General features: G+C 72.7%; 95 protein-coding genes, 2 tRNA genes and 1 riboswitch (1 of these 98 only partly in view). Of the genes, 38 read left to right on the forward strand and 59 right to left on the reverse strand.

Features of this window, described 5'->3' with window-relative positions:
• The 7 genes from AB0M97_RS08210 to AB0M97_RS08240 form a co-directional block, all read right to left on the reverse strand.
• Positions 1 to 869: adenosylhomocysteinase (locus AB0M97_RS08210; RefSeq protein ID WP_365959929.1), on the reverse strand; the 869-nt coding region annotated here is incomplete at its 3' end.
• 370 nt (positions 870 to 1,239) lie between these two features.
• Complete coding sequence (locus AB0M97_RS08215) at positions 1,240 to 2,220, reverse strand: cation diffusion facilitator family transporter (RefSeq protein WP_365959930.1); 981 nt, start codon at positions 2,218 to 2,220, stop codon at positions 1,240 to 1,242.
• Positions 2,221 to 2,343: 123 nt separating this feature from the next.
• Positions 2,344 to 3,495 carry a mannose-6-phosphate isomerase, class I gene (gene manA / locus AB0M97_RS08220; protein ID WP_365959931.1) on the reverse strand — a complete coding sequence of 384 codons (1,152 nt, stop codon included), beginning with the start codon at positions 3,493 to 3,495 and terminating at the stop codon, positions 2,344 to 2,346.
• A gap of 87 nt (positions 3,496 to 3,582) precedes the next feature.
• A complete protein-coding gene (locus tag AB0M97_RS08225; protein WP_365959932.1) occupies positions 3,583 to 4,710 on the reverse strand; it encodes an SIS domain-containing protein in 1,128 nt (375 codons plus the stop codon).
• 31 nt (positions 4,711 to 4,741) lie between these two features.
• Complete coding sequence (locus AB0M97_RS08230) at positions 4,742 to 4,912, reverse strand: Trm112 family protein (RefSeq protein ID WP_007382472.1); 171 nt, start codon at positions 4,910 to 4,912, stop codon at positions 4,742 to 4,744.
• A 161-nt stretch (positions 4,913 to 5,073) separates the two neighbouring features.
• Positions 5,074 to 6,438, reverse strand: coding sequence for a phosphomannomutase/phosphoglucomutase (locus AB0M97_RS08235; protein WP_365959933.1), 1,365 nt, complete (start codon positions 6,436 to 6,438; stop codon positions 5,074 to 5,076).
• A 126-nt stretch (positions 6,439 to 6,564) separates the two neighbouring features.
• Positions 6,565 to 6,936: a DUF3499 domain-containing protein gene (locus AB0M97_RS08240; RefSeq protein WP_279551061.1), complete on the reverse strand. Its 372-nt coding sequence runs from the start codon at positions 6,934 to 6,936 to the stop codon at positions 6,565 to 6,567.
• A 330-nt stretch (positions 6,937 to 7,266) separates the two neighbouring features.
• Between AB0M97_RS08240 and AB0M97_RS08245 the strand changes: the two genes are divergently transcribed.
• Positions 7,267 to 7,716, forward strand: coding sequence for a metallopeptidase family protein (locus AB0M97_RS08245; protein ID WP_365960137.1), 450 nt, complete (start codon positions 7,267 to 7,269; stop codon positions 7,714 to 7,716).
• 107 nt (positions 7,717 to 7,823) lie between these two features.
• Here the strand turns inward: AB0M97_RS08245 and AB0M97_RS08250 are convergent, their stop codons facing one another.
• From AB0M97_RS08250 to AB0M97_RS08260, 3 genes are all read right to left on the reverse strand, one after another.
• Positions 7,824 to 9,329: a DUF5719 family protein gene (locus tag AB0M97_RS08250; protein ID WP_365959934.1), complete on the reverse strand. Its 1,506-nt coding sequence runs from the start codon at positions 9,327 to 9,329 to the stop codon at positions 7,824 to 7,826.
• Positions 9,326 to 13,012 carry a glycosyltransferase family 2 protein gene (locus tag AB0M97_RS08255; protein WP_365959935.1) on the reverse strand — a complete coding sequence of 1,229 codons (3,687 nt, stop codon included), beginning with the start codon at positions 13,010 to 13,012 and terminating at the stop codon, positions 9,326 to 9,328. The genes AB0M97_RS08250 and AB0M97_RS08255 overlap by 4 nt, the downstream gene beginning before the upstream one ends.
• Before the next feature lie 194 nt (positions 13,013 to 13,206).
• A complete protein-coding gene (locus AB0M97_RS08260; protein WP_010034659.1) occupies positions 13,207 to 13,470 on the reverse strand; it encodes a WhiB family transcriptional regulator in 264 nt (87 codons plus the stop codon).
• Positions 13,471 to 14,120: 650 nt separating this feature from the next.
• Between AB0M97_RS08260 and AB0M97_RS08265 the strand changes: the two genes are divergently transcribed.
• The 4 genes from AB0M97_RS08265 (at position 14,121) to AB0M97_RS08280 (ending at position 18,080) form a co-directional block, all read left to right on the forward strand.
• On the forward strand, positions 14,121 to 14,633 hold the full coding sequence (locus AB0M97_RS08265) for a cysteine dioxygenase family protein (protein WP_365959936.1): 513 nt from the start codon (positions 14,121 to 14,123) through the stop codon (positions 14,631 to 14,633).
• A gap of 89 nt (positions 14,634 to 14,722) precedes the next feature.
• On the forward strand, positions 14,723 to 15,682 hold the full coding sequence (gene cofD, locus AB0M97_RS08270) for a 2-phospho-L-lactate transferase (protein WP_365959937.1): 960 nt from the start codon (positions 14,723 to 14,725) through the stop codon (positions 15,680 to 15,682).
• Positions 15,679 to 16,989 carry a coenzyme F420-0:L-glutamate ligase gene (locus AB0M97_RS08275; protein WP_365959938.1) on the forward strand — a complete coding sequence of 437 codons (1,311 nt, stop codon included), beginning with the start codon at positions 15,679 to 15,681 and terminating at the stop codon, positions 16,987 to 16,989. The genes cofD and AB0M97_RS08275 overlap by 4 nt, the downstream gene beginning before the upstream one ends.
• A gap of 89 nt (positions 16,990 to 17,078) precedes the next feature.
• Positions 17,079 to 18,080 (forward strand): DNA-3-methyladenine glycosylase 2 family protein, encoded by a 1,002-nt coding sequence (locus tag AB0M97_RS08280; protein WP_365959939.1) that lies wholly within the window; start codon positions 17,079 to 17,081, stop codon positions 18,078 to 18,080.
• 849 nt (positions 18,081 to 18,929) lie between these two features.
• Here the strand turns inward: AB0M97_RS08280 and AB0M97_RS08285 are convergent.
• A complete protein-coding gene (locus tag AB0M97_RS08285; RefSeq protein WP_365959940.1) occupies positions 18,930 to 20,276 on the reverse strand; it encodes a peptidoglycan recognition protein in 1,347 nt (448 codons plus the stop codon).
• A 159-nt stretch (positions 20,277 to 20,435) separates the two neighbouring features.
• Between AB0M97_RS08285 and AB0M97_RS08290 the strand changes: the two genes are divergently transcribed.
• From AB0M97_RS08290 to AB0M97_RS08305, 4 genes are all read left to right on the forward strand, one after another.
• On the forward strand, positions 20,436 to 21,191 hold the full coding sequence (locus tag AB0M97_RS08290) for a TIGR03089 family protein (protein WP_365959941.1): 756 nt from the start codon (positions 20,436 to 20,438) through the stop codon (positions 21,189 to 21,191).
• 231 nt (positions 21,192 to 21,422) lie between these two features.
• A complete protein-coding gene (locus tag AB0M97_RS08295; RefSeq protein WP_365959942.1) occupies positions 21,423 to 22,619 on the forward strand; it encodes an LCP family protein in 1,197 nt (398 codons plus the stop codon).
• Between the two features lie 230 nt (positions 22,620 to 22,849).
• A complete protein-coding gene (locus AB0M97_RS08300) occupies positions 22,850 to 24,598 on the forward strand; it encodes an LCP family protein (protein ID WP_365959943.1) in 1,749 nt (582 codons plus the stop codon).
• 170 nt (positions 24,599 to 24,768) lie between these two features.
• On the forward strand, positions 24,769 to 26,352 hold the full coding sequence (locus AB0M97_RS08305) for an LCP family protein (protein WP_365960138.1): 1,584 nt from the start codon (positions 24,769 to 24,771) through the stop codon (positions 26,350 to 26,352).
• An 85-nt stretch (positions 26,353 to 26,437) separates the two neighbouring features.
• Here AB0M97_RS08305 and AB0M97_RS08310 read toward each other — a convergent pair whose 3' ends face one another.
• Positions 26,438 to 27,466: a glycosyltransferase family 2 protein gene (locus AB0M97_RS08310; RefSeq protein ID WP_365959944.1), complete on the reverse strand. Its 1,029-nt coding sequence runs from the start codon at positions 27,464 to 27,466 to the stop codon at positions 26,438 to 26,440.
• A gap of 126 nt (positions 27,467 to 27,592) precedes the next feature.
• On the opposite strand from AB0M97_RS08310, the gene AB0M97_RS08315 reads away from it, so the two are divergent.
• Both AB0M97_RS08315 and AB0M97_RS08320 read left to right on the forward strand, forming a co-directional pair.
• On the forward strand, positions 27,593 to 29,095 hold the full coding sequence (locus AB0M97_RS08315; protein ID WP_365959945.1) for an LCP family protein: 1,503 nt from the start codon (positions 27,593 to 27,595) through the stop codon (positions 29,093 to 29,095).
• A 115-nt stretch (positions 29,096 to 29,210) separates the two neighbouring features.
• Positions 29,211 to 29,570: a four-helix bundle copper-binding protein gene (locus AB0M97_RS08320; RefSeq protein ID WP_365959946.1), complete on the forward strand. Its 360-nt coding sequence runs from the start codon at positions 29,211 to 29,213 to the stop codon at positions 29,568 to 29,570.
• Between the two features lie 51 nt (positions 29,571 to 29,621).
• Here the strand turns inward: AB0M97_RS08320 and AB0M97_RS08325 are convergent, their stop codons facing one another.
• Positions 29,622 to 30,248 carry an HAD-IA family hydrolase gene (locus tag AB0M97_RS08325; protein WP_365959947.1) on the reverse strand — a complete coding sequence of 209 codons (627 nt, stop codon included), beginning with the start codon at positions 30,246 to 30,248 and terminating at the stop codon, positions 29,622 to 29,624.
• The gene (locus AB0M97_RS08330; protein WP_365960139.1) at positions 30,241 to 31,416 is read right to left on the reverse strand and encodes an LCP family protein; all 1,176 of its coding nucleotides are present in this window, start codon (positions 31,414 to 31,416) and stop codon (positions 30,241 to 30,243) included. Before AB0M97_RS08330 ends, AB0M97_RS08325 begins: the two co-directional genes overlap by 8 nt.
• A gap of 202 nt (positions 31,417 to 31,618) precedes the next feature.
• Between AB0M97_RS08330 and AB0M97_RS08335 the strand changes: the two genes are divergently transcribed.
• A complete protein-coding gene (locus AB0M97_RS08335) occupies positions 31,619 to 32,176 on the forward strand; it encodes an acyl-CoA thioesterase (protein ID WP_365959948.1) in 558 nt (185 codons plus the stop codon).
• Positions 32,177 to 32,259: 83 nt separating this feature from the next.
• On the opposite strand, the gene AB0M97_RS08340 is transcribed toward AB0M97_RS08335, so the two are convergent.
• Entirely contained in the window at positions 32,260 to 33,417 is a 1,158-nt protein-coding gene (locus AB0M97_RS08340) for an acyl-CoA dehydrogenase (protein WP_365959949.1), read from the reverse strand.
• 210 nt (positions 33,418 to 33,627) lie between these two features.
• On the opposite strand from AB0M97_RS08340, the gene AB0M97_RS08345 reads away from it, so the two are divergent.
• Positions 33,628 to 34,971, forward strand: a complete 1,344-nt coding sequence (locus AB0M97_RS08345) for a UDP-glucose/GDP-mannose dehydrogenase family protein (RefSeq protein WP_365959950.1) — start codon at positions 33,628 to 33,630, stop codon at positions 34,969 to 34,971.
• 106 nt (positions 34,972 to 35,077) lie between these two features.
• On the opposite strand, the gene AB0M97_RS08350 is transcribed toward AB0M97_RS08345, so the two are convergent.
• Positions 35,078 to 35,584: a CGNR zinc finger domain-containing protein gene (locus tag AB0M97_RS08350; protein WP_365959951.1), complete on the reverse strand. Its 507-nt coding sequence runs from the start codon at positions 35,582 to 35,584 to the stop codon at positions 35,078 to 35,080.
• A 91-nt stretch (positions 35,585 to 35,675) separates the two neighbouring features.
• Here AB0M97_RS08350 and AB0M97_RS08355 point away from each other — a divergent pair, with 91 nt between their 5' ends.
• A complete protein-coding gene (locus AB0M97_RS08355; RefSeq protein WP_365959952.1) occupies positions 35,676 to 36,035 on the forward strand; it encodes a VOC family protein in 360 nt (119 codons plus the stop codon).
• Positions 36,036 to 36,153: 118 nt separating this feature from the next.
• On the opposite strand, the gene AB0M97_RS08360 is transcribed toward AB0M97_RS08355, so the two are convergent.
• The 4 genes from AB0M97_RS08360 to AB0M97_RS08375 form a co-directional block, all read right to left on the reverse strand.
• Complete coding sequence (locus AB0M97_RS08360; RefSeq protein WP_365959953.1) at positions 36,154 to 37,296, reverse strand: dipeptidase; 1,143 nt, start codon at positions 37,294 to 37,296, stop codon at positions 36,154 to 36,156.
• A gap of 127 nt (positions 37,297 to 37,423) precedes the next feature.
• Entirely contained in the window at positions 37,424 to 38,602 is a 1,179-nt protein-coding gene (locus tag AB0M97_RS08365) for a dipeptidase (RefSeq protein ID WP_365959954.1), read from the reverse strand.
• A 5-nt stretch (positions 38,603 to 38,607) separates the two neighbouring features.
• Entirely contained in the window at positions 38,608 to 39,132 is a 525-nt protein-coding gene (purE, locus tag AB0M97_RS08370) for a 5-(carboxyamino)imidazole ribonucleotide mutase (protein WP_365959955.1), read from the reverse strand.
• Entirely contained in the window at positions 39,129 to 40,268 is a 1,140-nt protein-coding gene (locus tag AB0M97_RS08375; RefSeq protein ID WP_365959956.1) for a 5-(carboxyamino)imidazole ribonucleotide synthase, read from the reverse strand. The genes purE and AB0M97_RS08375 overlap by 4 nt, the downstream gene beginning before the upstream one ends.
• Positions 40,269 to 40,433: 165 nt before the next feature.
• Between AB0M97_RS08375 and AB0M97_RS08380 the strand changes: the two genes are divergently transcribed.
• Positions 40,434 to 40,940, forward strand: coding sequence for a GtrA family protein (locus tag AB0M97_RS08380; RefSeq protein ID WP_365959957.1), 507 nt, complete (start codon positions 40,434 to 40,436; stop codon positions 40,938 to 40,940).
• Positions 40,941 to 40,976: 36 nt separating this feature from the next.
• Here the strand turns inward: AB0M97_RS08380 and AB0M97_RS08385 are convergent, their stop codons facing one another.
• Both AB0M97_RS08385 and AB0M97_RS08390 read right to left on the reverse strand, forming a co-directional pair.
• On the reverse strand, positions 40,977 to 42,254 hold the full coding sequence (locus tag AB0M97_RS08385) for an ATP-binding protein (RefSeq protein WP_365959958.1): 1,278 nt from the start codon (positions 42,252 to 42,254) through the stop codon (positions 40,977 to 40,979).
• A gap of 22 nt (positions 42,255 to 42,276) precedes the next feature.
• Positions 42,277 to 42,954 (reverse strand): response regulator transcription factor, encoded by a 678-nt coding sequence (locus AB0M97_RS08390; protein ID WP_365959959.1) that lies wholly within the window; start codon positions 42,952 to 42,954, stop codon positions 42,277 to 42,279.
• Positions 42,955 to 43,462: 508 nt separating this feature from the next.
• On the opposite strand from AB0M97_RS08390, the gene AB0M97_RS08395 reads away from it, so the two are divergent.
• The gene (locus AB0M97_RS08395) at positions 43,463 to 44,959 is read left to right on the forward strand and encodes an oligopeptide:H+ symporter (RefSeq protein ID WP_365959960.1); all 1,497 of its coding nucleotides are present in this window, start codon (positions 43,463 to 43,465) and stop codon (positions 44,957 to 44,959) included.
• Positions 44,960 to 45,284: 325 nt separating this feature from the next.
• On the opposite strand, the gene AB0M97_RS08400 is transcribed toward AB0M97_RS08395, so the two are convergent.
• The gene (locus AB0M97_RS08400) at positions 45,285 to 45,902 is read right to left on the reverse strand and encodes an ATP-binding protein (protein WP_365959961.1); all 618 of its coding nucleotides are present in this window, start codon (positions 45,900 to 45,902) and stop codon (positions 45,285 to 45,287) included.
• Between the two features lie 242 nt (positions 45,903 to 46,144).
• The gene (locus tag AB0M97_RS08405) at positions 46,145 to 46,522 is read right to left on the reverse strand and encodes an STAS domain-containing protein (RefSeq protein ID WP_365959962.1); all 378 of its coding nucleotides are present in this window, start codon (positions 46,520 to 46,522) and stop codon (positions 46,145 to 46,147) included.
• A 240-nt stretch (positions 46,523 to 46,762) separates the two neighbouring features.
• Here AB0M97_RS08405 and AB0M97_RS08410 point away from each other — a divergent pair, with 240 nt between their 5' ends.
• On the forward strand, positions 46,763 to 47,689 hold the full coding sequence (locus tag AB0M97_RS08410) for an RNA polymerase sigma factor SigF (protein ID WP_365959963.1): 927 nt from the start codon (positions 46,763 to 46,765) through the stop codon (positions 47,687 to 47,689).
• 88 nt (positions 47,690 to 47,777) lie between these two features.
• Here AB0M97_RS08410 and hutI read toward each other — a convergent pair whose 3' ends face one another.
• From hutI to hutU, 4 genes are all read right to left on the reverse strand, one after another.
• Positions 47,778 to 48,950, reverse strand: a complete 1,173-nt coding sequence (gene hutI, locus AB0M97_RS08415; protein WP_365959964.1) for an imidazolonepropionase — start codon at positions 48,948 to 48,950, stop codon at positions 47,778 to 47,780.
• Positions 48,951 to 49,018: 68 nt separating this feature from the next.
• A complete protein-coding gene (locus AB0M97_RS08420) occupies positions 49,019 to 50,398 on the reverse strand; it encodes a formimidoylglutamate deiminase (protein ID WP_365959965.1) in 1,380 nt (459 codons plus the stop codon).
• Positions 50,395 to 51,597: an allantoate amidohydrolase gene (locus tag AB0M97_RS08425; protein ID WP_365959966.1), complete on the reverse strand. Its 1,203-nt coding sequence runs from the start codon at positions 51,595 to 51,597 to the stop codon at positions 50,395 to 50,397. Before AB0M97_RS08425 ends, AB0M97_RS08420 begins: the two co-directional genes overlap by 4 nt.
• Positions 51,598 to 51,938: 341 nt before the next feature.
• A complete protein-coding gene (gene hutU, locus AB0M97_RS08430; RefSeq protein ID WP_365959967.1) occupies positions 51,939 to 53,657 on the reverse strand; it encodes a urocanate hydratase in 1,719 nt (572 codons plus the stop codon).
• 136 nt (positions 53,658 to 53,793) lie between these two features.
• Between hutU and AB0M97_RS08435 the strand changes: the two genes are divergently transcribed.
• Positions 53,794 to 55,212 (forward strand): diaminopimelate decarboxylase, encoded by a 1,419-nt coding sequence (locus AB0M97_RS08435; RefSeq protein ID WP_365959968.1) that lies wholly within the window; start codon positions 53,794 to 53,796, stop codon positions 55,210 to 55,212.
• Between the two features lie 564 nt (positions 55,213 to 55,776).
• Here the strand turns inward: AB0M97_RS08435 and AB0M97_RS08440 are convergent.
• Together AB0M97_RS08440 and AB0M97_RS08445 are read right to left on the reverse strand one after the other, a co-directional pair.
• The gene (locus AB0M97_RS08440; protein WP_365959969.1) at positions 55,777 to 56,358 is read right to left on the reverse strand and encodes a hypothetical protein; all 582 of its coding nucleotides are present in this window, start codon (positions 56,356 to 56,358) and stop codon (positions 55,777 to 55,779) included.
• A 139-nt stretch (positions 56,359 to 56,497) separates the two neighbouring features.
• On the reverse strand, positions 56,498 to 57,340 hold the full coding sequence (locus AB0M97_RS08445) for a MurR/RpiR family transcriptional regulator (protein ID WP_365959970.1): 843 nt from the start codon (positions 57,338 to 57,340) through the stop codon (positions 56,498 to 56,500).
• 191 nt (positions 57,341 to 57,531) lie between these two features.
• Here AB0M97_RS08445 and AB0M97_RS08450 point away from each other — a divergent pair, with 191 nt between their 5' ends.
• Entirely contained in the window at positions 57,532 to 57,963 is a 432-nt protein-coding gene (locus tag AB0M97_RS08450; protein ID WP_365960140.1) for a hypothetical protein, read from the forward strand.
• A gap of 416 nt (positions 57,964 to 58,379) precedes the next feature.
• On the opposite strand, the gene AB0M97_RS08455 is transcribed toward AB0M97_RS08450, so the two are convergent.
• Complete coding sequence (locus AB0M97_RS08455) at positions 58,380 to 59,768, reverse strand: cystathionine beta-synthase (protein ID WP_365959971.1); 1,389 nt, start codon at positions 59,766 to 59,768, stop codon at positions 58,380 to 58,382.
• 162 nt (positions 59,769 to 59,930) lie between these two features.
• Between AB0M97_RS08455 and AB0M97_RS08460 the strand changes: the two genes are divergently transcribed.
• The 3 genes from AB0M97_RS08460 (at position 59,931) to AB0M97_RS08470 (ending at position 63,417) form a co-directional block, all read left to right on the forward strand.
• Entirely contained in the window at positions 59,931 to 60,953 is a 1,023-nt protein-coding gene (locus tag AB0M97_RS08460; protein WP_365959972.1) for an SGNH/GDSL hydrolase family protein, read from the forward strand.
• A 155-nt stretch (positions 60,954 to 61,108) separates the two neighbouring features.
• Positions 61,109 to 62,329 carry an acetyl-CoA C-acetyltransferase gene (locus tag AB0M97_RS08465; protein ID WP_365959974.1) on the forward strand — a complete coding sequence of 407 codons (1,221 nt, stop codon included), beginning with the start codon at positions 61,109 to 61,111 and terminating at the stop codon, positions 62,327 to 62,329.
• A gap of 302 nt (positions 62,330 to 62,631) precedes the next feature.
• Positions 62,632 to 63,417, forward strand: coding sequence for a hypothetical protein (locus tag AB0M97_RS08470; protein WP_365959976.1), 786 nt, complete (start codon positions 62,632 to 62,634; stop codon positions 63,415 to 63,417).
• 24 nt (positions 63,418 to 63,441) lie between these two features.
• On the opposite strand, the gene AB0M97_RS08475 is transcribed toward AB0M97_RS08470, so the two are convergent.
• Positions 63,442 to 63,762 (reverse strand): hypothetical protein, encoded by a 321-nt coding sequence (locus AB0M97_RS08475; protein WP_365959977.1) that lies wholly within the window; start codon positions 63,760 to 63,762, stop codon positions 63,442 to 63,444.
• Between the two features lie 102 nt (positions 63,763 to 63,864).
• Here AB0M97_RS08475 and AB0M97_RS08480 point away from each other — a divergent pair, with 102 nt between their 5' ends.
• A complete protein-coding gene (locus AB0M97_RS08480; protein ID WP_028803887.1) occupies positions 63,865 to 64,095 on the forward strand; it encodes a DUF4287 domain-containing protein in 231 nt (76 codons plus the stop codon).
• A gap of 94 nt (positions 64,096 to 64,189) precedes the next feature.
• Here the strand turns inward: AB0M97_RS08480 and AB0M97_RS08485 are convergent, their stop codons facing one another.
• The 3 genes from AB0M97_RS08485 to AB0M97_RS08495 form a co-directional block, all read right to left on the reverse strand.
• Positions 64,190 to 65,080 (reverse strand): Bax inhibitor-1/YccA family protein, encoded by an 891-nt coding sequence (locus tag AB0M97_RS08485; protein ID WP_365959978.1) that lies wholly within the window; start codon positions 65,078 to 65,080, stop codon positions 64,190 to 64,192.
• Between the two features lie 182 nt (positions 65,081 to 65,262).
• Positions 65,263 to 65,385: a hypothetical protein gene (locus AB0M97_RS08490; protein WP_365959979.1), complete on the reverse strand. Its 123-nt coding sequence runs from the start codon at positions 65,383 to 65,385 to the stop codon at positions 65,263 to 65,265.
• Between the two features lie 174 nt (positions 65,386 to 65,559).
• Positions 65,560 to 65,643 (reverse strand) — tRNA-Leu (locus tag AB0M97_RS08495).
• A 415-nt stretch (positions 65,644 to 66,058) separates the two neighbouring features.
• Between AB0M97_RS08495 and AB0M97_RS08500 the strand changes: the two genes are divergently transcribed.
• Positions 66,059 to 66,862: an ABC transporter ATP-binding protein gene (locus AB0M97_RS08500; RefSeq protein WP_365959980.1), complete on the forward strand. Its 804-nt coding sequence runs from the start codon at positions 66,059 to 66,061 to the stop codon at positions 66,860 to 66,862.
• Between the two features lie 46 nt (positions 66,863 to 66,908).
• On the forward strand, positions 66,909 to 69,437 hold the full coding sequence (locus tag AB0M97_RS08505) for an ABC transporter permease (RefSeq protein WP_365959981.1): 2,529 nt from the start codon (positions 66,909 to 66,911) through the stop codon (positions 69,435 to 69,437).
• Between the two features lie 57 nt (positions 69,438 to 69,494).
• On the opposite strand, the gene AB0M97_RS08510 is transcribed toward AB0M97_RS08505, so the two are convergent.
• The 17 genes from AB0M97_RS08510 to AB0M97_RS08590 form a co-directional block, all read right to left on the reverse strand.
• Complete coding sequence (locus AB0M97_RS08510; protein ID WP_365959982.1) at positions 69,495 to 70,796, reverse strand: cyclopropane-fatty-acyl-phospholipid synthase family protein; 1,302 nt, start codon at positions 70,794 to 70,796, stop codon at positions 69,495 to 69,497.
• A gap of 215 nt (positions 70,797 to 71,011) precedes the next feature.
• Positions 71,012 to 72,400: an NAD(P)/FAD-dependent oxidoreductase gene (locus AB0M97_RS08515; protein ID WP_365959983.1), complete on the reverse strand. Its 1,389-nt coding sequence runs from the start codon at positions 72,398 to 72,400 to the stop codon at positions 71,012 to 71,014.
• 513 nt (positions 72,401 to 72,913) lie between these two features.
• Complete coding sequence (locus AB0M97_RS08520) at positions 72,914 to 73,867, reverse strand: Ppx/GppA phosphatase family protein (RefSeq protein WP_365959984.1); 954 nt, start codon at positions 73,865 to 73,867, stop codon at positions 72,914 to 72,916.
• A complete protein-coding gene (locus AB0M97_RS08525) occupies positions 73,864 to 74,394 on the reverse strand; it encodes a DUF501 domain-containing protein (RefSeq protein ID WP_365959985.1) in 531 nt (176 codons plus the stop codon). Before AB0M97_RS08525 ends, AB0M97_RS08520 begins: the two co-directional genes overlap by 4 nt.
• Positions 74,395 to 74,469: 75 nt before the next feature.
• Positions 74,470 to 74,943: a septum formation initiator family protein gene (locus AB0M97_RS08530; RefSeq protein WP_365959986.1), complete on the reverse strand. Its 474-nt coding sequence runs from the start codon at positions 74,941 to 74,943 to the stop codon at positions 74,470 to 74,472.
• Positions 74,944 to 75,046: 103 nt separating this feature from the next.
• Positions 75,047 to 76,327, reverse strand: coding sequence for a phosphopyruvate hydratase (gene eno, locus AB0M97_RS08535; protein WP_365959987.1), 1,281 nt, complete (start codon positions 76,325 to 76,327; stop codon positions 75,047 to 75,049).
• A gap of 481 nt (positions 76,328 to 76,808) precedes the next feature.
• Positions 76,809 to 77,516, reverse strand: coding sequence for a transglycosylase family protein (locus tag AB0M97_RS08540; protein ID WP_365959988.1), 708 nt, complete (start codon positions 77,514 to 77,516; stop codon positions 76,809 to 76,811).
• 4 nt (positions 77,517 to 77,520) lie between these two features.
• A riboswitch (cyclic di-AMP (ydaO/yuaA leader) is annotated at positions 77,521 to 77,693 on the reverse strand.
• Between the two features lie 183 nt (positions 77,694 to 77,876).
• Entirely contained in the window at positions 77,877 to 78,860 is a 984-nt protein-coding gene (locus AB0M97_RS08545; protein ID WP_365959989.1) for a transglycosylase family protein, read from the reverse strand.
• Between the two features lie 179 nt (positions 78,861 to 79,039).
• Positions 79,040 to 80,311, reverse strand: a complete 1,272-nt coding sequence (locus AB0M97_RS08550; RefSeq protein ID WP_365960141.1) for a cytochrome P450 — start codon at positions 80,309 to 80,311, stop codon at positions 79,040 to 79,042.
• 26 nt (positions 80,312 to 80,337) lie between these two features.
• Positions 80,338 to 81,312: a nucleoside triphosphate pyrophosphohydrolase gene (locus AB0M97_RS08555; protein WP_365959990.1), complete on the reverse strand. Its 975-nt coding sequence runs from the start codon at positions 81,310 to 81,312 to the stop codon at positions 80,338 to 80,340.
• A 70-nt stretch (positions 81,313 to 81,382) separates the two neighbouring features.
• Complete coding sequence (locus AB0M97_RS08560; RefSeq protein WP_365959991.1) at positions 81,383 to 82,027, reverse strand: SurA N-terminal domain-containing protein; 645 nt, start codon at positions 82,025 to 82,027, stop codon at positions 81,383 to 81,385.
• A 133-nt stretch (positions 82,028 to 82,160) separates the two neighbouring features.
• Positions 82,161 to 83,648: a serine/threonine-protein kinase gene (locus AB0M97_RS08565; RefSeq protein ID WP_365960143.1), complete on the reverse strand. Its 1,488-nt coding sequence runs from the start codon at positions 83,646 to 83,648 to the stop codon at positions 82,161 to 82,163.
• A gap of 38 nt (positions 83,649 to 83,686) precedes the next feature.
• On the reverse strand, positions 83,687 to 84,298 hold the full coding sequence (locus tag AB0M97_RS08570; RefSeq protein ID WP_365959992.1) for a hypothetical protein: 612 nt from the start codon (positions 84,296 to 84,298) through the stop codon (positions 83,687 to 83,689).
• Between the two features lie 213 nt (positions 84,299 to 84,511).
• The gene (locus tag AB0M97_RS08575; protein ID WP_365959993.1) at positions 84,512 to 85,228 is read right to left on the reverse strand and encodes an HNH endonuclease family protein; all 717 of its coding nucleotides are present in this window, start codon (positions 85,226 to 85,228) and stop codon (positions 84,512 to 84,514) included.
• A gap of 182 nt (positions 85,229 to 85,410) precedes the next feature.
• Positions 85,411 to 88,947 (reverse strand): transcription-repair coupling factor, encoded by a 3,537-nt coding sequence (gene mfd / locus AB0M97_RS08580; protein ID WP_365959994.1) that lies wholly within the window; start codon positions 88,945 to 88,947, stop codon positions 85,411 to 85,413.
• A 422-nt stretch (positions 88,948 to 89,369) separates the two neighbouring features.
• On the reverse strand, positions 89,370 to 91,949 hold the full coding sequence (locus AB0M97_RS08585; RefSeq protein WP_365959995.1) for an FtsX-like permease family protein: 2,580 nt from the start codon (positions 91,947 to 91,949) through the stop codon (positions 89,370 to 89,372).
• On the reverse strand, positions 91,946 to 92,734 hold the full coding sequence (locus tag AB0M97_RS08590; protein WP_365959996.1) for an ABC transporter ATP-binding protein: 789 nt from the start codon (positions 92,732 to 92,734) through the stop codon (positions 91,946 to 91,948). Before AB0M97_RS08590 ends, AB0M97_RS08585 begins: the two co-directional genes overlap by 4 nt.
• 537 nt (positions 92,735 to 93,271) lie before the next feature.
• Between AB0M97_RS08590 and AB0M97_RS08595 the strand changes: the two genes are divergently transcribed.
• A complete protein-coding gene (locus AB0M97_RS08595; protein WP_365959997.1) occupies positions 93,272 to 94,777 on the forward strand; it encodes an MFS transporter in 1,506 nt (501 codons plus the stop codon).
• 19 nt (positions 94,778 to 94,796) lie between these two features.
• Here the strand turns inward: AB0M97_RS08595 and AB0M97_RS08600 are convergent, their stop codons facing one another.
• The 3 genes from AB0M97_RS08600 to AB0M97_RS08610 are packed head-to-tail and all read right to left on the reverse strand — an operon-like array spanning position 94,797 to position 98,766.
• On the reverse strand, positions 94,797 to 95,003 hold the full coding sequence (locus AB0M97_RS08600) for a hypothetical protein (protein ID WP_365959998.1): 207 nt from the start codon (positions 95,001 to 95,003) through the stop codon (positions 94,797 to 94,799).
• Positions 95,000 to 97,738, reverse strand: a complete 2,739-nt coding sequence (locus AB0M97_RS08605; protein WP_365959999.1) for an SUKH-4 family immunity protein — start codon at positions 97,736 to 97,738, stop codon at positions 95,000 to 95,002. Before AB0M97_RS08605 ends, AB0M97_RS08600 begins: the two co-directional genes overlap by 4 nt.
• 8 nt (positions 97,739 to 97,746) lie before the next feature.
• On the reverse strand, positions 97,747 to 98,766 hold the full coding sequence (locus AB0M97_RS08610; RefSeq protein WP_365960000.1) for an SMI1/KNR4 family protein: 1,020 nt from the start codon (positions 98,764 to 98,766) through the stop codon (positions 97,747 to 97,749).
• Between the two features lie 294 nt (positions 98,767 to 99,060).
• Here AB0M97_RS08610 and AB0M97_RS08615 point away from each other — a divergent pair, with 294 nt between their 5' ends.
• Both AB0M97_RS08615 and AB0M97_RS08620 read left to right on the forward strand, forming a co-directional pair.
• Positions 99,061 to 99,645: a YwqJ-related putative deaminase gene (locus tag AB0M97_RS08615; RefSeq protein ID WP_365960001.1), complete on the forward strand. Its 585-nt coding sequence runs from the start codon at positions 99,061 to 99,063 to the stop codon at positions 99,643 to 99,645.
• 136 nt (positions 99,646 to 99,781) lie between these two features.
• On the forward strand, positions 99,782 to 100,276 hold the full coding sequence (locus AB0M97_RS08620) for an SUKH-3 domain-containing protein (RefSeq protein ID WP_365960002.1): 495 nt from the start codon (positions 99,782 to 99,784) through the stop codon (positions 100,274 to 100,276).
• 14 nt (positions 100,277 to 100,290) lie between these two features.
• On the opposite strand, the gene AB0M97_RS08625 is transcribed toward AB0M97_RS08620, so the two are convergent.
• Positions 100,291 to 101,619, reverse strand: a complete 1,329-nt coding sequence (locus AB0M97_RS08625; protein WP_365960003.1) for a histidine kinase — start codon at positions 101,617 to 101,619, stop codon at positions 100,291 to 100,293.
• Positions 101,620 to 101,787: 168 nt separating this feature from the next.
• On the opposite strand from AB0M97_RS08625, the gene AB0M97_RS08630 reads away from it, so the two are divergent.
• From AB0M97_RS08630 to AB0M97_RS08660, 7 genes are all read left to right on the forward strand, one after another.
• Positions 101,788 to 101,863 (forward strand) — tRNA-Gln (locus AB0M97_RS08630).
• A 127-nt stretch (positions 101,864 to 101,990) separates the two neighbouring features.
• Positions 101,991 to 103,436: a bifunctional UDP-N-acetylglucosamine diphosphorylase/glucosamine-1-phosphate N-acetyltransferase GlmU gene (glmU, locus tag AB0M97_RS08635; protein WP_365960004.1), complete on the forward strand. Its 1,446-nt coding sequence runs from the start codon at positions 101,991 to 101,993 to the stop codon at positions 103,434 to 103,436.
• Between the two features lie 131 nt (positions 103,437 to 103,567).
• Positions 103,568 to 104,548 (forward strand): ribose-phosphate diphosphokinase, encoded by a 981-nt coding sequence (locus tag AB0M97_RS08640; RefSeq protein ID WP_365960005.1) that lies wholly within the window; start codon positions 103,568 to 103,570, stop codon positions 104,546 to 104,548.
• Positions 104,549 to 104,752: 204 nt separating this feature from the next.
• Positions 104,753 to 105,349: a 50S ribosomal protein L25/general stress protein Ctc gene (locus AB0M97_RS08645; protein WP_365960006.1), complete on the forward strand. Its 597-nt coding sequence runs from the start codon at positions 104,753 to 104,755 to the stop codon at positions 105,347 to 105,349.
• A gap of 75 nt (positions 105,350 to 105,424) precedes the next feature.
• Positions 105,425 to 106,027 carry an aminoacyl-tRNA hydrolase gene (gene pth, locus AB0M97_RS08650; RefSeq protein WP_365960007.1) on the forward strand — a complete coding sequence of 201 codons (603 nt, stop codon included), beginning with the start codon at positions 105,425 to 105,427 and terminating at the stop codon, positions 106,025 to 106,027.
• A gap of 53 nt (positions 106,028 to 106,080) precedes the next feature.
• Complete coding sequence (locus AB0M97_RS08655) at positions 106,081 to 106,569, forward strand: hypothetical protein (RefSeq protein ID WP_365960008.1); 489 nt, start codon at positions 106,081 to 106,083, stop codon at positions 106,567 to 106,569.
• Between the two features lie 194 nt (positions 106,570 to 106,763).
• A complete protein-coding gene (locus AB0M97_RS08660) occupies positions 106,764 to 107,465 on the forward strand; it encodes an LPXTG cell wall anchor domain-containing protein (RefSeq protein WP_365960009.1) in 702 nt (233 codons plus the stop codon).
• A gap of 76 nt (positions 107,466 to 107,541) precedes the next feature.
• On the opposite strand, the gene ppc is transcribed toward AB0M97_RS08660, so the two are convergent.
• On the reverse strand, positions 107,542 to 110,283 hold the full coding sequence (gene ppc, locus AB0M97_RS08665) for a phosphoenolpyruvate carboxylase (protein ID WP_365960010.1): 2,742 nt from the start codon (positions 110,281 to 110,283) through the stop codon (positions 107,542 to 107,544).
• 291 nt (positions 110,284 to 110,574) lie between these two features.
• Between ppc and AB0M97_RS08670 the strand changes: the two genes are divergently transcribed.
• On the forward strand, positions 110,575 to 111,582 hold the full coding sequence (locus AB0M97_RS08670) for an acyl-CoA desaturase (protein WP_365960011.1): 1,008 nt from the start codon (positions 110,575 to 110,577) through the stop codon (positions 111,580 to 111,582).
• Positions 111,579 to 112,253, forward strand: coding sequence for a TetR/AcrR family transcriptional regulator (locus tag AB0M97_RS08675; RefSeq protein WP_365960012.1), 675 nt, complete (start codon positions 111,579 to 111,581; stop codon positions 112,251 to 112,253). Before AB0M97_RS08670 ends, AB0M97_RS08675 begins: the two co-directional genes overlap by 4 nt.
• A gap of 169 nt (positions 112,254 to 112,422) precedes the next feature.
• Here the strand turns inward: AB0M97_RS08675 and AB0M97_RS08680 are convergent, their stop codons facing one another.
• Positions 112,423 to 113,235 carry a trans-aconitate 2-methyltransferase gene (locus AB0M97_RS08680; protein WP_365960013.1) on the reverse strand — a complete coding sequence of 271 codons (813 nt, stop codon included), beginning with the start codon at positions 113,233 to 113,235 and terminating at the stop codon, positions 112,423 to 112,425.
• 121 nt (positions 113,236 to 113,356) lie between these two features.
• Here AB0M97_RS08680 and tamR point away from each other — a divergent pair, with 121 nt between their 5' ends.
• Positions 113,357 to 113,854 carry a MarR family transcriptional regulator TamR gene (gene tamR / locus AB0M97_RS08685; RefSeq protein ID WP_365960014.1) on the forward strand — a complete coding sequence of 166 codons (498 nt, stop codon included), beginning with the start codon at positions 113,357 to 113,359 and terminating at the stop codon, positions 113,852 to 113,854.
• Here tamR and AB0M97_RS08690 read toward each other — a convergent pair.
• A protein-coding gene (locus AB0M97_RS08690; protein WP_365960015.1) for a response regulator transcription factor crosses the window boundary here: on the reverse strand, positions 113,813 to 114,465 show its 3' portion. Its footprint extends 115 nt past the window's final position; only the last 653 of its 768 coding nucleotides appear in the window; the start codon falls outside the window, past its right edge — the gene reads right to left on this strand; it ends in the stop codon at positions 113,813 to 113,815. The genes tamR and AB0M97_RS08690 overlap by 42 nt on opposite strands.

Below are 114,465 nucleotides of genomic sequence, written 5' to 3' on the forward strand. Positions count from 1 at the left end.
CGGGCGCCCTGACCGCGCAGCGACTCCGCGCAGCCCTTGCCCACGTCGCCGTAACCGCACACCACCGCGGTCTTGCCGCCGATCAGGGTGTCGGTCGCCCGGTTGATGCCGTCGATCAGCGAGTGCCGGCAGCCGTACTTGTTGTCGAACTTCGACTTCGTCACGGCGTCGTTCACGTTGATCGCCGGGAAGAGGAGAACGCCGTCGCGCTGCATCTCGTACAGGCGGTGGACACCGGTCGTGGTCTCCTCCGTCACGCCACGGATCTCGGAGGCCAGCTGGGTCCACTTCTGGGGGTTCTCGCCCAGGGTGCGGGTCAGCAGTTCGAGGATGACGCGGTGCTCGTCGGACTCGGCGGTGTCGGGCGAGGGGACCTTGCCGTCCTTCTCGTACTCGACGCCCTTGTGGACGAGGAGGGTGGCGTCGCCGCCGTCGTCCAGGATCATGTTCGGGCCGCCGGTGGGGCTGTCCGGCCAGGTCAGCGCCTGCTCGGTGCACCACCAGTACTCCTCCAGGGTCTCGCCCTTCCAGGCGAAGACCGGGACGCCCTGCGGGTTGTCCGGCGTGCCGTTCGGGCCGACGGCGACGGCGGCGGCCGCGTGGTCCTGGGTGGAGAAGATGTTGCAGGACGCCCAGCGGACGCGGGCGCCGAGGGCGACCAGCGTTTCGATGAGGACGGCGGTCTGCACCGTCATGTGCAGGGAGCCCGTGACGCGGGCGCCCTTGAGGGGCTGGGCCTCGGCGTACTCCTTGCGGATCGCCATCAGGCCCGGCATCTCGTGCTCGGCGAGGGTGATCTCCTTACGGCCGAACTCGGCCAGGGAAAGGTCGGCGACCTTGAAGTCCTGTCGGTTGTCGACAGTCGTCATTGCGAGCTGCTCCTCGGGTTGGGGCGAGGTGGGTACGGCTGATCTGCGCGGCGGCGGACACAGGGGTGCCCCGAAGAGGACACCAGGGATGCCCGCGTACGCGCAGCGCAGTCCGTCGGAGGCCCTCTCTCCCTCGGCCGGCCCGCAAGGGGGCCGCCCGACCGCCATCAGCAGCGACGTCTGGCTCACTCCCAAGCTACACCGGTCGGCCCGGGCTGCCCCAGCCCGCCTTCGAACACATCACGCCGTTCACGGATCGTGAACGGCGTGGGCGACAGACCGTCACAGGGGCCGGCCCTTCCGCCGCGGTGACGGCCGCAGGGGCCCGCCGAGCGGGTCGGCGGGCCCCTGCGGGGAGAGTCTCGGGGACTCAGTGGGCGGTGTCGTGCGGGGTGGGGCCGCCCGGGCTGGCCTCGCGGTCGGGGCCCTTGGCGGCCTCGGTCTCGCTGAAGATGTCGGGCTCGAGGTAGATCACGCGGGCGATCGGCACGGCTTCGCGGATGCGGGCCTCGGCGGCGTTGATGGCGGCGGCGATCTTGGCGGCCGTGTCGTCGTGGCCCACGGCGATCTTGGCGGCGACCAGCAGTTCCTCGGGGCCGAGGTGGAGCGTGCGCATGTGGATGATGTCGGTGACGGTGGTGCCGTCGACGACCGCGGCCTCGATCTTCCTGACCTCGTCCAGTCCGGCGGCCTCGCCGAGCAGCAGCGACTTGGTCTCGACGGCCAGCACGAGCGCGATCAGGATGAGCAGCACGCCGATGCACAGGGTGCCGATGCCGTCCCAGACGCCGTTGCCGGTGGCCAGGGCGAGGCTGACGCCGACGAGGGCGAGGATCAGGCCGACGAGCGCGCCGAGGTCCTCCAGCAGGACGACGGGCAGCTCGGGCGCCTTGGAGTGGCGGACGAACTCCTTCCAGGAGCGCTTGCCGCGCAGGGCGTTGGACTCCTGGATGGCGGTGCGGAAGGAGAACGTCTCGGCGATGATCGCGAAGACGAGGACGCCGACCGGCCAGTACCAGTTGTCCAGCTCGTGCGGGTGCTTGATCTTCTCGTAGCCCTCGTACAGGGCGAACATGCCGCCGACCGAGAAGAGCACGATGGAGACCAGGAACGCGTAGATGTAGCGCTCACGGCCGTAGCCGAAGGGGTGCTGCGGGGTGGCCTCGCGCTTGGCGCGCTTGCCGCCGACCAGCAGCAGGCCCTGGTTGCCGGAGTCGGCGAGCGAGTGCACGGACTCCGCGAGCATCGACGACGATCCGCTGAAGAGGAACGCCACGAACTTCGCTACCGCGATCGCGAGATTGGCGACGAGTGCCGCAACGATCGCCTTGGTGCCGCCTGACGCGCTCATGTGTTCGCGTTGTCCCTTCGCTTTCGTACGTTACGCAGTCCAGGCTTTTGCCCGTCCTTTGCCGGTGGGCCATTGTTGCAGCACGGCCCGGCGCCGGCGCGCCGGGCCGCCCACCGGTCCCGCTCAGACCACCACGGTGGCCCGGAAGACCGTACCGGCCCCGGACACTTCGGCCTTTTCGCCCGCCGGTACGAACACGGAGTGGCCCGGCGTCAGTTCGTGTTCCCCGGCCCGCACGGTACCCGCCGTGCACAGCAGGATCTGCGGGGCGGCGAGGGTGAGTTCGCGGGCAGCGCCGCCCTCCGGGAGGACGTAGCGGGACAGCCGGAACTCGTCGACCGGGGTCTCGTAGACCTCCTCGCCCTCCGGGGAGGCCTCGGGGCGCAGGACGCCGGGGTCGGCGGCCTCGAAGCGGACGACGCGCAGGAGTTCGGGGACGTCGACGTGCTTGGGGGTCAGGCCGCAGCGCAGGACGTTGTCGGAGTTGGCCATGATCTCGACGCCGAGTCCGCTGAGGTAGGCGTGCGGGATGCCGGCGCCGAGGAACAGGGCCTCGCCGGGCTGGAGCCGGACGTGGTTGAGGAGCATCGCGGCGATGACGCCGGGGTCGCCCGGGTAGTGGTGGGCGATGCCGGCGTAGGGGGCGTGGTCGCCGGCGAGGCGGTCGCAGGCCGCTGCGGCCTCAGCGACCGTGCCGGCCATCTCCTCGCGGTCGGCGCCGAGGATCGCGGTCAGCACCTCGCGCAGCGCGGCCTCCTCGGGGTGGGCGCGCAGCAGGTCGACGTACGGCTTGAGGGAGCCGACACCGAGGGCGTCGAGCAGGGCGGCGGCCTCGGCCGGGGCGCGGAAGCCGCACAGGCCGTCGAACTCGGTGAGGGCGCAGATCAGTTCGGGCTTGTGGTTGGCGTCCTTGTAGTTGCGGTGCGGGGCGGAGACGGGGACGCCGCGGCGCTCCTCGTCCTCGTAGCCTGCCCTCGCCTGCGTGAGGTCGGGGTGCACCTGGAGGGAGAGCGGGGCGCCGGCGGCGAGGATCTTCAGCAGGAACGGCAGGCGCGGGCCGAACTTCGCCACGGTCCCGGCGCCCAGTTCGCGTTCCGGGGCGGCCTCGATGACCTCGAGCAGGGTGCCGCGCGCGGTGCGCGACGGCGCGCCGGGGTGGGCGCCCATCCACATCTCGGCCTGCGGTTGGCCGGTCGGCTCGACGCCGAGCAGTGCGGGGATCGCGGTGGTGGATCCCCAGGCGTAGGGGCGGACGGTGTTGTCGAGGCGGTCCATGGGTTCTCTCTGCCGGTTCTCTGTGCGTGCGGGTGCGTACGGCGCCGGTTCACCGCGTGTACGGCGGCCGGGGCGTCGTGGGCAAGGTCAGACCCTCGAAGCGAGCGCCAGGTAAACGGCGGCGAAATCCGTGACGGCGATCAGTTCGGCGAGGGTCTCCAGCTCCCCGCCTTCCTCCGGTTCCAGCTCGCTGATCGGCGTGTCGTGGCTGAGGGCCAGGTCGCGGGCGGCCGGGGCGGCGGTGAGGCCGCCGATCGGGCGGTCGCGGAGCAGCACCACGCGTGCGTGCAGGGCGGGCGGCTCCTCGACGCGGTCGCGGAAGAAGTCGCCGGGGTCGGCGCTGGCGGCCAGGGGACCGGCGAGCAGGGCGCTGTGCGCGGCGAGCGCCTCGGGCAGTTCGGCGACGACCGCGGGTACGCCGGACAGTTCGGCGAGCGCGGAGGCGAAGCGGCGTCCGGCGGGGCCCGCCGAAGTGCCCTCGGTCCAGACCAGCGGGAGCGCGTCGGCGAGCTCGGCGGCGAGGGTCTTGGCGGGGTTGCTGTACGCGGCGATGGCGGGCCCGCAGCGCTCGGCGACGAGGTCGAGGCGGTCGGCGACCTTGTCGAGGGCGTCGCGCGGCGAGGCGAGCAGGCCGGTGCGGTCCAGCAGGGCGAGGAGTGGCGTGAGCAGGGCCCACAGGACGCCGGGCGCGGACGCGGCGAGGGGTTCTTCCTGGTCGTAGGGGGCGGTCGCCATCGGGACGAACAGGCCGTGCGAGCCGTTCACCGATTCGGCGAGCGGGGTGCCGGCCGGGGCGACGGCGACGACGGTGCAGCCGCGGCGGTAGGCCTGCTCGGCGAGCAGGCCCAGGCCGGGCTCGGTGCCGTCCGGGGTGGCGATCAGCAGCAGGTCGACGGAGCCGGCCCAGCCGGGCAGTTCCCAGCGCAGGGCGCCCGCGGCGGGTGCGACGCCGGTGGGCGCCAGGCGCGTGACGGGGCTTCCGGCGCCGGCGAGGGTGCCGAGCAGGTCGGCGGCCTGGGTCGCGGCGGCGCCTGGTCCCGCGATGAGGACGGCGCGGGGCCGGCCGTCGGGCTTGAGGTCGTTGATGCCTGCCTCGGCGGCGTGCCGGGCGGCGGTGCGGACCCGGGCGCCGGCCTCGGCGGCGCCGCGGAGCAGTCCGCGATGGTCGGCGTCGGCAAGCCCTTGCGGGCTGTCGAGCAGCGATTCGTCAAGCATGGGCGGCAGCCTCCGATCGCCGGGACATCGATTACGCGGGGCGGCGGGCCTCGTCGACGAGCAGGACGGGGATGCCGTCGCGGACGGGGTAGGCCAGGCCGCAGTCCTGGCCGGTGCAGATCAGCTCGGTGTCCTGCTCCTTGAGGGGGGCGTGGCAGGCGGGGCAGGCGAGGATCTCCAGGAGGCCGGCTTCGAGCGGCATGGGATGTCCCTTCGGGGCGGGTGGGTCTGCGGATGTGCTGGTCAGGGTACCGCCGGTCGGGCCGGGTGCGGGGTACGGCGAGTGGGGCCGCAGGGCCTTGGCCCGGGCGCGCGGCGAGCGGGGTCCGAAGGTCTTGGCCCGGGCGTCGTCGCCCCGGACCGTCAGCCTCTGATGATGGCCAGGGCCTCGTCGCGCACCTTGGTCATCATCGTCTCGTCTCTCGCTTCCACGTTCAGGCGCAGGAGCGGCTCGGTGTTGGACGGGCGGACGTTGAACCACCAGTCGGTGGCGGTGACGGTCAGGCCGTCCAGTTCGTCCAGGGTGATGTCCTCGCGGTCCGCGTACTCGGTTCTGATCGCGGCGAGCCGGGCCCGCTGGTCGTCGACGGCGGAGTTGATCTCGCCGGATCCGGCGTAGCGGTCGTACTGGGCGACGAGGCCGGACAGCGGGCCGTCCTGGCCGCCGAGGGCGGCGAGCACGTGGAGGGCGGCCAGCATGCCCGTGTCGGCGTTCCAGAAGTCGCGGAAGTAGTAGTGCGCGGAGTGCTCGCCGCCGAAGATCGCGCCGGTGCGGGCCATTTCGGCCTTGATGAAGGAGTGGCCCACGCGCGTGCGTACCGGCGTGCCGCCGTGCTCCCGGACGACCTCCGGGACCGACCAGGAGGTGATCAGGTTGTGGATGACCGTGCCCCTGCCGCCGTTGCGGGCCAGCTCGCGGGCGGCCACCAGCGCCGTGATCGCCGACGGGGGGACGGGCTCGCCGCGCTCGTCCACGACGAAGCAGCGGTCGGCGTCGCCGTCGAAGGCGAGGCCGAGGTCGGCGCCCTCCGCGCGGACGCGCTGTTGCAGGTCGACCAGGTTGGCCGGGTCGAGGGGGTTGGCCTCGTGGTTGGGGAAGGTGCCGTCCAGCTCGAAGTACATCGGCACGAGTTCGACGGGCAGGCCGCCGAGGACCGTCGGGACGGTGTGCCCGCCCATGCCGTTGCCCGCGTCGACCACGGCCTTCAGGGGGCGGATGGCGGTGAGGTCGACCAGGGAGCGCAGGTGGGCCGCGTAGTCGTCCAACGTGTCGCGCCGCGTGATCGTGCCCGGCTCGGCGGCCGGCTCCGGGGCGCCGGACTCGCTCCAGGCCTCGACCAGTTCGCGGATCTCGGCGAGGCCGGTGTCCTGGCCGACCGGCGCGGCCCCGGCGCGGCACATCTTGATGCCGTTGTACCGCGCCGGATTGTGCGAGGCGGTGAACATCGCGCCCGGCAGGCCCAGCACGCCCGAGGCGTAGTAGAGCTGGTCGGTCGAGCACAGGCCGATCTCGGTGACGTCGGCTCCCCGTGCCGCCGCGCCGCGCGCGAAGGCACGCGACAGACCCGGCGAGGAGGGGCGCATGTCGTGCCCCGTCACGATCGCTGTCGCGCCGGTGACCTGGGCGAACGCCGCGCCGAAGAGTTCGGCCAGGGGCTCGTCCCACTGGTCGGGGACGACACCGCGTACGTCGTACGCCTTCACGATCTGCGACAGATCAGCAGCCACGGCCAACCCTTCCGAAAGTCCCGTCGGTCACCACAAACTACCCGTACGGACTGACAATCCCGCGTGCGTACCCACAGGGGACGTCCGGAAGCGGTCCCGGGCCCGGTCGGCGCGGTGGAGCACGGGTCAGTTGTCGGGCGACCGCAGGACCCGCAGGTGACCGCGGCGGGCGACCTCCATCGGGTCGGCCGACCGTCCGCCGCCGGCCTCGGCGACCCGCTCCTGCGGGCGCGCGGCCTCCCGCACGGCGTTGGCCAGCGCTTCCAGGTCGTCTCCGCTGGGCCTGGCCGGGGCCGAACCGTCGAGGAGCCGGACGACCTCCCAGCCGCGCGGGGCGGTGAGGCGCTCGGAGTGCTCGGCGCACAGGTCGTAGCAGTGGGGTTCGGCGTAAGTGGCGAGCGGGCCGAGGACCGCGGTCGAGTCGGCGTAGACGTACGTCAGCGTCGCGACGGCAGGTCGGCCGCATGCGGTGCGCGAACAGCGACGTACAGGGCTCACGACGTTGGACGGTACCGCACTCTTGAGCGGGCCGCGACGACTCTCTGCCAGCTCACTTCACCGTGTCGTGGTGTGAAACGCCCCACACACCCCATCTGCCCAACCCCGTTGACCTGCACGGACATCGGCGTCCGTGACACCGTTCCGTCCGGACGCCGGTGACCAGTCGGCACAAACCCCGTCATTCGCCAAGAGTGCGGCGGTCCCGGAGGGACATGGATTCGAGCCAACCTTGGCCGGAACGTTCATCCTGGGTCGCTCCCTGCCGGGCGGCCGGATGACGCGCGGGTCCGGGCGCCCGGGCCCGGCGGGGACTACCCTTCACCAGTGATGGACAACCCCGTGACTCCCCGTGCCGCCGGCCGCGGGCCTCGCCGCCGTGATCGCCACGGCAGGGGCATGCGTGGCCCGATCGCACCGCCCCAGGTGCCCCTCGCCGCCAGCCGCGCCGAGGTGTTCGCCGATCTGGTGCAGGACTCCGTGGAGCGCCTGGAGCGGCGGTGGCCGCAGCTCGCCGACATCGATTTCCTCGTCATGGAGGTGCCGCGCCTCGACGGTCCCGGCCAGGTCTGGAACGACGAGGCGGTCCCGCTGGGCGGTACCGTCCCGGCGCGGGACGGCCGCCCCGCGCGCGTGGTGGTCTACCGGCGGCCCGTCGAGATCCGCACCAAGGGGCGCGACGAGCGGGCCGCGCTGGTGCACGAGGTGGTCGTCGAGCAGGTCGCCGACCTGCTGGGACTGACCCCGGAGACGGTGGACCCGCGCTACGGCGAGGACTGAGCCGGAACCGTCCCGCGCGGCGTGCCTGTGGCCGGCGCTGAAGCACCTGCGCTATGGCGAGGGCCGGGCCGGGGCCGTCCGCGCGGGGCCCCGTGACTGGCCCCTGGCTAGCGCTGGAGCACCGCCAGGTCCTCGTCCGCGTCCGGTACCGCCACCGTGCCCCGGTCGTCGGGGAGCGTCTGCACGGTGAAGCCCGGCACGTCCCCGCCCGCCGTGAGCAGGCGCGCCGCGTAGACCGCCGAGCCGCCCGGCTCCGGCTCGACCGTCAGGGCGTAGCTGCCCTTGGCGCCGCTCGGCACCGGCGCCTCGACGTTCTGCGTGGTGCCGGCCCTGATCGTGAACGTCTTCGTCGCCGCCGTACCGCCCTCGCTGCCCGCCGACGCCGTGACCTTGACCCTCACCGTCCCGCCGGGCGCGGTCAGCGACAGCGTGGTGCCCTTGGCGGTGTTGCCCACGGACGTCGCGCGCGTGCCCACCGGGCTCGTCGCCGGGACGAACGCCGTCTCCTCCTCGCCGGCCTTGCCGCGCACCACCCGCGCCGCCGCCACCACCGGTACGGAACGGTCCGTCGGCGTCAGCACCAGGGAGCCCGCCTCGCCGCGCGTGACGTCGCCCAGGTCGACGGCGGTCGTCATGCCCGCCTTCACGTGCACCGTCTCGTGTCCGGCCGGGGTGATCAGCCCGGACGGCGCGGCCAGCCGCACCTTCAGGTCGGCGTCCGTGTCACCGGGCGTGAACAGCACCAGCCGCACCGCTTTGGCGTCCTTCGGCAGGCCCGGCAGCACGAGACTGCCCGCCGGGTCCGTGGCCGCCGCCAGCCAGTCGCCGCCCAGCTTGTCGTCGAGGGCCTGCACGGCGGCGCCGACCCGGCCGCTGCGCACGCTCACGTGCACGGTGAGGTCGGTCTGCTCGGCGTCGGTCAGCGTGGACAGCAGGATCCGCTCGCTCGCGTGCGGCTTGACCGTGATGCCCTCCCCCACCTCGGACTTGAGCGCCCCGTCCTTCCCGTACAGCTCGATGTCCACGACGGCGGCAGAGTCGTCCGGGTTGGTCAAGTGCACGTAGTCGGTGCGGTCGGCCGCCGTGCCGGCGCCCGGGAACCAGAACTCGGTGTCCGGGGCGGTGCAGTTCACGCCATGCAGGCCGCGGCCCGTGCCGGCGGCGACCTCCGTGGTCTCCTGCACGGTCCAGCCGGGCGCGTACCGTCCCTCGGCCGTGCCGACCAGCGCGGGCGCGTCGCCCCCTGAGGTCTCCCCGGTCACCGGCCTGCCGGGCTCGGCGGGCTTCAGCACGGGCTTGCCGGGCCGCGCCACGCTCTCGTCCTTGCCGGTGCCGTCCTCGCCGTCCGGCTCCGGGACGGCCGGGCGCAGTTCCGCCCTGCCGCCGCTGCCGGCGCCCTTCGTGACGGGCGTGAAGGACGTGTACGACGTCTCGGCGAGGTCGGAGGTGCTCGGCGCCGGGCACAGCAGGCTCGTACGCTCCACGGGCAGGTGGGACGCCGCCCTGGTGGCGGTGTCCGTGCCGGACGCGTCGGGTGCGGTGAGCGCGGCGAATCCGGTGACGACGGCCAGCGCGGTCGCGCCGGCGATCAGGGACAGGGTCGTGCGGTTCACTGCTGGCTCCCGTCGGGACGCTCACTGCCGGTGCCGTGCGGCGGCTGCTGACCGGGGTCGTACGCCGGGTCGTAGCCCTGGTCGTAGCCCTGCTGGTACGGCCGCTCGTACGTGCCCTGCCGGGTCCCTTGCCGGGCCGGGTCGCCGTACCCGTACGGGTCGTACTGGCCGCCCTGGTAGGGGTCCTGGTGGCCCTGGCCGTACCCGGCGTACTGCTGGTCGCCCTGGTACTGGCCGGCCTGGTGGCCGCCGTAGCCGTCGTACCCGGTGCCCGGGTAGGTGCCGGCGTCCCACTCCCCGTAGGGCTGCTGCTGCGGTACCGGTGCCTGCTGCGGCGGGGGCGGCACGTCGCTTTCCCGGGGCGGGTCCTGGGTGCCGCGGGCAGCCTCCTCGGCCTCCGCCTGCGCGCGCAGCCTGCGGGCCCGGCGGCCCTCGCCCTCGACGGGCTGTGCGGGGACGGCCGGTTCGTCGGGCAGGTCGTCGTCGATGTCCCGGCGGCGCCCCGGCAGGGCGAGGACGACGAGGACGACGGCGAGGGCACCCTGCGTCCACAGCCACGCGGTGTGGCCGAACGAGTCGTCGTAGGTGACGTCCAGTCTGCCGCCGGAGGCGGGCATCTCGAAGCCCTGGGCCCAGCCGTCGACGGTGGTGGGGGTGAGCGGCCTGCCGTCCAGGGTGGCCGTCCAGCCCTCGGCGGCGGTGTCGGCGAGACGCAGGACGCGGCCCTGGGAACCGGCCGGGATCGTGGTGTGGATCTCGACGGGGCCCGCGGCCACCGGCTGCGGCTCGGCCGAACGGGAGCCCGGCGCGGGGACGATCGCCGCGCGGGAGACCTGCCGGTCGACGCGCCACAGGGCGCCGCCGTCCTGCTGGCTCAGCCGGCTCAGGCCGGGCGTGGCGTCCAGGATGCGGCTGACCTGGCGGGGGGCGCCCGGGTGGACGAGGACGTAGCGCACGGCGAAGCCGCCGAGCTGGTCGGCCTGGTCGGCGCCGGAACCGGCGACGAGGTTGGCGACGACCTTGTCGAGCCTGCTGTTCTCGCCGTCGGCCGCGGCGATCTCGGCGTCGCCGAGGCGGGCACCGGAGCCGCGCACCAGCACGTACCCGACGTGGCCGCCGGAGTCGCTGTCGAGGACGAGGGTGCGGGCCTGGTCGCGCGTGCCGCTCTCCTCGGCGACGAACGCGGGCACCTGCACCGGGTCGCGCCGCTGCAGCGGCCCGTCGGCGCCGCGGATCATCCAGCCGGCGGCGGCGAGCAGCGGGCCCGCGGCGCAGGCGAACGCGATCAGCGCGGCCACCGGCTGGCGCCAGCCGAAGCTCTGCTCGGCGACACGCGAGCGTGCCCCGTCGGCGCCGAGGGCGGCGGCGGACAGCAGGGCGATGCCGTAGACCAGAGTGGCGGGACCGGCCCAGGCGGAGCGGTTCGACAGGGCCGCGAAGACGAAGCCGGTCAGGGCGACGGCCCAGGCGGTCCGGATGCCCAGCTGCCGCTCGGAGCGCAGCAGGGCGGCCAGCGCGGCGAGCACGATGCCGATGAGCAGCGGTCCGCCGATCGTGCCGGGGCCGCCCGGGCTCATGCCGAGCAGGTCGACCGCGGAGGCGGCCGAGGCGCCGTACTCCAGGCCGGCCTCCCGGAAGAAGCCGGTCGGCAGCAGCGACAGCGACCACGGGGCGAGCACCAGCAGCGGTGTGCCGAGCTGGGCGACGAAGCGCAGCGCGTAAGCCGTGATGTCGGTCCGGCGCAGGGCGAGCAGGCCGATGCCGAGGAGCAGCGCGACGGGCCACACGATCGGCGTGAACGCGGTGGTGATCGTCAGCAGCAGGGCGTACGCCCAGGTGGCGCGCCAGCTGCCGCGGGCGCCCGAGGCGTGTGCGAGGCCGCCTGCCGCGATGCCCGCGCGGGCGAGGAGCGGCAGCAGGACGGCGAGGACGGCGGTGCCGATGCGGCCCCCGGCGAGCGCGCCGGTCGCGGCGGGCAGGAAGGCGTAGGCGACGGCCGCCCACGCGCGCAGCAGCCGGGACTCGACGAGCGGGCGGGAGGCGAAGTAGGCGGTGAGGCCGGCCAGCGGCACGGAGGCGACCAGCAGGGCGGTGACGGCGAGCCCGGTGGAGCCGAACAGCAGGGACGCCAGCATCGCCACGACGGCGAGGTAGGGCGGTGCGGAGGTGGTGCCGCCCGCGCCGACGGCGTGCCAGGAGTCCACGTAGCGGGACCACAGCTCGCCCGCTTCGGCCGGGGCGGGCAGCAGCGCGCCGCCCGCGAGCGCGCCGCCGCCGAGGAGTTGCCGGCAGGCGACGAGCGAGATGAACAGCAGTGCCAGGAAGAGCACTGGGCCGGGCTTGCGGGCGATGCGCTTGAGGCGGGCGAACTGCTCGACCTGGAGGAAGTCGGCGTCGTCACCGCCGGGCCCGGACTCGGTGGCGCCGCCGTGCCGTCCGGCGCCGGTGGTGGCCTCGGGGTCGGAGCGGCCGACGAGGTTGCCCGCGACCTGCTCGACGGTGACGCGGACGGTCGCGCCGGGCGGCGGGAACAGGGCGCGCATCTCGGCCCGGTCGACCTGGGGGCGGCCGCGGTCGCGCCGGGCGGCGATGATCCGCTCGGGCCGCAGCAGGGTGCCCATGAGGCCGCGGATCTCGTCGAGTGCCTGCCCGGGGACCTTGCCGACGAGGTAGGCGAGGGTCCTCAGGAAGGTGCCGAGCACCAGGCGCAGCAGCACCCAGGGCAGCGCGGCCGTGGGGGTGTTGACGAGGAGGGTGTAGGCGGCGCCGGCCTTGTCGACCTTGTGCGGGGAGGCGGCGGTGCGGCCGACGCAGTCGACGGCGCGGCGCTCGCGGGAGGCGGCCTCGGCGTGCCGGACGACCGCTTCGGGTGCGACGAGGACGCGGTGGCCCGCGGCGTGGGCGCGCCAGCACAGGTCGACGTCGTCCCGCATGAGGGGCAGGCGCCGGTCGAAGCCGCCGAGCCGGTCGAAGACGTCGCGGCGGACGAGCATGCCTGCGGTGGACACCGACAGCACGGGCCGGACGTGGTCGTGCTGGCCCTGGTCCTGTTCGCGGCGGTCCAGGCCGGTCCAGCGGCGGCCGGAGTTGGCGATGGTGACGCCGACTTCGAGGAGCTGCCTGCGGTCGTACCAGCCGCGGAGCTTGGGGCCGACGACGGCGACGTCGGTGCGGCCGAGCTCGTACTCGTTCTCCACGACGCGCAGCAGGTGGGCCAGGGCGTCCGGTTCGGGGGCGCAGTCGTCGTGCAGGAGCCAGAGCCACTGGACGGGCTCGCCGTGGGGGAGGTCCGGCATGTCGTAGGCGTCGTCGCGCCACGTGCGCGTGACGGGGTCCCAGCCACTGGGGCGGCGCAGGTACGGCAACTCGTCCGGGGTGAGGTGGGGCGCGGTGCGGTGGGCCTCCTCGACGGCCTGGCCGAAGCCGGTGCGGCGGGCGAGGTGCAGGACGCGGTCGGGGCCGAGGGCGTCGGTGAGGAGCTGCGCGGAGTCGTCCGCGCTGCCGGTGTCGGCCGCCATGGCGTACTGCACGGGGCGCTCCTGGCCGAGCAGCGCGGAGAGCGCGTCGGGCAGCCAGCGGGCGCCGTCGTGGGAGACGAGGACCGCGGTCACCACATGACGCGGAAACTCAGGGGCGGCAGCAGCGGTGTCTTGCCGGGCTGCCGGGTGGCTGTGCACGGACATCGAGGTACGGGCCCCGGTTCGGTGGACTGCGGTGGACGCCTGTGCCCCGAGGGGGCGACGGGGCGTCTCGGACGAGCGACCACACTATCGGCTGGGCAGCAGGGCGGCCCGCCGCCTGTGGATAACCCACCCGCGACGGGCCGTTCGCCATGATTGTCCGTAAGTGTCCGCGACCGCCGGGCGCGTGGCGCCGTTCAGACGGCGGCCTTCTTGAGCCGGCGGCGTTCGCGCTCGGACAGCCCGCCCCAGATGCCGAAGCGCTCGTCGTTCGCGAGGGCGTACTCGAGGCACTCGGAGCGGACCTCGCAGGCGAGGCAGACCTTTTTTGCCTCTCTGGTGGAGCCGCCCTTCTCGGGGAAGAAGGACTCGGGGTCGGTCTGGGCGCACAGTGCGCGCTCCTGCCAGCCGAGTTCCTCGTCCGCGTCGTCGACCAGCAGTTGCTGCACCGTCTCGGTCATGTGCGCCCCTCGTCCGTCTTTCGCGTCCCCGTGATCCGGTCGTTACCGATTCCGGCTGAACGACACGAGTGAAATTACAAGTGTGCTGATCCGGGCGAGTCAAGCCGAGATCTGCTATTGGACCCCTTATTCACTCTGCGGAACCAAGGCCATGCGGAAAGTGTTCAAATCGGCATAAACCTTGACACGCAGACGAGACCCCGGAAGGGCGCCCCCTCCGCACAGACCTCTACGGAGAATGACGCCCAGTTGTTCGATCTCGTTCCGACGACGGCGGCGAAGCGAACCGGACCACCTGCGGATCACGGGATCACCACGGCGCACGCGCGCCCGGATGGACGCCATGTGTCCCGGCAGACGCCTGAACAAACCTTTCCCCACGCACCTGAACCGAATTGGGTGAACCCGGTCCCACATAGCGGCGCCGAGTTGACAGTGAAGGTGTGAGCCGCTGTCCTTGTGGGCATGCTCGCGAACTTGGCACTCACCTCGACCCGCACCGCCGGGTCCCTCGGTGCTGCCCGCGCTCGCTGTTGCTGTCCCGGCTGTTGAGCCTCACGCGCTCCGGCTGACGCCCAGTCCACGCGACTCGGCGCTGTTCCTCCCTCCCCGCCTTTCTCCGCCCCTCTCCGCCGAGGACCACCGCATCCATGAACAGCGACAGCGACCTCCAGATCGCCGGCGACATCCTCGAAGTCCCGCACCTGCTGCAGCCCCCGCGCGAGCACCCGGCCACCGTCGCCGAGTTCGCCGGCCTGGCGCGCTCCCTCGCCGCCGACCGCTCCCAGTGGGAGCACCTTGTGCGGTACGACGCGACCACACGCTGGTACCACCGGCTGCGCACCGGCCCCGGCTACGAGGTGTGGCTGCTGTCCTGGCTGCCCGGGCAGGACAGCGGACTGCACGACCACGGCCCCTCGTCCGGCGTGCTGACCGTCCTCGGCGGCACCCTGACCGAGCGCACCGCGCACGGCACGCGCGCGTGGGGCCCGGGAGCCCAGCGCGTGTTCGCACCGGGATATGTGCACGAGGTGGTCAACGACACGTGGGAGCCCGCGGTCAGCCTGCACGTGTACCACCCGGGCCTGACGGAGATGACGATGCACGCGGCCCACTGCACGGCCGCCGCACCGCACGAGCCGGCGGACGCCGTGACCGCGTGACGCGTCGCCGTACCCGCCCGCCGCAGGGCCCGGCCCGTGGTTGTCCACACCCCGCAACGCGCCGCCCGGGCGGCTGACACACTGTTTCCATGCGCATTGTGGTTCTGGCAGGCGGCATCGGCGGTGCCCGGTTCCTGCGCGGTCTGAAGCGGGCCGTGCCGGACGCCGACATCACGGTCATCGGCAACACCGGCGACGACATCCACCTCTTCGGGCTGAAGGTCTGCCCGGACCTCGACACGGTGATGTACACGCTCGGCGGCGGCATCAACGAGGAGCAGGGCTGGGGCCGTGCCGAGGAGACCTTCCACCTCAAGGAGGAACTCGCGGCGTACGGCGTCGGACCCGAGTGGTTCGGGCTGGGCGACCGGGACTTCGCCACGCACATCGTGCGGACCCAGATGCTGAGCGCCGGGTTCCCGCTGAGCGCCGTCACCGAGGCCCTGTGCGACCGCTGGCAGCCGGGCGTCCGGCTCATCCCGATGTCCGACGACCGGGTCGAGACGCATGTCGCGGTCGAACTGGACGGCGAGCGCAAGGCGATCCACTTCCAGGAGTACTGGGTGCGGCTGCGGGCCTCGGTGCCCGCCGAGGCGGTCGTCCCCGTCGGCGCCGAGCAGGCCAAGCCCGCACCCGGCGTGCTCCAGGCCATCTCCGATGCGGACGTGATCCTCTTCCCGCCCTCCAACCCCGTCGTCTCCGTCGGCACGATCCTCGCCGTGCCCGGCATCCGCGAGGCCATCGCCGACGCCGGGGTGCCGGTCGTCGGCCTGTCCCCGATCGTCGGGGACGCGCCCGTGCGCGGCATGGCCGACAAGGTGCTCGCGGCGGTCGGCGTGGAGGCGACGGCCGCGGCGGTCGCCGAGCACTACGGCTCGGGCCTGCTCGACGGCTGGCTCGTCGACTCGGTCGACGCGGGCGTGGTCGAGCGCGTGGAGGCGGCCGGGATCCGCTGCCGGGCGGTGCCGCTGATGATGACCGACGTCGACGCGACGGCGCGGATGGCCCGCGAGGCACTCGCGCTCGCGGAGGAGGTACGGACGACGTGAGCGCAACCCCCGCGGACGGCTACCGGGTCTGGGCCGTGCCCCGGCTCCCCGAGGTCACGGCGGGCGACGACCTGGCCAAGCTGATCGCCGCCGCCGAGCCCGGCCTCGCCGACGGCGACGTCCTGCTCGTCACCTCGAAGATCGTGTCCAAGGCGGAGGGCCGGACCGTCCGCGCCGCGGACCGCGAGGCCGCGATCGACGCCGAGACGGTACGGGTGGTCGCCCGGCGCGGCGCGCTGCGCATCGTGGAGAACCGGCAGGGCCTGGTCATGGCCGCCGCCGGGGTCGACGCCTCCAACACCCCGTCCGGCACGATTTTGCTGCTGCCCGAGGACCCCGACGCCTCCGCGCGCGCCATCCGGGCGGGACTGCGGGACGCCCTCGGTGTCGACGTCGGCGTGATCGTCACCGACACCTCCGGCCGGCCCTGGCGCGCAGGGCTCACCGACGTGGCGATCGGCGCGGCCGGCATGCGCGTCCTCGACGACCTGCGCGGCGGCACGGACGCGTACGGCAACCCGCTGACCGCCACCGTCGTCGCCACGGCCGACGAACTCGCCGCCGCGGGCGACCTCGTGAAGGGCAAGGCCGCCGGTCTGCCCGTCGCCGTCGTACGGGGCCTGCCGCACGTGATCGCACAGGCCGACGGCGACGGGGCGCGGGCCCTGCTGCGCGGCGCGCGGGACGACATGTTCCGCCTCGGCACGTCCGAGGCCGTACGGCAGGCGGTGACCCAGCGGCGTACGGTCCGGTCGTTCATGGACGAGCCCGTGGACCCGGGCGCGGTGCGCCGGGCGGTGGCCGCTGCCGTGACGGCACCCGCCCCGCACCACACGACGCCGTGGCGTTTCGTCCTCCTGGAGTCGCGGGCCTCCCGCACCCGGCTGCTGGACGCGATGCGGGACGCCTGGATCGCGGATTTGCGGCGGGACGGGCGGAGCGAGGAGTCCATCGCCAGGCTGGTGCGCCGCGGCGACGTCCTGCGCAACGCGCCGTACCTCGTCGTGCCGTGCCTGGTCATGGACGGCTCGCACACGTACGGCGACCCGCGCCGGGACGGCGCCGAGCGGGAGATGTTCGTCGTCGCCGCGGGGGCGGCTGTGCAGAACTTCCTCGTCGCGCTCGCCGGGGAGCGGCTCGGTTCGGCCTGGGTGTCGTCCACGATGTTCTGCCGGGACGTGGTGCGCCGCGTGCTGGACCTGCCGGACGACTGGGACCCGATGGGGGCGGTGGCCGTGGGGCGCCCCGCGCAGGAACCGGGGCCGCGCCCGGAGCGGGATGCCGGCGCCTTCATAGAGGTGCGCTGAGCGTGCGCTGAGAATCCGCGTGGGCGGCACGAGCGGCGCCTTGTCACCCCTACTCTCGTAAGACACCTCCGTATCCCTGGGACCCCACCGTGGCAGGACGTTTCGCACCCCGGTCCACGCGTACGACCGTGCGCGGTGGCCATGTGGGCGTGCCCGGGGGCGTGCCGCGGCAGGCGGCGGCGCCGGCGCGGGTGCGCACGTGGACGCCGCAGGGGCCGCTCGACCTGGGGCTGGTCCTCGGTCCGCTGCGGCGCGGGCCGGGCGATCCGACGTTCTGCGCGATGCCCGACGGCTCGGTGTGGCGGGCCAGCCGGACACCGGCCGGGCCGGGGACGCTACGGGTCACCCGGTACGGCGACGAGATCCGCGGGGAGGCCTGGGGGCTGGGAGCGGAGTGGCTGCTGGACGGGCTTCCCGACCTGCTCGGCGCGGCGGACGACCCGTCGCTGTTCACGCCGCGGCACAAGCTGCTGGCGCTGACGCGGCATCGCCGGCCCGGGCTGCGGCTGACGCGGACCGGGCTGGTGCTGGAGTCGCTGATCCCGTCGGTTCTGGAGCAGAAGGTCACGACGGTCGAGGCATACCGGGCGTGGCGGCTGCTGGTGCGCAAGTTCGGGGAGCCGGCGCCGGGGCCTGCGCCGGGGCGGATGTACGTCATGCCGGAGCCGCGGACGTGGGCGCTGATCCCGTCGTGGGAGTGGCACCGGGCCGGGGTCGACAACAAGCGGGCGTCGACCATCCTGCGGGCGGTGCGGGTCGCCGCGCGGATGGAGGAGGCGACGCGGATGGAGCCGGCGGCGGCGCAGGCGCGGCTGGAGGTCGTGCCGGGGGTCGGGCCGTGGACGTCGGCGGAGACGGTGCAGCGCAGTCATGGGGCGCCGGATGCGGTGACCGTGGGGGATCTGCATCTGCCGGGGATCGTGGGGTGGGCGCTCGCGGGGGATCGGGGGGCCGACGATGCGGTGATGCTGGAGCTGCTGGCTCCGTATGCGGGGCAGCGGCATCGGGCGGCGCGGTTGATTTTGCTGAGCGGGAGGGTGCCGGGGCGGCGGGGGCCGCGGATGCCGGTGGGGGATATTGCGGGGTTGTGAGGGTTCCGGGTGGGTTTGCCGGCGGGGTGACGGTGAGCGGCGTTGCCCTGAGCGTCATGGCGTTGCGCGGCCCGGCGTGAGGGTGTGCCGGCGGGGTGGTGGTGACCGGTGTTGGCGAGGTGCCCGGCGTTGCGGTGACCGCCGGGGGTTGCGCGGCCGGCGTGAGTCGGGTTGCCGCCCGCGCCCGCCCTCCCTCGAACTGCCGACTTCCCTGTGGCGGGACGGGGGTGGTGCGGGTGCGGGTGGGGTGCCTGCGGCGGCCTGTGCGGGTTCGGTGGGGGTGCGGGTGGCGCGGTTCGCTCGGTGGGTGGGGCGGGGCCGCGCCGGGGGGTGTCCGTCCTCGGAACGGCGCGGAATCGGTGGGCCGTGAAGTGACCGGCGCGGACGCGCCAACCGCTGCGGGCGGACACCCCCCGACACGGCCCCTCCTCGCCATCGGCGACTGCGGCCCGGTGGCCCCCTCCGCTCCGCCCATACGCCCTTCCGGGCGTGGGCTACTGCGGCCCGGTGGCTCCTTCTGCCCATACGTTCTTCCGGGCGTGGGCGGCTGCGGCCCGGTGGTTCCGTACACGCGGGAGGGTGCCGTGCCGCGCATCCGCGCGGGCGGCGGCACCGGGTGGTGGTGCGGCGGTCGGACGTCTCCCGCCCGCGCGCCTCGCGCGGGACGGCGGGCGACGGCCGAATCCCGTTCAGTGGGCGCGCCTCGCGTGGGAGGGGGGCGACGGGCAGCTGGGCCCGCCACTCCGCGGGCAGTCGTGCCGCTGGAGCGATGGGGTCCCCCCCCCGGCTGAAGCGGGCCCCCGCACGCCGCGCCCACGCCCACCCCGCACAAGCCCGCCGCAGGCGCCCTCACCGTCCCTGGTAGCGCGCCGCCGTCGAGCGGGCCGTGTCCAGCTTGCCGTAGAGCTTTCGGCCCGGGCATTCCGTGAGGAAGCCGTCGCGGTGGCCGGAGATGACGTTGAGGCGGACCTCTCTGCCCCTCGGGTGGAGGTTGCTGCCGCCGGACTTCAGGTAGGTCTTGCCGCGCGGATTCATGCCGTACAGCCCGAGCTTCCACGCGGTGAGCTGCGAGATGGCCCGCACCGCGGAGGACGGCGGCTTCGACGAGCCGTAGGAGCCCAGGACGGCGATGCCCATGCTGTGGGAGTTGAAGCCGAGGGTGTGGGCGCCCAGGACCGGTCTCGCCACGCCCCCTGCGCGTCCCTCGAAGATCTTCCCGCACTTGTCGATGAGGAAGTTGTAGCCGACGTCCCGCCAGCCCATGCTCTTGACGTGGTAGCGGTAGATGCTGCGGATGAGGGAAGGGGCCTGCCAGCAGCGGTAGTTGTTGCCGGAGGCGGTGTGGTGCACGAAGGCGGCCTTGACCTTCTTCGTGTAGACGAACTTCCGCTCGCGCAGCCGCTCGTCCGCGCCCCAGCCGCGCCGCGTGACGATGGCGGGGCGCGGGCCGATGTACGGCTTCACCCGCTGTCCTTCGGTCGGCCCCAGCAGGTCCCGTTCGGTCGACCGGAGCAGTTCCCGCTCGGTCTCCCGCCGGCTCAGGGCCGGGATCTCGGTGGCGCCGTGCGGTGCGAGGCCGGCGTTGGCGGCGGCGGCCGCGTCCGCCCCGGCGTCGAGTGCGCCACCGGCGCGCGAGCCGTCCGCGGGCGCGCCCGTCGGCGGGTCGCCCGCGCCGGGGTCGACGAGTTCGAGCCGCAGCCCCATGTCGCCCAGGCCGCGGGCGCCGTCGGCCTCGGCCCGCACCCGCGCCTCCACCGCGTCCGACTCCCCCACCCACAGCGGCGCCGTGGCCCCGCGCACCCGCCCGGAGGCGTACTCGGCGGTGCCCGGGTCGGGGGCATGGTCGGTGTTGTGCGTCTGGAGGTCCTGCCAGCCGGACCAGGTGCCGGTGCCGGCGGCACGGGTGCGGACCTGGACCCGGCCGTGCAGTTCGGCCCGCGGGTCGTCCCAGACGACGCCGACGAGCGAGAAGTGCCGTACGGCGCGGCGGGGCAGGCCCTGTTCGGCGGCGCCGGCGGTGCGGTCGCGGATGAGGGGTTGGAGGGGCAGCGACTGGGTGCTGCCGGGGACGTTGCGCCCGGCCGCCTGCGCGGTCGGCGCCGGTCTGGCGGTCGCTGCGGAGGCGGGCGGGATGAGCGGAAGCGCGAGAGCCGCCGCGCACGTGACACCGATCGAGGAAGCAAGGAATCCACGCATGCTCCTGATCCTGGACATACTTAGACTTATCTGTCCATCCGGAACTTGACGGACTGTCGGCTCGTCCGCCCCCGGATTCCCCCGAACCGGTGGCGCACCGAGTGCGGTCCGCCGCCCGCCGCGCCCCGCGCACCCCGCCGCCCGCGTACGCTTGCCCGGGTGAACGCCACCGACCGCACCCCCGCCGACCTGCTGGCTTCCGCATTCGCCGCGGACCCGGGACGCCCCCTGGTGACCTTCTACGACGACGCCACGGGCGAGCGCGTGGAATTGTCCGTGGCCACCTTCGCCAATTGGGTGGCCAAGACCGCCAACCTCCTCCAGGACGAACTCTCCGCCGAACCGGGTGACCGGGTCGCGCTGCTGCTGCCCGCGCACTGGCAGACGGCGGTGTGGCTGCTGGCGTGCTCGTCGGTCGGCGTGCTCGCGGACGTCGGCGGACAGCCGGCCGCGGCCGACCTCGTGGTGAGCGGCCCGGACACGCTGGAGGCGGCGCGGGCCTGCTCGGGTGCGCGGATCGCGCTCGCGCTGCGCCCGCTCGGGGGCCGCTTCCCGCAGCCGCCGGAGGGCTTCGCCGACTACGCGGTGGAGGTGCCGGGGCAGGGCGACCGCTTCGTGCCGTACGCGCCGGTCGATCCGGAGGAGCCCGCGCTGATCGTGGCGGGACGGGAGTTCAGCGGCGCGGAGGTCGTGGAACGGGCGCGGGCGGAGGCGACGGCGCTCGGGCTGACGGGGCCGGGTTCGCGCATCCTGTCCGGGCTGCCGTACGACACGTGGGAGGGCCTGAACGCCGGGCTGTACGCGCCGCTGGCCACCGGCGGCTCCGTCGTGCTGTGCCGGAACCTGGAGCGGCTGGGCGCGGACGCCCTCGACAAGCGGATCGAGAGCGAACGGGTCACGACGGTCGCCCGCTGACCCGACGCGCCGCGACGACGGCCCGCCGACCCCAGCCCCCACGACGACCCCACGCGCCACGACGACCGTCCGTGCCACGACGACCGCCCGCCGGCCCCGGCCCACCACCGCAGCGCCACATCCCCCGGCTCACCCGTCCAGCCCACCCCGACCCACCCCGCACCCCCCATCCGCGTCATCGTCGTAGCAGCACGCACCGCACGCCCGTACGCCGTGAGGGGTGGACCAGACGTGACCGACACCGCGGGCCCGCCCCCCGGGCGGCGGGCCACCGGAGGAGCACCGGGGGCGTCGGCGAGCGGGAGGGGGCTGACGCGGCTGCGCCGCAGGCGGTGGCTGTGGCGCGGCGGGCTCGGCGTCGCCGTGCTGCTCGCCGCCGCGGGCGGGGCCGGCTGGGTGGTCTACACGAAGCTGGACGGCAACATCACGGCGGACGAGGCGGCCGCGGCGGAGCTCGCCCGGTACGAGCAGGACCGGCCGACCGCGCTCGTGAAGGACGCGCGGAACATCCTGCTGATCGGGTCGGACTCGCGCTCCGGGGACGGCAACGCCCGCTACGGGCGGGACTCCGGGACGGCGCGGTCGGACACCGCGATCCTGCTGCACCTGGCGGCGGGCCGGCGCAGCGCGACCGCCGTCTCCCTGCCCCGCGACCTGATGGTGGACGTGCCGGGCTGTCTGCGCCGGGACGGATCGCGCACCGGGCCGGCGTTCGCGATGTTCGCCTACGCCTTCCAGGCGGGCGGGTCGGCCTGCACGATCCGTACCGTGGAGCGGCTGACGGGGATTCGCGTCGACCACCACGTGGTCGTCGACTTCCACGGCTTCAAGGAGATGGTGGACGCGGTGGACGGCGTCGAGGTCTGCCTCAGGAGGCCCGTCACCGACAAGGCCGCCCGGCTGCGGCTGCCCGCGGGCCGCGTGACGCTGAACGGGGAGCAGGCGCTCGGGTACGTCCGGGCCCGCAAGTCGCTCGGCGACGGCAGCGACACCGACCGGATGGAGCGGCAGCAGCGTTTCCTCGGGGCGCTCGTCAACAAGGTGCGGGGCAATGACGTCCTGCTCAATCCGGTGAAGCTGTATCCCGTCCTTGACGCGGCGACGTCGTCGCTGACGACCGACCCGCAGCCGGCAAATCTGCGTGGTTTGTACGCTCTTGTCCGAGGGCTGCGCGCCATCCCCGTCGAACGGGTGCAATTCCTTACCGTCCCGAGGGAGTCGTACGTCTACGACACCAACCGCGACCAGCTCGTGGAGCCCGCGGCGGAGCGGCTGTTCCAGCGGTTGCGCAGGGACGCGCCGCTGGCGGTGTCCCGGGAGGCCGCCCGGGACACCGCCGCGAAGGGCGACGACTCACCGGCCGACCCGCCGGTGTCCCCGGCGCCGACGTTCCGCGGGAACACGGCCGCCGAGGACGTGTGCGAGTGAAGCACGTACCAATCCGCGGACCCGCGTTTCAGAGAAATGCGCCGGATTGCCCGGTTGTAGGCGAGTGGAATGTGTCACCGGCGTCGCTCGACGCTGAGCTGGCCGGATAGTGTGAGCGATCCGGTGCACCCGGCCATGAGGTCTGTCCTTCGGTCGTGCACTGCATGTACGAGACCCGGGCGCCTTTGGGGGTAAGGCGCCGCGTGCCCCGACGGAGGATTCGGACAACCGTGGACGCGCAAGGCCGTGGGCGGGCGGAGCACATCGACCCCGCAGACCAGTGGGTACTCAATCCGACCACCGGCGAATACGAACTGCAACTGAGTACTCCCGCAGCGCAATCGCCAGTCCCCGGACCCCGCCGCACCGCCTCCGCCGCGCGCCGGGCCGCGACCGCCCCGCGCGGCCGTAAGGCGGCACCCGGACGCCCGGCGCCCGACACCCCGGACCGGGACGTGCCGCCGCCGCGCAGACGCCGGGGCGCGCCCGCCGAACCGCCCCCCGGACGGCGCGGGCGGCGGCCGGAGAAGAAGAAGGCGAAGAAGGCGCAGAAGGCGCTGCTGTGGACCGGCGGCGTGATGGCGTTCGTCGTGCTCGCCACGGCGGGCGCCGCCTACCTCTACATCGAGCACCTCAACGGCAACATCGCCTCCTCCCCGGACGACGGCGCGAGCACCGGCGGCTTCAGCAAGGACAAGGCGATCAACATCCTGCTGATCGGCACCGACAAGCGCACCGGCAAGGGCAACGAGTCCTACGGCGACTCGGGCAGCGCCGGGCACGCCGACACCACGATCCTGCTGCACGTCTCCAAGGACCGCTCGAACGCGACCGCGCTGAGCATCCCGCGCGACCTGATCGTGGACATCCCGGACTGCCCGACGACGCAGGAGGACGGCAGCCAGAAGGTCATCGCCGGCTCGCAGGGCGTCCGCTTCAACACCAGTCTCGGCCAGGACGGCCGTACGCCGAGCTGCACCATGCGTACCGTGACGGAGCTGACCGGCATCAAGCCGGACAACTTCATGGTCGCCGACTTCAACGCGGTCAAGACGCTGACGACGGCGGTGGGCGGTGTCGAGGTGTGCCTGGCGAAGGACATCAACGACAAGGACTCCAAGCTCAACCTGAAGAAGGGCAAGCACGTCGTCGAGGGCGAGACGGCGCTGGCCTTCGTCCGCACCCGGCACTCGGTGGGCACCGGCGGCGACCTGAGCCGCATCAACCTCCAGCAGCAGTTCCTCAGCGCGCTGATGCGCAAGCTGAAGTCGAACGACACGCTCACCAGCCCGTCGAAGATGGTGAAGCTGGCGGAGGCGGGCACCGAGGCGCTGACCGTCGACTCCCAGCTGGACAGCATCGGCAAGCTGAAGGATCTCGGTCTTGAGCTGGGCAAGCTCAACGTCAAGAACCTGGCGTTCGTGACCGTGCCGGTGGTGGACAACCCGGCCGAGACGGTCAAGGCGACGGTCGTGCCCGACCCGCAGAAGGCGCCGCAGGTCTTCCGTTCGATCCAGCAGGACGTCTCCTTCACCGCCGTGAAGCAGAAGAAAAAGAAGGAGGCGGCGGCGGTGGCCGCCCGGCTCAAGGGCGAGAAGGCCGACCCGTCCGAGGTGCGGGTGCGCATCCTCAACGGCGGCGCCGAGGCGGGCAGCGCGCAGAGCACCCTCGCCTGGCTGCAGACCGAGCAGGGCGTGACGAAGTCCGAGAACTCCGGCAACGCTCCGGAGGAACTGAGCAGGACGACGATCGAGTACGCGCCCGAGCAGGCCGCCGAGGCGCGGCGGCTCGCCGACATCATGGGCCTGTCCGGGTCCGCGATGAAGGAGGGCGAGAGCGTGACCAACTCCCAGGGAATGCCCGCGATCACGCTGACCCTGGGCAAGGACTTCAAGGGCGCGGGCATCCCGCTCACCGGTCCGGCAAAGGCGCCGGACGTGGCGAAGTCCACGGCCGACAAGGTCAAGTGCGCCGAATAGGGACCGGCGGGGAGACCGGTCGCGGCGCGCCGCGGGGCTGAAGCGGAGCCGGGGGACCGGCCGGTGATTTCGGGGGGTAACCCAACGGGTCCGTCGTGCGTCTGACTTGACGCGGGGCGGACCCGTGTCAGGGCAGGGCGGGGAAGGGCAGGCACGTGGCGCGTAGCAGTGTGCGGGGGGAGGCGCCCGCGACCGGGGACACGACATCCCCGGAACCCCGGGAGCGGCAGGGGGAACCGTCCGGCGAAGGCCCCGGCGGCGGGCGGTGGGCCGGGTCCCGGCGCCGCAGACGGCGTGCCCTGCGCTGGTCGGCGACGGTACTGGCGGTGGTGACACTGGGCACCGCGGGTGCCGGGTATCTCTACTACCAGCACCTCAACGCCAACATCCGCAAGGACGAGCTGAACCTCGGCGACAGCAAGGTCGCCGAGCCCACGCCGAACGCCGCGGGCCAGACCCCGCTGAACATCCTGCTCATCGGCTCCGACGCCCGGGACACCGAGGAGAACCAGGAACTCGGCGGGGCCAGGGAGACGTTCGGCTCCACGCCCCGCGCCGACGTGCAGATGCTGCTGCACCTGTCCGCGGACCGCACCAACATGTCGGTCATCAGCATGCCCCGCGACACGCTGGTGCAGATCCCGAAGTGCACCGACCCGGACGACGGCAAGGTGTACCCGGCGAGCAACGGGCGCACGCTGACCAACCAGAGCCTCGGCAACGGCGGTCCCGGCTGCACGGTGGCCACCTGGCAGGAGCTGACCGGCATCCACATCGACCACTTCGTCATGGTCGACTTCGCGGGTGTGGTGTCGATGGCGGACGCGATCGGCGGTGTCCCGGTGTGCGTCGACGCCAACATCCACTCCCGCGACAGCCAGGGCCACGGCTCCGGCCTGAAGCTGAAGAAGGGCACCACGTACATCAAGGGCGAGCAGGCCCTCCAATGGCTGCGCACCCGCTACGGCTTCGAGGACGGCAGCGACCTCGCCCGCGCCAAGGCGCAGCACCTGTACATGAACGCGATGGTCCGGGAGCTGCGCGAGAACGCCACCCTCAGCAGCCCCAACAAGCTGCGCAGGCTGGCCGAGAAGGCCACCGAGGCCCTCACGGTCGACCCGGGCCTGGACACCGTCAAGAAGCTCTACGACCTCAGCAACGAGCTGCGGAAGGTGGAGCCGGAGCGCATCACCATGGCCACGATGCCGAACCGGTACGTGGGCGCGCGCGTGGAGCCCACCGAGGACGCCGAGCGGCTGTTCCGGCTGGTGCGCGACGACATCGCCCTGGACGGCAAGGACAAGAAGAAAACCTCCAAGAAGCGCTCGGACGATCCCGCGGCGCCCGACGCCGAGATCGCGGTCCAGGTGCGCAACGGCACCCGGACCGGCACCCTGGCCCCGGCGCGCGGACGCGCCGGAACGGTGGCGGGGCTGCTCGTGGAGAAGGGCCTCACCGGGGCGGTCGCCGACCAGAGCGTGACGCCGGCCGAGAAGCGCACGGTGGTGCGCTATCCGAGCGCGGACCTGGAGGGCGACGCCGAGCGGGTCGCCGAGTCGCTCGGGATTCCGCTCAGCTCGGTGAAGCGGTCGACGGAGGTGACCGGCGTGACGCTCGTCGTGGGAGCGGACTGGCGGGAGGGCACGGCGTACGAGCCCCCCGCGGAGAGCGACGAGACGCCCGAATCGGCCGAGGTCCTCAACGGCGCGGACGACAAGGCGTGCATGCGCGTGGACCCGGCGTTCACCTGGTGACGCGCGGGCCCGTCCGGTGCGCGCGGCGGCTCACCCGCGGCCGGGCCGCCCGGCTCACTGGAGCCGAGCCCCCGGGCCGCCCCGCTCACGTCGAGGTGAGCACCGCCGGGCGCCGGGACGCGATGACCTTCTTCGCCAGGGATGTGGGGCTGGTGAGGAAGCCCCAGCCCCACGACATGTGCATGGTGGCGAGCGCCACGGGGATCTGGAGCCGGGCCTTCAGCGGCAGTCCCCGGCCCGCGGGGACGGACCCGGCGACGATCGCCGCCAGGTAGCCGCCGGGCACCACGAACGCCCACGGGGTGACCAGGGCACCGGCCACCAGTCCCGCCGCTATGGCGCACACCGCCGTCGGCGGGGCGAGGTAGCGCAGGTTGATGGAGCCGGCGTGGTAGCGGGCCACGACGTGCCGCCACCGGCCGTAGTCCTTGTACTGCTTGGCGAGGGCCCGCACGCTCGGCCGGGGCCGGTACGACACCTTCAGCTCGGGCGAGAACCAGATCAGCCCGCCCGCCTCACGGATGCGGAAGTTCAGCTCCCAGTCCTGGGCGCGGATGAACTCCTCGTTGTAGCCGCCCTGCTGCTCCAGCGCCTCGCGCCGGAACACCCCGAGGTACACCGTCTCGGCGGGGCCGGCCTCGCCGCCCGTGTGGAACGCGGCGTTGCCCACGCCGATCCTCGACGTCATCGCGGCGGCGACGGCGCGCTCCCAGTCGTTCTCGCCCTCGGCGTGCATGATGCCGCCGACGTTCTGCGCGCCGGTCTCCGCCAGCAGCCGTACAGCGGTGGCGATGTAGTCCGGCGAGAGCATGCCGTGCCCGTCGACGCGGACGACGACGGGATGGCGGGAGGCCTTGATCGCGGCGTTCAGCGCGGCGGGCGTGCGGCCCGTCGGGTTGGGGACCGTGTGCACGCGCGGGTCCTCCCGGACGAGTTCGGCGGCGATCTCGTCCGTGCGGTCCGTGGACGGACCGAGGGCGATCACGACCTCCATCTCGCCGGCGTACTGCTGCGCGAGGATCGCTTGGACGGCCCCGCGCAGATGCCGCTCCTCGTTGAGGACGGGCATGATCACGGAAACGGCGGGCGGCCACATGTCGGGATTGGCGTTCATCGGTGCTCACGTTACCGCGAACGGGGGACACGGTTGCGCGCCGCCGGGGGCGCCGCCCCGGGCACCCGATCGTATCGGCCTACGGTGACACGGATCCCACGTACGGCCCCAGCGGAGGTGTCCCCGATGCCCAGCACGCCGCCTCGGTCCCCCTCCCCCAGGTCCTCGGCCGCCTCCGGGAAGACGCCGGGGCCGCAGGGCCGGCCGCGCCCGTCGTCCGGCGACCGGCAGACGCCCGTACGGCCGAAACGGCCGCGCTGGGCCGCGCGGGCGGTGACCACCCTGTCGGTGGTGATTCTCGCCTCGGCCGGGATCGGGCACGCGGTGGTCACCACCCTGGACGCGGACATCGCCCGCGTCGATCCCTTCAAGGACATGAAGAACCGGCCGCGGGCGGGCGACGGCATGAACCTGCTGCTGGTCGGCACGGACGGCCGCGACCGGATCTCGCCCGAGGAGCGGCACAGGTACCAACTGGGCGGCGCGCCCTGCCACTGCACCGACACGATGATGATCGTGCACATCTCGCAGGACCGGCGGCGGGCCAGCGTGGTGAGCCTGCCGCGCGACTCGTACGCGATGACGCCCCCGCACACCGACCGCACGACCCGCCAGAAGCACCGCGGCCACCCGGTCAAGCTGAACGCCGCGTACGCCGAGGGCGGGCCGCAGCTGACCGTGCGGACCGTGGAGAGCATGACCCGCGTGAAGATCGACCACTATCTGGAGGTCGACTTCACCAGCTTCATGAAGACGGTCGACGTGCTCGGCGGCGTCCGGATGTGCACCCCGAAACCGCTCAAGGACAGTTACACCGGCCTCGACCTGCCGGCCGGCACGCACCGTCTGACGGGCGGTCAGGCCCTGCAGTACGTGCGCGCCCGGCACGTCGACGGGGCCTCCGACCTGGGCCGGATGCGGCGCCAGCAGCAGTTCCTCGCCGCGCTGATCGACCGGGTGACGTCCTCCGGGATCCTGCTGAACCCGGTGAAGTTCCGGGACGTGACGCGGGCGGTGCTCGGCTCGGTGCGCGCCGACAAGGGCTTCGGCACCAAGGAGCTGCTGGACCTGGGCCGGGCGATGCGGAACTTCTCCCCCTCGTCCTCCGAGTTCACGACGGTGCCGATCGGGAACATGGGCTACGCCGTCGAGGGCGTCGGCTCGACCCTGAAGTGGGACACCGTGAAGGCCGAGCGCCTGTTCAGGGCGCTGCGCGACGACAAGCCGCTGGCCGTGCACCGGCCGCGCGGCCGGGCGTCCCGCGTCGAGGTCCCCCCGCAGCAGATCCGGGTCCAGGTGGAGAACGGCACGGGACGCACGGGCCTCGGCCGGCGCGTCGACACGGCGCTGGCGGCGACCGGTTTCCGCACGACCCGGATGCCGTCCAACGCCGTGGAGCGCACGGTACGGCGGACCGTCGTCGCCTACGACCCGCGCTGGGACCGCTCGGCGAGGTCCCTCGCGGCGGCGCTGCCGGGCAGCGAGCTGCGCGCGGTGAAGGGCCTCGGGGCGACGCTGAGGGTGATCGTCGGCGCGGACTTCCGGCAGGTCCGCACGGTCCGGGCGGAGGAACCGCCGCGGCAGGACGCGGCGGTGGTGCGGGGCGACGAGGTGGTGTGCCCGTCGTAGGAGCGGTACCGGGGCACGTGCGGGATCCGTCCCCGATGGCGCGGGGCGGTCGGCGGGCGTAGGACGGAAGCACACGGGTTCGAGCCCGTCGTCCCGCCGATCCCAGGAGGAAGCCATGCAGCCCACCACCACGCCCGCGATGAGCCAGGAGACGCAGGACTGCGTCGAGGCGTGCATGTCGTGCCACGCCGTGTGCGAGGAGACCATGAGCTCCTGCATGCAGAAGGGCGGCCAGGCCCAGATGCAGATCATGCGCGCCCTGATCGACTGCACCGAGATGACGCGCTGTTGCGCCGACATGATGATGCGCCGCTCCCCGCTGGCGGCCGAGATGTGCGCGCTGTGCGCCAGGGCCTGCGACATGTGCGCCGAGGCGTGCAGGGCGATGCCGGACGACCCGCAGATGGCGCGCTGCGCCGAGGCGTGCCGCCGCTGCGCCGACATGTGCCGGACGATGGCCGGCGCCACGATGTGACCTCGCGCGGGGAACCCCGGGGGCGCCCGCGGGTGCCCCCGGGCGGTGCGCTCAGGCGAACAGCGGGGCCAGCGCCCGCTCCAGGTCGGCCGCCTCCCGGAAGTGCACGGTCCGCATGCCCAGGGCCCCGGCCGCGTCGACGTATTCGGCGGTGTCGTCGACGTAGAGGCAGCGCTCGGGGCGTACGCCGACCAGGGACGCGGCGAGCCGCAGGATGCGCGGGTCCGGCTTGGCGAGGCCGACGCGGGCGCTGCTCACCACGTGGTCCGCGAGGTCGGCCAGGCCCAGTACGGCGAGGTCGTCCTCCAGGCGCAGGGTGGCGTTGCTCACCAGGACCAGCGGGACGCGGGTGCGGGCCCGGCGCAGCAGCGCCACGACCGGCTCGTCGGCCGCGAACGGCGACTCCAGCAGGGCCGTGCCGAGGTCCCACGCGGTCGGCTCGGACACCAGCCCGGCCAGGCCGGCGGCGATCGACCGCACCCACTCCTGGGCGTCGATCCGGCCCAGCAGCAGCGGCAGGTCGGTCTCCGGGGCGAACGCCACCTTCATCGTGGTGCCCTCGGCCAGGCCGGCGGCGCGCTCCAGCGCGTACACCCCGGCCGGGTCGTAGTGGCGGATCACGTTGTCGACGTCGCAGAGCACCGCGCCGAACGGTGGCCCGGCGGGGCGGTCAGTCACTGGAGACCGTGACCTTCTCGTCGTTCTTCAGCTGGCTGACCAGCGTCCTGACCTTGTCCATGTCCCACTGGAGGTTGCCGTTCCCGGCGCTGCCCGAGATCGGCATGTTCATCGACGTGCCCTCGCCGCCGCTGACGCCCTTCATCGCCCAGAACATGGACGCCAGGTCCCACAGGCCCATGTCCTTGTCCACGACGAGGGAGTCCAGGCCCGCGCCCATCGTCGGGTACAGCCGGAAGGGGTTGAGGACGGTGCCCGGCGTGGCCACCTGGTTGGCGAGCGCGGACAGGAACTTCTGCTGGTTCTTGGTGCGGTCCAGGTCGGAGCCGGCCAGCGCGTACCGGGTGCGGACGAAGGCGAGGGCCTCCTCGCCGTTCAGGGTCTGCCGGCCCTTCTTCAGGTCCGCGCCGGACTTGGTGTCCTTGATGTCCTGCGGGATGTCCATCTCCACGCCGCCGACCGCGTCGACGATTTTCGCGAAGCCGCCGAAGCCGATCTCGACGTAGTGGTCGATGTGCAGGCCGGTGTTGAACTCGACGGTGCGCACCAGCAGGGTCGGGCCGTCGATCGAGTAGGCCGCGTTCAGCTTGTTGGCGCCCATCGCGGGGCGGGGCTTGCCGGACTGCGAGCCCTTGAACTCCGGGATCATGACGTTGGAGTCGCGGGGCAGGGAGATCAGCGTCGGGCCGTTGCTGCCGGTGTGCAGGATCATCATCGAGTCCGTGCGCTTGCCCGCGGCGGACCCGGTGTGCAGCTTCTTCTTCTCCTCGTCGGACATGCCCTCGCGGCTGTCCGAGCCGACGATCAGGTAGTTGGTGCCCTCGCCGGCCTCGGGCCGGTCGATGACGGTGGCGAGGTCGACCTCGCGGTTGAGCTTGGAGTCGGCCCAGAAGTACGTGCCGACCGTGGTGACCAGCAGCACCGCCGTCACGGTGATCGCGGTCACCTTGATACGGCGCCGCCAGTCCGGTGGCCGGTGGTACGCGCCCGGGCCCACGTCACCGCCGCCGCGTCTGCCGCCGCCCCCGTACACCCGGCCGGTGTTGTAGCCGCTGTCGTAGCCGGGCTGCTCCCCGTGGCCGTCGACGTACGAGGGCTGCTGCGGCACGCCGCCCGCGTACGGCGGCGGGGCGGGCCGTGCCGCCTGTCCGCGGCGGACCTGCCGCATCACACGCGCGCCTTCCGGCTGCGCACCGGCGCTGCCGCGTCCGTAGCCGTTGTCGTCGGACCGTCCCTGGGGCCAATCGTTCATGGGCTCAGTGTGCAGGGCCCGGCTGTGTGCCTTACAAGGTTCGGCGGAAAATAGGGGCACTGCTGTTGCGAAGCTGACACAAATTCCCCGGATGTCAGTTCGGCATATGGTGGAGGCCATGACAGACCAGGTCTCAGCTGCGGATCCGGAGACCCCGGACATTCCGGGCAAGCCGACGTCGGCGTCCCGCACCACCCTCAGTCACATCATGACCCACAACGACACCAACCTGCTGGGTACCGTGCACGGCGGCGTGATCATGAAGCTGGTCGACGACGCGGCGGGAGCGGTGGCCGGGCGGCACTCCGGCGGTCCCGCCGTCACCGCCTCGATGGACGAGATGGCGTTCCTCGAACCGGTCCGCGTCGGCGACCTCGTCCATGTGAAGGCGCAGGTCAACTGGACCGGCCGGACCTCCATGGAGGTGGGCGTGCGGGTGCTGGCCGAGCGCTGGAACGAGTCGGCGCCGCCCACCCAGGTCGGCTCCGCGTACCTGGTCTTCGCCGCGGTGGACGCCGACGGCAAGCCGCGCCGCGTCCCGCCCGTACTGCCCGAGACCGAACAGGACAAGCGCCGCTACCAGGAGGCCCAGATCCGCCGCACCCACCGCCTGGCCCGCCGCCGGGCGATCATGGAACTGCGGGAGAAGCGGGCGGCGGAGGGCTTCGAGGACTGAGCCCTCCCGGACACGGAGACGGCCCTCCCGGACACGGAAAACGGCCCCCGGCGTCGCGCCGGGGGCCGCGGTGGTCCCGTCCGTCACGGCAGGTTGCGAGCCATGACGATGCGCTGGACCTGGTTCGTGCCTTCGTAGATCTGCGTGATCTTGGCATCGCGCATCATGCGCTCCACCGGGTAGTCCCGGGTGTAGCCGTAGCCGCCGAGGAGCTGGACGGCGTCCGTGGTGACCTCCATGGCGACGTCGGAGGCGAAGCACTTGGCGGCGGCGCCCTGGAAGGTGAGGTCGCTGTCGCCGCGCTGGGACTTCGCGGCGGCGGCGTAGGTCAGCTGGCGGGCGGCCTCGATCTTCATGGCCATGTCGGCGAGCATGAACTGGATGCCCTGGAAGTCGGCGACCGGCTTGCCGAACTGCCTGCGCTCCTGGACGTAGCCCCTGGCGTAGTCGAGGGCGCCCTGGGCGATGCCGAGGGCCTGGGCGGCGATGGTGATGCGGGTGTGGTCCAGGGTCTTCATCGCCGTGGCGAAGCCGGTCCCCTCCTCGCCGATCATGCGGTCGGCGGGGACGCGGACGGTGTCGAGGTAGACCTCGCGGGTCGGGGACCCCTTGATGCCGAGCTTCTTCTCCGGGGCGCCGAAGGAGACGCCCGGGTCCGACTTCTCCACGACGAACGCCGAGATGCCCTTGGAGCGCTTGGCCGGGTCGGTGACGGCCATCACCGTGTAGAACTCGGAGACGCCCGCGTTCGTGATCCAGCGCTTGACGCCGTTGAGGACCCAGTGGTCGCCGTCGCGGACGGCCTTCGTCTTCATGCCGGCCGCGTCCGAACCCGCGTCCGGCTCGGACAGGCAGTACGAGAACATGCCCTCGCCCTTGGCGAGCCGCGTCATGTACCGCTTCTTCAGGTCCTCGGAGCCGGACAGGATCACCGGCAGCGAGCCCAGCTTGTTCACGGCCGGGATCAGGGAGGAGCTCGCGCAGACGCGGGCCACCTCCTCGATCACGATGACCGTGGCCAGCGCGTCGGCGCCCGCGCCGCCGTACTCCTCGGGCACGTGCACGGCGTGCAGGTCGTTGGCGACGAGGGCGTCGAGCGCCTCCTGCGGGAAGCGGGCCTGCTCGTCGACCTCGGCGGCGTGCGGCGCGATCTTCGCCTCGGCCAGCGAGCGGACAGCGTCACGGAGCATGTCGTGCTCCTCGGACGGGCGGTACAGGTCGAAGTCAGCCGATCCGGCCAAGGTCTCTCACGCTCCAAAACGCTGCGGTGCCTGTGCTAACTACCGTTAAGTAACTCAAATTTTATGGTGCTGCTCACTCCAGGGATACGTGAGCTTGGCGACAGCGGGAACCACCGGGAGCGAAGTGGTGCGGTGAGGGCTCACCCGGGCCCCGACTATGCTCGTGCAGCGCATCGCAAGCCCCGCCTCCGCCGTACCCCTGGAGCACCCATGGCCCTGAAGATCACCGTGATCGGCACCGGTTACCTCGGCGCCACGCACGCGGCGGCCATGGCCGAACTCGGTTTCGAGGTGCTGGGACTCGACGTCGTGCCCGAGAAGATCGAGATGCTCCAGCGCGGCCAGGTCCCGATGTACGAGCCCGGCCTCGAGGACCTGCTGCGCCGGCACGTCGCCGGGATCGGCGGGTCCACCGGGCGGCTGCGGTTCACCACCGAGTGGGCCGAGGTGGCCGCGTTCGGCGATGTGCACTTCGTCTGCGTGAACACCCCGCAGAAGCACGGCGAGTACGCCTGCGACATGTCGTACGTGGACGCGGCGATCGCCTCGCTCGCCCCGCATCTGACCGGCCCCGCCCTCGTCGTCGGCAAGTCGACCGTGCCCGTCGGGTCCGCCGACCGCCTCGCCGCCTACCTGGCCGCGCACGCGCCCGCCGGGGCCGATGCCGAGCTGGCCTGGAACCCGGAGTTCCTGCGCGAGGGCTTCGCCGTCCAGGACACGCTGCACCCCGACCGGATCGTGGTCGGCGTGCGCAGCGAGCGCGCGGAGAAGCTGCTGCGCGAGGTGTACGCCACACCGGTCGCCGGGGGCTCGCCGTTCGTGGTGACGGACTTCCCGACCGCGGAGCTGGTGAAGACCGCCGCGAACTCCTTCCTCGCCACGAAGATCTCCTTCATCAACGCCATGGCCGAGGTGTGCGAGGCCGCGGGCGGCGACGTCGCCAGGCTGGCCGAGGCCATCGGGTACGACGACCGGATCGGCAGCAAGTTCCTGCGGGCCGGCATCGGCTTCGGCGGCGGGTGCCTGCCGAAGGACATCCGGGCGTTCATGGCGCGCGCCGGTGAGCTGGGCGCCGACCAGGCGCTGACGTTCCTGCGCGAGATCGACTCCATCAACATGCGCCAGCGCGGGCAGATGGTGGAGCTGGCCCGGCAGGCACTGGGCGGCGGGCCGTTCCTCGGCAAGCGGGTGGCGGTGCTCGGCGCGACCTTCAAGCCCGACTCGGACGACGTGCGGGACTCGCCCGCGCTGAACGTCGCCGGGCAGATCCACCTCCAGGGCGGCCAGGTCACGGTGTACGACCCGAAGGGCATGGACAACGCCCGCCGGATCTTCCCCACGCTCGGCTACGCGGACACCGCCCGGGACGCGGTGCGCGGCGCGGACGTGGTGCTGCACCTGACGGAGTGGCGGGAGTTCCGCGAGCTGGACCCGGAGCAGCTCGGCGAGGTCGCCGCGGCCCGGATCGTCCTCGACGGGCGCAACGCGCTGGACGCGCAGCGGTGGCGGAAGGCCGGCTGGACGTACCGGGCGATGGGGCGGCCCACCGCCTGACCGCCCGTACGACGCCGGCGACGCCGGTTCGGCCGAGGCTCAGTCGGCCGAACCGGCGTCTGCGTGCATTCTGCCGCACCCCCGCCGGCCGTGAGCGCCGCGGCGCTCAGGTCCCCTTGGCGCGGTACCGGCGCATCTTGGCGCGCGCCCCGCACACCTGCATCGAGCACCAGCGGCCCCGGCCGGCGGGGCTGCGGTCGTAGTACGCCCAGAGGCAGTCGGCGGCCTCGCAGGCCTTGAGCCGGGTCCAGGTGCCGGCGACGAGTGCCTCCGCGACGGCCCCGGCCACGCGGGAGAGCAGGGACCGGCCGTCGGCGGGGGCCAGGGCGGCCGAGCCGTCGTGCTCGTCGACCGTCACGTGCAGGGGGGCCCGGGCGAGGAGGTCGCCGAGCGGGGTGACCTCGCGGTGCGCGGGGTGGCCGGCGTGGGCGAGCAGGGCGGCGCGCAGCGACTCGCGCAGTTCGCGGGCCGCGGGCAGGTCCTTCTCGGTGAGCCCGAAGGCCGCGCGGCCCTCCGGCGTGCCGAGCCGGTCGGTGCCCCGCTCCACGTCCAGCGTGTTGACCAGGGACTCGATCAGCGCCAGTCCGCCGGGGGCCGGGGGTTTCTCACTCACGCTTGCGACGTTACCCCTCATGGGGAAGCATGCAGTAACCGTTACTGGTTACCCGGCTCTTCGGGTAACCGCACGCTTCAAGGAGGAAGTCATGGCTGTCGCCGAACTGGGCGTTGTCGTCCTGGACTGCCCCGACCCCCACGCGCTGGCCGGGTTCTACGCCGGTGTGCTGGGCGGCACCGTGGAGGGCGAGGACGACTGGGTCGACCTGAAGCTGCCGGACGGGAAGGCGCTGGCGTTCCAGGCCGCGCCCGGGTTCGTCCCGCCGAAGTGGCCGGCGCCCGACCACTCGCAGCAGTTCCACCTGGACCTGGACGTGAAGGATCTGGACGCGGCGGAGAAGGCCGTGCTGGAGCTGGGCGCGAAGCCGCTGGACACGGAGGACCGGGAGCGGACCTTCCGGGTGTACGCGGACCCGGCCGGGCACCCGTTCTGCCTCTGCGCCTGCTGAACCGGGGGCCCTCGTGGCCGTGGCCCGTATCCGGGCCGGCCCTGTCACCCGTCGGGCCCGGGCGGGCCGTCACCCGTCCGGCCCGGGGGGCCGTCACCCGTCGGGCCGGGGCGGGCCGTCAGCCGTCGAGTTCGGTGATCGTTGCCGTCGACGGCTGCCGGCGTTCCTGCGCGGCACGGGCCGTGAAGTCCGCCGCGCACAGGACCCGCTGGACGTTTTCCCAGGTCAGCAGCGCGATGTCGGCCTCGCTCCAGCCGCGGTGCAGCAGCTCGGCGATCAGCCGCGGGTAGCAGGAGGCGTCGCCGAGTTCCTGCGGATGGGCGGTTCCGGTGTCGTACGTGCCGGACAGGCCGACGCTCTGCGGGCCCGCGACCGCGCGTACGTGGTCGAGGTGGTCGGCGACGTCCCGCACGGTCGGGCCGGTCTGCTCGGCGGTCAGCGGCACCATGCACAGGCCCCCGGCCGCGCCGAGCTCGGCGAGCAGGCCGTCGGGCAGGTTGGCCGGGTGGGGGCGCAGCGCGCGGGCCGCGGACCGGGTGCACAGCGCGGGCGCCTTGGAGACGGCGAAGGTGGCGCGGGCGGTCTCCTCGCAGGCACCGGAGAGGTCGGTGATCACCCCGAGCCGGTTCATCTCGCGGACGACCTCCTGGCCGAACCGGGTGAGCCCTGCCTCGCCCGCCCAGGAGACCCCGCTGAGCGTGAGGACGCGCAGGCCGAGGACGTGCAGGGCGCGCAGCACGGCGAGGGAGTCGCCGAGGGCGGCGGCCCCGGCGGGGCCGAGCAGCACGGCGGCGCGTCCGCAGTGCCGGGCGTCGGTGACCTCCCCGGCGCTGTGGGCGAGGCGCAGGCCCTCGGGGTAGGCGCGGGTCACGGACTTCACCAGGTCGAGCTGTTCGACGGTGTCCGCGACGGCGCCGTCGCCGCGGCGGCCGTCGGGCAGGTGCAGCGACCAGAACAGGGCACCGACGTGGCCGCGCCGCAGCCGGGGGATGTCGGTGTCGACGCTGCTCTCGCCGAGTTCCAGGTCGTACCAGTGCAGGTGGCGCAGCGTCCACGCCAGTCCGCTGTAGCCGTCGGCGACGGGGTGGGCGGCGAGGAGGGCACGGGCGCGCCGCAGGGGGGCCTCGTCGTCCTGGCCGGGGTCCGCAGCGGGGGACTCGGACGGGTACGGCTCGGCGGGGAAGGGCTCCGTGAGCTCACCGACCTCACCGAGCTCGCCGATCTCGCCGGCGGTGTGCAGGTCGTCCTGGAGATCTGCCATGGCGGGCTCCGTACGTCGTGAACGGGGTACCGTCACCGTCGCACGGAGCCGGGGACGCTTCCTGGTGGGTGCGCCGTCCGGGCGTCCCCCGGTCCGGCGAACCCGGCCGCGCCGGTCCCTCCGGCGCTCAGCCGTCCAGGTCCTTCGGCGTCGCGTTGGACGGGCCGCGCGTGACCTGGAGGTCGCGGGCCACGTCTTCGGCGGCGCCCAGCACCCGTACCGCGTTCTGCCAGGTCAGCTTGGCCAGGTCGGTGTCGGACCAGCCCCGGTCGAGCAGTTCGGCGACGAGGTGGGGGTAGCCGGAGACGTCGTCCAGGCCGTCCGGGGTGAACGCCGTGCCGTCGTAGTCGCCGCCGATGCCGAGGTGGTCGACGCCGGCGACCTCGCGCATGTGGTCCAGGTGGTCGGCGACCGTGGCCGCGGTGGCGACCGGGCGCGGGTGGCGCTCCTCGAAGGCGCGGTGCACCCTCATCGCCTCGGCGGTGGTGTCGAGGGGGTGGAAGCCGTGCGCGCGCATGTTCTCGTCCGCGGCGGCCGTCCAGTCGACCGCCGCCTGGAGCACGAACTTCGGCACGAACGTCACCATGGCGACGCCGCCGTTGGCGGGCAGCCGCTCCAGCACGTCGTCCGGGATGTTGCGCGGATGGTCGCAGACGGCGCGCGCGGAGGAGTGCGAGAAGATCACCGGCGCGGACGTGGTGTCCAGCGCGTCCCGCATCGTCGTCGCCGCCACGTGCGAGAGGTCGACGAGCATGCCGACGCGGTTCATCTCCCGCACGACCTCGCGGCCGAACGCCGACAGGCCGCCGACGCGGGGCTCGTCCGTCGCCGAGTCCGCCCACGGCACGTTGTCGTTGTGGGTGAGGGTCAGGTAGCGCACGCCGAGCGCGTACAGCGCGCGCAGCGTGGCGAGGGAGCAGGCGATGGAGTGGCCGCCCTCGGCGCCCATGAGGGAGGCGATGCGGCCCTCGGCGCGGGCCGCCTCCATGTCGGCGGCCGTCAGCGCCGGGGCCAGGTCGTCCGGGTGGCGCGCCAGCAGCTGCCGTACGCAGTCGATCTGCTCCAGGGTGGCCGGCACCGGGTCGGGCAGGTCGGAGCGGACGTACACGGACCAGTACTGGGCGCCGACGCCGCCCGCGCGCAGCCGCGGCAGGTCGGTGTGCAGGTGGGCGCGCTGGTCGGTGGCGATGTCGCGGGCGTCGAGGTCGTAGCGGACCTGCTCGCGCAGCGCCCAGGGCAGGTCGTTGTGGCCGTCGGCCACCGGGAACTCGCGCAGGAGTTCCCGGGCCCGGTCCAGGGCGGCCATCCGGGTCACTTCCCGAAGCCGAAACCGGCCGCGGAGCCGCCGGCCTTGGAGCGCAGCCGCTTGCCCTTCTCGGTGGCCTGGTCGTTCAGGTCCTGCTGGAACTCGCGCATCCTCTGCAGCAGCTCCTCGTCGTGCGCGGCGAGGATGCGGGCCGCGAGCAGACCGGCGTTGCGGGCACCGCCGACGGAGACCGTGGCCACCGGCACACCGGCCGGCATCTGCACGATGGACAGCAGGGAGTCCATGCCGTCCAGGTACTTCAGGGGCACGGGCACGCCGATGACGGGCAGCGGCGTCACGGAGGCGAGCATGCCGGGCAGATGGGCGGCGCCGCCCGCACCCGCGATGATCGCCTTCAGGCCGCGGCCGGCGGCCTGCTCGCCGTACGCGACCATCTCGCGGGGCATGCGGTGCGCGGAGACGACGTCCACCTCGTACGCGATCTCGAACTCGTCCAGGGCCTTGGCGGCGGCCTCCATGACCGGCCAGTCGGAGTCCGACCCCATGACGATGCCAACGACAGGGCTCATTCGGTGATCGTGCCTCTCAGGTAGCCGGCAGCGTGACGGGCGCGCTCCAGCACGTCGTCCAGGTCGTCGCCGTAGGTGTTGACGTGGCCCACCTTGCGGCCCGGCTTCACGTCCTTGCCGTACATGTGGATCTTCAGCTGGGGGTCGCGGGCCATGCAGTGCAGGTACGCCGAGTACATGTCCGGGAAGTCGCCGCCGAGGACGTTGACCATGACCGTCCAGGTCGCGCGGGTGCGCGGGTCGCCGAGCGGGAGGTCGAGGACGGCGCGGACGTGGTTGGCGAACTGGCTGGTGATCGCGCCGTCCATCGACCAGTGGCCGGAATTGTGCGGTCGCATCGCGAGTTCGTTGACGAGGATGCGGCCGTCGCGGGTCTGGAACAGCTCGACGGCGAGGTGGCCGACGACGCCGAGTTCCCTGGCGATGGTCAGCGCCATCTCCTCGGCCCGCAGGGCCAGGTCACGGTCCAGGCCGGGGGCGGGCGCGATCACCGTGTCGCACACGCCGTTGACCTGGCGGGACTCCACGACCGGGTAGGCCACGGCCTGGCCGTGCGGGGAGCGGACCACGTTGGCGGCCAGCTCGCGCACGAAGTCGACCTTCTCCTCGGCGAGGACGGGCACGCCGGCCCGGAACGGCTCGGCGGCCTCCTCGGCGGAGTCCACGACCCACACGCCCTTGCCGTCGTAGCCGCCGCGGACGGTCTTGAGGACGACCGGGAAGCCGTCGCCCTCGGCGGCGAAGGCCGCCACGTCCTGCGGGTCGCTGACGATGCGGTGCCGCGGGCAGGGCACGCCGATCGCGGTGAGTTTCGCGCGCATCACGCCCTTGTCCTGGGCGTGCACGAGCGCGTCGGGGCCGGGGCGCACGGGGATGCCGTCCGCCTCCAGGGCCCTGAGGTGCTCGGTGGGCACGTGCTCGTGATCGAAGGTGATCACGTCACAGCCGCGCGCGAACTCACGCAGCGTGTCCAGGTCGCGGTAGTCGCCGATGACGACGTCGTGCACGACCTGTGCCGCGGAATCCTGAGGAGTGTCACTGAGGAGCTTGAACCTGATGCCCAGTGGGATGCCCGCCTCGTGTGTCATACGAGCGAGCTGACCGCCACCGACCATGCCGACTACGGGGAACGTCACGCCCCTAGGGTATCGGCCACGCCGGCATGGCCGGTTTCCGGACCGCCGAGGAGCGACAACCGGCCGTGACACCCGGTCCCGCCGCCGTCTGCCAGGAAGATCGCACCACCGGGTGGTTAGCATGGCTGGGTTGACGCAACCGACACGACGGGGGCCTGCACGACGATGGAACGCGGTTCCCCGGGGTTCCGACGGCTCGTCCACGAAGTCGCCAAGTTCGGCGCGGTGGGCGGCGCCGGCGTGCTGGTCAACCTCCTCGTGTTCAACCTGGTGCGGCAGACGACCGACCTGCCGGTGGTGCGGGCGGGCGTCATCGCCACCGTCGTCGCCATCGCCTTCAACTACGTCGGCTTTCGCTACTTCACCTACCGGGACCGCGACAAGAGCCGCCGCACCCGGGAACTGACCCTGTTCCTGCTGTTCAGCGTGGTCGGCCTGGTCATCGAGAACGGCGTGCTGTACGTGGCGACGTACGGCTTCGGCTGGGACACGCCGCTGCAGAACAACATCTTCAAGTTCGTCGGCATCGGCGTCGCCACCCTGTTCCGCTTCTGGTCGTACCGCACGTGGGTCTTCCGCGCGCTGCCGGACCACGGGCCGGTGGCGGACGTGGAGGCGCTGCTGAAGAAGGAACGCGCGAAGGCGAAGCGGCAGCAGCGCGTCCGGGCCTGACCGGCCGCGGCCCGCGGACCCGGCCCCCGCCGCACGTCAGCGGACCGTCGGCTCGTCCGCGCCCTTCTTCGACGGCGGCGTACGCGACAGGAACAGGCCGAACACCGGCGGCTTGGTCTGGAGCATCTCCAGGCGCCCCCCGTCGGCCTCCGCGAGGTCCCGGGCCACGGCCAGGCCGATACCCGTGGAGTTGCGACCGCTGATGGTCCGCTCGAAGATCCGCGCCCCGAGTTCCGCCGGTACGCCGGGCCCCTCGTCGGTGACCTCGATGACGGCCTGGTTGCCGGTGACGCGGGTGCGCAGCGCGACCGTGCCGCCGCCGTGCATCAGCGAGTTCTCGATCAGCGCGGCCAGCACCTGCGCCACCGCGCCCGGCGTGCCGACGGCCTGAAGATGCCGCTTGCCGGAGCTGACGATGGCCCGGCCGGCCTGGCGGTAGGCCGGGCGCCACTCGGCGAGCTGCTGCTGGATGACCTCGTCCAGGTCGAAGGTGACGGCGGAGCCGGTGCGCGGGTCGCGGGAGTTCGTCAGCAGCCGCTGCACCACGTCCGTCAACCGCTCCACCTGCGCCAGCGCGATCGTCGCCTCCTCCTTCACCGTGGCCGGGTCGTCGGTGAGGGTGATCTCCTCCAGCCGCATCGACAGCGCCGTCAGCGGGGTGCGCAGCTGGTGGGAGGCGTCGGCGGCCAGGCGGCGCTCCGCGGTCAGCATGCGGGCGATGCGCTCGGCGGAGGCGTCCAGCACGTCCGCCACCCGGTCCAGCTCGGGGACGCCGTACCGCTTGTGCCGCGGGCGCGGGTCACCGGAGCCGAGGCGCTCGGCGGTCTCGGCGAGGTCGGTGAGCGGGGAGGCGAGCCGGTTGGCCTGGCGCACCGCGAGCAGGACGGCCGCGATGACGGCGAGCAGCGCCACCGCGCCGATGATCAGCAGCGTGCGGCCGACCTCGCGGGTCACCTCGGAGCGGGGCTCCTCCACGACGACGGTCTCGCCGCCCTCGCCGACGGCCTCGCCCCGGATGACGTCGCCCTCCGGCTTGGAGCCGATCTGGATGGCCCGCTCCCCGGGGATGCTGATCACGGCGTAGCGCTGCTGGGCGACCTGCTCGACCTGGGCGCGCAGCACCTCGGTGTCGACGCGCTCCGCGGTGAGCAGCCGGCTGTCCACGATGCTGGCCAGGCGCAGCGCCTCGGACTCCACGCGCTCCTGGGCGCTGTTGCTGATGGTCCGGGTCTCGACGATGACGAGGGAGACGCCGAAGACGGCGATCACGACGAGCACCACGGCGAGCGTGGACTGGATCAGTCGGCGGCGCATGCTCCGTCGGTTCTTCTCTTCGTCAGTTCTTCTCGAAGCGGAAGCCCACGCCGCGCACGGTCGCGATGTAGCGGGGGTTCGCCGCGTCGTCGCCGAGCTTCTTGCGCAGCCAGGAGATGTGCATGTCGAGGGTCTTGGTGGAGGACCACCAGGTGGTGTCCCAGACCTCGCGCATCAGCTGGTCCCGTGTGACGACCCGTCCGGCGTCGCGCACCAGCACCCGCAGCAGGTCGAACTCCTTGGCGGTGAGCTGGAGCTCCTCCTCGCCCATCCAGGCGCGGTGCGACTCGACGTCGATGCGCACGCCGTGCGTGGCGGGCGGCTGCTGGGGCTCGGCGGCGCCGCGCCGCAGCAGGGCGCGGACCCGGGCGAGCAGTTCGGCGAGCCGGAACGGCTTGGTGACGTAGTCGTCGGCGCCCGCGTCCAGGCCGACCACGGTGTCGACCTCGTCGGCGCGCGCGGTGAGGATGAGGATCGGCACGCCGTGGCCGTCGGCGCGCAGCCGGCGGGCGACCTCCAGACCGTCCATGCCCGGCAGGCCGAGGTCCAGCACGACCAGGTCGACGCCGCCCTGCAGCCCGGCGTCGAGGGCGGCGGGTCCGTCCTCGCGGACCTCGACCTCGTACCCTTCGCGGCGCAGTGCGCGGGCCAGCGGCTCCGAGATGGACGCGTCGTCCTCGGCGAGCAGTACACGGGTCATGAAGTGATGGTAGTCCCGTGACGACAAGAGCCGGGGTGTGATGGCCGAGCCCGCTTCTTACCCCCGGCTCACCCTGCTCTTACCTCCGGGGGCCGGTGACCGGTCCTGCGACTGTGGGATGCGATCCTGACAAGGACCTTGGAAAAGGCGGCTGCGGTTCCTTCGAAACCTGTGATCCGCGTCTCAAAGCGTTCATACCCATCGATGTCATGACGTATGGTGAATGAACGCCTGTAGCACCGTGCGACCTTCGGCGATCCTTTTCCCGCTGAAGGTCACTTTTGTGCCCGGGCTGGTCCGCCAGCCCTGAAGCGAACGACCTGTGGCCGGGCCTCGCAGCGCATCGACGCGCGCAGAGGCGTGGATCCCGGCGGGCGCCGCCCACCGCTCCGTGATCCGGGGCGGACTCCCCCCGGGCGTGGGGCGGACGGTCCTCCGCCGGTGCCGGCCGTCCCCCACCGGGCGCGCATCGCCTCCGGGAGCGCGTCCCGACCAGCAAGGATCGACCATGGCGTCCAGCCTGACGAAGGACTCGAACACCCCGGGCACCCCCGGCTCCGAGAAGACCTTCTTCGGCCACCCCCGCGGACTGGCCACTCTCTTCATGACCGAGATGTGGGAGCGCTTCTCCTACTACGGCATGAGGGCCCTGCTCCCGCTGTACCTCGTCGCACCGGGCGGCCTGCACCTCGACGCCGCCCCGGCGACGGCGATCTACTCGGTGTACGTGTCGCTGGTCTACCTGCTGGCGATGCCCGGCGGCTGGTTCGGCGACCGGGTCTGGGGCCCGCGCAAGACCGTCGCCGTCGCCGGCGCGGTCATCATGCTGGGCCACCTGACGCTGGCGCTGCCCGCCTCCGGCACCTTCTACGCGGGCCTCGGCCTGGTCGCCATCGGCTCCGGCCTGCTGAAGGCCAACATCTCCACGATGGTCGGCCACCTCTACGACGGCCCGGACGACCCGCGCCGCGACGGCGGCTTCACCGTCTTCTACATGGGCATCAACCTCGGTGCCTTCGCCGCGCCGCTGATCATCGGCACCGTCGGTGAGAGCGTCGACTGGCACCTGGGCTTCGCGCTGGCCGCGCTCGGCATGGCGCTCGGCCTCGTGCAGTTCCTGCTCGGCAGCCGCCACCTGGCCGACCGCTCCGGCGTCGTTCCGAAGCCGCTGTCGGCCGCCGAGAAGACGTCCACCCTGCGCAAGGCCGCGATCTGGGCCGCCATCGCCGCCGTCTTCTACGCGATCGTCGGCTTCTCCGGCACCTACACGCTGAACTGGATCCTGGTCCCGCTGACCCTGCTCGGCGTGATCATCCCCGTGATGGTGCTGGTCAACATCAAGCGCGACCGGGAACTCGACCGCGCCGAGCAGTCGAAGATGTCGGCGTACATCTGGTTCTTCGTCGCCGCGGCCGTCTTCTGGATGATCTACGACCAGGGCGGCTCGACGCTGTCGATCTTCGCCGAATCCTCCGCCGACAACAGCGTCCTCGGCTGGGAGTTCCCGGTCTCCTGGTACCAGTCGGTCAACCCGGTCCTGATCATGGCGCTGGCTCCGGTCTTCGCCTGGTTCTGGTTGGCGCTGAACCGGCGCGGCAAGGAGCCGAGCACGATCGTGAAGTTCGCCTCGGGCCTGGTCCTGGTCGGCGCGTCGTTCTTCCTGTTCCTGGCGCCGCTGTCCATCGCGGGCGGCGGTCACAAGGCGGCGGCGCTGTGGCTGGTGGCGATCTACTTCACGCAGACCGTCGGTGAGCTGCTGCTCTCCCCGGTCGGCCTGTCGGTCACCACGAAGATGGCGCCCGCGAAGTACGCCTCGCAGATGATGGGCGTCTGGTTCCTGGCCGTCACCGCCGGTGACGCCACGACCGGCCTGCTCTCCATCGCCGGCGTCGACCTGAACAGGACGGGCGTCGTCGCCCTGGAGGCCACGCTCGCCGTGGTCGCGGGTGCCGCGGTGTGGATGTACCGCAACAAGGTCAAGGAGCTCATGGGCGACGTCCACTGAGGCGCTCCGCGCGTGGGACACGAAGAGGGGCCGCCGCACTCACCGTGCGGCGGCCCCTCTTCGTGTCCTGGCCGACGTCTCGCAGTCGGCGGCCGCCGTGGGCGGTTCGCGGTCTGCGGTCGCCCCGCCGGTTCGTGGTCGGCGTTTCGGCGCCCGCGGTTCGGCCTCGCCGTTGCCGCCCGGGGTCGGCGTTCGCGGTTCACGTCTTCGTTCCCCCGCGCGTGGCTCGCCGCCGTATCTCCGCGCGCCGTCACCGTGTCACCAGCCGTCGCGCGCTACGCCGTATCGCCGGCCGCGGCGCGCCGTACGGCTCCCCCGCCTGCCGTTACGCCGGAGCGCCCAGTTCCGCCCATACCGTCTTGCCCGCGACGCCGGGGGTCCGTACGACGCCCCAGTCCAGGCACAGCCGCTGGACGATGAACATGCCGTGGCCGCCGGGGCGGCCGGCGCGGTGCGGGGTGCGGGGTGCGGGCTGGCCGGTGCCGCGGTCGGAGATCTCCAGGCGGATCACCTTGTTGTCGCAGGCGAGCCGCAGCTGATCCGGGCCCTCGGCGTGCAGGCAGGCGTTGGTGACCAGCTCGGAGACGACCAGCAGGACGTCCTCCGCCGCGGCCCGCTGGTCGGCGGTCGCGGCCGGGAGCCAGCCCCAGGCGTACAGCGCCTCGCGGGTGAAGTCGCGGGCCAGCGGCACCACCCCGCTCTGGCCCTCGAAGCTGAGCCTGCGGACCTGTCGCCGCCCTCCCGGCGCGACGGACGGCACGGCGGCGACCGGGCCGCCGTCGGAGCCGCCGGTCGCGGGCACACCGCCCTGGCCCCCCAAAGCCGCCGCCGACGGGCCCCGCTCGGGCGCCCCGGTCGCCGGTACGCCCACGTCGGACGCCCCGGCAGCGCCGCTGGGCTCCGGACCGCGGTCGCCCGGCGGGTAAGGCCGGGTGGTGCTCATCAGCGCTTCACCTCACCGATTCACCAGTTCACGATTCACAACGTCTCCGCAACTCCGGTCACGCGGCCCCTGGGGCATGTCACCCCGCGCCGTCCCCACCGCCGCGGCGGCCGACCGTTCCAGGTTGTCTCCTGCCCTGCCCTCCCGGCAGAACACCCCTGTCTTCGGCACGAATGACGTGACAGGAGCGGCGCGCCGGTCACACGGTGACGAGCGAGGCATCGACGACCCGGCCCGCCGGCTCAGCCGGCTCCGTCGGCCAGGGCGTCCTTCAGGGAGTCGTGAACGGTGAAGACCGCATCGGCTCCCGTGATTTCGAACACCCGGGCCACCACCGGTTGCATCCCCGCGAGGTGCACCCCGCCGCCCTCGGACTCCGCCTTCAGCCTCGCGCCGAGCAGCACATTGAGGCCCGTGGAGTCGCAGAACTCCAGGCGCGAGCAGTCGATGACCAGCCTTGTGAAGCCCTTGGCGAGGCAGGCCTCGAGTGGCTCGCGCAACACATCGGCGGTGTGGTGATCCAACTCACCCGCCGGGGTCACGACGGCACTGGGGCCCTCTTCCCGCACCTCTACCAAGAGCCGGCCCGACTGTGCGCTGCCGACCGTCCCGCGGTCCATGCCGTCTCTCTCTCCCGACGTCGTCGCTGCTTGCTGACGACCTCGAACACTACGCCCTCCCGCAGGACTTCAACAGCCGAACATTCCCATGAAATCGGTCATACCGGGATAGAACGCACTTGCGAGTGCCGTGCAAAAGCGGATAGGGCTAGTACGGACACGTACCCGAACACGGCCGGCTTTGGAGGCGCCGCACACCGTAGTGCACGCACTGGCTTCGGCAGCCATATGCCGAGAACGATGGAGGACACCATGTCACCCCGGCTCGACGGATCGCCTCCCCACAAAGCGACGTCGGCATCCACTCCGGAACATCCGGATCACCTCGAGCGCGACGCCGTCGGCGCCCCCGCGGACGAGGTCCTCGCCGGTCTTCCGGAGATCCCCCCGTACGACGAGGTCGCACCGGACGACGCGCGAGCCCTGTCCAAGACCCTCTTCGAGCGCCTGGAGTCGCTGGAGGAAGGCACGCACGAGTACGCGTACGTGCGCAACACGCTCGTCGAACTCAACCTCGCACTCGTCAAGTTCGCCGCCTCCCGGTTCCGCTCCCGCAGCGAGCCGATGGAGGACATCGTCCAGGTCGGCACCATCGGCCTGATCAAGGCGATCGACCGCTTCGAACTCAGCCGCGGTGTCGAGTTCCCCACTTTCGCGATGCCCACCATCATCGGCGAAATCAAGCGTTTCTTCCGCGACACCTCGTGGTCCGTGCGCGTGCCGCGCCGTCTGCAGGAGCTCCGGCTCGACCTGGCCAAGGCCGGTGACGAGCTGGCCCAGCAGCTGGACCGCGCCCCGACGGTGGCCGAACTGGCCGAGCGTCTCGGCATCTCCAACGACGAGGTCGTCGAGGGCATGGCGGCGTCCAACGCCTACACCGCCAGCTCCCTGGACGCGCAGCCGGAGGAGGACGACGCCGAGGGCGCCCTCGCCGACCGGATCGGCTACGAGGACCACGGACTCGAGGGCATCGAGTACGTCGAGTCGCTGAAGCCGCTGATCGCCGAGCTGCCGCCCCGGGACCGGAAGATCCTCTCCCTGCGGTTCGTCGCGGGCATGACCCAGTCGGAGATCGGCGACGAACTCGGCATCTCCCAGATGCACGTCTCGCGGCTGCTGTCCCGGACCCTGGTGCGGCTGCGCAAGGGGCTGACCGTCGAGGAGTGACACCCCGCCCGCGGTGGGCGCCCAGACTTCAGGAACAACCCGGCCCGAGGTGGGCCGGGTTGTTCCCTTTGTCTCGGTTCGCGGGTCCTCAGACGGCTCGGACGCCACCCCGCCACACCTGGGTCACCAGCGGCACGCCCGGCCGGTAGGCCAGGTGGACGTGGCTGGGGGCGTCGAGGACGGTCAGGTCGGCGCGGGCGCCCGGCGACAGGCGGCCCACGTCCGTGCGGCGCAGGGCCGCGGCGCCGCCCGCCGTCGCGGACCACACCGCCTCGTCGGGCGTCATCCCCATGTCCCGCACGCCGAGCGCGATGCAGAACGGCACGGACGACGTGAACGACGAGCCGGGGTTGCAGTCCGTGGACAGCGCGACCGTGACACCCGCGTCGAGGAGCCGGCGGGCGTCGGGCCACTCGGCGCGGGTGGAGAACTCGGCGCCGGGCAGCAGCGTCGCCACGGTGTTGCCACTGGCCAGCGCGTCCACGTCGGCGTCGGTGAGGTGGGTGCAGTGGTCGGCGCTGGCCGCGTCCAGTTCGACGGCGAGCCGGACGCCGGGGCCGTACGACAGCTGGTTGGCGTGGATGCGCGGGTGCAGGCCCTTCGCCCTGCCCGCGGTGAGGATCGCGCGGGCCTGGTCGCCGTCGAAGGCGCCCTTCTCGCAGAACACGTCGATCCAGCGGGCGTACGGCGCGCAGGCGTCGAGCATCTCGCCGGTGACGAGGTCGACGTAGGCGGCGGGGTCGTCGGCGTGGTCCGGGGAGACGATGTGGGCGCCGAGGAAGGTGACCTCGTCGGTGTGGGCGGAGGCGATGCGCAGGGCGCGGGCCTCGTCCTCGACCGTCAGGCCGTAGCCGGACTTCGTCTCGAAGGTGGTCGTGCCCTGGCGCAGGGCCTCTCCGAGGTAACGGGTGAGGTTCGCCTCCAGCTCCGCGTCGGTGGCGGCGCGGGTGGCGGCGACGGTGGTGCGGATGCCGCCCGCGCTGTAGGGGCGGCCGGACATGCGGGCGTGGAACTCGGCGGTGCGGTCGCCCGCGAAGACCAGGTGCGAGTGGGAGTCCACGAAGCCCGGGAGCACCGCACGGCCGCCGGCGTCGACCCGGTTGTCAGTGGCGGGTGCTTTGCTTGATTCACCGGTCCACGCGACCCGGTCGCCGTCGAGGACGACGGCCGCGTCGTGGAGCAGTCCGAGGGGGGAGTTGTCACCGAGGGAGGGGTCGTTGGTGACCAGCGTGGCGATGTTCGTGATGACGGTGCTGCTCATGGCGTCCTCGTGGGTGGCGGTGCGGGGGGCGTCGGGGGCCGCCGCGGCCGGGCGCGCGGCGGCCGTGGTCAGGCGCGCAGGGCCTCGACGGCCCGCGCCAGGGCCTCGGGCACATCGGGTACGAGGGTGTGGGTCCCGTCGCGCACGACGTGCCGTCCGCCGACGACCGTGTGCCGTACGTCGGCCGCCGTCGCGGCGAATACGGCCGTCTCGGCACCGAGCCGGGGTGGCGGCCCGGCCGTTCTGACCGAGTCGAGCGCGATCGTCGTGAGGTCGGCGAGCGCGCCGGGTTCGACGGTGCCCGCGTCGTGCCAGCCGAGCGCGGTGTGGCCGTCGGCGGTGGCGGCCCGCAGCAGGGCGGCGGCGGTCCAGTGGCCGCGGGTGCGGGTGCGCAGCCGCTCGTTCAGTTCCATCGCGCGGGCCTCTTCGAGCAGGTCGACCACGGCGTGACTGTCGGAGCCGAGCGACAGCGGCGAGCCGGCCTTCTGGAGGGCGGCGGCGGGGCCGATGCCGTCGGCGAGGTCCCGTTCGGTGGTGGGGCACATGCAGGTGCCGGTCCCGCTGCCGCCGATCAGGGCGATGTCCTCGTCGGTGAGGTGCGTGTTGTGGACGCCGGTGGTGCGCGCGCCGAGCACCCCGTGGTCGGCGAGGAGCCGGCTGGGGGTGCGGCCGTGGGCCGCCCGGCAGGCGTCGTTCTCGGCGGTCTGCTCGGACAGGTGCACGTGCAGCGGGGCCCGCCGCTCCTCGGCCCACCGCGCCACGGTCGCCAGCTGGCCGGCGGGCACGGCCCGGACGGAGTGGATCGCCGCGCCGATCCTCGCGTGATCTTGTTCCTTGAGAAGTGAACAGCGTTCTGCCCAGGCGTCCGCCGTGCCGTCGGAGAAGCGGAGTTGGTGGGTCTGGGGCGGCTCGCCGAAGCCGGAGGACAGATAACAGGTGTCGAGGAGGGTGATGCGGATGCCGGCCTCGGCGGCGGCCGCGACGAGCGCCTCGCCCATGGCGTTCGGGTCGGCGTAGGGAGTGCCGCCGGGGGCGTGGTGGACGTAGTGGAACTCGCCGACGGCGGTGATGCCGGCCAGCGCCATCTCGGCGTACGCGGCGCGGGCCAGCGCGTGGTAGGTGTCCGGGGTCAGCCGGTCCGCGACGGCGTACATGACCTCGCGCCAGGTCCAGAAGGTCCCGGAGCCGACCTGGACGGTGCCGCGCAGGGCGCGGTGGAAGGCGTGGCTGTGGGCGTTGGCGAGGCCGGGGAGGGTGAGGCCGCGCAGGATCTCGGCACCGGGCGGCGGGGCCGGGGTGCCGGTGCGGACGGCGGCGATGCGGCCGTCCGCCACCTCCAGGACGACACCAGGCTCGATGGCGGTCTCCCCGGCCCGGGCGGTGCCGGTGGCTTCGGGGAGGGTGCCGAGCCAGGCGTGTTCGAGCCAGTAGGTCGTCGGGGATGTCACCGGCAGGCCAGCCCTTCCAGTACGTCGGCGAGTGCGAGCACCCCGGCCACGCAGTCGTCCTCGGCGGCGGACTCGGCCGGAGAGTGGGAGACGCCCGTGGGGTTGCGCACGAACAGCATGGCGGTCGGGACGCGCCCGGACAGGATCCCGGCGTCGTGTCCCGCGCCCGTGCCGAGGACGGGCACCTTGAGGTCGGTGTCCGTGCCGAGGATGCGGGCGAGTTCGTCCCGCAGGGCGTGGTCGAACTCCACGACCGGCGTGAAGGACTCCCGGACGACGTCGAGGTCGACACCGTGCGCGGCGGCGTAGGCGCGGGCGGCCCTCTCGACGCCGTCGACCACCCTGTCGAGGCCGGCCTGGTCGGCGGCGCGGGAGTCGAGCCAGCCGCGCACCAGGGACGGGATCGCGTTGACGCCGTTCGGCTCCACGGCGATCTTCCCGAAGGTGGCGACGGCACCGGCGAGTGAGGCCTCCCGCCGTGCGGCGAGCACGGTCTCGGCGTACGGCAGCATGGGGTCGCGCCGGTCGGCGAGGCGGGTGGTGCCGGCGTGGTTGGCCTCGCCGCGGAAGTCGAACCGCCACCGCCCGTGCGGCCAGATGGCGCCGGCGACGCCGACCGGGTCACCGGTCAGGTCGAGGGCACGGCCCTGCTCGACGTGGAGCTCCACGAAGGCGCCGATGCGGTCCAGCCGCTCCGGGTCGGGGCCGACGGCGTCGGGGTCGAATCCGGCGGCCTCCATGGCGCGCGGCAGCGTGATCCCGTCGCCGTCGGTCAGCCGGCGGGCCTGCTCGGGGGTGAGCTGTCCGGCGGTGAGCCGGGACCCGACGCAGGCGAGGCCGAAGCGGGCGCCCTCCTCGTCACCGAAGTTGACGATGCCGAGGGGTCGGGTGAGCCGCGCGTTCCTGCCGCGCAGTTCGTCGAGGGCGGCGAAGGCGGACACGACTCCGAGGGGCCCGTCGAAGGCGCCGCCGTCGGGCACGGAGTCCAGGTGCGACCCCGTGACGACGGCGTTCCCGTCGGCGGGGTCGCCGGCCCAGGCCCACTGGTTGCCGTTGCGGTCGACCTCGTAGGACAGCCCCCGGCTCCGGGCCTGCTGCTCGAACCAGGCCCGGCAGTCGGCGTCGGCCCCGGTCCAGGCGAAGCGCCGGTAACCCCCGGATTCGGGGTGCCGTCCGAGGGGCAGCAGCTCGCGCCACATCTCGAGGAAGGAGGCGCCGCGGGCGGGCTGCGGGGCGGCGTTCCGCGGGGCGGGAGGGGTGGGGACGGCCGACGTCGCGGATGCCGGCGGGCCCGCGGGTTGCGCCGAGCCCGCGGACGGCGGCGAGTCCGCGGACTGCGCCGAACCCGCAGACGGTGCCGAACGCTCAGACGGCGCCGAGCCCGCAGACGGCACCGGACCCTCAGAGGGCGGCGAACCCGCAGACGGCGCCGCGCCCTCGGACAGCGCCGCGCCCTCGGACGGCACCGGCCCCCCGGACGGCGGCGAGCCCGTAGACGGTGGCGTTGAGTCCTCGGCCCGCACCGAAGAGTTGCCGCGCCTCACGCCGGGTCGCCTTCCCGCATCGGCACCCGCACGCCCCGCTCCCGGGCGACCTCGTCCGCGATGTCGTACCCGGCGTCCACGTGCCGGATGACACCCGTCCCGGGGTCGTTCGTCAGCACGCGGCGGATTTTCTCCCCCGCCAGCGCCGTGCCGTCGGCCACCGTGACCTGCCCGGCGTGGAGGGAGCGCCCCATGCCGACGCCGCCGCCGTGGTGCAGGGACACCCAGGACGCCCCGGACGCCACGTTCACCATGGCGTTCAGCAGCGGCCAGTCCGCGATCGCGTCGGACCCGTCGAGCATGGCCTCCGTCTCGCGGTACGGGGAGGCGACGGAGCCGCAGTCGAGGTGGTCGCGGCCGATGACGACCGGCGCCTTCAGCGTGCCGTCGGCGACCATCTCGTTGAACCGCTCGCCGGCCTTGTCGCGCTCGCCGTAGCCGAGCCAGCAGATGCGGGCGGGCAGCCCCTGGAAGTGGACGCGTTCACCGGCCATCGTGATCCAGCGGGCCAGCGACTCGTTCTCCGGGAAGAGGTCGAGGATCGCCCTGTCCGTCCTGGCGATGTCGGCGGGATCGCCGGACAGGGCGGCCCAGCGGAACGGGCCCTTGCCCTCGCAGAACAGCGGGCGGATGTAGGCGGGGACGAAGCCGGGGAAGGCGAACGCGCGTTCGTACCCGGCGAGTTGGGCCTCGCCGCGGATGGAGTTGCCGTAGTCGAAGACCTCGGCACCGGCGTCCATGAAGCCGACCATGGCCTCGACGTGCCGGGCCATGGACTCGCGGGCACGGGTGGTGAAGCCGGCCGGGTCCTTCGCCGCGAAGGAGGCCATGTCGTCGAAGTCGACGCCGGTCGGCAGGTAGGACAGCGGGTCGTGCGCGGAGGTCTGGTCGGTGACGATGTCGATGGGGGCGCCCATGGCGAGCAGCTGCGGGACGAGTTCGGCGGCGTTGCCGAGGACGCCGATGGACAGCGGCCTGCGCTGGTCGCGGGCCTCGACGGCGAGCCGGAGCGCGTGGTCGGGCGAGTCGGCCTTCACGTCGAGGTAGCGGTGCTCGATGCGGCGGTCGATGGCGCGCGGGTCGCAGTCGACGCAGATCGCGACGCCGTCGTTCATGGTGACGGCGAGGGGCTGGGCACCGCCCATGCCGCCGAGGCCGGCGGTGAGGGTGATGGTCCCGGCGAGCGTGCCGCCGAACCTCTTCGCGGCGACGGCGGCGAACGTCTCGTAGGTGCCCTGGAGGATGCCCTGGGTGCCGATGTAGATCCAGGAGCCGGCGGTCATCTGCCCGTACATGGTCAGGCCGAGGGCCTCCAGGCGGCGGAACTCCTCCCAGGTGGCCCAGTCGCCGACGAGGTTGGAGTTGGCGATGAGCACGCGCGGGGCCCACTCGTGGGTCTGCATGACGCCGACGGGGCGGCCGGACTGGACGAGCATCGTCTCGTCCTGCTTGAGGGTGCGCAGCGTGCGGACCATGGCGTCGAAGGAGCGCCAGTCGCGGGCGGCCTTGCCGGTGCCGCCGTAGACGACGAGTTTGTCGGGGTGCTCGGCGACCTCGGGGTCGAGGTTGTTCTGCAGCATCCGGAGGGCGGCCTCCTGCTGCCATCCCAGGGCGCTCAGTTCCGTACCGCGCGGTGCTCGTACACCACCAGGGGGCGGCCCGGAGGGCCTCGTTCGAGGCTGGTGGTGGGAGACGGGCGGGCGGGGTCCTGACATGGCTGCCTCCCGGCGGGCGGTGGGTGCGGTGGCCGCACTCTGTGGCTATGGTTATTCACATCCTGACTCCATGAATAGAGCTAGTCAATACGGCCGTGCGCCAGCGGCGGCGCGCCGCGGGTGTTTGGCTGGGGGTATGCGGTCGGGCAGCGGCAGGACGGGGGGCGGCGTGGCGGACGGGAACAGCAGGCGGTCCGGTACGGGGCACACGGGTCCAGCGGCGCGGCGGGACGAGGCGGTGCGGGCCGCCGTGGAGCAGGGACTGCTCGGGCCGGACCGCCCCCTCGTGGGGCTCCTCGACGTGACCGGGATACGGGAGTCGGCGGCCGGGCTGCGGGCGGCGTTCGAGGCGGTGACGGCGCCGGGCACGCCCGTGCTGCACGCGTTCGCGGTGAAGGCGACCCCGCTGGTGGCGGTGGTGCGGCTGCTGCGCGAGGAGGGCCTGGGCGCGGAGGTGGCGAGCCCCGGCGAACTGGCGCTGGCGAGGGCCGCGGGGCTGCCGCCGGGCCGCACGGTCCTCGACTCACCCGCCAAGACGCCGGCCGAGCTGCGGGAGGCGCTGGCGCTCGGCATCGCCGTCAACGTCGACAACCCGCAGGAGCTGGACCGGGTGGACGCCCTCATGAGGTCGGCGGCCAGCCGCTCCCCCATCGGTGTCCGGGTGAATCCGCAGCTCGGCGCGGGGTCCATCGAGGCGTTGTCGACGGCGACGGCGACTTCGAAATTGGGGGTGGCGCTGCGGGACGACGGCGCCCGCGAGTGGGTCGTGCGGGCGTGTCTGGACCGGCCGTGGCTGACCCGGCTGCACGCGCACACCGGCTCCCAGGGCATCCCGCTGTCGCTGATGGCGCAGGGCGTGGCGGAGACGTACGCGCTCGCGGAGGAGATCAACCGGCGCGCGGGCGATCGGCGCATCGACACGATCGACATCGGCGGCGGGCTGCCGGTGAACTTCACCTCCGACGAGACGACACCGACGTACGGGCAGTACGCGCGGCTGCTGCGGGAGGTGGTGCCGGGGCTGCTCGACGGGCGGTACGGGCTGGTCACCGAGTTCGGCCGGTCGCTGCTGGCCAAGCACGGGACGGTGGTGGCGCGGGTCGAGTACGCCAAGACCGCGGGCGGCCGTCCGGTGGCGGTGACGCACGCGGGCGTGCAGGTCGCCACGCGGACGGTGTACGCGCCGGGGGCCTGGCCGCTGCGCATCACCGCGTACGACGGCAAGGGGCGGCCCAAAACCGGGCCGGACGTGGTGCAGGACGTGGCAGGTCCGGCCTGTTTCGCGGGTGACCTGCTCGCGGCCGGTCGTGCGCTGCCGCTGCTGGAGCAGGGGGACTACGCGGCGGCGCTGGACACGGGCGCGTACTGCTTCGCGCACCACTACGCGTACAACTCCCTGGCCCGGCCCGGCGTTTACGGCTTCGCCCCGGACGGCGCCGGGGGCGTCGCGTTCGCCACGGTGCGGGAGCCGCAGACGGTGGAGGAAATCGTGAGGGAGTCGGGCGGGGCCCATGCGGCGGCGCTCACGTCCCTGCCGGGGGGTGCCGCCGACTGACACGGCCCGGCCTGGCGACGGCCCACCACCGGCTGACGCGGCCCGTCCGGCGACGCCCGCCGACGACAGACGCGGCCGGTCCGGTGCCCGCCCGCGGACAGAACAGCCACGAGGCCCCGACCAGCACCGCCGACTGACACGGCCCGGCCCCGCGACAGCCCGCCACCGACTGACACGGCCGGCCCGGCGGCGCCCGCCGACGACAGACGCGGCCGGTCCGGCGACGCCCGCCGACGGAAGAACAGCCACGAGGCCCCGACCAACACCGCCGACTGACACGACCCGGCCCCGCGACGGCCCACCACCGACTGACACGGCTGGCCCGGCGACGCCCGCCGACGACAGACGCGGCCGGTCCGGCGACGGACTGCCACTGCCCGAAACGGCCGGTCCGACGGCAGCCTGCCACCGGCAGACGAACAACGAGCCCCCTGCCCCGGCCCGCCGACTGAGCGGCCGACCCCGGCGCCGCCCGCCACCAACCGGCCGCCGCCCACCGCCCGCGGAAGAACAACGAGGCCCCGGGCAGTGTCCCGAGGCCTCGGTCCGGGTTTCAGGTCCCGGCTAGACCAGAGCCGGAGTGCGGCGGCGGGCTCCCCCGGGTGCCGCGTCGCCCGCCGCGATGCCCGTGCCGCGGTAGCCCTTGACGGCCTTCCCGGCCGGACGGCCACCCGCCACGAGCCAGTCGACCCGCACCCACAGCAGCACCTCGTCGGCCCGCTCCAGCCGGCCGAACCACGCGGCCTTCAGCCACAGCCCGGCGCCCGTCCCGGCCAGCAGCATGCCGCCCGCGGCGGGCACGGCGAACGCGCTGCCCACCGCCGCCAGGAAGGCCAGCAGCAGCCACCAGCGGTGTCCGCGGCGCCAGTTGCGGGTGGTCACCGCCCGGTCCTGGAGCACGTCGTGCTTGCCCGCGCGGGCCGCCGCGCCGGCCCGCGCCCGGTACCGGCCGCGCCGCGCGTACGCCACGACGGCCGCCGCGACCAGGAACAGCGCGGTCCCGGCCAGTACCCCGATCCGGCGTCCGGTCAGCCCCGGCACCGACAGTCCGATGCCCGCCGCCAGTACGCCCAGCCACCACAGCGGCGCCGCCCCGGCCCGTAGAACGACGGCCACCCGAGCCAGCCCCTGTCCTCCGCGCGCCACGTCAGCCTCCCGTCTCACGTCTGTCGAAGTCCGCGCAAGTCGAAGTGTCCGAAGGATGTAACGGAGTTTTAGGACACGCACGCTAGCGGGGCAAGGTGAGACGAGTATGAGAATCCGGGGCCGGTCGGAAGCGCGCGGCTCACTCCACGAACAGTCCCCGGGCCGCCGCCCGCGCGTCGAACTCCTCCAGCCGTGCCTGCGCGTCCGGCAGGTCGTCGCACATGGCCTCCAGCAGCACCCGGCCCAGCAGCATCGGGCCGCAGGCCGTGTCGAAGGCCAGCGCGGTGCCGACGGCGGCGGGCAGCAGCAGGTCGGACACCTTGGCGACCGGCGCGAAGGCCGAGTCGGCGACGGTGACCACGGTCAGGCCCGCCTCCTTGGCGTGGCCGAGGGTGTCGACGACCTCGCGGGGGTGCCGGGGCAGCGCGAAGCAGAGCAGCGCCGTGGCGCCGGCCCGGACCGCGGCGTCGATGCGGTCCTGCACCATCGAGCCACCCTCACCCAGCAGCCGTACGTCCGGATGGACCTTGGCGGCGAAGTACGCGAAGCCGTACGCCTGCGCCGCCGCCGCGCGCAGCCCGAGGACGGGCAGCGGCCGGGAGGCGGCCAGCAGCCGTCCCGCCCTGCGCACCGGCCGCGGGTCGGCCAGCGCGTCCGCCAGGTGCCTGAGGTTCTCGATCTCGGCCTCGACGGCCTGCTGGAACTCGTTGCAGGAGCCCGCTTCCGCCGTCTGCTCGGGGGGTGCGACCTCGCGCAGGTGGCGGCGCAGGGCCGGGTAGCCGTCGAAGCCGAGGGCGACGGCGAAGCGGGTGACGGACGGCTGGCTGACCCCGGCGAGCTCGGCGAGCTCCACGCTGGACAGGAACGGCACGTCGGCGGCGCGGCGCACCATGCTGTGCGCGATGCGCCGCTGGGTCGGCGTCAGCCGGTGCCCCTCGAAGAGCGCCTGCAGTCGCGCGGCAGGGCTGTCGGTCCCGCTCATGACGTGTGCTCCCCCTCCAGGTGTCCGGTTACCGGCCCGAGCCCGGACAGTACCGGGTGGCTCCATTCTCTTCAGACTCCGGGAGCCTGCATGTCCATATGCAACGACGGGCGCGGGCCCCCGCTCCGACAGGGGGGTTAGCCCCAGTGCGGCGGCCGGTCCCGCTGCCTACCGTGATGAGCATGACCGGAATGGACGCGCGGGACACCGACCTGAAGAAGGAACTCGACGCCACCCTGCAGGCCCGCAGGGAACTGGGCGAGGAGTACGACTCGGCGCTGGTCGAATCGTTCCTGGAGAAGGTCGACCAGCGCATCGACGGCGCCGTGGAGCGCCGCGTGCGCCGGCAGTTCGCCGAGCAGCAGATGGTGGTGGCCCGGGACTCGCGGTCACCGAAGGCCACCGACTCCTGGGGGGAGCGGTTCGGCTTCGGGATCGTCTCGCTGGTCCTCGCCGTCCCGCTGTCCGCGATCGGCGGCGGCGTCGCGGAACTGCCCGGCCTGCTGGTCGCCTGGGCGGGCATCGTCGGGGTGAACGTGGTGCAGGCGGCCCGGCTGAATCCGGGCCTGTTCGGCCTCGGCCGCCGCCGCGGACAGACCGGGGACGACGGGTGGCAGGACTGAGGCCCCACAACCGTCCCCCCACCACGGGGGCCCGCCACCGAACGACCGGTTCCCCGAACCACCGAGGCCCGCCACGGAACTTGTTATGACCGACAAGCTTCGCGGACTTCGCGGAAGTGGTACGAGCGTGTCACGTCCGCGCAGCACCCGCTTAACACGCGTCCGGCACATTGGTGGATGTCGGCAGGGCAGTGGAAGTGCCTCCCGGGCGTCCGCGCCGGGGAGAGGTTCCCCGCCCGGCCGGTGCCGAACGGCGCCAAGGACCTCCGGAGCGGCTCCCGGACCTCCATGGACGCCACGGACGCGCAAGCCCGGCCCCTACCCGGCCCGGCCCGCGTCCCTCGCGGGGACCGCCGTCGTCCCGCCCCCCGGCAACGGGGGTGCGGCGGTCCCCGCGCACAGCTCTTCCCCCTGCGTCACTTCCCGTTCTTGGCGAGGAAGGACAGCAGGTCCTGCCGGCTGACGACCCCGGTCGGCTTGCCCTCGACGAGGACGATCGCCGCGTCGGCCGAGCCCAGCACCGTCATCAGGTCCGCGACGGGCTCACCGGAGCCGACCTGCGGCAGCGGTGCCGACATGTGCTTCTCCAGCGGGTCGTCCAGCGAGGCCCGCTTGCTGAACAGGGCGTCCAGCAGCTCCCGCTCCACGACCGAGCCGACGACCTCGGCGGCCATGACGTCCGGGTGACCGGCGCCGGGCTTGACGACTGGCATCTGCGAGACGCCGTACTCGCGCAGCACGTCGATGGCCTGGCCGACGGTCTCCTCGGGGTGCATGTGCACGAGGGACGGGATGGCGCCGTGCGCCTTGTCCTCCAGCACGTCGCCGACGCGCGCGCTGGGGCCCGCGTCCTCAAGGAAGCCGTAGTCGGCCATCCACTCGTCGTTGAAGATCTTGCTGAGGTAGCCGCGGCCGCTGTCCGGCAGCAGGACGACCACCACGTCGTCCTCGCCGAGCGGCTCGGCGACGCGCAGCGCGGCGACGACGGCCATGCCGCAGGAGCCGCCCACCAGCAGGCCCTCCTCCTTGGCCAGGCGGCGGGTCATCTGGAAGGAGTCCTTGTCGGACACGGCGACGATCTCGTCGGCGACGGTCCGGTCGTACGCCGTCGGCCAGAAGTCCTCGCCGACGCCCTCGACCAGGTACGGCCGTCCGGAGCCGCCCGAGTAGACGGAGCCCTCGGGGTCGGCGCCGATGACCCTCACCTTGCCGTCACTGGCGTCCTTCAGGTACCGGCCGGTGCCCGAGATGGTGCCGCCGGTGCCGACGCCCGTCACGAAGTGGGTGATCTTCCCCTCCGTCTGCTCCCACAGCTCCGGGCCCGTGGAGTGGTAGTGGGAGAGCGGGTTGTGGGGGTTGGAGTACTGGTCGGGCTTCCAGGCGCCCGGCGTCTCGCGGACCAGCCGGTCGGAGACGTTGTAGTACGAGTCGGGGTGCTCGGGGTCGACCGCGGTGGGGCACACGACCACCTCGGCGCCGTACGCGCGCAGCACGTTGATCTTGTCGGTGGACACCTTGTCGGGGCACACGAAGATGCACTTGTAGCCCTTCTGCTGGGCCACGATCGCCAGGCCCACCCCGGTGTTGCCGCTGGTCGGCTCGACGATGGTGCCGCCCGGCTTCAGCTCGCCGCTCTGCTCGGCGGCCTCGATCATGCGCAGGGCGATGCGGTCCTTCACCGAACCGCCGGGGTTGAAGTACTCCACCTTGGCCAGGACGGTCGCCCTGATGCCCTTGGTCACGCTGTTGAGCCTCACCAGCGGGGTGTTGCCGACGAGGCTGATCATCGAGTCGTGGAATTGCACCGTTGTCTCCGGATGCTGCAAATGGCAAATGGTGTGGTCGTGATGAGCGCCAGCCTAGGGCCTCGGACAGCCCTGAAGGGCTGTTCACCGCTTGTTGAGATTGGGCGACGGTCCGTACGGGGCAAGCAGGGGGTAGGGGCTTCGAGGAGGTGGCGGCGACGCATGACGAGCATGTCGAGGGCGAGGGTGGCCCGGCGTATCGCGGCCGGCGCGGCGTACGGCGGTGGCGGGATCGGCCTGGCGGGCGCGGCCACGGTCGGTTTGCTGGTGGCCGAGATGCAGCTGGCCCGGCGCCGGGTCGGCAACGGCACGCCGGCCCGGGTGCCGAACACGGAAGGGCTGTACGGCGGCTCGCTGCCCGCCTCCGGTGAGCCGCCGCTGCGGCTGACGATGCTGGGCGACTCCACGGCCGCCGGGCAGGGTGTGCACCGGGCGGGGCAGACGCCGGGCGCGCTGCTGGCGTCGGGCCTGTCGGCGGTCGCGGAGCGGCCCGTGGTGCTGCGCTCGGTCGCGGTTCCCGGGGCCCGGTCCGACGACCTGGAGCGGCAGGTGTCGCTGGTGCTGGCGGACGCGGGCGGGCTGCCGGACGTCTGCGTGATCATGATCGGTGCGAACGACGTGACGCACCGGATGCCGCCCACCCGCTCGGTGCGCTGCCTGTCGGCGGCGGTCCGGCGGCTGCGCACGGCCGGCGCGGAGGTGGTGGTCGGCACCTGCCCCGACCTGGGCACGATCGAGCCGGTGCGGCAGCCGCTGCGCTGGCTGGCCCGCCGGGCCTCGCGGCAGCTGGCCGCCGCGCAGACGATCGGCACCGTCCAGCAGGGCGGGCGCACGGTGTCGCTGGGCGATCTGCTGGGCCCGGAGTTCGCCGCGAACCCGCGCGAGCTGTTCGGCCCGGACAACTACCACCCGTCGGCCGAGGGGTACGCGACGGCCGCGATGGCGATCCTGCCGACGGTGTGCGCGGCGCTGGGTCTGTGGCCGGAGGAGGAGCGTCCGGACCTCTCCCGGCGGGAGGGCTTCCTGCCGGTGGCGCGGGCGGCGGCCGAGGCCGCCTCGGAGGCCGGTACGGAGGTCGCGGCGGCGATGCCGAGCGGCCCCCGGGGCCCGTGGGCGCTGCTCAAGCGGCGCCGTCGGCGCCGGGTGCCGGAGGCGGAACCGGCCCCCACGGGACAGGCGTCGTGACACAGCGGGACGGACGGATCACGCAACCGGCAAAAGCAAGCGCTTAGAAAACTGCGGCGCGGGTCACACCGCCGGACCCGTGACCCGGGCCATACGTCCGGGTAACTTCCCCTACAGCCCACGCCCGCCCCGCCATGTACGCCACTGGAGCCGTGATGCCCGAAGCCGTGATCGTCTCAGCCACCCGCTCCCCCATCGGCCGCGCCTTCAAGGGCTCCCTCAAGGACCTGCGCCCCGACGACCTCACCGCCACGATCATCCAGGCCGCCCTCGCCAAGGTCCCCGAGCTGGACCCGAAGGACATCGACGACCTGATGCTGGGCTGCGGCCTGCCCGGCGGCGAGCAGGGCAACAACCTCGGCCGCATCGTCGCCGTGCAGATGGGCATGGACCACCTGCCGGGCTGCACCGTCACGCGGTACTGCTCCTCGTCCCTGCAGACCTCCCGCATGGCCCTGCACGCCATCAAGGCCGGCGAGGGCGACGTCTTCATCTCGGCCGGCGTCGAGACGGTCTCCCGGTTCGCCAAGGGCAACTCGGACAGCCTCCCGGACACGCACAACCCGCTGTTCGCCGAGGCCGAGGCCCGCACGGCGGAGGTCGCCCAGCAGGAGGGCACCACCTGGCACGACCCGCGCGAGGACGGCCTGCTGCCCGACCCGTACATCGCGATGGGCCAGACCGCCGAGAACCTCGCCCGCTGGAAGGGCGTCAGCCGTCAGGAGATGGACGAGTTCGGCGTCCGCTCGCAGAACCTCGCCGAGGAAGCCATCAAGAACGGCTTCTGGGAGCGGGAGATCACCCCGGTCACGCTGCCCGACGGCACCGTGGTCTCCAAGGACGACGGGCCGCGCCCCGGCGTCACCCTGGAGGGCGTCCAGGGCCTCAAGCCGGTCTTCCGCCCCGACGGCCTGGTCACCGCCGGCAACTGCTGCCCGCTCAACGACGGCGCCGCCGCGCTCGTCATCATGAGCGACACCAAGGCCCGCGAGCTCGGCCTCACCCCGCTCGCCCGGATCGTGTCCACCGGTGTGTCCGGCCTGTCCCCGGAGATCATGGGCCTCGGCCCGGTCGAGGCCTCCCAGCAGGCGCTGCGCCGGGCCGGGCTGACCATCGACGACATCGACCTGGTCGAGATCAACGAGGCGTTCGCCGCCCAGGTGATCCCCTCCTACCGCGACCTCGGCATCCCGCTGGAGAAGCTGAACGTCAACGGCGGCGCCATCGCCGTCGGCCACCCCTTCGGCATGACGGGCGCCCGGATCACCGGCACGCTGATCAACTCCCTGCAGTGGCACGACAAGCAGTTCGGCCTGGAGACGATGTGCGTCGGCGGCGGTCAGGGCATGGCGATGGTCGTCGAGCGCCTCAGCTGAACCGGGCTGCCGCACCCCGGCAGCCGATTCCGTCACAGTGACGGGAGTTGAGCGCAGCGTCACCGATTCGGCCCGGATCCCCCGAACACCGGGGGTTCCGGGCCGTTTTGTGATCCAATCTCCCTCAGGATGTGACCTATCTCCCTCTACCGGGCGATTCCCGCAGGTCAGGGCCGCTGCCATGGTAAGCGCGGGACCAATGTCCTGTCCTATTCGTGACGTTACGCACTGACAGGGGGTTAGTCCTCCCTTCAAGCTGATGTAGGAAGTCGGGGGTCGACTTTGGAACCGGGAGTACGTCAGTGAGCGCCATGCCGATCGCCCTGCTGATCACCACGGCCGCCACGGGCGCCGTGGGCGTCGCCGTCCTGCGCACGCTCGTGGTGCTGCGCCGCCAGGTCGCGGCGCTGCACACCGAGCTGGCCGAGGGCCGCGCCACGCGGGCGGCCGTCCCGGCCGCCCGCAGCGCCGCGGAGGCCGACGAGATACGCGCGGCCGTGGCCGAGGCGCTCGCCGAGGAGCGGGAGCGCGAGCTGGCCGAGGCGCGTGCCTTCTGGGCCGCGCAGGAGGCCCGCGACGGCGCCGACGCGCCGACGCTGCTGGGCCTGCCCGACAGCGAGCTGTTCCTGCCCCGGCAAGCCGATTTCGCGGGCATGGAGCCCCTGGAGCCGGTGACCGAGCCGGGCGGGGACACCGACGAGTCCGCCGGGGAGTCCCCGGAGCTGGCCGCGGCCCGCCGCTGGCACCCCTCGCACCCGGACTTCGTGCCGTCCCCCTCACCGGTGGTGAACGATCACGAGCGCACGGTCGCCACCCTGGAGGAACTGGCCGCCTCCCGCATCGGCCTGACCGACGTCCGCCCGGGCCCGCTGGGCACCCTCGACGTCTATGTCTTCGCCGACGGCACGACCCTGTGCATGACGCCGGGCCACCGGGAGACCGCGGACCGGCTGGCCGCCGCCCTCCGCGCGGGCGACACCCCGTACCTGCTCGGCGGCTCCGGCATCTCGGGCGCCTACACGCTGACCTTCGCCTGCGGCAAGGAGAACGTCTACATCCTGGCCGACCGGGTCATCGCGTCGCTGTAGCTCCCACTCCCGCGTCGCCGCGGCTCACACCCCCGCCCGCCGCTGGGCCTCGCCCACCAGCCGCACCGCTTCCTCGACCTCCCCGGCGTCGCCGTCGCCCGCCAGCACCACGGCCAGGTCGTGCCCCGCGACGGTGATCTGGTCCGCCGCGGCGAACATCCCCGCGTCCGGCATCTGTCTCGGCTCCGCGCCGGGGAACTCCCGCAGCTGCGCCCGCCGGGCCAGCTCCCGGGCCAGCGCCAGCGCCTCGGCGGCGGCCCCCCGCTGCAGACGGCTCTGCGGCGCGGCCCGCAGGCGGTCGGCGAAGTGATCCACGGCACGGGTCAGGGGCGTCGTATCAACCACGGCGCGAGCGTACGCGCCCCTGCGGCACTGTTGCCAACGGGCGAACCCTCAGGCACGGTGACCTGAAGGACCGGCTTACATCCCATGCGTCCGGAGGCGCCGATGTCCCAAGTCTTCTCCGAGGAGACCCATCGCAACCTGCTCGCCCGTATTCCGCACTGCACCGGTCGTGAGATCTCCGACTGGCTCCGCACCGTCGAAGAAGGCCCCGCTCTCTTCCGCTTCGAAGAGAAGGTCAGCTGGCTCCGCGCCGAACACAACCTCGCGTACGGCCACGCGAAAGCGATCATCCACGAGTACGACCTGAGGAGGGCCGCGCGCAAACTGCTCTAGGCGCGTACTGGTCTTGATGACGAGACGACGAAGGGCCCCGGAGATCCGGGGCCCTTTCGCACACCCGCGGCGTGGTGCCGCGAGGGGTGAGCTGCTAGTCGTTGCTGCTGAGGATCGAGATGAGCCTCAGGAACTCGAGGTAGATCCACACCAGCGTCAGCGTGAGACCGAAGGCCGCGAGCCATGCCTCCTCGCGCGGGGCGCCGTACGCCAGACCGTCCTCGACCTGCTTGAAGTCCAGGGCGAGGAAGCAGGCGCCGAGCAGGATGCCGATGACGCCGAAGACGACACCGAGCGCACCGCTGCGGAAGCCGAGGCCGTCACCGCCGCCGAACACCGCGAACAGCAGGTTCACTGCCATCAGCAGGACGAATCCGAGTGCCGCGGCCATCACGAAGCCGTAGAAGCGGCGGTTGACGCGGATCCAGCCCGCCTTGTAGGCGATCAGCACGCCGGCGAAGACCGCCATCGTGCCGAGCACCGCCTGCATGGCCGCACCGCTCGCGATGCGGTTGTCGACGATGCTGGAGACGACGCCGAGGAAGACACCCTCGAACGCGGCGTACGTCAGGATCAGCGCCGGGGACGGCTTGCGCTTGAAGGACTGCACGAGCGCCAGGACCATGCCGATCAGCGCGGCACCGATACCGATGCCGTAACTGCGGCTGATGTTGGCGTCGTCCACCGGCAGCAGCGCCCAGGAGAGCGCGGCCGTGACGACGAGCACGCCGAGCGTGGACGCCGTGCGGATGACGACGTCGTCCATCGTCATCCGGTCGGTGGTGACCGGGGCCTGCGGCGCGCCGTACTGAAGGTCCTGCTGCGCGTACGGGTTCTGCGCGTACGGGTTGGCGGTCTGCTGGGCGTACGGGTTGCCCTGCGTGGCGACGGCGGGTCCCCCGGCCTGCGGCGCGGTGTTGAAGCCCGCGTAGCCGTTGTCGCGGCTGAACCCCCGTCGCGAGAAGACCGGGTTTCTGCTCCTCATTTCACTCCTCCATGGCCAGTCTGCGTGGCCTTGGCTCAAGAGTAATAGGTAGGCAAAGGATTGACCCTAGTGCTTGGGGAGGATCTTTCCCTCTTCGTGCTGCGCAACACGCTACGCGGGTCCGTGATTCCCGACACCCGAGGGGCCCGTTTCATGACCGACCTGCGACATTGCGGCGATCATCACGCGACGGGGAGGCCCGCGCAGGCCTCGGCCACGTCGGTCTCGGCGGCGCGGGACGAGGTGAGGTGGTCCAGACGGGCGACCTGGAGGCGGTCCTCGAGGGGCGGGCACCCATGCATCACGGCCGCCGGTCGGCAAGGTCGCTCCGCTCCTCACCGGCGCCCAGACGGCGGTGCGCATCGGTCAGGCGTTCGTTTGCGAAAGCAAACGAGAGCTGTCAGCGGTCGCGCCGTGAAGTCTTTGATGGAGAGGGCACCGAAACGGGGCCGCGGGTGCGGCCCGGTGTGCGTGGGAAGTGCCCGGAGCCGGACTTGAACCGGCACGCCCGCGAAGGGGCAGCGAGGTTTAAGCTCGCCGTGTCTGCATTCCACCATCCGGGCAGGCCATGGGCTCCGCAAAGAGATCCCGAGCCTATCGGGGCGCCTCCCTCCCACAACCGGCGCTCGGGATCGATGTTGTCTTATTTTATTGATGTCTGAGGGTGCATCAGACACCGGGGCAGGCCATCCGCACTTGCCAACAGCCTTGCGTGTGACGTGCGGCGGCGCATGCGGAATGACGGAATTTCACCGCCAGAACGAGGGGGCTCCACCTGTTCTTGACCGGCCCTCGACTCAGGGCCGCCGTCATCCCCAGGTATGACTCAACCGCGCGTGGTCCGACCCGAGTCGCCCTCCGGAACGGGAGCAGCGGCTGACTACACGGCGCCTCGCCGACAGGACGATGGAACAGCGTCGGGGAAACGTCCCGGCACCACTTTTCCGTGTCGTCCTCGTCCCACAGGAGCGTCTTTCCGTGACCACCACCGCATCCATCGCCGGACGGTCCACCGCCGTGGCCGCAAGCGCCACGGATCTGTCGAAGATCTACGGACAGGGCGAGACCCAGGTGGTCGCCCTGGACCGCGTCTCCGTCGACTTCCGGCAGGCCGAGTTCACCGCGATCATGGGCCCCTCCGGTTCCGGCAAGTCCACGCTGATGCACTGCGTGGCCGGACTCGACACCTTCTCCTCCGGTTCGGCGCGCATCGGCGACACCGAACTCGGCTCGCTGAAGGACAAGCAGCTCACCAAGTTGCGCCGTGACAAGATCGGCTTCATCTTCCAGGCGTTCAACCTGCTGCCCACCCTGACCGCCCTGGAGAACATCACGCTCCCCATGGACATCGCGGGCCGCAAGCCGGACAAGCAGTGGCTGGACGACGTGATCCGGATGGTCGGCCTCGCGGACCGGCTGGGCCACCGACCCTCCCAGCTGTCCGGCGGCCAGCAGCAGCGCGTCGCCGTCGCGCGGGCCCTCGCAGCCCGGCCCGAGATCATCTTCGGTGACGAGCCGACCGGAAACCTCGACTCGCGCTCCGGAGCCGAGGTGCTCGGCTTCCTGCGCAACTCGGTGCGCGAGCTCGGGCAGACGGTCGTGATGGTGACCCACGACCCGGTCGCCGCCGCCTACGCGGACCGGGTCGTCTTCCTGGCGGACGGACGGATCGTCGACGAGATGTACGGGCCGACGGCCGACTCGGTGCTCGACCGCATGCCGCGCCCTTCCGGGGAGCGCCCGCAGGCCCCCGCGTCCGACGCCAAGGGCCGCACCCGCTGAAGCGCCACCGCCCGCCCGTCCGCCCCTCTCACTGAGAAGAACCCCCATGTTCCGTACCGCCCTGCGCAACGTACTCGCGCACAAGGCCCGGCTCCTGATGACCGTGCTCGCCGTCATGCTCGGCGTGGCGTTCGTGTCGGGGACGCTGGTCTTCACCAACACCATCTCCCAGGCGTACCAGAAGAGTTCCGCCAAGGGCTTCGACCACGTCGACGTCGCCGTGCGGCCCGAGTACCAGGACGCCGAGGGCGACCGGGTCGGCAAGGCGCCCGAGCTGACGCGTGCGGTGCTCGAGCGCAGCGCGCGGGTGCCGGGCGCCGCCTCCGCCATCGGCGTCGTCAGCGGCTTCGCCGCCCTGGCCGGCAAGGACGGCGAGCTGATCGGCAACGGCTTCCAGTCCCAGGGCGGCAACTACTGGGGCGCGAAGGACCCGCGCTACCCGCTGGTCGCCGGGCACGCCCCGAAGGGCCCCGGCGAGATCCTCATCGACGCCGAGACCGCAGACCGCGCCGGCTACCAGGTCGGCGACACCGTACGGATGTCGGTCGACGGGCCCGTCCTGACGCCGGTCGTCACCGGCATCTTCACCACCGACGACGGCAACGTCGCCGCCGGCGGCAGCCTCGCCCTGTTCGACACGGCCACCGCCCAGCGGCTGTTCGGCAAGGAGGGCACCTACGACGAGATCGCCGTGGCGGCGAAGGCGGGCGTCACGCAGGCCGCGCTCAAGGCGGAACTGGACCGGGCCCTGCCGAAGGACGTCACCAAGACCATCACGGGCGAGCGGCTCGCCGACGACCAGGCCGAGGCGATCGCCGCGTCGATGGGCGGGATGCGGCAGGGCCTGCTGGTGTTCGCGGGCATCGCCCTGTTCGTCGGCACCTTCATCATCGCCAACACCTTCACCATGCTGGTCGCCCAGCGCACCCGGGAGCTGGCGCTGCTGCGCGCCGTCGGCGCCTCCCGCAGGCAGGTCACGCGGTCGGTGCTGATCGAGGCGTTCGTGGTCGGCGTGGCCGCCGCCGTGACCGGGCTGCTCGCCGGCATCGGCATCGGCGCCGGGCTGCGGTCCCTGATGGGCTCGCTCGGCGCGACCGTGCCCGACGGGCCGCTCGTCGTCACCCCCGGCACGGTCGGCACCGCCCTCGCGGTCGGCGTCCTCGTCACGATGCTCGCGGCGTGGCTGCCCGGCCGGCGCGCGGCGAAGATCCCGCCGGTTGCCGCGATGAGCAGCGTGCACGCGAAGGCGACCACCAAGTCGCTGGTGCTGCGCAACACGCTGGGCGCGCTGTTCTCGGCGGCGGGCGTCGCCGTCGTGCTGGCGGCGACCACGATGAACGGCTCGGACGGGCAGGCCCCGATGGGCCTCGGCGCGGTGCTGCTGATCATCGGCGTGTTCATCCTGACGCCGCTGCTGTCCCGGCCGATGATCGCCGCCGCCGCGCCCGTGCTGCGCGTGTTCGGCATCTCCGGCAAGCTCGCCCGGCAGAACTCGGTGCGCAACCCGCGCCGCACGGCCGCCACCGCCTCCGCGCTGATGATCGGCCTGACCCTCATCACCGGCATGACCGTGATGGCGGGCAGCCTGCAGAAGTCCATCGACAAGATGGCCTCGGCGGCGATCCGCGCCGACTACGTGGTGTCCATGGCGAACGGCAACCCGCTCTCCCCCGACGTCGAGAAGAAGCTGAGGCAGACCGACGGCGTCACGGCCACCAGCCCGCTGCGCAACGCGCCGTCCCGCATCGACGGCGAGACCGAGTACCTGACCGGCGTCGACGGCTCCACCATCGGTGAGCTGACCGACCTGGAGATGGAGACCGGCGCCTTCGAGGTGGGCGGCAGCCGGGTCGTCGTCGACGACGACACCGCGAAGACGCACGGCTGGCGGACCGGGTCCGCGTTCACCGTCTCCTACGAGGACGGCGAGAAGCAGCGGCTGACCGTCGCCGGGGTCTACGTCGGCAACGAGATGATCCGCGGCATCATGCTCGACACGGCGACCCTCACCCCGCACCAGAGCGACCCGGCCGACATGCAGGTCATGGTGAAGACGTCCGCGGGGGCGTCCGACGCGGTGAAGGACCGGCTGGAGAAGACGCTGGGCAGCAACCCGGCGATGCGCGTCCAGGACAAGAAGGACATCTCCAACGACATCGCGCAGATGTTCACCCTGATGCTGAACATGGTCTACGGCCTGCTGGCGATGGCCGTGATCGTCGCGGTCCTCGGCGTGATCAACACCCTGGCCATGTCGGTGTTCGAGCGCTCCCAGGAGATCGGCATGCTGCGCGCCATCGGCCTGGACCGCCGGGGCATCAAGCGGATGGTCCGCCTGGAGTCCCTGGTCATCTCGCTGTTCGGCGGGGTGCTGGGCATCGGTCTGGGCGTGTTCTTCGGCTGGGCGGCCGGTGAACTGCTGGCCAGCAGGATGGCGACGTACGAACTGGTGCTGCCCTGGGGGCGGATGGCCGTGTTCCTGCTGCTGGCGGCGACCGTCGGTGTGCTGGCCGCGCTGTGGCCGGCGCGGCGGGCGGCCCGCCTGAACACGCTCCAGGCGATCAAGGCGGAGTAGCAGCCGGTGTGTGTGCGGGCCCCGTCCTTCCCGCTCGGAGGGACGGGGCCCGGTCGTTCAGTTCCAGGTGCGCGAGCGCAGCGGCAGCCCGGAGACGCCCGACTGCGGGGTCTTCACGGCCAGAACCTGGTTGACGCCGATCCGGTTGCGCTCGAAGGCCAGTGCCGACGCCGCCATGTACAGGCGCCACACGCGGGCCCGTCCGGGGCCGGCGAGCTGCATGGCGCGCCGCCAGTCGGCCTCCAGGTTGGCCACCCAGCGGCGCAGCGTCAGCGCGTAGTGCTCGCGGATCGACTCCACGTCGCGCACCTCGAACCCGGCGCGCTCCAACTGGGTGACCGTGGTGCCGAGCGGGGCCAGCTCCCCGTCCGGGAAGACGTAGGCGTCGATGAACTCGTTGACGTGGTACGCCGATTCGTCGCGCGCGGGGCGGCGGGCGATCTGGTGGTTGAGAAGCCGCCCGCCGGGCCTGAGCAGGCCGTGCAGTTCGCGCGCGTACTCCAGGTAGCGGTCGGAGCCGACGTGTTCGGCCATGCCGATGGAGGAGATCGCGTCGTAGGGGCCGTCGCGGACGTCCCGGTAGTCCTGGACGCGGATCTCGACCCGGTCGGTGAGCCCTTCGTCGGCGACGCGCTTGCGGGCGTAGGCGGCCTGCTCCTGGGAGAGCGTGATGCCGACGACGCTCACGCCGTGCTCGCGGGCGGCCTGGATGGCCATGGAGCCCCAGCCGCAGCCGACGTCCAGCAGCCGCTGACCGGGGGTCAGGGCGAGCTTGCGGCAGACCAGTTCGAGCTTGTCGCGCTGGGCGTCCTCCAGGGTGCCGCCCTCGGACTCGGGAGCCTGCCAGTAGGCGCAGGAGTACACCATGGACGGGCCGAGGACGATCTCGTAGAAGTCGTTGCCGACGTCGTAGTGGTGGCTGATCGCGCGTCTGTCGGTGCGCCTGGTGTGCAGGTGGCCGCGGTGCCCGCGGACCTCCTCGCGGGGCGGGGCGGGCGGCAGTGGCGGCCCGGCGAGCTTCACGAGCCCGCGCGCCGCCGCCCGCACCCCGGGGTCGCGCAGGGCCTCCTTCAGGCTGCGGGCGTCCTCGTCGCGCTCCCAGAGGAAGCCGGCGAGCGAGGTGAGCGCGGTGTAGAGGTCGCCGTCGACGTCCAGGTCGCCGGCCACCCAGGCGCGGGCCAGGCCCAGTTCGCCCGGCTTCCACAGCAGACGGCGCAGCGCGCGGCGGTTGCGGACGATCACGGTGGGCGCGCCCGGCGGGCCCGCCGCCGAACCGTCCCAGGCGCGGATGCGCACCGGGAGCGGGACTCCCAGCAACTGTTCGAAGAGGCTGTTCAGCCGCAGCGCGGCGTCTGCCATGACGCACACCTCCGTGAGGACGATCCCGGACGAGCCCTTCCTACGTAAACACCGGGACGCCGTTCGTACAGTCCCGCATTGGGGTTGTGTGCGGGTAAAACCACTGCGGGCGCACGCAGTCGGGTGAACCCGTGGCGGGTGGCGGGAACGCCGAAGGGGCCGCCCGCACCACGGATGGCGGGCGGCCCCTTCGGGCCAGGACGGTGACCGGAAGGTCAGGAGGCCTTGGCCTTCTCCTCGGTCTTCTCGGCCACCGGCGCGGCGACCGGCGCCGGCTTGGCGGCCTCGTAGAACTCCTCGCGCGGCGTCTCGATCGCGCCGAGGGAGACGACCTCGCGCTTGAGGAACATGGCGAGCGTCCAGTCGGCGAGGACACGGATCTTGCGGTTCCAGGTCGGCATCGCCATGCCGTGGTAGCCACGGTGCATGTACCAGGCGAGACGGCCCTTGAGCTTGATCTTCACCTTGCCGAAGATGATGACGGCCACGCCCTTGTGCAGGCCGAGGCCCGCGACGGCGCCCTTGTTGGCGTGGCTGTACTCCTTCTGCGGGAAGCCCCGCATGCCGGAGATCACGTTGTCGCCGAGCACCTTGGCCTGCCGCAGCGCGTGCTGCGCGTTCGGCGGGCACCAGGCGTTCTCGTTGCCGGCCTTGCGGCCGACCAGGTCCGGGACCTGGGCGTTGTCGCCCGCGGCCCAGATGTAGTCGGTGCCCTTGACCTGGAGCGTCGGTTCGCAGTCGACGTGACCGCGCGGGCCGAGAGGCAGGCCGAAGCGGGCCAGGGCCGGGTTCGGCTTGACGCCCGCGGTCCAGACGATCGTGTTGGAGTCGACCTCGAGGCCGTTCTTCAGCACCACGTGGCCGTCGACGCAGGACTCCATGGAGGTGGAGAGGTAGACCTCGACGCCGCGGCCCTCGAGGTGCTCCTTGCCGTACTTGCCGAGCTTGGGACCGACCTCGGGGAGGATCTTGTCGGCGGCGTCGACGAGGATGAAGCGCATGTCCTCACGGGACACGTTCTGGTAGTACTTCGCGGCGTACCGGGCCATGTCCTCGACCTCGCCGACGGTCTCCGCACCGGCGAAGCCACCGCCCACGAAGACGAAGGTGAGCGCCTTGCGGCGGATCTCCTCGTCGGTGGTGGAGGCAGCCTTGTCGAGCTGCTCGAGGACGTGGTTGCGCAGGCCGATGGCCTCCTCGACGCCCTTCATGCCGATGCCCTGCTCGGCGAGGCCGGGGATCGGGAAGGTGCGGGAGACCGCGCCCATCGCGACGACCAGGTAGTCGAAGGGCAGCTCGTACGCCTCGCCGACCAGCGGGGCGACGGTGGCGACCTTGCGGTCCTGGTCGATGGTGGTGACCCGGCCGGTGAGGATCTCCGCCTTGGGGAGCACGCGTCGCAACGGGACGACGACGTGCCGCGGGGAGATGCTGCCGGCGGCGGCTTCGGGGAGGAAGGGCTGGTAGGTCATGTACGAGCGCGGGTCGACGACCGTGACGGTCGCCTCGCCGTAGCGCATCTTCTTCAGGATGCGACGAGCTGCGTACAGGCCTACGTACCCACCGCCTACTACGAGGATCCTGGGACGCTCCGTGGTGCTCATGCCATCGAGTATCCACCCGCCCCAGGGGGGTGGCTCGTGCGCCCCTTCACAAGCTCCGACAGGGCTTGTGCTAGACTCCGCGGCCCACTTGGCCGGGGCGGTGGCGGCGAGGGTGCGCCCGTGTCCCGTTCGACCGGGTGTCAAGGGCGCGTGAGCTGCCTCTCTGGCTCGTCCGGCGGTGTGTGAGGGGTCCGTGGAGCCGCTCCGGAAGACGGTGGGCGGGCGGCCCGGATCCGGTCTTCTGAACGCCTCCGAAGGGCTGTTGGACCCCTGGGAGGGTCAATGGGCCGCGTTCGGCGCCACGACCGGGCCCAATTCCTTGTGAAGAACTTCACGAACTTTCTCGCCGGGGCCTCCCCGAGGGGCCCGATCGGGGCACCTCGGGGCGCTCATACGCCGTCCGACCTGCTCAGCGGAGACGGCCGCCGGTCCCCCGGCGGCCGCCTCGACGGGCCTGTGCCGCCAGTCGGCGGGCCTGTGCCGAAGCCGTCCGTCGACGGCCTGTGCCGCCGGTCAACGGATCTGTGCCGCCGCCGCGAAGGCGATGCCGTCCAGGATGTCGTGTTCGCTCACCACGACTTCCTCGGCGCCCGTGCGCTCCATGATCGTCAGCAGGATCAGGGCGCCCGCGGCGATCACATCGACACGGCCCGGGTGCATGGACGGCACCGCGGCGCGCTCGGCGTGCGTGGAGTGCAGCAGCCAGTCCGTGATCTCCCGGACGCGCTCGCGCGGGACACGGGAGTGGTGGATCGCCGCCGAGTCGTACTCCGGCAGCTCCTGGGCGATCGCCGAGACCGTCGTGACCGAGCCCGCGAGACCGACCAGGGTCCGCGCCTCGCGCAGCGGCACCGTCTCCTCGGCCAGGTCCAGGGCCGCCGCGATGTCGGCCCGCATCGCCGCGATCTGCTCCTCGGCCGGCGGGTCGGCCACCGCCCCGTCCGTCACCAGGTGCCGCTCGGTCATCCGGACGCAGCCGACGTCGACGGAGCGGGCCGCGCGCACCCGGTCGTCGCCGACGACGAACTCGGTCGAGCCGCCGCCGATGTCCACGACCAGGAACGGCCGGTGCAGGTCCCGGCGCCCCGTCAGCTCCCTGGTCGCTCCGGTGAAGGAGAACTCGGCCTCCTGGCCGCCGGTGACGACCTCGGGCTCGACGCCGAGGATGTCCAGCACGCCCCGCACGAAGTCGTCGCGGTTCTCGGCGTCGCGGGAGGCGGAGGTGGCGACGAAGCGGACCCGCTCGGCGCCGTGCCCCTTGATGATCTCGGCGTACTCCCGGCAGGCCGCGAAGGTCCGCTCCAGCGCCTCGGGGGCGAGCCGGCCGGTGCGGTCGACGCCCTGGCCGAGCCGGACGATGGTCATCCGGCGGTCCAGGTCGACCAGCTCGCCGGTGGCGGGGTCGCAGTCCGCGACGAGCAGCCGGATGGAGTTCGTACCGCAGTCGATGGCGGCGACCCGGGTCACTTCGCCTCCTCCCCCGTGCCGGTCACGCAGGAGCCCTTGCGCCACCATTCCGGCAGCATCGCCAGGGCCTCGTCGCCCAGCGGGTTCACACCGGGTCCGGCCGCCAGCGAGTGGGCGACCAGGACGTGCAGGCACTTCACCCGGTCCGGCATACCGCCGGCGCTGGGGAAGTTCCGCAGCTCCTCGATCTCGTCCCGGCGCCGGAGGTAGTCCTCGTGCGCGGCCCGGTAGGTGGCGGCCAGCTCCGGGTCGGCGGCGAGCCGCTCCGTCATCTCCTTCATCACGCCGTTCGCCTCCAGCGTGCCGATCGCCGAGTTCGCCTTCGGGCACGTCAGGTAGTACAGCGTCGGGAAGGGCGTGCCGTCGGGCAGCCGGGGCGCCGTCTCCACGACGTCGGGCTGCCCGCAGGGGCAGCGGTGCGCGATGGCCCGCAGGCCGCGCGGCGGGCGCCCGAGCTGCTGCGTGAAGGCCTCGACGTCCGCGTCGGTGGGCTCGGTGCGCGGGGTGGGCGGCGGGGGCGTTTCCATACCTGTCTTTCTCGGCCTGTCCTTCTCGACCTGTCTGTGCGGACCTGTCCGTTGCGACCTGTCCGTTTCGCTGTGTCACTCGGCGGCGTCGGACCTGTCGACCCCGTCCCAGATGTTCGAGTACCAGGGGCGGTCGGCCCGTCCCTGGTCGGCGCGGGACTGCCGGCCGGCGCCCGGGTCGACCACGATGTAGCCGGTCTCCCCGGGCATCACGTAGTGCAGCCGCTGCCGGATCTGCTGCTCGGCGTACGCGTCGTCCTGCCAGCGCGCCTTGAGGTCGCGCAGCCGTTCGACGCGCTCCTTCGCCTGACGCTTCTGCCGCTCCAGGTCGGCGATCTCGGCGCGCTGAGAGACGTACTGCCGCATCGGGTAGGCCAGGGCCACCACCAGGGAGCAGACCACCAGGGCGAGCAGCGCGGCCCGGCCGGTCAGCCGGGAGCGGCGGGCCTGGCGCCGGGTCTGCGAGCGGTAGACCCGGGCCGCGGTCTGTTCTCCGAGCAGCTTGAGCCTGGTCGTGGTGGAGAACCGCTCCCGGTCCTTCACGGCCATGTCCCCGCCTCCCGTTCACACGCGCGTACGTCCCCGCACACGGTACGGGACCGGGTACGGGGACGTACGTACGACGCTGCCTCTGCGGCCGGGTCGGCGGGGGTCAGCCCTTGAAGCGCGGGAAGGCGCTGCGGCCGGCGTACACCGCGGCGTCGTCGAGGATCTCCTCGATGCGCAGCAACTGGTTGTACTTGGCGACGCGCTCGGAGCGGGCCGGGGCGCCGGTCTTGATCTGGCCGCAGTTGGTGGCGACGGCCAGGTCGGCGATGGTGACGTCCTCGGTCTCGCCGGAGCGGTGGGACATCATGCACTTGAAGCCGCTGCGCTGGGCCAGCTCGACGGCGTCCAGGGTCTCGGTCAGCGAGCCGATCTGGTTGACCTTGACGAGCAGCGCGTTGGCGGCGCCCTCCTCGATGCCGCGGGCCAGGCGCTCGGGGTTGGTGACGAACAGGTCGTCGCCGACGAGCTGGACCTTGTCGCCGAGCTTCTCGGTGATGGTCTTCCAGCCCTCCCAGTCGTCCTCGAACAGCGGGTCCTCGATGGAGACCAGCGGGTACGCCTCGACCAGCTCGGCGTAGTACTCGGTCATCTCGGCCGCCGAGCGCTCCTTGCCCTCGAAGAGGTAGGAGCCGTCCTTGTAGAACTCGGAGGCGGCGACGTCGAGCGCCAGGGCGATCTGGGAGCCGGGGGTGTAACCGGCCTCCTTGATCGCCTCCAGGATGAGGTCGAGGGCCTCGCGGTTGGAGCCGAGGTTCGGGGCGAAGCCGCCCTCGTCGCCGAGGCCGGTGGCCAGGCCCTTGCCCTTCAGCACCTTCTTGAGGGTGTGGTAGACCTCGGTGCCCCAGCGCAGCGCCTCGGAGAAGGACTCCGCGCCGATCGGGGCGATCATGAACTCCTGGATGTCCACGTTGGAGTCGGCGTGCGAGCCGCCGTTCAGGATGTTCATCATCGGCACCGGCAGCAGGTGCGCGTTCGGGCCGCCGAGGTAGCGGAACAGCGGCAGGTCGCTGGCCTCGGATGCGGCGTGCGCGACGGCGAGCGAGACGCCGAGGATGGCGTTGGCGCCGAGGGAGCCCTTGTTGTCGGTGGCGTCCAGGTCGAACATCGCCTGGTCGATCAGGCGCTGCTCGGTGGCGTCGTAGCCGACCAGCTCCGGGCCGATCTGCTCGATGACGGCCAGGACGGCCTTCTCGACGCCCTTGCCCTGGTAGCGGTTCGGGTCGCCGTCGCGGAGCTCGATGGCCTCGAAGGCGCCGGTGGAGGCGCCGGACGGGACGGCGGCACGACCCGTGCTGCCGTCGTCGAGGCCGACCTCGACCTCGACCGTGGGGTTGCCTCGGGAGTCCAGGATTTCCCGGGCTACGACGACGTCGATGGACGGCACGAGCATCTCCTTCTTGGGATGTGACGCTGGAAGTGCGGGGCACGTGAGCCTCGGCGGCCCTGGGCGTGCCATGCGACTAGAGCCTAACCGCCCCCGGGCCGTCGGCCAGCCGACCGACCGTCCCGTGGACAGACAGACGGTACCCATTGTTCATCGACGGAACAAAGGGGGTGGTGGGTGAAGAGTGGGGGAAGAGGCGGGGGCGCGAGGGCGGCGCGGACGCGGGAGGGCGGGCGCGTGGGCGCGGGGGGGGGATGGCTCCGGGGTGGCGTGTGGCGCGCGTGGGGGCGGGCACGTGGCGCGCGTGGGCGTGGCGCGCGTGGGCGTGGCGCGCGTGGGCGTGAAAAAACCCCGCCCCGGTGCGTACGGGGGACGACGCACCGGGGCGGGGAGCCCGTGGGGACGGGGGCGGCTCTCACGGGACCCTGTCAGGGGACGGGCCCGCTCCGTGAGGGCGCCGGGGTTCGGATCGAACCGCGGATCACTTCAGGTGCAGCTGCTGACCCGGGTAGATGAGGTCGGCGTCCTCCACGATGTCCTTGTTCAGCTTGAACAGCTTCGCCCAGCCGCCCTTGACGTCGTGCTCCTCGGCGATGGTGCTGAGGGTGTCGCCCTTGACGACCTTGTACTCGCCGTCGCCCTTCTTGACCTTCTTGCCGGTCGGCGTGGTGACGGTCTTCTTCGCGGCCGGACGCTCCTGCGAGCGGGAGGCGGGCTGCTCGGCCGAGCGGTCGGTGGTGGCGGTGTCGCCACCCGCGCTCTGGCCGGAGCCCGACGCGGAGCTGCCGGAGCCCGACGCGGAGCCGCCGTCGTACGACGCGTTCGACAGGCCGGTGCCGCAGACCGGCCAGGCACCCTTGCCCTGGCCCGCGAGCACCTTCTCGGCGATCTCGATCTGCTGCGCCTTGGTGGCCTGGTCGGCGGTGGAGGCGTACTGCGTGCCGCCGAAGGCCGCCCAGGTGGAGGCGGAGAACTGCAGACCGCCGTAGTAGCCGTTGCCGGTGTTGATGGACCAGTTGCCGCCGGACTCGCACTGGGCGACGGTCTCCCACTCGGAGGCGGTGGCGGCGGAAGCGGTGCCGGACGCCATCAGCGGGGCGGCGACGGCGGCGCCGGTGACACCGGCGATGGCGATGGCGCGAGTGGCCTTGGACGGACGACGGTGCTTGCCCTTGCCGGAAAACAGCATGGTTGGATCCCCTCACCGACGCCTACGAGGTGAGCTGTCGGGTTCGGGCCGGTTGAGTTGCCCGGCCGCACGGCACCTCACGGTGCGCGCGGCTTCACCCCAAGCCGGTTCCAGCACAACTGCCGGTTCCGGCACCTACCTTGGGTCCCCCGCTCCTGCCTACGGCGCTTGACGCGACGACTGTAACCGGGCCGCCACTGGCAGGATTCGGCGTTGCGGCGGCCGGTGCCCGCGATGGCGAGCGATCTCGACCGTAGCCACGCGCCCCACCGAATTTCAAAGACGATCAGGGCTTCTGAGACCTATCTCTCACCGCGTTTAAAACGGACATTGCACGGCGAACCAGGACGCGAACTGCCGCTACTTTTCGGCCGTTTCGCCCTGCACCGCAAGCTTCTGACCGGGCAGGATGAGGTCCGGGTCGCCGCCCACCTCTTCCTCGTTCGCGGTGTACAGCTCGCGCCATCCGCCGCGGAGGTCGAGGGAGTCGGCGATGGACCAGAGACTGTCTCCCGCGCGGACGGTATAGGTGCCGTCCACGGCATCCCGGGCGGCCGCGCCGCGCGAGGCGTGCCGTCCGGCGGAGCCGCCCTCACGGTCGCCGCCGACGACTTCCTCGGCGCTGGGGCCGCGGTGGCGGCCGGCGCCGGTCCCGCCGGTTTCCGAGCCTTCCGAAACGCCGTCACTCTGCCCGGACTTGTCCGAGTCGTCCCGCTTGGTGAGGTCGACGGATTCGCCGGATTCGTCCGTGATGACCGTGCCATCGGCGGTGGCCGTGGAGTCCGCGGAGTCCGAAGAGTCGGTGGTCGCCCCGCCGGGCGAGGTCGAGGCCGAGGGGGACGGCGAGGCCGATGCCGACGCGCTCGACTCGCCCGAGCCGTCCAGCGAGTCGAGCAAAACGGATGAATCGGAAGTATCCCCAGATTCGGGTGACTCGGACACGCCCGTGTCCACTGCGGCGTCACCGCTGTCGCCGTCGAGCCCGGCGAGCAGCCCACAGGTCGGCCAGGCGTCGGCGCCCTTGTCGGCGAGGATGCGCTCGGCGACGGCTATCTGCTGCGAGCGGCTCGCCTGGTCGGCGCTGGACGCGAAGTCGAGACCGCCGTACGCCTCCCAGTCCTCCTGGGTCACCTGGAGCCCGCCGTAGTAGCCGTTGCCCGTGTTCTGGCTCCAGGAGCCTCCGGTCTCGCACTCCGCGACCCGGTCCCACGAGGCGCCGTCGGCCGCACTGGCGCCGGTGGCGCCCAGCAGCGGGATGGCGATGGCGGAGCCGGTCACTCCGGCCGCGACAAGGAGAGCCGGAGCCTGGCGGGGGCGACGGTGACGACCGTTCCCGGAGAGCATGCGGGGACCTTTCGCGAGGCAGCGGTGAACGGCGCGGCGAATGGACTCGGCGCCACGCTGATCCGTGAACGTATAGGCATTCGATCACTTGTCACAAGTTCATGCCGCGCAGATCACGTGAAGATCACAGACTTGACCGCGTGTCATGTTTGCCCGCCCGCGTGCCGGCAGGCGTGCGGTCAGCGTCTCGGGGTGAACTCGACCGGCAGGGTGCGCAGTCCCCGCATGATGAGCCCGCCGCGCCACCGCAACTGGTCCGGTTCCACGGCCAGTCGCAGGTCCGGCAGGCGGGTCAGGAGCGTGGCGAGCGCGGTCTGTCCCTCCAGGCGGGCGAGCGGGGCGCCGAGGCAGTAGTGGATGCCGTGCCCGTACCCGAGGTGCTGGTTGTCCTTGCGGCCGAGGTCGAGGACGTCCGGGTCGGCGAACCGCTCCGGGTCCCGGTCCGCCGCGGCCAGCACGACGAGGACGGGGTCGCCGGGCGCGATGTCCTGGCCGCCGATGGTGAGCGGTTCGGTGGCGAACCGCCAGGTGGCCAGCTCCACCGGGCCGTCGTAGCGCAGGAGTTCCTCCACGCCGGTGGCGAGCAGGTCGTGTTCGCCCGCGGCGAGGGAGTCCTGGAGGCGGGCGCGCTGCCCGGGGTGGGTGAGGAGGGCGTAGGTGCCGTTGCCTATCAGGTTGACCGTGGTCTCGAAGCCGGCGAACAGCAGGATGAACGCCATCGCCGCCGCCTCCTTCTCGGTGAGGTGCTCGCCGTGGTCGGAGGCGCGGATCAGGCCGGAGATGAGGTCCTCGCCGGGGGCCGGTTCGGCCGGCAGGGCGGCGCGCTTGCGGTGGATGAGGTCGGCGAGATAGCCGCGCACCTTCTTCACGGACCGGGCGACCCCGCCGCGGGGCCCGCCGCCGTGCCGGATCATCATGCCCGCCCAGTCGCGGAAGTCGTCCTGGTCCTCGCGGGGGACGCCGAGCAGGTCGCAGATGGCGTAGATGGGCAGCGGGAAGGCGAACTCGTGGATGAGGTCGGCGGAGCCCCGGTCGGCGAAGCCGTCGATGAGCCGGTCGGTGAGTTCCTGCACGCGGGGCGCGAACTCGGCGACGCGGCGGGGCGTGAACGCCTTGCTGACCAGCCGGCGGAGCCTGGTGTGGTCCGGGGGGTCGATGTTGAGCAGATGGGTCATCAGCTCGGCCTTGCGTTCCCCGGGGATGCCGGTCTTGCCCTTGGCGTGCTCGGGTTCGTCGTGGTGTGCCGGGTTCTTGGACAGGCGCTGGTCGGCGAGGGCCTGCTTGGCGTCGGCGTGGCGGGTGACCAGCCAGGCCTCCACGCCGCTCGGCAGCCGGGTGCGGTGCACGGGGGCGTGCTCGCGCAGCCAGGCGTAGGCGGGGTAGGGGTCGGTGGCGGACTCCCAGGTGAACAGTTCGGGCGCGGTGGGGCGGGGGTGGGGCGGGCCGGCCATGTGCCCGGTGGTGTCCCGGGCGCGGGTCACGACCGCTCCGCGGCTCTGATGGCGTCGCGGTAGGCCCGTGCCGCCGCTCTCAGGGCCGCCTCCGGGTCCACGCCCTCCGCCTCCGCCCGCACCGCCAGCGTCAGCAGCTCGTAGCCGATGCCCCCGGTCCGGGGGACGTCCACGCTCAGGCCTGCCGTGCGGACCCGGGAGGCCAGCTTGGCCGCCAGGGCCAGGCCGGGCTGGCCGAGGGGGACGCCGTCGGTGACCGACGTGCGCTGCTTCTCCTCCGCCTTGGTGCGCAGCCAGTGCTCCTTGACCTCCTCGGGGGTGGTCGCCGTGGCGTCGCCGAAGACGTGCGGGTGGCGGTGGACGAGCTTGGCGACGATCGTGCCCGCCACGTCGTCGATGGAGAACGGCGCGTCCGGGTCCTCCTCGGCGATGCGGGCGTGGAAGACGACCTGGAGCAGGACGTCGCCCAGTTCCTCGCGCAGCTCGTCGCGGTCGCCCTCCTCGATCGCCTCGACCAGCTCGTACGCCTCCTCGATGCCGTACTTCGCCAGTCCCCTGTGGGTCTGCCGGGAGGACCACGGGCACTCGGCGCGGATGCGGTCCATGACCTGGACGAGGTCGAGCAGGCGGGCGCCGGGCAGGTCGTAGGAGGCGGGCAGCAGCTCCAGCTCCGGCAGGGGCGTCCGGCCGGAGCCCGCGAGGCGCGCCAGGCCGTCGGTGAGGGCCGGCTCGCCCTCGCCGGACGCCACGACGACCACCGTGCGACCGCCGGCGCAGGCGCCGACGAGTTCCTCGGCGGTCGGGGACGCCTCCTCGACCGCTGTGCCGGCCTCCCGCAGATACGGCAGCTGCGGGTGCGCGCCGTCCGCGCACAGCACGCGGTCGGCGTCGCGCAGCGCCTGCCAGGCGGGCCAGGACAGCAGGCCGGGGGCGACGCGGTGGCTGGTGGTGAGCAGGACGACACGGCCGGGGGCGGCGGCCTCGGAGCTGGTTGCGTTCACGACCCGAAAGTAACCCACGCCCCGGACAGGCCCGCGAGTCGTCCACAGGCCGCCGTCACCGGCGACCGCGTCAGGTGGTCTGCTGCGGGTCCGCCGCCGTGACGTCCCGCACCCACGGCGTCTTCGCGTCGACCCGGCCGCTCTTCTCGACGTCCCAGGTGCCGTAGCGCGGGTTGAGGTCGATGTCGAGTTCCTCGGAGGCCGCGGACAGGGCCTTCCAGAAGTCGGGGCGCGTGGTGTCGGTGCCGAGCTTCTTGGCGAGCTTCTGCGCCTCCAGCTGGAGGCGGAGGTTCTCTTCGAGGCGCTCGGGGGCGATGCCGTACTGCTGGAGCCAGGTCGTCTCCAGGCCCTCACGGCCGCCCGCCTGCCGCTCCAGGCCCGCGCGCATCCGCTGGATCTCCTTGCGGGTGACGGTCACGCCCGCCTCCCGGGCGGCGTGGTGCAGCACCTGGTCCAGGACCATGTTGTGCAGGGTGTCGCGGGTGAGGGTGCCGGTGCGGGCGACGGCCTGCTCGTACTGCGCCTCGTCCCGCACGGTGGCCCGCTGCGCCGCGCGCACCTCGCTGACCCGGTTCTCCAGCTGCGCGACCGTGATCCGCTGGCCGCCGACGACGGCCGCCGCGCCAGGGTGCGCGTCGTTTCCACAGGCGGTGATCAGCGGGGCCGCGGCGATCGCGGCGGTGAGGAGGAGCGCGGAGCGGCGGCGGCGGTGCAAGGAAACCTCCCGAGGAGATTGTGCGACGGTGCACAAAGTCTTGCGGTGATCGATGTTAGGCAGTGGCTCAGCTTTGGCCAACCCATTCGACCAACGATTCGCTGCCAGTTCCGGCACCGCCGCCCGGCGCGTGTCAGCCGCGCACCTGTCCGAGCCACTGGAGCGTCCGCCGGACCTCGACCGCCACGGGGTGCGCGGGGCCCTGGGTGCGCTCCACGTCGTGCAGCAGCCGGGCCAGCGTGTCGTGGGCGGCGGCGCGGTCACCGAGCCCGAGGAGCAGCAGGCCGATGCGGCGGCGGACGTCGTGGGCGAGCCCGGGATCGCCGGCGGCGACGTACTGGTTCTCGTAGTACGGCAGCAGCGACCGGTACTCGGCGAGGGCCGCCGCCGGTTCGCCGAGCGCCTCCAGGCACTGGGCGCAGTCGTAGCGGAACCGCAGGGACTGCGGGTCGGCGTGGCCCGCCTCGGCGGCCCGCTCGTCGGCGAGGCGGCGCAGCTCGGGCAGGGCGCGCCGGTACTGGCCGTCGTCCATGAGGGTGGCCGCGTACTGCTTGCGCAGGGTGCGGACGACCGGGGAGTGCTCGCCGTGCTGCCGGGCGGCGGTCGGCAGGATCGCGCCGAGGATGTCGACGGCCTGCGTGATGCGGCCCTCGCCGAGCAGCTGCTTGACCTCGTCGACGGCGGCGGCGACGTCCCCCTGCGCGGCGGCTGGCGGGGCCGGGGCGGGCTGCGGCGCGGGTGTGCGGGCGCGGTCCGGCCAGGGGGCGTGCGGGCGCAGGAACGGGCGTGTGGGGTCGAGGGGCGCCCCGCTGGGGATGCCGCGCGCGGGCAGCAGCGGGACCAGCGCCTCGTAGACCTCCTGGGCGGAGGCGGGGCGGTGCTGCGGGTCCTTGGCGAGCAGGCGCAGGACGAGCGTTTCGAGCGCGTCGGGCACTTCGGGGCGCAGGCGGCGCACCGGCACCGGCGGCTCGTACAGGTGCCGGTGCAGGACGCCGAGCGCCGTCGAGCCCGCGAACGGCACGTCCCCGCTGAGCAGTTCGTGCAGCACCACACCGAGCGCGTACAGATCCGTGTACGGGCCGACCGCGCCGCCCATCGCCTGCTCCGGGGACATGTAGGCGGGCGAGCCGATGGGGGTGCCGGTGTGGGTGAGGCGGGTGGTGTCGGTGTCCATGACGGAGGCGACACCGAGGTCGAGGACGGTGACCGTGCCGTCCTGCTTCACCATCACGTTCCGCGGTTTGAGGTCGCGGTGCACGATCGGCACGGCGTGCACGGCGCTCAGTACGGCGCACAGTTGCGCGGCGACCGCGACCGCCCACTGCCAGGGGTACGGGCCGTGCTCGGTGAGATGGTCGGACAGGTCGGCGCCGTCGACGTACTGCATGACGAGGAACAGCTCCTCGCCGTGGCTTCCCGCGTCGTGCACGGTGACCAGGCCGGGGTGGTCGACCTGCGCGGTGACCCGGCACTCGCGCAGGAAGCGGCGGCGCAGTTCGGCGGCCTCGTTTCCGGCGACCTTGTCGGGGCGCAGCAGCTTCACCGCGACGCGCCGGTCGAGCCGCTGGTCGTAGGCCGTCCAGACCTGGCCCATGCCGCCCTGTCCGATGAGCGCGGACAGTTCGTAGCGGTCGGCGACGACGCGTCCTGGCGCCGCGGTCACCTGCCGTCCTGCTGGGTGCCGTCCTGCCTGCGCAGGTAGTCGCTGAGCTCGTCGAGTTCGGCGCGGACCTGGTCGATGCGGGCGGGGCCGGGCAGCGGCCCGCCCGGCGGCGGCACGGGCGGCACGGCGCCGTGCGGCGCGGGCGGCCGCACCGGGGGCATCGGCGTCGGGGTGGGCGTGGACCGCGGCACGGGCGTCGGCGCGTACGGCGAGCCGGTCTGCGGGTAGCCGTATCCGGAGTGCACGGTCGGGGCCTGGGACGGCGCGTAACCGGCGCCGCGCCGCTGCTCGTTGTGGAAGCGGATGTCGACGGTCAGGAACCAGGCGGTGCCGGCGGCGCCGACGAGCAGGACCACGGCCAGGGCGACGTCCGCGCGGCTGTCGCCCTCCGGCAGGGCACCGACCACCATGAGGCAGGCGATGCACACGGGCAGACTCAGCCACGCCGCCGCCCACTGGTACCAGCGCCCGCGCAGCAGCGCGATCCGGAACAGCGGCACGCACGCGAACAGCCCGCACGTGAGGACACCGGCGGCGGCGTACAGCACGCGCAGGGTGATGACCGTTGCCGCGCTGCGGGTGGGCGGCGCCGCGCCATGGCCGTACATGATGCTCCTGGACCGGGATGTGAGCCGACGGGGACGAACGTGGGTGTGACCGTGCTCGGTCAGGAGTCCGAGCGTATAGCCCGACAAGCGCGCCCGGTCCCGGGTTGTACCGAACCGTTGTAGTGCTCGTCACTTCTCCGGGTCCGCGGCGGGTCCGTGGGCGCCGGTGGCCGGGAATCGACCACGGGCGGGGCGCCCCGCGTCAGCCCGCGGTCAGTCCGCGTGGAAGCGCGGAGGTGCCTTGGTCGGGTTGCCGCCCGACGGCAGCCGCTGCCCGGGGCAGCCGGACAGCACCCGCTTCATCGCGGCCTTCTCGGCGGCGGTCACCCACAGCCCGTACTTCTTCTTCACGGCGACCTGGGCGGCCACATACGGGCACCGGTACGCCTTGTTGGGCGGCAGCCAGGTCGCCGTGTCCCCGTCGCCCTTGGACCGGTTGGTGCCCGCGTCGACGGCGAGGAGGTTGAGCGGGTCGTTGGCGAACGCGACGCGCTTGCCGTCGTCCCACTTCTGGGCGCCCTTCTGCCAGGCGTCCGACAGGGCCACGATGTGGTCGATGTCCACCTTGCTGCGTCCCCGCGCGAACGTGACGTCCCTTCCGGTGTACGGGTCCGGGTCCAGCTTCCCGGCCAGCACCTTGCAGCGACCGTCGCCGAGCCGCGCGTTGTCCAGGTCGCGTCGGAGTATGTCGTCGCGGGTGCCGCAGTCGTTGGAGTCCGTGTCCGCCCACGCGGAGCCGAACCTGTCCCGGTCGTAACCGGTCCTGGGGGCACGCCCCTTCACGGTCAGCGACTCGACGGCGGCGAGCGCCGGGCCGCCGCTGCCCGTCGTCTCCTGTGGTCCCGGCGATCCCGTGATGTCTTCCGTGCAGCCCGCCACGGCGAACACCGTCATGACGGCAACCGCCGCCGTCCCGCCCCGCAGACGCATCCCGCGCGTCCCTCCCTGTGCTGTCCGAAGCAACCACGCCCGCACGGACGGGCCGTGCCCCCACGGTAGCGAGCGAGAGGTTCGCACCACAGCACCACCGAAGGGGCCTTCACGACGACCCGGGCGCGTTGCCGCCCGGGTCCACGGGCCCGGCCCCGCTACGACCCCGGCGCAGCCCGGGGCTACGACCCCAGCACGGACGTGAGGAACTCGCCCACCCACGCCAGCAGATCGCGGCCGACGAGCGGCTTGCCGCCCACCTTCGCGGTCTTCGGGCGCGGCACCAGGACCTGGCGCGCCGCCGGCTTGATCACCGTGCCCGGATACAGCCGCTTGAGGCGCAGCTCCTGCGACTCGCGCAACTCCACCGGCGCGAAACGGATGTTGGTGCCCTGCAGGACGATCTCTCCGACGCCGCACGCGCGTGCCAGCATGCGCAGGCCCGCCACGAGCAGCAGGTTCTCCACCGGCTCCGGCACCTTGCCGTAGCGGTCGACGAGTTCCTCCCGTACGGCCTTGATGTCCGCCTCGGTGTTGGCGGAGGCGATGGCGCGGTAGGCCTGCAGGCGCAGCCGCTCGCCCGGCGCGTAGTCGTGCGGGACGTGCGCGTCGACCGGCAGCTCGATCTTCACCTCGAGCGGCGGCTCCTCCTCGATCTCGCCGGTCTCCAGCTGGCGCCGGTAGTCCGCGACGGCCTCGCCGACCATGCGGACGTACAGGTCGAAGCCGACGCCCGCGATGTGGCCGGACTGCTCGCCGCCCAGGAGGTTGCCCGCGCCGCGGATCTCCAGGTCCTTCATGGCGACGTACATGCCCGCGCCCATCTCCGTGTGCTGGGCGATGGTCGCCAGGCGCTCGTGGGCGGTCTCCGTGAGCGGCTTCTCCGGCGGGTACAGGAAGTAGGCGTAGCCGCGCTCGCGGCCACGGCCGACCCGGCCGCGCAGCTGGTGCAGCTGGGACAGGCCGAAGGTGTCGCCGCGCTCCACGATCAGGGTGTTCGCGTTGGAGATGTCGATGCCGGACTCGACGATCGTGGTCGACACGAGCACGTCGAACTTCTTCTCCCAGAAGTCCACGACGACCTGCTCCAGCGCCTGCTCCGACATCTGGCCGTGGGCGGTCGCGATGCGCGCCTCGGGGACGATCTCGCGCAGCCGGGCCGCCGCGCGGTCGATGGACTCGACGCGGTTGTGGATGTAGAAGACCTGGCCCTCGCGCAGCAGCTCGCGGCGGATGGCCGCGCCGATCTGCTTCTCCTCGTACGGGCCGACGAAGGTGAGGACCGGGTGGCGCTCCTCCGGGGGCGTGGTGATGGTGGACATCTCGCGGATGCCGGTGACCGCCATCTCCAGGGTCCTGGGAATCGGTGTCGCGGACATGGTCAGCACGTCGACGTTGGCCCGCAGCTTCTTCAGCTGCTCCTTGTGCTCGACACCGAAGCGCTGCTCCTCGTCGACGATGACCAGCCCGAGGTCCTTGAACTTGGTCTCCGAGGAGAACAGCCGGTGCGTGCCGATGACGACGTCCACCGTGCCCTCGCGCAGGCCCTCCAGCACCGCCTTCGCCTCGGTGTCCGTCTGGAAGCGGGACAGCGCCTTCACCGTCACGGGGAACTGCGCGTACCGCTCACCGAACGTCCCGAAGTGCTGCTGCACCAGCAGCGTCGTCGGCACCAGCACCGCCACCTGCTTGCCGTCCTGGACGGCCTTGAAGGCGGCCCGGACCGCGATCTCCGTCTTGCCGTAGCCGACGTCGCCGCAGACCAGGCGGTCCATCGGGACCGACTTCTCCATGTCCTCCTTGACCTCGGCGATCGTGGTCAGCTGGTCCGGCGTCTCCGCGTACGGGAAGGCGTCCTCCAGCTCGCGCTGCCACGGCGTGTCCGGCGAGAAGCTGTGGCCGGGGGCCGCCATGCGCGCGCTGTACAGCTTGATCAGGTCGGCGGCGATCTCCTTGACGGCCTTCTTGGCGCGGGCCTTCGTCTTCGTCCAGTCGGCGCCGCCCAGCCTGTGCAGGGTGGGGGCCTCGCCGCCGACGTACTTGGTGATCTGCTCCAGCTGGTCGGTGGGGATGTAGAGCCGGTCGCCCGGCTGGCCTCTCTTGGCGGGCGCGTACTCCACGACCAGGTACTCGCGCGTGGCGCCCTGCACGGTGCGCTGCACCATCTCGATGTAGCGGCCCACGCCGTGCTGCTCGTGGACGATGTAGTCGCCGGGCTCCAGGGTGAGCGGGTCGATGGTCTTGCGGCGCCGTGCGGGCATGCGCGTGCCGTCCCGGCCGGCGGCCTTCTGGCCGGACAGGTCGGTCTCGGTGAGGACGGCGAGCTTCAGCGCCGGGTCGACGAAGCCGTAGTCGATCGATCCGCACGCCACGTGCACGAGGGACGGGCCCAGATCCGTCAGGTCCGCGTCCAGGCGGGCCGCGATGCCCTCGCCGCCGAGCACCTCGACGGTGCGGGCGGCCGGGCCGTGGGCCTCGGTGACGTAGACCGTGCGCCAGCCGTCGGCCAGCCAGGCCTTGGTGTCGGCGAGCGCCTTCGCCGTGTCGCCGCGGTAGGTGTCCGGCGCGCGCATGCCCAGCTTCAGCGTGTCGGCCTCCTCGAGCGCGTCGTCCGCGGCGAACGGCGACACCGACCACCACATCATGTCCAGCTCGCGGGCCCGGTCGCGGACGTCCGCCAGGGACCACAGGGAGGCCGCGCCGACGTCGACGGGGGCCTCGCCGCCGCCGGCCGTCGCGGCCCAGGACGCCTGCAGGAACTCCTGGCTGGTGGCGACGAGGTCCGACGCACGCGTGCGTACCCGCTCCGGATCGCACACGACGGCCATCGCGCCCTTGGGCAGCACGTCGAGCAGCAGCTCCATGTCGTCCACCAGGACCGGGGCGAGGGACTCCATGCCCTCCACGGCGATGCCCTCGGCGATCCTGCCGAGCAGCTCGCCCAGCTCGGGGTGCTCCTCGGCGAGGGCACGCGCACGCGTGCGGACGTCCTCGGTCAGCAGCAGCTCGCGGCACGGGGGCGCCCACAGGCCGTGCTCCGCTACCTCCAGGGAGCGCTGGTCGGCGACCTTGAAGTAGCGGATCTCCTCGACGTCGTCGCCCCAGAACTCGACGCGCAGGGGGTGTTCCTCGGTGGGTGGGAACACGTCCAGGATCCCGCCGCGCACGGCGAACTCGCCGCGCTTCTCCACGAGCTCCACGCGCGCGTACGCGGCGGCCGCGAGCGCCTCGACCACCTCGTTCAGGTCGGCCGTCCCGCCCGCGCGCAGGGCGACCGGTACGAGGTCGCCGAGGCCCTTGACCTGCGGCTGGAGCACGGAGCGGACCGGCGCGACGACGACGGAGACGGGGCCGGTGCCGGGGTCGTCGGGGTTCGGGTGGGCCAGGCGCCTGAGGACGGCGAGGCGGCGTCCGACGGTGTCGCTGCGCGGGCTGAGGCGCTCGTGCGGGAGCGTCTCCCACGCGGGGTACTCCACGACGCCCTCGGGCGGCAGCAGGGAGCGCAGGGCCGCGGCCAGGTCCTCGGCCTCGCGGCCGGTGGCGGTCACGGCGAGCACGGGGCGGCCCGAGTCGCGGGCCAGGGCGGCCACGGCGAAGGGGCGGGCGGCCGGGGGGCCGACCAGGTCGACGTGGGTGCGGGTGCCGTCGGAGGCCGCGCCGATCGCTTCCGCGAGGGCGGGATCCTTGACGACTGCGTCGAGCAGACCGTGCAGGCTCATTGAAAGGGGCTTTCCGTCCGGGTCGGCAACACGACGAGCCCGACGCGCGCTGCGGGCCGGGGGCGTCCAGCGTACGACGACGGGGGCGCGGGTGTGGGGGGCTGTGGATGGCGCCGGCCACGGGCGGGGGGTGGGTGGGCGGTGGGTCACTGGTGCGGGGGGGGGTGGGGTGAGCGTGGGTTCGTGGACGTGGGTTTCCGTGTGGGGGGCGTTGCGGTGGCCGCCGGGGGGTGCGCGGTCCGGCGCTGCCGGGTTGCCGCCCGCGCCCACCCTCCCCCGGACCCTCGACTTGGCACCAACCCAGGGGGGACCCCCATCGCCCCAGCGGCGCCCCAAAGCGGCGCCGGGAAGCCCGCCCCTGGGCTTCCCGGCGCCGTTTCCCCCGCAACCCCCGTGCGCGGTGGCCTGCGTAACCCGCGGAGCTACTCCGTCGCGATCGCGTTCAGGACGTTCATCCGGCCCGCCCGGAACGCCGGGACCAGGGCCGCGAACAGGCCCACGAACGCCGAGCCCAGGAAGACGCCGATGATCGTCGGCCAGGGGATCTCCAGGATCGTCAGCCCTTCGAGGGCGAGCAGCTGCTGCGCCGTCGCGCCCCAGCCCATCCCCAGGCCCAGGCCGAGCAGCGCACCGAAGAGGGCGATGACCACGGACTCCATGCGGATCATGCGGCGCAGCTGCCGGCGCGAGAGGCCGATCGCCCGCATCAGGCCGATCTCCCTGGTGCGCTCCACCACCGACAGGGCGAGGGTGTTCACGACACCGAGGATCGCGACGATGATCGCGAGTGCCAGCAGGCCGTAGATCATGTTCAGCAGCTGGCCGATCTGGTCCTTCAGGGCTTCCTTGTAGTCGGTCTGGTCGCGCACGGTGTACTGCGGATAGTCGTGCAGCGCGGCCTTGAGCGACTTGTACGCCGCGTCCTGCCGGCCGTCCTTCGCCGAGGCGAACAGCAGCATGTCGAGCGGCATCTTGTCCGCGGGCACGTACTTGGCCAGCGTGTCGATGGACGTGTACATCGCGCCGGCGTCGATGACGACGTCGCTGCTGGTGATCGCGCGGACCGTCAGCCGCCCGGTGGAGCCGTCCCGGAAGGCGACCTCGATCGTGGAGCCGAGCCGGATGCCGTGGTCCTTGGCGAACTTCTCGTGGACGGACATCGAGTCGGGCCGGTAGGCGTCCGCGAGCTTCCCGGCGACGGTCTCGGTGCGCACGTCCGTGGCGTAGGACGGGTCGGCCGCGGTGATCGCGGTGTCCTTCACGGTCTTGCCGTCGGGCGTGGTGAAGTCGGCCTCGGTCCACTTGTACTCGGTGATCCGCTCCAGCCCGGGCGCCGCCTTCGCGGCCCGTACCGCCTCCGGCGTGATCAGCTGCCCGGTGTCGGACTGGACGATGAAGTCCGTGCCGACGGTCTTGTCGAGCTGGTCGGTCGCCGAGGCCACCATGGAGGAGCCGACGACGGACAGGCAGGCGACCAGCGCGAGGCCGATCATCAGGGCCGCGCCGGTGGCGCCGGTGCGCCGCGGGTTGCGCAGGGCGTTGCGCTCGGCCATGCGGCCGACGGGGCCGAAGGCGCGCAGCAGGACCGCGCCGAGGACGCGGACCACGCCGCCCGCGAGGAGCGGCCCGATCACGACGAAGCCGATCAGGGACAGGACGACGCCGATGCCGAGCCACATCGAGCCCTCGGAGGCCTTGTCGGCCTGCGCGGTCAGGTACAGCGCGGCGGCGCCGGACGCGGTGAGGACCGTGCCGATCACGCCGCGTACCCAGCCCGCCCGGGCGTCGGCGGGGGCGCCGGCGTCGCGCAGCGCGGCCATCGGCGAGATCCGCCCGGCGCGCCGGGCCGGCAGGTAGGCGGCGAGGACGGTGACGACGACGCCGAGGAGCAGTCCGACGACCGGGGTGGTCCAGGCGATGGTGAGGTCGTCGGTGGACAGTTCCATGCCCATCTGGCCCATGAGCTTCATCAGCCCGATCGCCAGCCCGACGCCCGCGCCGACGCCGAGCAGCGAGCCGACGACGCCGAGCAGCAGCGCCTCGGCCAGCACCGACCGGTTCACCTGCTTGCGGCTGGAGCCGATGGCGCGCATCAGGCCGATCTCGCGGGTGCGCTGGGCGACCAGCATGGAGAACGTGTTGATGATCAGGAAGATGCCGACGAGGAAGGCGATCCCGGCGAAGCCGAGCATCGCGTACTTCATGACGCTCATGAAGCCCTCGACGTCCTTCTGGTTGGCGTCCGCGGTCTCCTTCGCGGTCTGCACCTTGTAGGCGCCGCCGAGCGCGGCCGTCACGTTCTTCTTCAGCTGCGCGTCGCTGACGCCGGCCGCGGCCGTGACGTTGACGTTGGTGTAGACGCCCGGCTCGCCGACGAGGGCCCGCTGGGCGGTAGCGGTGTCGAGGTAGAAGATCGCGGCGCCGGGGTTGGTGACGGTGAAGTCGGCGAGGCCGGAGACCTTCGCGGTGTGCGTGCCGACGGCGGTGATCACGGCTATCTCGTCGCCGAGCCCCAGGTCGTGCTTGTCGGCGGTGTCGGCGTCGACCATCACCTGGCCCGGGCCCTTGGGCGCCGCCCCGGACGTGATGTCCATGGTGCGGGCCTCGTTGCTGTTCCAGCTGCCGACGATGGTCGGCGCGCCGCCGGTGGGCGACAGGCTGTCCTTGTCGGCGTCCACGACGGTGACCGAGGTCGAGAAGACCGCGCCCTCCGCGGACTTCACGCCGTCGGCGGTGCGCACCTTGTCGAGGACGGCGGCCGGCATGACGGGCGGGCGGCCGGTGTCGGAGGTGGTCTCGCCGGTGTCGGAGGAGCCCTTCGCGCTCACCGTCACGTCGGAGGAGGTGGCGGCGAAGAGCTTGTCGAACGTGGTGGACATGGTGTCCGTGAAGACGAGGGTCCCGCACACGAAGGCCACCGACAGCAGCACGGCGATCGCCGACAGCGCCATCCGGCCCTTGTGCGCGAGGAAGTTGCGCAGGGAGGTCTTCAGCACGGTCATGACGTGCGCCCCCGGGCGTCGAAGTCCTTCATGCGGTCCAGGACCTGCTCGGCGGTGGGCCGGTTCATCTCGTCGACGATGCGGCCGTCGGCGAGGTACAGCACACGGTCCGCGTATGAGGCGGCCACCGGATCGTGGGTGACCATGACGATGGTCTGGCCGAGTTCGTCCACGGAGCGGCGCAGGAAGCCCAGCACCTCGGCGCCGGCGCGGGAGTCGAGGTTGCCGGTCGGCTCGTCCCCGAAGATGATCTCCGGCCGGGCGGCCAGCGCCCGGGCGACCGCGACCCGCTGCTGCTGGCCGCCGGACAGCTGCGTCGGCCGGTGCCTGAGCCGGTCGGCGAGGCCGACGGTCGTCACCACGCGGTCCAGCCACTCCTTGTCCGGCTTGCGGCCGGCGATGTCCATGGGCAGCGTGATGTTCTCTATCGCGTTGAGCGTCGGCAGCAGGTTGAACGCCTGGAAGATGAACCCGACGCGGTCGCGGCGCAGCCGGGTGAGCTTCTTGTCCTTCAGGCCGGTGATCTCGGTCTCGTCCAGGTAGATCTGACCGGAGGTCACGGTGTCGAGCCCGGCGAGGCAGTGCATCAGGGTGGACTTGCCGGAGCCCGAGGGGCCCATGATCGCGGTGAACTGGCCGCGGGCGATGTCCACGTCGACGTGGTCGAGGGCGACGACGCGGGTCTCCCCGGCGCCGTACGCCTTGACGACCTGCCGCGCTCGCGCGGCAACGGCCGTACGCCCTCCAGTACCCCCGTGCCTGGGAATGGTTACAGCCGATGTCACGGTGATTCTCCTATGTCGGTCACTGGTTGAGTCACTGCGCCCGCCCCGCTGGTCCTGCCGAGGCGTGTGCCTGCCCCGGCGGTCGTGCCGGGGCGCGCCTGTGCCCTGGCGGTCACGCCGGTGGGGCGGTGCGCCGGTCACGCGGTCGAGTCTGGCCCGCCGGGGGGCCTCGGCGCGCTGGTGCCCGGCCCCGTTCGGTGCGGGGGAAAACCCCACCCCCGACGGTCCGGCCCGTACGACCGTCCCCGCTCCCCAGCGGCGTGAAGCCAGGTTAAGGACGGCCGGTGTGCCCTCTCGTCCTCCAGCGGTACGAACCCTCCCCGAGCCGTAGTACGGAGGAACCCCTAGGGGCTTTCCCCCGAGGGGCGGAGCCCGTCTCGGGGGAGGTCCGCCCTCCGGCGCAGTCACTGTGCACCCTGCCGTCACGCGAGGATCAAGTGGGAAGCTGTCGGGCAGCAGATAGGTGCAAGGGGCAGGCACACGGCCGGAGATCAGGGACGGGCCTCGGAAGCGGGCCCGCGGAGGGAGGGGACTCGGGTGGGCAGCACCAGACCCGCGACACGGGACACCGCACGCGGCACCGGACCGGACAGGCGCGGCGCCGTCGTCGCGGCCCTGATGCTCGCGATGGCGCTGGCCGCGCTCGACACCACGATCGTGTCCACCGCCGTCCCGCAGATCGTCGGCGACCTCGGCGGCTTCTCCGTGTTCTCCTGGCTGTTCTCCGGCTACCTGCTGGCCGTGACGGTCACGCTGCCGGTGTACGGCAAGCTGTCCGACACCTTCGGCCGCAAGCCGGTGCTCGTCGCGGGCGCGGCCCTGTTCCTGCTGGGCTCGCTGCTGTGCGCGCTCGCCTGGAACATGTGGGCGCTGATCGCGTTCCGCGTCGTGCAGGGCCTGGGCGGCGGCGCGCTGCAGGGCACGGTGCAGACGCTGGCCGCCGATCTGTATCCGCTCAAGGACCGGCCGAAGATACAGGCGAAGCTGTCCACGGTGTGGGCGGTGTCCGCGGTGGCGGGCCCGGGGGTGGGCGGCATCCTGGCGACGTACGCGGACTGGCGGTGGATCTTCCTGGTCAACCTGCCCATAGGGGCGGTCGCGCTGTGGCTGATCGTGCGTCACCTCCACGAGCCCGCGCGGGACGCCCCGGCCACCCGGCACCGCGTCGACTGGGCGGGCGCGCTGGCGGTGTTCGCGTGCGGGGGCGTGCTGCTCACGGCGCTGGTGCAGGGCGGGGTGGCCTGGCCGTGGCTGTCGGCGCCGTCGGTTTCGCTGCTCGGCGCGGGCCTTGTGCTGCTGGTGGCGGTGGTGCTGATCGAGCGGCGCGCGGCCGAGCCGATCATCCCGGGCTGGGTGTGGCGGCGCCGCACCATCGCCGCCGTCAACCTGGCGCTGGGCGCGCTCGGCCTGCTGATGGTGGCGCCGACCGTGTTCCTGCCCACCTACGCCCAGTCGGTCCTCGGCCTGGCCCCGGTGGCCGCCGGTTTCGTGCTGTCCGTATGGACGCTGAGCTGGCCGGTGTCGGCGGCGCTGAGCCAGCACGTGTACCGCAGGATCGGCTTCCGCAATACGGCGATGCTGGGCATCGGCGTGGCCACGCTGGTCCTGGCGGCGTTCCCGCTGCTGCCCTACCCGGGCCGGGCCTGGCAGCCGGCGGTGCTGATGCTGCTGCTGGGCGCGGCGCTCGGGCTGTTCCAGCTCCCGCTGATCGTGGGCGTGCAGTCGACGGTGGGCTGGGCGGAGCGGGGCACGGCGACCGCGTCGGTGCTGTTCTGCCGGCAGACCGGCCAGACCGTCGGTGCCGCCCTCTTCGGCGCCGTCGCCAACGGTGTGCTCGCGGCACGGCTCGGCGGCGCGGGCGACCTGGAGTCGGTCACCCGGGCCCTGGACGCCGGCGCCGCACCGGAGGCCACCCGGCACGCCATCGCCGACGCGGTGCACGCCGTGTACCTCGGGGCGGCCGGGGCGGCGGCGCTGGCCTTCCTCGTCCTCCTGCTGCTGGCGCCGCGGAAGTTCCCGGTACTGCCGGTACCGAAGGACTGAACGACCGGGTGACCGTCCGTCACTCCGGTGCCGTCCGCCCCGTCGGCGCGGGCAGGCTGCCGCGTACGCGGTCCGGCTCGGCCCGTACCCGGTCCCGCCGCTCCCCGTGCCCGCGCAGCACCCGCTCCGTCACCGGGCGCATCACGGCAACCCGGTCACCGCCACCGGTCACTGCGGCCCGGTCGGGGCGGCCGGTCACTGCGGCCCGGTCGGGGCGGCCGGTCACAGCAGGCCGTCCCACATCTGCTCCAGCAGGACCGACCACCAGCTCTCCGGCGATCCCAGGGCCGCCGGGTCGAGGGCGGCCAGCTGGGCCTGGAAGTCGACGGTCCAGCGGCCCGCCTGCTCCTGGTTCAGACCGAACCGCAGCCGCCACATCCGGCCCAGCAGCCCCAGGCACCGCGCCAGCTCGGGCAGACCGGTGTTCACGAACTGCGGCGGCACCGGCGCACCGCCCGGCCCGGCCTCCACCGGCACCGCGACGATGTTCGCCGTGCCGTACTGCACGCACAGCGCCTTGCCGAAGTCGCTGCCCACCACCAGGTACGAGCCCGCGTCCGGGGCGGGCTGGACACCGCGCTCCGCCGCCAGCTCCGCCAGTGTCGGCACCGGACGTCCCGGCTGGGCCTGCGCCCAGAAGAACGGGCCCATGTCCATCGGCAGGCCGGCCACCACCAGTGTCTGCGCCACGATCGGCGGCACGCCCTGCCGGGACACCGCGGCCTGCTCGAACCGGAACACGCCCGGCCCGAACGCCGCCGCCAGCTCCTGAGCGATCGCCTCCGGCGGAACCGGCGGCGCCGGCTGCACCGGAGGCAGCGGGGCACGCACCGGCGCCGGACGCGCCGGGCCGTCGGCGACCTGGTGCAACTCGCCCTGGTGGGCGAGGAGTTGCCGCATGCCCTGCTGCCGGCTCGCGTGATCGGTGCCGTACGGGGCGATCGACGTGATGCGGGCCTGCGGCCACTGCTCGCGGATCATCCGCGCGCAGTACGCGCCCGGCAGCTCGCAGGACTCCAGCTCCGTGTGCAGCTCCAGCACCTGGTCCGGCGGCACGTTCATGGCGCGCAGCTCGTGGAAGATCTGCCACTCCGGGTGCGGCGTGCCCGGCGCCGAACGCCGGATCAGCTGCTGCTCGGACCCGTCCTGCGCGCGGTAGCGCAGGACGGCCTGGTAGCCGGGGCCGACGGTGGGCTGCCCCTGCTGCGGATAGCCGTACGCCGGAGGCGGACCCGGCACCGGACCGGGGGGCGGCACCGCGCCGGGCGGCATCGGCTGCGGGGCGCCGGGTCGGCCCGGCACACCGGGTGGCGCGGGCGGCGGAGGCGCGCCGGGGCCGCCCACGGGCGGCGCGGCCAGCATCGTCTCGGCGTGGTGCACGGCACCGCGCGCGCCGCCCGCCGAGCCGTGCGCGCCCGGCGCGGACGGCGGAGGCGGCGTATGACCCGAGCGCGCGCCCGGCGCACCCGGAACCCCCGGCGCACCCGGCGGCGGAGGCGGCGGGGGCCCGCCGCCCATCTGGCTCGGGTCCGCGAACATCGTCGCGGCGTGGTGCACACCGCCCGGAGGGGTGCCGCCGGGCGTGTGCGGCGGCGGGGTCGGCGCGCCCGGAGCACCAGGGGCCCCCGGAGCGCCGGGGCCGAGCGACGACACCAGCTGGGTCGGCACGTAACCACCCGACGTGCCGCCCGGCGCGTCGGGCGCGGACGGCGGCGGAGGCGTGCTCCCCGGGCGCGCGCCGGGCGTACCCGGGGCGCCCGGAGGCGGCGGCGGGGCCGAACCGCCGCCCCGCCGCGGGGGCGGAGCGGCCTTGCTGGTCGCGGCGTCGGCGATGTCACCGGCGTGCGGCGCGGGCGGCTGCCCCGGCGCACCGGGCCCGGCCGGGGGCGGCGTACTGCCGTGCGGCGCACCTGGAGGCGGCGTACCGGGCACGGCGGGCGCCGGGCCCTGACCCTGGCCCTGGCCCTGGGGATAGCCGTACGGCTGCTGCGCGGGCGGCGGCGTGCTGCCCTGCGGGACACCCGCGGGCGGTGTGCCCGGCACGCCCGCACCCTGCGATCCACCGGGACCACCCACCGCACCCGGCGCGTTCGGGTCACCGATCACCGGTGCCACGGCCGTCGGCGGAAGCCCGCTGCCGCCCGACATCAGCGCCGTCTTGGCGTCCGGCGTCGTCGTCGGCGGGGTGTCGTCCGGGAGATCGCTGAGCTGCTGCGCGAACACCGTGTCGGGCAGCGGTACGGAACGGTCGTCACCCGCGTCCGCGTTGGTGTCCGTCCCGGCCCAGGGCGTCGCCCCGGCCGGCGCGGCGGGTGCGGACCCGGCAGCGCTCACCGGCACCCCGGCCTGCGTCTCGGGCAGCGCCCCGCTCCCGGCCGAACCCCCGCCACCAGCGGCGGCGCCCCCCGAGCCCCCGGAACCGACCCCGACCCCGTCCGAACCCGAACCGGAACGCGAGCCCGCACTCGAAGCCGCAGCCCAGCCCGCACCCGAAGCCGCACCCGAAGCACCCGGACCCGAATCCGCAGTCCCGGAACCGTCAGTCCCGGAAGCGTCTCCCTCCCCGGTCACCCCACCCCGGCGGTCCGGAAGGCCCAGCTTGTCCGCCGCCTCCTGCAACCACTCCGGTGGACTCAGCAGGAACGACGTCTGGTTCAGGTCCACCCGTGCGGGCGGTGCCGGCGCGTCCGCCGTACCGTCGTCACGGCCGTACTCCTCCTCGTACCGGCGGATCACCTCGCCCACCGGCAGCGCGGGCCACAGGGTCGCCTCGCCGCTGTCCCGGGCGATCACCAGCCGCTGCCCGCCGCCGTCCGAACGCGGCCTGTCCGCGCGGTCCTCGGCCCACACCACGAACCCCAGATCGAACTCCCGTACCCGCACCTCACGGTGCTGGTACGCCGGCACATCGCCGTTGATCCACTCTTCCGCGCGCTCCTGCGCCTGCGCGAACGTCACCATCGGTCAGCTCACTCCCCCACGGAAGAGACGGGGACGGCACGCGCGAAGCCGCCGTCCACCATCAGGTTCGCCACGGTCTCCAACTCCGGCGGGGAACCCGCCAGGCGCGCCAGGAACGCGTCGAAGTCCTCTCCGCACGGCAGCAGCAGCCGTTCCATCCGCTCGGCCGGCGGCCACGACGGATCCACGTCGCGCGCGTCGTCGTACGCGCAGAACCACACCGAGCCGGCCCGCTCGCCCCGCACCTTCACGGCCAGCAGGCCGCCCTGGACGAACGCGACGCACAGATAGTCCTTGGTCAGGTGATCACGCAGGCACTTGTTGACGTACACCAGGTCGTTGACGGCGGCCTCGTCCCGCACCGTGAAGAACGGCTGGTCGACCAGCAGTCCCAGCTCCGCGTCGAGCGCCGTGCCCACCGGGGCGCAGCCGCCCGCCGCCTTCAGGAACGACCGGTAGGCGCCCGGCAGCCGGTAGCCGAGGTCCTCCTCGACCCCCAGCACCTGCGCCTCGGTCACCGCCACGCCCGACTTGGGCAGCCCGAAGTGCGCGGGGCGCGTCTCCTGGAGCGGTCGCGTGCCCCGCTTGTCCTGGTCCGCCGTGGACGTCGCGATGCCGCCGTGGTGCCGCAGCAGCGCCTTCACCTCGACCGGCACCAGCTCCAGCCGCCGCGTGCCGGCCACGTGGTGCCACGTCCAGCCGTGCGGCGTGGCCACCGCGGGCACCGTGTCCCACAGGTCGTGCCCGGCCGCCGACTGCGCCGCGTTCGCCGACACGTAGTCCGTCAGCCGCAGCTCGTCGACCCCGAAGCCCTCCGGGGGCTCGGCGATCTCGACGGCCGCGCGCGCGTAGGGCGAGAAGTCGGGGTAGCCGCGCTCGTCCACCCGTACCCCTCTGGGGTGACGGGCGGCGCGGACCGGGTCCGGGAAGTTCACGACCTGCCCGGCGTAGGCCGCGTTCGGCGGCGCGGCGTGTCCCCCGGCCTGGCGGCCGGAAGGCGCCCCCAGCCCGAGCCGACCTGTCGTCATGGCGGTTGCCCCCTGCGGCACTCTGTACGGCCCGCGGCGACCGCCCTCGGCGACCGCGACCCGTATCGACTGTCACGTCTGGTGAAGATCACCGCGCGGAACGCGGTGCCGACAGCCTATGCGGTACGGCGACACGGGTCACCGGGCACCGGGCAGGGCCCCCTCCGCTTACGTGACCAGCCGTCACGCCACGGTGACAGCCCGGAGCTGCCCCTGGCGTGTCGCCCGGCCCCAGCTTCCCCACCAGCCACGGCATTTGGCACTCTGTGACGTCCGGGGGACGCCCGGGAGGGGATGATGATCATGAACGCGACACAGACGGGACCGCGCACCGGCCGTTCCCAGGACCCCCGATCCGGCGAGCCCCGATACGGGGAGCCCCGATCCGCCGGCCCGCGGTCCGGCGACCCGCGCATCGGCTGGAGCGCCGCCGCCCCCGAAAGCGCCCCCCTCCTGCGCCACCGCCGCGACGGCATCCTGCCCACCGTCGCCGCCGCCCTCTCGGTACGCGGCACCACCCTCACCGGCACCGCCGCCCGCGGCGACCGGCCCCCCGCCCTGCACCCCCTCGTGCAGGACTTCCTCGACGCGCTCACCAGCGACCAGCGCGACCGCTTCACCGGACGCTGCGCCGAGACCATCCTCATCTCCCGGCACCTCACCGCCGCCGACGCCGCCCGCAGCAAACGCGCCGCCCGCAAGCCCATGACCAACGGCGAGGCCCGCAGAGCCCTCAAGCACGCCAAACTCACCGCCCGCCGCATCCGCGAGGCCGGCGACCCCCTGCACGGCAGCTTCGCCGCCCCCTGCCGCGCCTGCACCGCCCTCAGCGCCCACTTCGGCGTCCGCGTCGTCGACCCCACGGCGGACGGCGACTGAGCCACGCACGGCGGACGAGGACCGACCCCGCACCGGCAGACGCTCGGCTGCACCGGCAGCCGCACGCGACCGCCACCGGCCACACCGAAGCACCGGGGCACCGCCCCGAGCCACGACCTCGACGAACGAAGGGCAGATGCACACCGACCGCACCTCCACCACCCGCTTCCCCGTGCCCGTCGACGCCGCCCTGCGCGCCGCCGGCTGGCAACCGGGCCGCTGGGACATCAAGCAGGCCGAGATCTGGGCCGACACCCTGCGCGACCACACCTCACCCGGCGGACACCGCCACAGCGTCTTCCCCGCCGCCGTCGAGGCCTGGGCGGAATTCGGCACACTCCGCGTCACCCCGGCCGGACCCGGCCGCCGGATCGCCCCCACGGCCCTCCACGTCGACCCCCTGCACGGCCTCCACATGGCCCGCACCCTCGGCGACCTCGGCCGCGCCCTCGGCACCGAGGTCTGCCCCCTCGGCGCCGAAACCGACAGCCGGGCCCTCCTCGCCATCGACACCGAAGGCCGCGTCTACGCCCTCGACCACACCGGCGACTGGTACCTCGGCGCCACCATCGACCAGGCCCTCACCGCCCTGGTCACCGGCACGGAACCGGTACGCCTCACCACGGGCTGACCCCACCCGCCGGTCTACGACGCCGGAATCACCGCCGACACCCGGAAACCCCCCGCGTCCGTCGGCCCGGACACGAACACCCCGCCCAGCGCCGAGACCCGCTCCTTCATCCCCACCAGGCCGTTGCCACCCGAGGGCAGGCGCGCCGACGACGCCGACGACACCTCCGGCGGCGGCTCGTTCTCCACCTGCATCGCGATCTCCGACACCCGGTGCGCCAGCCGTACGTACGTCTTCGCGCCCGCCGCGTGCTTGTGGACGTTGGTCAGCGCCTCCTGCACCACCCGGTACGCGGTCTGCTCGACCTCCGGCGCGTACGACCGCGCCTCCCCCTCCACCGACAGGTCCACCACCATCCCCGCCGCCGCGGACTGCCCGACCAGCTCCTCCAGCTCCGACAGACACGGCCCCTCCGCCGCTCCCGCCGCGCCCACCGCCCGCGAAGCAGCCGCCGCGGCTGCCGCCCCCACCGCCGCCAGCGGAGCCGCGGGCGCCGGTCTCACCCGCTCCTGCCGCGCCGCCTCCTCACCACTGCGCAGCACCCCGAGCATCTCCCGCAGCTCGGTCAGCGCCTGCCGCCCCATGTCCCCCACCAGCGCGGCGTTCCGTACGGCCTTCTCCGGGTCCTTGCGGGCCACCGCCTGCAGCGCTGCCGCATGCACCACCATCAGGCTCACCCGGTGCGCGACCACGTCGTGCATCTCCCGCGCGATCCGGGTCCGCTCCTCGTTGCGCGCCCACTCGGCCCGCTCCTCCGCACGCTCCGCGAGCAGCTGAAGCTCCCGCTCCAGACTGTCCGCACGCTCCCGCAGGCTCTCCATCAGCCGGCGCCGCGCCCCGACGTACAGCCCCAGCAGCACCGGCGGCGCCGTCACACCGAGCGACGTGGCGATCGCGGCGAACGGGACGAACCAGTCGCCCAGCGTCCACTCGCCCCGCGCCATGCTCTGCTGCACCCGCACGAACGTCACGATCAGCGTGCCCACCAGGGACATCCCGGCGAGCGAGGCGATGATGCGGCGGGGCAGTTCCGACGCGGACAGCGTGTACAGACCGACGACGCCCATCAGGAAGCCCATCTGGGCCGGCGTGATGGCGATGGCCATCAGCACCACGGCGATCGGCCACTTGCGCCGCACCAGCAGCACCGAACCGGCCAGCAGCCCGAACGCCAGCCCCACACCGACCGGAATCCCCGCGTCCCGCGCGAACGGGACGCCCTCCACGGCACACTCCACCGAGGACACCGTGGCCAGCCCGATGTCGAGCAGCGCCCCGCGCCACCTCGCCCACCACAACGGCCCTCCCCGGGCCGTCACATGGTCTTCCCCCGTCGCGGTCATGCCTCCAGCCTACGGGCGGGGGTGCCGCGTTTTCCGTCGAGTTTCCCCCACCGTCCAGCCACCACACACAGCGACGGACCGGAAGCACCACGCCGCGATGTGCGGGGGCCCGTGGAGCGGCATCGTGGCCCACGCGCCGGCACGTCTCCGGTAAGGTCTGAGGCGCTGTCCCCCGTGGTGTAACTGGCAGCACACTGGTTTTTGGTACCAGCAGGACAAGGTTCGAATCCTTGCGGGGGAGCCACCGCCCCTCCACCTCCCCTTCGGGCCCGACCGGCGACAGTCCCGGCAGGGCCCGCACTCATGTCCCCCGGAATTCACCCCGGTATCCTGCGGATGTCCAACCCCACCCCACAGCCGAAGGGCATCCCGTGAGCGCCAACCGCCCGGCAGCCGTCGTCGTTCTCGCAGCGGGTGAGGGCACCCGTATGAAGTCGGCCACACCGAAGGTCCTGCACGAGATCTGTGGCCGTTCCCTGGTGGGCCATGTACTGGCCGCCGCCCGGGAGTTGGACCCGCGGGAACTGGTCGTCGTGGTGGGCCACGCGCGCGAGCAGGTGACCGCCCACCTCGCGCGGGCCGACGCCGCCGTGCGCACCGCCGTCCAGGCGGAGCAGAACGGCACGGGGCACGCCGTCCGGATGGCGCTGGAGGAGCTGGGCGGCTCGGTCGACGGCACGGTCGTCGTGGTGTGCGGGGACACTCCGCTGCTGACGGGCGAGACGCTGCGGGCGCTGTCCGCGACGCACTCCACCGACGGCAACGCCGTGACGGTGCTGACGGCCGAGGTCCCGGACGCGACGGGGTACGGCCGGATCGTGCGGGACGGCTCGGGCGCGGTGACGGCGATCGTGGAGCACAAGGACGCCGACGCGGCGCAGCGCGCGATCCGGGAGATCAACTCGGGGGTGTTCGCGTTCGACGGCGCGCTGCTGGCGGACGCGCTGAAGAAGGTCCGCACGGACAACAGCCAGGGTGAGGAGTATCTGACGGACGTGCTCGGGATCCTGCGCGAGGCGGGGCACCGGGTGGGTGCGTCGGTGGCGGCGGACCACCGGGAGATCGCGGGCATCAACAACCGCGTGCAGCTGGCCGAGGCGCGCCGGATCCTGAACGACCGGTTGCTGACGCGGGCGATGCTGGCCGGGGTGACGGTGGTGGATCCGGCGACCACGTGGGTGGACGTGACGGTGACGTTCGAGCAGGACGTGACGGTTCTTCCGGGTACGCAGCTGCTCGGTGCGACGCATCTGGCGCAGGGGTGCGAGGTCGGGCCGAATTCGCGGCTGACGGACACCCGGGTGGGTGCGGGTGCGCGGGTGGACAACACGGTGTCGGCGGGGGCCGAGGTGGGTCCGGAGTCGTCGGTGGGCCCGTTCGCGTATCTGCGGCCGGGGACACGGCTGGGTGCGAAGGGCAAGATCGGCACGTACGTGGAGACGAAGAACGCGTCGATCGGTGAGGGGACGAAGGTTCCGCACCTGTCGTACGTGGGTGACGCGACGATCGGTGAGTACACCAACATCGGTGCCGCGAGTGTCTTCGTGAACTATGACGGACAGGACAAACACCACACGACGGTGGGTTCGCACTGCCGTACGGGCTCGGACAACATGTTTGTGGCTCCTGTCACGGTGGGGGACGGCGCGTACACCGCGGCGGGCTCGGTGATCACCAAGGATGTGCCGCCCGGTTCGCTGGCCGTGGCCCGTGGCCAGCAGCGGAATATCGAGGGCTGGGTGGCCCGGAAGCGTCCGGGGAGCGCCGCGGCGAAGGCGGCCGAGGCGGCTTCCCGGGAGGCGGGCAGCGCAGACTGACCGGAAAATGTTGCTTCGAATACGGCGTACCGTGATAGGTGCACACCCGCACCCACCTGCCGAGACGTCCTCTCGCGCCCAGCGGCGAGGTCTGTTCTCTCGGCTGTGAACACCTCTGAGGAGAAAGTGCTGTGACCGGGATCAAGACGACCGGCGAGAAGAAGTTGATGTTCTTCTCCGGCCGCGCCCACCCCGAGCTTGCCGAGGAGGTCGCCCACGAGCTGGGTGTCGGGGTCGTTCCGACGAAGGCCTTCGACTTCGCGAACGGTGAGATCTATGTGCGTTATGAGGAGTCGGCCCGGGGGGCGGACTGTTTCCTGATCCAGAGCCACACGGCTCCGATCAACAAGTGGATCATGGAGCAGTTGATCATGATCGACGCCCTGAAGCGGGCGTCGGCCCGCTCCATCACGGTCATCGTGCCGTTCTACGGTTACGCGCGGCAGGACAAGAAGCACCGGGGACGTGAACCGATCTCGGCGCGTCTGATCGCGGACATGATGAAGTCGGCGGGTGCGCACCGGATCCTGACGGTGGACCTGCACACGGACCAGATCCAGGGCTTCTTCGACGGCCCGGTGGATCACCTGTTCGCGCTTCCGCTGCTCGCCGACTACGTGGGCAAGAAGGTGGACCGCAAGAAGCTGACGGTCGTCTCGCCGGACGCCGGCCGGGTGCGGGTGGCGGACCGCTGGTGCGACCGGCTGGGTGCGCCGCTGGCGATCGTGCACAAGCGGCGTGACAAGGACGTGGCGAACCAGGTGACCGTCCACGAGGTGGTGGGCGAGGTCGAGGGCCGGGTGTGTGTCCTGGTCGACGACATGATCGACACGGGTGGCACGATCTGCGCCGCGGCGGACGCGCTGTTCGCGCACGGTGCGGAGGATGTCATCGTGACGGCGACGCACGGTGTGCTGTCGGGTCCGGCGGCGGACCGGCTGAAGAACTCGCGGGTGAGTGAGTTCGTGTTCACGGACACGCTGCCGACGCCGGGTGAGCTGCGCCGGGATCTGGACAAGATCACGGTGCTGTCGATCGCGCCGACGATCGCGAGTGCGGTGCGTGAGGTGTTCGAGGACGGTTCGGTGACGAGCCTGTTCGACGAGCAGTAAGGGTTCTGCTGGGGTCTCCCGGCGTCCCCCGGTGATCGTTTTGGGTGCGGCCTGTCTTGCCGAGTAGACTGCTGAAGTTGCTCGGCGAGGGAGGCCGTACCGCTTCGTGTGGGGCTTGTACGGCTGTCCGTTATCGACGCGCTCTTCGTAGCAGGCCGTTCGTGGCCGGGTGACCACGTCCGTTTCTGACTTCGAGGAGTGATCATGTCCGAGGTGAAGATCGCCGCCGAGACGCGCAGCGAGTTCGGCAAGGGTGCCGCGCGTCGTATCCGTCGTGACAACAAGGTTCCGGGTGTGCTGTACGGCCACGGTTCGGACCCGATCCACCTGACGCTGCCGGGCCACGACCTGCTGCTGGCGCTGCGTACGCCGAACGTACTCATCTCGCTGGACATCGACGGCGAGTCGACCGAGCTGGCGATCCCGAAGTCGGTGCAGCGCGACCCGATCAAGGGCTTCCTGGAGCACGTGGACCTCCAGCTGGTGACGCGCGGCGAGCAGGTCACGGTGGAGATCCCGGTGCACACCACGGGCGAGCTGGCCCCGGGCGGCTACCTGCTGGAGCACGTCCTGGACGCGCTGCCGGTGACCGCCGAGGCCACGCACATCCCGGAGCAGGTCTCCGTGTCCGTGGAGGGCCTGGCGGCCGGTGACTCGGTCGTCGCCAAGGACATCGCGCTGCCGTCCGGTGTCACGCTGAACGTGGACGAGGACGCGGTGGTCCTGCAGGTGCTCGCGGCGCAGGCCGAGGAGGCCCCGGAGGGCGAGGAGACCGAGGACGCCGAGGGCGCGGAGGGCTGATCCCTCCCTTTCCCAGTCGTCGTTGGCCGGCCGCTGTTCCCTGGGGGGGCAGCGGCCGGCGCGTATCGAGGAGACATGGACGTGACGACCGACGCCGGTACGCCCTGGCTGATCGTGGGGCTGGGCAATCCCGGGCCCGAGTACGCGCGCAACCGGCACAACGTGGGCTTCATGGTGGCCGATCTGCTGGCGGAGCGGGTCGGGGGGAGGTTCAAGCGGGCCGGGAAGGCGCAGGCGCAGGTCGTGGAGGGCCGGATCGGTCCGCCGGGTCCCGGCAGCCGGCGGGTGATCGTGGCGAAGCCGATGTCGTACATGAATCTGTCGGGCGGGCCGGTGAACGCGCTGCGGGACTTCTACAAGGTGCCGCTCGCGCAGGTGGTGGCGGTCCACGACGAGCTGGACATCGACTACGGGACGCTGCGGCTGAAGCTGGGCGGTGGCGACAACGGGCACAACGGCCTGAAGTCGATCACGAAGGCGATGGGGCCGGAGTATCACCGGGTGCGGTTCGGCATCGGACGGCCGCCGGGGCGGATGCCGGTGGCCGATTTCGTGCTGAAGGACTTCTCGTCTGCGGAGCGCAAGGAGCTGGACTACTTCGTGGACCGGGCGGCGGACGCGGTGGAGTCGCTGGTGATCGACGGTCTGGAGCGGGCGCAGGGGACGTACAACTCCTGACATGTCCCCCACCGGGTTGACCGCGCGTGCAGGCATGGCCAAGGATCGCGGCCATGCCTTCTGCGGTTTCCTCCTCCCCGGCTGCGTCCATGGCGCTGCGGTTCGGCCGCGTCGCGCTGATGGGCACGGTCGCCGTGCTGATCCTGATCGCGGGCGTGTGGGCGTCCTGGGGCACGGCGCAGCACGTGATGCTGACCAAGGGCCGGGAGCGGGGCACGGTCGAGGTGGCGCGGTGCGGCGCCCGGTCGTGCACGGGGCCGTTCTCGCCGCTGTCGCCGGGTGCGCAGCCGCGGGAGAGGGTCGTCCTGGAGAAGACGGTGGCGGTGCGGGCGGGGCGGACGTACACGGTGATCGTGAAGCCGGGCAGTGACGACGTGGTGCGCTCGGGTCCGGCCGGTGTGCTGTACGCGTGGGTGCCGCTGGGCGGTGCGCTGCTGCTGGCGTCGGTGGTGGTGGCCGGCGGGCTCCGGCGGACGCGGGCGGCGTGGGTGCTGGCGGGATCCGGGATCGCGCTGCTCACTGCGGCCTTCGTGGCGGTGTGAGCGTGGTGCGCGGGAATGCGCGGGGTTGCGGCGCGGTGCGGCGGCGTCTTCACGCGTGATCACGTGCTTCTGCACGTGTGTGGAGCAAGGGGATGTTGCGTCTTCGTGATTGACCCGGCGCGGGTTCCGGAAGGATGCTGAGCCGCCCCCTCCACACGTTCCTTCCGCCGCAACCTTCGAAGACGGACTGCCTCATGCGTACCCTCCCTCGCGCCGGCGTACTCGCCGCCGCGTGTTCGGCCGCCCTGTTCGCCGCTCCGGTCGCCCATGCGACCGCTCCCGGGGACAACGGCACGGTCAAGATCCACGATGCCTCGACCGGCGAGGAACTCCGCCGCAACGAGCCACACGTGTGCGAGTTCTACCTGGACGCCTTCGGTTTCGACGCCGGTCAGCGGGTGGACTGGCACATCGAGTCCTGGGCGCCGACGGCCGGCGTCAAGGGCGAGACGGTGAAGTCCGGCGAGATCGCGCTGGACGGCTCGGGTCACGGCCGTACCGAGGATCTGTCGCTGCCGGACGGGCACTACAAGCTGTTCTGGAACTTCGACGGCGAGAACGGGTCGGCGAAGCACAAGGTGTTCTGGTCGGACTGCGAGGACGAGGGGGAGGGCGGCGGCGCGTCGCCGTCGGCCTCTGTCTCGGCCTCCGTCTCGGCCTCTGCCTCCGTCTCGGCCTCTGCGTCGGCTTCGGTGGCGCCGTCCGCTGGGTCGTCCGCGTCCCCGGAGCCGTCCGGTACCGGCGCGGCCACCCCCTCGTCGTCCCCGTCGGTGCAGGGCGACGGCGGTGACCTGGCCGAGACGGGCAGCGGTGCTCCGGTGGGCCTGCTGTCGGGTGTGGCCGCGGCACTGCTCGCGGCGGGCGGCTACCTGGTGGTGCGGCGCCGCAAGGCGTGACCCCGGGTCCTCACTGACACGGCGGTGCCCCCGAGCCTCGTACCGGCTCGGGGGCACCGCCGTGTCGTGGGCCCGGTCAGCCGGTGTTGCGCAGGCCGGCCGCCACGCCGTTGACGGTCAGCAGCAGGGCGCGGGAGAGCAGCGGGTCGGGCTCCTCCCCCGCGGCAGCGGCGTCGCGCTGGCGCTTGAGCAGGGCGACCTGGAGGTAGGAGATCGGGTCCAGGTAGGCGTCGCGGATGGTGAAGGTCTGCTTGAGGACGGGGGCCGCGTCCAGCAGTTCCTGCTCGCCGGTGACGCGCAGGACTTCCCGCACGGTGAGTTCGTGCTCGGCCCTGATGGTGTCGAAGACGTGCCGGAGGTGGTCCGGGACGAGGGTGTCGACGTAGTGCTGGGCGATTCTCAGGTCGGTCTTGGCGAGGGTCATCTCGACGTTGGAGATGAAGTTGCGGAAGAAGTGCCACTGCTCGTGCATCTCGTCGAGCACGGTGTCGAGGCCCGTCTCGCGCAGCGCCTTCAGGCCGGAGCCGACGCCGAACCAGCCGGGCACGATCTGCCTGGACTGGGTCCAGCCGAACACCCACGGGATGGCGCGCAGCCCGTCCAGTCCGGCACCGGAGTCGGGCCGCCGGGAGGGGCGGGAGCCGAGGTGCAGGTCGGCGAGCTGGTCGACGGGCGTGGAGGCGAAGAAGTACGCCGGGAGGTCGGGGTCCTCCACGAGACGCCGGTAGGCGGCGTGGGCGGCGTCGGAGACGACGTCCATGGCGGCGTCCCAGCGGGCGAGGGCCTCGACGGACTGGCGGGGCGCGGTGTGCAGGGCGGAGGCCTGCAGGGTGGCCGCGACGGTCAGTTCCAGGTTCTCGCGGGCCAGGGACGGGACGAGGTACTTGTCGGAGATGACCTCGCCCTGCTCGGTGACCTTGATCTCGCCCTCCAGGGTGCCCCAGGGCTGGGCGAGGATCGCGTCGTGGGAGGGGCCGCCGCCGCGGCCGACGGTGCCGCCGCGGCCGTGGAAGAGGCGCAGCCGCACGCCGTACCGGTGGGCGACGTCGCGCAGCCGGCGCTGGGCGCGGTGGATCTCCCACTGGGAGGTGGTGATGCCGCCGAACTTGGAGGAGTCGGAGTAGCCGAGCATGACCTCTTGGACGTCGCCGCGCAGCGCGACCAGGCGCCGGTAGGACGGGTCGGAGAGCATGTCCTCCAGGATCCTGTCGGCGGCCCGCAGCTCGTCGGTGGTCTCCAGCAGCGGCACGATGCCGATCTTGGCCCAGCCGGCGTGCAGGTCGATGAGGCCGGCCTCGCGGGCGAGGACGGCGGCGGCGAACACGTCGTCGGCGCCCTGGCACATGGAGATGATGTACGACTCGATGACCTCGGGTCCGAAGACCTCCAGGGCGCGCTTGACGGTCTGGAAGACGCCGAGGGTCTTCTCGCCGGCGGCGTCGACGGGCGCGGGGGTCGGGGCGAGGGGCCGCCGGGAGCGCAGTTCCTTGGCGAGGAGCCGGGCGCGGTACTCGCGCGGCATGTCGGCGTAGCGCCAGGATTCCTCGCCGAGCCGGTCGAACAGCTGGCCGAGGGCGTGGTGGTGGGCGTCCGCGTGTTCGCGTACGTCCATGGTGGCGAGCTGGAGGCCGAAGGCGGCGAGGGTGCGGATGGTGCGGGCGAGACGGCCGTCGGCGAAGAGGCCGCCGCGGTGCTCGCGCAGCGAGTTCTGGACGATGCGCAGGTCGGCCAGCAGCTCGCTGGTGCCGAGGTAGTCGCGGCCGGGCTCGTGGGGGGTGCCCTTGGCGAGGCGCAGCTTGGTGTTCTCCAGCTTCTGCCGGATGCAGGTGGCCTTGAGCCGGTAGGGCTCCTCGGCGTTGAGCCGCTTGTAGCGGGGGCTGATCTCGGGCAGCCGGTCGAGGTCGGCGTTGAGGGAGTCGAGGAGTTCCTCGGTGGCTCCGGCGTAGCGGATGGAGTTCGACAGGAAGCCGCGCAGCTCGTCGATGGTGTCGAGGGCGTCGTTGATGCCGTGCTCGTGCTGGAGGATCAGCACGTCCCAGGTGACCTGGGGGGTCACGTTGGGGTTGCCGTCGCGGTCGCCGCCGATCCAGGTGCCGAAGGTGAGCGGGCGGGTGTCGTCCGGGAGGGTGACGCCGACGCGTTCGAGTTCGGCGGTGAGGTCCTCCAGGACGTCGCCGACGGCGCCGGCGTGCAGCTCGTCGAGGTAGTAGATGGCGTTGCGGGCCTCGTCGGCGGGTTCGGGGCGCACGACGCGCAGTTCGTCGGTCTGCCAGACGAGGTCGATGTTCTCGGCCAGCCGGGTGTCCTGGCGGCGCCGGTCGGATTCGAGGACCGGGGTCTCCAGGAGCGCGGCGATGCGCCGGAGCTTGTTCAGCACGGACCGGCGGGCGGCCTCGGTCGGGTGGGCCGTGAACACCGGGCGGACGTTGAGGTTGCGCACCGTCGCGCGCAGGTGCTCGGGGTCGGCGTCCTTGAGCCGGTCGGCGGTGCGGGACAGCAGGCCGCCCTCGGCGGCGCGCCGGGCGCGCAGCTCGCGTCCGCGGTGGACCTGCTCGGTGACGTTGGCGAGGTGGAAGTAGGTGGAGAAGGCGCGGACCAGCTTGGCCGCGGTCTCCAGTTCGGTGCCGCGCAGCAGCTCGGCGGCGGCCTCGCCGTCCTCTCGGGTGAGGCGGCGGACCTTCTCGACTAGGTCCAGCAGCTCGGGGCCTTCCTGCCGTACGAGCGTCTCACCGAGGAGGTCGCCCAGCCGGCGGATGTCGGCGCGCAGTTCGCTGCTGGTGGTGACACGGGACTCAGTCTGGTCGTCGGCACTGCTCACAGGTGCGGCTCCTTGCAGTGTTGAAGCTCGTCTGGAGGGGAACCCGGACGGCGTCTCGCGCGGCGAGTGCCGCTTACGGGCCGGACATCCGGGAAAAATTCAGAGCGGACCGCGCTGTCCGACCGACACCAAGGATAGGTCGCGACCGGGCCCGTCGGCCGACGGGCCCTTGCCGCCGGGCGACACGCTGCCATACTTACGACGCCGTAGGTTACGGAACCGTAGGAAGTACGGCGCGGTTCCGGGAGCCCGGCGCCAGTCTCCCGTTTCGACAACCCCACAGGGATGCCCATGACCACCAGTTCCGATGTGATCCCCAACGCCCCCGAAGCACCCGGGAAACCCCTTGAGTCCGCCACCCTCGGTGGTGAGCGCAAGCGCTCCGTGGAGCAGCTCGCACTGCTCCTCTTCATCGTCGTGCCGTTCCTGGCACTGCTCGCGGCGGTGCCGCTGGCCTGGGGCTGGGGGGTCAGCTGGCTGGACCTCGGCCTGATGGTCTTCTTCTACTTCCTGGGCTGCCACGGCATCACGATCGGTTTCCACCGGCACTTCACGCACGGTTCCTTCAAGGCCAAGCGGCCGCTGAAGATCGCTCTGGCGATCGCCGGTTCGATGGCCGTCGAGGGCCCGCTGGTCCGCTGGGTGGCGGACCACCGCAAGCACCACAAGTTCTCCGACGCGGAGGGCGACCCGCACTCCCCGTGGCGGTTCGGCGAGACGGTGCCGGCGCTGATGAAGGGCCTGTGGTGGGCGCACATCGGCTGGCTGTTCGACGAGGAGCAGACCCCGCAGGAGAAGTACGCGCCGGACCTGGTGAAGGACCCCGCGATGCGCGTGATCTCCCGCCAGTTCGTGCTGTGGACGGTGGTGTCGCTGGCGCTGCCGCCGGTCATCGGCGGTCTGGTGACGTGGTCCTGGTGGGGCGCGTTCACGGCGTTCTTCTGGGGCTCCCTCGTCCGGGTGGCCCTGCTGCACCACGTGACGTGGTCGATCAACTCCATCTGCCACGCGGTCGGCAAGCGCCCCTTCAAGTCGCGTGACCGCTCGGGCAACGTGTGGTGGCTGGCGATCCTGTCGTGCGGCGAGTCCTGGCACAACCTGCACCACGCCGACCCGACCTCCGCGCGGCACGGCGTGGAGCGCGGGCAGCTGGACTCCTCGGCGCGGCTGATCGCCTGGTTCGAGAAGCTCGGCTGGGCGTACGACGTGAGGTGGCCGTCACGCTCGCGTATCGATTCACGCCGCAACGTTGAGGAAGGCGGCTCCCGGCGAGGGAAGGCGACCGCCGAAGCGGCATGATTGACGCCGTGGCGACCGACTCCAGCAATACCAGCAACGACAAGCCGCGGCGGGCCCGTCGCACCCGGATGACCGGGGCCGAGCGCCGCGAGCAGTTGCTGGAGATCGGTCGGACCGTCTTCGCCGCGAAGGGCTTCGAGGGCACGTCGGTGGAGGAGATCGCGGCGAAGGCCGGGGTGTCCAAGCCGGTGGTGTACGAGCACTTCGGCGGCAAGGAGGGTCTCTACGCGGTCGTCGTGGACCGCGAGATGCGGCGCCTGCTGGACATGGTGACGAGTTCGCTCACGGCGGGTCATCCGCGTGAGCTGTGCGAGCAGGCGGCGTTCGCGCTGCTGGACTACATCGAGGAGTACACGGACGGGTTCCGCATCCTGGTCCGGGACTCCCCCATCCCGCAGTCGACGGGCTCCTTCGCCTCCCTCATCTCGGACATCGCCACGCAGGTGGAGGACATCCTGGGCCGGGAGTTCAAGAACCGCGGCTTCGACTCGAAGCTGGCCCCGCTGTACGCGCAGGCGCTGGTGGGGATGGTGGCGCTGACCGGCCAGTGGTGGCTGGACGTCCGCAGGCCGAAGAAGGCGGAGGTGGCCGCGCACCTGGTGAACCTGGCGTGGCACGGCCTGGACGGCCTGGAGCCGAAGCCCCGGCTGATAGGTCACCGCAAGAACTAGTCCCCGCGAGAACCGGACGTGCGCCGCGAAGCGCCGCGCACGTGTGCGGAAGCGCCGGTGGCCCGGGTGGTCGTCCCCCGGGTGACCGGCGCTCCGCGCGTCCGGGGCCGCGCGGCGGGCGTGCGTGGTCCGGGGCGGACGTCGCCCCGTGCGGCGGCGCCGGCGGGCCTCACCCCTCCTTGCGGGCCACCGCGAACACCCGGCGGAACGGGAACGGCGTCCCGTACGGCCCCGCCGGATAGGCCTCGCGCAGCGCGGCCCCGTACTCCGCGAGGAACTCCTCCCGCGCGCCGGGCTCGGCGGCCAGGGCGTCGAGCACGGGCCGCAGTCCGGTGCCCATGACCCAGTCGAGGACCGGGTCCTCGCCCTGGAGCAGGTGGACGTACGTCGTCTCCCACACGTCGGCGGCGCAGCCGAGGGCGGTGAGGCGGGCGAGATAGGCCTCGGGCGTGAGGACGGCGTCGTCGTGGCGCAGGACGCCGGCCAGGCGGTCCCGCCACCGCGGGGAGGCGGCGAGGTCGCGCATCAGGCGGTGGCTGGGGGCGCCGAAGTTGCCGGGCACCTGGAAGGCGAGGGTGCCGCCGGGGGCGAGGCAGGCGATCCACTCCGCGAAGCGCCCGGCGTGCCCGGGGACCCACTGGAGGGTGGCGTTGCTGACGATCAGGTCGCAGGGCGCGTCCGGGGTCCAGGTGCGGACGTCGGCGTGCGCGAAGCCGATCCGGCCTCCGCCGGGGGTGGGTCCGGCGTGTTCCCGGGCGCGGGTGAGCATCTCGGGCGCGTTGTCGTAGCCGGTGATCCGGGCGGTGGGCCAGCGGGCGGCGATCAGGGCGGTGGCGTTGCCGGGGCCGCAGCCGAGATCGGCGATGCGGGGCGGGTCGCCGGGCAGGTCCGGGACGCGGGCCAGGAGGTCGGTGAAGGGGCGGGCGCGGTGGCCGGCGTGGCGCAGGTACTGGGCGGGGTCCCAGGTGGGGGCGGCGGGCATGGGTCTGTCCTCCGGGAAGTGCCGTACTCGACGGATACCCAGACTCACCCGCATCCCACTCGACGTCAAGATACTTGATGTCAAGAGACTTCACATCGACACAACCACTACACTGATCGTCATGGAGGACGAGGTCGATCGGCTGGTGGCAGCGTGGCGCCGGGAGCGCCCGGACCTCGACGTGGAACCGCTCGAGGTGCTCAGCCGCGTGAGCAGACTGGCCCGGCACCTGGACCGCGCCCGCCGACTGGCGTTCGCCGAGCACAGCCTGGAGCCGTGGGAGTTCGACGTCCTGACGGCGCTGCGGCGCGCGGGCACCCCGTACCAGCTCTCGCCGGGGCAGCTGCTGACGCAGACCCTGGTCACGTCCGGCACGATGACGAACCGGATCGACCGGCTGGCGAAGAAGGGCCTGGTGGAGCGGCTGCCCGATCCGAGCGACCGCCGCGGCGTGCTGGTGCGGCTGACCGACGAGGGACGCGACCGCGCCGATCAGGCACTGGCCGGGCTGCTGGAGCAGGAGCGCGCGATCCTCGCGGAGCTGTCCCGCGCCGAGCGCGCCGAGCTGGCCGGGCTGCTACGCCAGCTGACCGCCCCGTTCGACAACATCCCCGGCTAGGTCCACGGGCCCGACACCGGCCCGGCGGGCCAGGGCGACCGCGGCGAGGGTGGAGTGCACGCCCAGCTTGCCCAGCACGTTCTGCATGTGGGTGCGCACCGTGTGCGGGGACAGGTACAGCCGCTCGGCGACGGCCTTGCGCCCCAGACCGGCGACCATGCAGCGCAGCACCTCCCGCTCGCGCGGGGTCAGCGACTCCACCAGCCGCTCGCTCTCGGTGCGGTGCTTGCGGGCGGCGGTCAGCTCGCGCAGCACGCCGGTCAGCAGGGCGGGCGGCAGATGCGTCTCGTCGCGCAGCACGCCCCGTATGACGGTGAGCAGCCGGGACAGGGAGCAGTCCTTGGCGACCCAGCCCGAGGCCCCGGCTTGCAGGGCGAGCGCGGCGCGGCGCGGGTCGTCCTTCTCGGCGAGGACGACCGTCCGGACGTTCGGCTGCGCCGTGCGCACCCCGGCGACCAGGGAGATCCCGTCCACCAGGCCGTCCTCGTCGCCCTCGCGGACCGGCACGGCCGGGCGCGCGCCCGGCGCCCTGCCGCCCAGGTCGGCGTCGACCAGCGCCACGTCGAAGCGGCGCCCCTCGCCCGCCGCCCGCTCCAGGCAGCGCAGCGCGG

This window comes from Streptomyces sp. NPDC051207, assembly GCF_040682395.1.
GTDB lineage: Bacteria > Actinomycetota > Actinomycetes > Streptomycetales > Streptomycetaceae > Streptomyces.

Coding starts and splice junctions, on each gene's coding strand:
- tamR (WP_365960014.1), top strand. CDS start 113,357: ATGGAGGACGAGGTCGATCGGCTGGTGGCAGCGTGGCGCCGGGAGCGC.
- hutU (WP_365959967.1), bottom strand. CDS start 53,657: ATGTCAGGACCCCGCCCGCCCGTCTCCCACCACCAGCCTCGAACGAGG.
- AB0M97_RS08265 (WP_365959936.1), top strand. CDS start 14,121: ATGAACAGCGACAGCGACCTCCAGATCGCCGGCGACATCCTCGAAGTC.
- AB0M97_RS08480 (WP_028803887.1), top strand. CDS start 63,865: ATGTCCCAAGTCTTCTCCGAGGAGACCCATCGCAACCTGCTCGCCCGT.
- AB0M97_RS08680 (WP_365960013.1), bottom strand. CDS start 113,235: ATGCCCGCCGCCCCCACCTGGGACCCCGCCCAGTACCTGCGCCACGCC.
- AB0M97_RS08645 (WP_365960006.1), top strand. CDS start 104,753: ATGTCCGAGGTGAAGATCGCCGCCGAGACGCGCAGCGAGTTCGGCAAG.
- AB0M97_RS08670 (WP_365960011.1), top strand. CDS start 110,575: ATGACCACCAGTTCCGATGTGATCCCCAACGCCCCCGAAGCACCCGGG.
- pth (WP_365960007.1), top strand. CDS start 105,425: ATGGACGTGACGACCGACGCCGGTACGCCCTGGCTGATCGTGGGGCTG.
- AB0M97_RS08315 (WP_365959945.1), top strand. CDS start 27,593: ATGCCCAGCACGCCGCCTCGGTCCCCCTCCCCCAGGTCCTCGGCCGCC.
- AB0M97_RS08540 (WP_365959988.1), bottom strand. CDS start 77,516: ATGCTGTTTTCCGGCAAGGGCAAGCACCGTCGTCCGTCCAAGGCCACT.
- AB0M97_RS08465 (WP_365959974.1), top strand. CDS start 61,109: ATGCCCGAAGCCGTGATCGTCTCAGCCACCCGCTCCCCCATCGGCCGC.
- AB0M97_RS08260 (WP_010034659.1), bottom strand. CDS start 13,470: ATGACCGAGACGGTGCAGCAACTGCTGGTCGACGACGCGGACGAGGAA.
- AB0M97_RS08450 (WP_365960140.1), top strand. CDS start 57,532: ATGGACGCGCGGGACACCGACCTGAAGAAGGAACTCGACGCCACCCTG.
- AB0M97_RS08485 (WP_365959978.1), bottom strand. CDS start 65,080: ATGAGGAGCAGAAACCCGGTCTTCTCGCGACGGGGGTTCAGCCGCGAC.
- AB0M97_RS08225 (WP_365959932.1), bottom strand. CDS start 4,710: ATGCTTGACGAATCGCTGCTCGACAGCCCGCAAGGGCTTGCCGACGCC.
- AB0M97_RS08395 (WP_365959960.1), top strand. CDS start 43,463: ATGGCGTCCAGCCTGACGAAGGACTCGAACACCCCGGGCACCCCCGGC.
- AB0M97_RS08245 (WP_365960137.1), top strand. CDS start 7,267: ATGGACAACCCCGTGACTCCCCGTGCCGCCGGCCGCGGGCCTCGCCGC.
- AB0M97_RS08215 (WP_365959930.1), bottom strand. CDS start 2,220: ATGAGCGCGTCAGGCGGCACCAAGGCGATCGTTGCGGCACTCGTCGCC.
- purE (WP_365959955.1), bottom strand. CDS start 39,132: ATGAGCCCTGTCGTTGGCATCGTCATGGGGTCGGACTCCGACTGGCCG.
- AB0M97_RS08505 (WP_365959981.1), top strand. CDS start 66,909: ATGTTCCGTACCGCCCTGCGCAACGTACTCGCGCACAAGGCCCGGCTC.
- AB0M97_RS08360 (WP_365959953.1), bottom strand. CDS start 37,296: ATGGCAGATCTCCAGGACGACCTGCACACCGCCGGCGAGATCGGCGAG.
- mfd (WP_365959994.1), bottom strand. CDS start 88,947: ATGAGCCTGCACGGTCTGCTCGACGCAGTCGTCAAGGATCCCGCCCTC.
- AB0M97_RS08400 (WP_365959961.1), bottom strand. CDS start 45,902: ATGAGCACCACCCGGCCTTACCCGCCGGGCGACCGCGGTCCGGAGCCC.
- AB0M97_RS08575 (WP_365959993.1), bottom strand. CDS start 85,228: ATGCGTCTGCGGGGCGGGACGGCGGCGGTTGCCGTCATGACGGTGTTC.
- AB0M97_RS08310 (WP_365959944.1), bottom strand. CDS start 27,466: ATGAACGCCAATCCCGACATGTGGCCGCCCGCCGTTTCCGTGATCATG.
- AB0M97_RS08380 (WP_365959957.1), top strand. CDS start 40,434: ATGGAACGCGGTTCCCCGGGGTTCCGACGGCTCGTCCACGAAGTCGCC.
- AB0M97_RS08385 (WP_365959958.1), bottom strand. CDS start 42,254: ATGCGCCGCCGACTGATCCAGTCCACGCTCGCCGTGGTGCTCGTCGTG.
- AB0M97_RS08285 (WP_365959940.1), bottom strand. CDS start 20,276: ATGCGTGGATTCCTTGCTTCCTCGATCGGTGTCACGTGCGCGGCGGCT.
- AB0M97_RS08425 (WP_365959966.1), bottom strand. CDS start 51,597: ATGTGGCGCGAGCTGCTGCCCCTCGGACGGCACCCCGAATCCGGGGGT.
- AB0M97_RS08390 (WP_365959959.1), bottom strand. CDS start 42,954: ATGACCCGTGTACTGCTCGCCGAGGACGACGCGTCCATCTCGGAGCCG.
- AB0M97_RS08530 (WP_365959986.1), bottom strand. CDS start 74,943: ATGGCCGTGAAGGACCGGGAGCGGTTCTCCACCACGACCAGGCTCAAG.
- AB0M97_RS08545 (WP_365959989.1), bottom strand. CDS start 78,860: ATGCTCTCCGGGAACGGTCGTCACCGTCGCCCCCGCCAGGCTCCGGCT.
- AB0M97_RS08410 (WP_365959963.1), top strand. CDS start 46,763: ATGGAGGACACCATGTCACCCCGGCTCGACGGATCGCCTCCCCACAAA.
- AB0M97_RS08230 (WP_007382472.1), bottom strand. CDS start 4,912: ATGCCGCTCGAAGCCGGCCTCCTGGAGATCCTCGCCTGCCCCGCCTGC.
- AB0M97_RS08335 (WP_365959948.1), top strand. CDS start 31,619: ATGACAGACCAGGTCTCAGCTGCGGATCCGGAGACCCCGGACATTCCG.
- AB0M97_RS08405 (WP_365959962.1), bottom strand. CDS start 46,522: ATGGACCGCGGGACGGTCGGCAGCGCACAGTCGGGCCGGCTCTTGGTA.
- AB0M97_RS08615 (WP_365960001.1), top strand. CDS start 99,061: ATGATGATCATGAACGCGACACAGACGGGACCGCGCACCGGCCGTTCC.
- AB0M97_RS08675 (WP_365960012.1), top strand. CDS start 111,579: ATGATTGACGCCGTGGCGACCGACTCCAGCAATACCAGCAACGACAAG.
- hutI (WP_365959964.1), bottom strand. CDS start 48,950: ATGAGCAGCACCGTCATCACGAACATCGCCACGCTGGTCACCAACGAC.
- AB0M97_RS08445 (WP_365959970.1), bottom strand. CDS start 57,340: ATGAGCGGGACCGACAGCCCTGCCGCGCGACTGCAGGCGCTCTTCGAG.
- AB0M97_RS08570 (WP_365959992.1), bottom strand. CDS start 84,298: ATGTACGGCCATGGCGCGGCGCCGCCCACCCGCAGCGCGGCAACGGTC.
- AB0M97_RS08550 (WP_365960141.1), bottom strand. CDS start 80,311: ATGGCCGGCCCGCCCCACCCCCGCCCCACCGCGCCCGAACTGTTCACC.
- AB0M97_RS08525 (WP_365959985.1), bottom strand. CDS start 74,394: ATGGAAACGCCCCCGCCGCCCACCCCGCGCACCGAGCCCACCGACGCG.
- AB0M97_RS08655 (WP_365960008.1), top strand. CDS start 106,081: ATGCCTTCTGCGGTTTCCTCCTCCCCGGCTGCGTCCATGGCGCTGCGG.
- AB0M97_RS08435 (WP_365959968.1), top strand. CDS start 53,794: ATGCGGTCGGGCAGCGGCAGGACGGGGGGCGGCGTGGCGGACGGGAAC.
- AB0M97_RS08660 (WP_365960009.1), top strand. CDS start 106,764: ATGCGTACCCTCCCTCGCGCCGGCGTACTCGCCGCCGCGTGTTCGGCC.
- manA (WP_365959931.1), bottom strand. CDS start 3,495: ATGGACCGCCTCGACAACACCGTCCGCCCCTACGCCTGGGGATCCACC.
- AB0M97_RS08365 (WP_365959954.1), bottom strand. CDS start 38,602: ATGGCCGCCCTGGACCGGGCCCGGGAACTCCTGCGCGAGTTCCCGGTG.
- AB0M97_RS08605 (WP_365959999.1), bottom strand. CDS start 97,738: ATGGTGACGTTCGCGCAGGCGCAGGAGCGCGCGGAAGAGTGGATCAAC.
- AB0M97_RS08460 (WP_365959972.1), top strand. CDS start 59,931: ATGACGAGCATGTCGAGGGCGAGGGTGGCCCGGCGTATCGCGGCCGGC.
- AB0M97_RS08330 (WP_365960139.1), bottom strand. CDS start 31,416: ATGCGGCAGGTCCGCCGCGGACAGGCGGCACGGCCCGCCCCGCCGCCG.
- AB0M97_RS08320 (WP_365959946.1), top strand. CDS start 29,211: ATGCAGCCCACCACCACGCCCGCGATGAGCCAGGAGACGCAGGACTGC.
- cofD (WP_365959937.1), top strand. CDS start 14,723: ATGCGCATTGTGGTTCTGGCAGGCGGCATCGGCGGTGCCCGGTTCCTG.
- AB0M97_RS08585 (WP_365959995.1), bottom strand. CDS start 91,949: ATGACCGTGCTGAAGACCTCCCTGCGCAACTTCCTCGCGCACAAGGGC.
- AB0M97_RS08515 (WP_365959983.1), bottom strand. CDS start 72,400: ATGAGCACCACGGAGCGTCCCAGGATCCTCGTAGTAGGCGGTGGGTAC.
- AB0M97_RS08510 (WP_365959982.1), bottom strand. CDS start 70,796: ATGGCAGACGCCGCGCTGCGGCTGAACAGCCTCTTCGAACAGTTGCTG.
- AB0M97_RS08255 (WP_365959935.1), bottom strand. CDS start 13,012: ATGTCCGTGCACAGCCACCCGGCAGCCCGGCAAGACACCGCTGCTGCC.
- AB0M97_RS08355 (WP_365959952.1), top strand. CDS start 35,676: ATGGCTGTCGCCGAACTGGGCGTTGTCGTCCTGGACTGCCCCGACCCC.
- AB0M97_RS08625 (WP_365960003.1), bottom strand. CDS start 101,619: ATGACCGCGACGGGGGAAGACCATGTGACGGCCCGGGGAGGGCCGTTG.
- AB0M97_RS08620 (WP_365960002.1), top strand. CDS start 99,782: ATGCACACCGACCGCACCTCCACCACCCGCTTCCCCGTGCCCGTCGAC.
- AB0M97_RS08345 (WP_365959950.1), top strand. CDS start 33,628: ATGGCCCTGAAGATCACCGTGATCGGCACCGGTTACCTCGGCGCCACG.
- AB0M97_RS08610 (WP_365960000.1), bottom strand. CDS start 98,766: ATGACGACAGGTCGGCTCGGGCTGGGGGCGCCTTCCGGCCGCCAGGCC.